This window comes from uncultured Erythrobacter sp. (assembly GCF_947492365.1).
Lineage (GTDB): Bacteria > Pseudomonadota > Alphaproteobacteria > Sphingomonadales > Sphingomonadaceae > Erythrobacter.
Window position 1 is genome coordinate 722,501 of the sequence record NZ_CANLMB010000002.1, and the last position, 87,767, is coordinate 810,267.

The following is an 87,767-nucleotide window of genomic DNA, read 5'->3' on the forward strand; positions in this document are numbered from 1 at the left end:
CAATCGGAAACAGCACTTCAGGGTGTTGTTATCCTGAGCCGGCTCACGCCCCTCGCGGCCCATTGGGTCGACGAAGGACAGGTGTGGGCCTGTAGCTCAGTTGGTTAGAGCGCACCCCTGATAAGGGTGAGGTCAGAAGTTCAAATCTTCTCAGGCCCACCATTTTATTACCTAAGGGGCCTTAGCTCAGCTGGGAGAGCACCTGCTTTGCAAGCAGGGGGTCATCGGTTCGATCCCGATAGGCTCCACCAGGTATTTCCGATTGTTTGAAAAGAAAGAGATCCGGCTTCGGCCGGTCAGGCGGATTGCCGCCGACATTTGACATTGTGAATGGGTTTTTAAATCGATGCCGTGGCGGTATCGTCGCAAAGGTTCGGGCCTTCGGGCCCGAGATCTGTACGCGATCGATATCATCACAAAATCAATCAAATTGATTATCTGGCTGAGATAATTCCTCCGCATCATCGCGAAGACGAACAGGACTTTATGCAGACCTGTCGTTGATGGTGTGGATTCTCAAGCGTGAGGTAAGAGCATTTGGTGGATGCCTTGGCATGTACAGGCGAAGAAGGACGTGGCACGCTGCGATAAGCGTGGGGGAGCTGTGAGCAAGCTTTGATCCCGCGATTTCCGAATGGGGAAACCCACCTTCACCATTTCTTTCATTCTCTCTTCGGAGAGGCTGAGAGAGGTGGATAAGGTATCACCTTAGTGAATATATAGCTTTGGTGAAGCAAACCCGGGGAACTGAAACATCTCAGTACCCGGAGGAAAAGACATCAACCGAGATTCCCGTAGTAGTGGCGAGCGAACCGGGACCAGGCCAGTGCCTTTTCTATTATTAGCAGAACTCTCTGGAAAGTGAGACCATAGTGGGTGATAGTCCCGTATGCGAAAAGACTAGAAAAGGACTTGAGTAGGGCGGAACACGTGAAATTCTGTCTGAACATGGGGGGACCACCCTCCAAGCCTAAATACTCGTACATGACCGATAGCGAACACAGTACCGTGAGGGAAAGGTGAAAAGCACCCCGATTAGGGGAGTGAAACAGTACCTGAAACCGGATGCTTACAAGCAGTTGGAGCCCCATAGGGGGTGACAGCGTACCTCTTGCATAATGGGTCAGTGACTTAATCTAGCATGCGAGCTTAAGCCGTTAGGTGTAGGCGAAGCGAAAGCGAGTCTGAATAGGGCGACTGAGTATGTTGGATTAGACCCGAACCCCGGCGATCTAGGCATGACCAGGTTGAAGGTGCAGTAACATGCACTGGAGGACCGAACCGTTTAATGTTGAAAAATTATCGGATGAGTTGTGTTTAGGGGTGAAAGGCCAATCAAGCCGGGAAATAGCTGGTTCTCCGCGAAATCTATTGAGGTAGAGCGTCAGATTTTTGCCATTGGGGGTAGAGCACTGGATGGGCTAGGGCTGCGCGAGCGGTACCAAACCTAACCAAACTCCGAATACCAATGAGTCTAGTCTGGCAGACAGACGGCGGGTGCTAAGGTCCGTCGTCAAAAGGGAAACAGCCCTAACCTACAGCTAAGGTCCCCAAGTCATATCTAAGTGGGAAAGCATGTGGGAATCCCAAAACAACCAGGAGGTTGGCTTAGAAGCAGCCATCCTTTAAAGAAAGCGTAACAGCTCACTGGTCTAAATAAGGGTTCCTGCGGCGAAGATGTAACGGGGCTAAAGATATGCACCGAAGCTTAGGGTTGCAGTTTACTGCAGCGGTAGCGGAGCGTTCCGTAAGTGGTTGAAGCCGAAGGGTAACCGACGGTGGACATATCGGAAGTGCGAATGCTGACATGAGTAGCGATAAAGAGGGTTAGATGCCCTCTCGCCGAAAGACCAAGGGTTCCTGTTCAATGCTAATCAGAGCAGGGTAAGCCGGCCCCTAAGACGAGCCCGAAGGGGGTAGTCGATGGGAACCACGTTAATATTCGTGGGCCTGAAGATGTGTGACGGATGGCGGAAGTAGTGTGTCCTTATTGGATTGGGCATGCTGCCAAGTCGTTCCAGGAAATAGCCTCTTCATATAGACCGTACCCGAAACCGACACAGGTGGTCAGGTAGAGTATACCAAGGCGCTTGAGAGAAGTATCCTGAAGGAACTCGGCAAATTGCCTCCGTACCTTCGGAAGAAGGAGGCCCTGATTCGAGGCAACTCTTATCAGGGGGCACAGGCCAGGGGGTAGCGACTGTTTATCAAAAACACAGGACTCTGCTAAGTCGGCTTCAAGACGACGTATAGGGTCTGACGCCTGCCCGGTGCTTGAAGGTTAAGAGGAGGAGTGCAAGCTCCGAATTGAAGCCCAAGTAAACGGCGGCCGTAACTATAACGGTCCTAAGGTAGCGAAATTCCTTGTCGGGTAAGTTCCGACCTGCACGAATGGCGTAACGACTTCCCCACTGTCTCCAGGATATGCTCAGCGAAATTGAATTCTCCGTGAAGATGCGGAGTACCCGCGGTTAGACGGAAAGACCCCGTGCACCTTTACTGCAGCTTTAGAGTGGCATTAGGAAAGAACTGTGTAGAATAGGTGGGAGGCTTTGAAACTTGGGCGCCAGTCCGAGTGGAGCCAACCTGTGAAATACCACCCTGTTGTTTTCTGATGTCTAACCTAGGTCCGTTATCCGGACCAGGGACCCTCTATGGCGGGTAGTTTGACTGGGGCGGTCGCCTCCTAAAGAGTAACGGAGGCGCGCGATGGTAGGCTCAGGCCGGTTGGAAACCGGCTGCGAGAGTGCAATGGCATAAGCCTGCCTGACTGCGAGACTGACGAGTCGAGCAGAGACGAAAGTCGGTCATAGTGATCCGGTGGTCCCTCGTGGAAGGGCCATCGCTCAACGGATAAAAGGTACGCCGGGGATAACAGGCTGATGATTCCCAAGAGCTCATATCGACGGAATCGTTTGGCACCTCGATGTCGGCTCATCACATCCTGGGGCTGGAGCAGGTCCCAAGGGTTTGGCTGTTCGCCAATTAAAGTGGTACGTGAGCTGGGTTCAGAACGTCGCGAGACAGTTTGGTCCCTATCTGCCGTGGGCGTCGATACTTGAAAGGAGTTGCCCCTAGTACGAGAGGACCGGGGTGAACATACCTCTGGTGTACCAGTCATTCCGCCAGGAGTGCCGCTGGGTAGCTATGTATGGACGGGATAACCGCTGAAAGCATCTAAGCGGGAAGCCTCCCTTGAGATTAGGTATCTTCGAACCGTCATAGACCATGACGTTGATAGGCTGGGTGTGGAAGCGCGGTAACGTGTGAAGCTAACCAGTCCTAATAGTTCTGTTCGCGCTTGAGAGTTCGCACTGTCAATGACAGGTCTGAATAGACCCGTCTGCGATGGAGGAGTTCTCCAGCCAGATACGCCCAATAACTTGCGCTTGCTCTGATTGAGGGCGGTGCACATCGATTTAAAACCCTCGCTTTTCGCTGGCTTCATTGCTTGGTGGTCATAGCGTCTGTGACCCACCCGATCCCATCTCGAACTCGGCCGTGAAACCGGATAGCGCCGATGGTACTATGTCTTAAGGCATGGAAGAGTAGGTCGCCGCCAGGCATTGTAGCCAGCGAAGCGCGAGGGAAACCCATTCACAGTCAAAGCCTGTCCTGAGCGTCTGCTCAAGGCAGCCGAAGGGGGCTAGCCTTAAGAGGTTGGCCCTTTTGGCGTCTCTGGACTTTGCGTCCCGAACGCCTAGCTAGGTAGCGCGGGATGGAGCAGTCCGGTAGCTCGTCAGGCTCATAACCTGAAGGTCGTTGGTTCAAATCCAACTCCCGCAACCAGCCAAATTCATTCAATCATGCAAAAAAGGCCTCGCTGTATCCAGCGAGGCCTTTTTTGCGTTTGAACTCAAGGCAGGCGGAAGCAGGATGCTTATATTTCCGCCATCCGACGGCGATTGTGCCGTTCAAGGGCAAGCTGGAGATTGATGCTTCGCGCTCTCTCGACACGCTGATCGAGTTTCCTGTTGCCACCGACCCCACCCCTGCCACGATCCATCTGGACACGTTTCTCCGGGTGATCGATCTGTTGTTGCAGGCGTACCAGATCAATGGAGGCAGCGAGGGCGTCAACAGTCTGATCGAATTGCTTTAAATGATCACAAACGTTCACGCGGAGGGTGATAATCACCTGGCGCGACGCCCCTCGACTTCGAGCTCGAAGTATCTTGCCACCTACAGATCCGTCTTCAAGCCATGCTCATTCGAGACTAAGCCTTAACCCGCCCGGCGGTTTGCCAGCCTCCGTTCGAACTCAACGCTCGTGGCATAGCGTCCTTTCGCGTCGCCAGTGACCCGAACGCAAGGGCGACACAAGTTTCGGAACATTCGGGCGCCCTACTTGACGACCGGTTTGACCCATTCGGCCAGGCTACGTGGAACGTGGCTCCCGCCGTCGGGCGCGATTTTCTGGACAACGAAGTGGACAGTGCGTTTCGGTTTCTCAACTCGCTCGGCGAACTCGTGCTGCTCTACGAAGTGTGTCAGGCGCTGACACGAAAGGAACTGAGAGCGTCCCGACATTAGATCGCGCGGGTCGAGGAGGTCGAAGCTATCCGGACGGGGAGCGTACACGAACAACGGACAGGTAACGCCCGACTCTTTTCCGACGACCATCTTGAGCAGCGAGTAATCGCTGCGGTTGGCCGGGACTATGTCGCTTCCCACGACTTCGAAAGACATGGGTTCGTCCTCGCGGCCACCGGTAGCAGAATCCACTGCGACGGTGAGATCGAGCCTGTCGCCAACCACTAACTTCAAAAGAGAAGGGGGGCTGACCGATTGCAGCGAGGCACAATCGATCAACACCGCGCACAATGTGTCGTCCACTCGCCAACCTTGGATGGGCTTCAACGGGATCCGGTCAGGAGGGACCGTTCCATCCTGTTTGCGGAATAAGGTAACCTGCACCTCTAAATCTTCCGCGCCTCCATCGTCAGGCGCGCGCCTGTACCAGACTAGCGTTGCGTTATCCGAGGGGTTGAGCTTGTCGCGATCCGCTGCGACCAAGCCGGTTGGCGAAACGCGTGAACGAAAGGACAGGATCTCGTTGAACGCTGGATCCTCAAAATTCACGTACAAGGGCAGTTCCAACGAACTTGCGAGGCTCGCGGTTACCGGCAGATTCAATCGGACTATGCGCGTCACCCGCTCGTAGGCGGAACCCGGCCCAGCGCGCGGGACAGCCAGATTGAAGCGCATTTCCAGCTGGCATTGTGTCGAATACTCCAACCCGCCCAACCATGCGCGGAAGTCTGATCCGAGCTCTAGTATGAATTCTTGTCCACTGCCGGTTGTAGCGGGCAAGACTTTTGAGAGAGAAAACGTTCGTCCATCTGCGACCGCGAAGGCATCCTTGAGAATCCACCTTTGGCCTTCGGGCACGGGGGTTTCCGGTAACACCTTGATCGTGATGCGGTCCGACATCGAGCGCGACAGAACGCCGTCGACTGGCTCGACAACCGATCCTTTCCACATCGCGGTGCTGAACGGCTCTCTTCCGAGTGCGGGCTGGTTGGCGCGCGAAATCGGAGCCTTGGCTCGCTCCCCGTAAAGGAAGAAGGTAGGCGCGGTCTCCATCGCCATGTTGCGAGGATTGAACTGGTTGGCGGCTACACGGTCACTGGTGCCGATCTGAGGGGGACGCGGAAGCCGCGCGTGGAACGCCATCTCGCCCGTGGGAAGCGGCGGAACCGACCGTCGTTTCTCTTTGACCACTCCAACCGACAGTCCGAGACGTTTGGAGGACACAGCGCCCGCACGGCCCGAAACATCACGCTCGAGCCAATTGTCAGGAGCAAAGTATTGCTCACCCTGTGATGGCTCACTCGGCCAGCCTTCAAGCAGACCGCTGGTGGCAGCACTGGGAGTAAGCCCCGGTGCCGCTGCGGCAGCGCCCTCCTTGGACAGTTTCGAAGTGAGCCTCTGATCTGCGTTGAACTCTGCGGCCGGTCGGAAGGCAGTGCCTTGACGGCTGGTCAGCGCGAAATTGGCGCTCTCACCGAAAGTCTGGGCCAAATCGTTCTCGCCATCCTGACGCTCGATCGACCATTGCCGCTCAAGTGCATGCGCCGCAACGGTAGGAGCGATGGGATCGAGCTCGCTTCTCTCGCTCGATGGCCGGAAAGACAGGTCGAGCGCGCGGGCGCTGGTCGCCCGGTAACCGCCGCTCAATGTTTCGACCCCGGCGCTTCCTGAGACCGAGCGACGCGCATCGGTCCGGACCGGAGCAGGGATCGACCACGGGCCCTCGAAATGATTAGCGCGTCGCATGGCCTCGACCGGGCGACTTTCCGCGGCATAGCTGTGTTTACCGGTCGCGCTGCTCGACACCGATATCGCAGCCCGTTCGGAATTTGTGTTGTAAAGGAAGAGGGAATCGAGCCACGCGTCGTAGTCCTTGTGGTGTTTATGAATGGTCGTGCCGATGACATCGGAAAACGCCACAATGCGTTCTTTGTGCGCGTCGAGGCCGAGCACTCGGGCGCGTTCACCCCTGTCGGTCCGTATCGCCGAACCCGGCGCGAGCAGGCCGATTTTGGCAAGCTGATCGACAATGTGCCTACGATAGTCAGTCCACGTCGCGGAGGTGCCGGCCTTCCATGACTTGGGAAGTGAAAGCGTGACGGCCTCAACTCGCGATCCAGGTACGAAGTCTTTGGCGATCATTTCGAGTTTTTCGTCGCTGCCGATCGGCTGAAAAACCAGCTCCGCGCCCTCGTCCAGACCTAGCGCGCGTTCTACCCAACCCGAAACACCCAGAGCAGAACCGATGGCTTCCGTCACACGGGTCCGCGGGGCAACCAGGGCTGCTGTGGTGACCGGAGGAAGGGTCGCTGCAAAGCCCGAGAGAGTCCTGGTCGAACCACCACCTAGCGATCTCTCCGCCTCGATACGGACCAGTTTCGAAGTGCCTCTGGCTGGATCGAAGAGTACGAGTTTGGACTTCAGCTTGGCGCTGCCCGAGCGCGAAGATAACTCGATCTTGTCGAGCGTGGCGAAAGTCAGGTCGGTGTTGAGCGTGTGGGTGATGTGAGCGGGGACCTGCACCGTTTCACCAAAGGACGAAACCCTGCTTCCTGAAAAGTCGACTGTCGCCCGATGCGTAACACCGGCTCCGTCTTCGGTTTCCAGAGGGGCGAGCGCACCCTCAAGGCGCGCCGAAAGTCCTTTGTCGCCATCATTGCCCAGGCGCAGAACTGCATCTTGAGCCTTGCTGAAGCGGCACTCGGCATCCATAAATACCGCCCCCAAAGGCAGCGAAGCTTCGGTGGTTCCAGGCAGCAATACAGCCGCCAACGCGCCCTTGCAGCCGGCCGGTTCTAGTGTGCCAAGCCACGTGTCTGACGCGGTCCCGCCATTCTGCCACCTCGCGTCCCACGCAACGCACAGGACATGTCGACGCAATACGACGATTGGATCGAGGTCTTCCCAATGGTTCGTCGTGGTCGCAGTACGCCGCGTGTTTATCCCGGCATCGTCAGTCTTAATGGTGAGTTTGAGCTTTTCGGGATTGGGGTAGGCCGGATGGAAGACCCCGCCCGATAGAATCGCACGGGCCGTCGGTTTATCATTCTTCGCCCCGGTCGCCACCTCCGTCAGCGTGACTGAGAAGGAGTATGCGAGCGTAAGCCAAACATTGGACCGCTCAATCGCCAGATCTGCGCGCACAAGTGAAAGCTTGTTTTCCGTCCCTCCCGGGGGCGGCTGCACCTGTAATTCAAACTTCATTCCGGTCCCGCCAACGGCCCCATTGATGACTAGCGCCGCTTTCTTGGGAGTCCCGAAGTGGTCATAATGAAGGAAGGCATCGGTGATCGTTGCCTCCGGCTTTGCCTGACTGGCATCGATTGTGCAGGACAGGATAGCAGGTGCCGCCGCACGATATCGCTCGACATCGGAGCGACAGCCGACACGCGGAAGACTCACCGGAACCGCAGGACTTTCGAGCGGCAGATCGAGCGAAACCGTGCTGCATTCGATCCATGCCGACCACAGCCACCCGGTGGCCTGTCTCGCTTCGATCACCAGAACTACCGTTCCACCGTCGTCGTTCAACTGTGGAAGAAATTCGCCCCCGCGTAGTAAGCCCAGACGCCCTTCGATCTTCCAGGTGAGCGGCTGACCCTTCGCATAGGCGAGTTCGGCGCTGCGCAGCGGTTCGAAATAGAGCCCGCCCTGCCACGGAACCAGCGGGTGCCCGCTGTCTGAGCTGGAATGGGCCAACCACCACAATCCTCCCGACTGATCGGAGGCGTCGATATCGTTCCAGTTCTCCGCTGCTGCCTCTGACGCTTCACCGCTCACTAGGTTTGCAAAATGGAAACGCATCCCGTTGAAGTGGCTGTGCTCATCGTCGATCGTTTGTTCGGCCCTTAGGCTGCAGAGGTGCTTCTTATCCTCCGCGAGCTCGCGGACCCAAATCGGTCCGTCCACTTTGGCTCCGTTGAGTGTCCGCCCCATCTGATCGATTAGGCCTACTTCGGCTGTGATGTCCGCTGTGCCGAACAGGTACTCCTTGTCGTCGAGTTTCCCGTTGATACCGAGCAGGTCCGATGTGCTTGGCAGCCCGTCAAAGACCAACGTGCGGTCATCGGCGCGCTCGATCTGGATTTGTCCAATACGCTTCAGCTCATTGCCGGTGTCCGCCAAAACAATGTTCAGGTCGAACGATACATTCGCCACCGGGAAACCGGAGAAGTCTTCAGTAAGCTTCAGCTCACCATCCGTTTTCGACACCAGATACCGCCGGTCGGCAGCGGCAAGCGCCGCTTGGCGATCGAGTTTGCGCCACGCGCTTGCGATGTGAGCCGGGCCGTTGTCGGAAGTGGGGGCGAATATCCCTTGGTCGATGGCTCCTGCATTAGCCGTATCGTTATCCTCTGCACGCTCCGCCAAAGTGGCAAGCGCATGTGCGCCGTCGCGCCAGGCAAGGTCATGGCGAAGCTCGTACGACCAAGCCATCTGCTCGTCAGGAACTTCGGGTGCCGTCGGCCAGAAACCAGCCGTTGCCGAGATCCGGGCGTGGTCCGACGAACCTGCATCAATCTGGGGAAAGACCGACAGGCTCGGGAGCGACAAGGACGCCATCCCAAGCTCGCTCACCCAACAATTCGTGTCCAACGCGCATTCGAATCTGACTGTATCGTGATTGTGTTCAAGTGCTGCCGAAATGCGATCCATCCGCAGACTGTTCTTGAATCGGATAACGAATTTACGTTCGTCGCCAACACCTTGGAATGGCAGCAGTTCGCGCTCGTCTGCCGGTTCGCTAGCCGCCTTTCCTGAGCGAGCGAGAGCCAAGTTTTGCATCATCGGAGCATTCGAGTGACGGGTCCAGAGCCAGGGCTGGATCGAATCCAAATCTTTGGCTGTCGGCGAGTGACCCTTGAGATCGACGTCGAGATCGATTGCATCGGCAAACGACGGCGTTTCGGTTTCTGACTGTGAAGCCAGTACTTCGAAACCCCGGATCAACATGCGCGCGCGCACGAACCGCGCATTGTCTACATCTTCGACCTTACGCGCATACTCCCACATGTCTCGCTCGACCCCGCGCAAGAGGCCAGGCGAATAGGCCGCGACCGACTGCGCCCTCAAGGCGCGCTCGGCAGTTCCGGGTAGCAAGCGCGAAGGAGTTTGTCGGAAAGGTGTGACCATGAGTGCGCCGTCAAGCGAGATCGAGGCGCCTTCGATCGTCACCTTGGCCTCACTGACTGACCAGTGCTCCACCCCGTCAGTGGTCGTTTCGCGTGCCAAGGTCAGTTCGAAATTTCCGTTGCGCCCATTGGTGGCGCTCAATGACCAAGCGCGTTCGTGCGCGCGAAAGTTGGCTGTGCCGGGCTTGTTGCCGATGGTGATCCCACCGCTCACTGTTTTGTCGGTGGCAGCGCGCGTATCGCCGTCATTCTTCTCCGCTCCAACGTGCGATAGCAAAATGTCGAGGCCTGCAAGCGTTGCATCGGGAAATGCGAAGTGAAGCCAACCGTTGTCGGTCGGTGCGAAAGTCCAGATCGCTCCAACCGGGTCATCGGTAATCTCCCCAGAAGGTTGAGCGCGCGCAGGCATGCCTGCACTGCTGCGCAGCGAATGGGCGGTTTCTATCAGCGGAATTGCAAGTTCGACCGGGTTTCCTTCTCCCTTCGCGCTGACCAGCGCGAGACTCTCGATAGTGGCGGAATTGGCACCGAAGCGATATTCGACATTAGTCTCGGCAGCGGCGTCGGCTGCGTCCAACCCACCCACCGAGGCGTGAGACTTGATCACCACGGTTCCTTCCTCGGAGCGTATGGTGATGCCAAGTCCCGTGACATTGTAGCTGGCCGAACCCTCATCTTGCGAACCGGAAGGGGCGAGCCGGATGTTCAGACAGTCGGCTCCGAGGTCGAGGGCACCACTTTCCGAACGTTTGAGATTGCCGATCTTCGCACTGGCCGGATAATCCTTCGATCTGAGCTCGACTTCATCGTATTCACCCCGCCAGAAGAACCGAGCGGGATCGACGGGTGTTGCTGCCGAAACATCAAGCCAGTTCAGGGAAGATCCGAGCCTACTGGCGAAGATTGCACTGAGTTCTGCTGCGGCATCGTGCCACTGCGCGATTAGGGAGGGTTCCTGAGATCCGGTACTGCTGGAGTTCCCCGGAAGGGCCGGGTCTAGGCACAATTCCAGTCCGCCGATCAGCTCGCCATTGCCCTCGTTCTGGCCCGGTGATGGCCGAGTGGTGGCCTTGAACCAGCCTTTGAGGGGAGGGGCTTTTCCGCTCCGCCAGGGCACTTTGATCGCCGCGAAGAAACAGAAGCCATCAGGGTAGAGGAAGATTGAAAGATAGTCGTCCGATGCATCTTGCGTGCTTTCGAACAGGCCCAGTTCTTTGCAGAACCGCTTAAGCATCGCTTTCCGGCCTGTCTTCCATCTTGCGTGGCGGGTTGAGAACGGTACCTCGATACGGCCTTGCACAAGCTGGAACAGATTTGGGTTGTTATTCTGTCCGAGAATTATTTGCTGCACCAGCAATGCGGTATGCGACCCGACGGGTTGACCACCGCTCGATTCGTTCTGCTGAACCGGATACATCTTCTTATCGGATTGTTCATCGTAGAGATCGCAGGCGAACACGTTCTGGTCCCATGGGCCATGCTGACCATTGTTTGCCTTCGGGCTTAGTGCTGCGAACTCAGTGGGTTTGAATCGGCGATGCGGGTTTGGATCATCCGAATTCTCGATCTCGCCCCCGATTGCGAACGACCAATGCGTGCCGAACAGTCTGTAAATGGGAACTCTCTCAGGGCGATAGAACAAGGGAACGACGCGTTTGCCCCCGAAACCCGCTTTGTTGTGCGGCCAAGCTTTGCTATCCGAAGATCGCTTCTTGTAAAGATGCGGGAATAGCGCTCGCTGGACTTGCTTGGTCATGATCCGCTCCTCCCCCAGAGGCTGCGCTTTTCGCCCCCCTTTTGTACCCACGCGACAAGCGGGCGCTCAGCCAGCGCAGCGGTGTCGCGCGCGGCCTTGATTGATGTCCAGAATGCAGCGGCGGCGATACCGGCTTGCTCGGAGCGAGAGAGGATATCCTCGACCTCGAGCACCGCCTGAAGTTCAACGGCCTTGTCGCACTCTGCCAGGATCCGCACGAACAGAGCAGGCCACACCTGACCGCCATATTCCGGAGCCACTGCGATCACCACCGCTTCGGCTTCCGGCGGATCGGCGACTGTGGACCAGACCGGGGTAGCGCCGCTCTGGTCCAAGACCCAGAAGCGAATTCCGGCGGCCTTCGCATCATCCCATAGCCCATCGGGGAATCCGTTCTCCGGAATCATGCGAAGCGTCGCTGCTGGGCTGGCCTCAATCGCCATGCCGAGTTGGGCCTCGAGCGGCTGACCGGGCGCGATCGCGATCTGGGGCAAGCCATGGATCGCCGCCACCGCAGCCGCTTTGCGCTCGGGATCGAGCAACAGGCGCAGCGCCGCAGCGACGTCCGCTGGCGAAAGCGCCTGACTTTCGCTGTCGACCTGCGTCAGTGGGCGCATATTCCTGATATCGAGCGCTGGAGCATCAGCCAGCTCGAGTTTCCAGTCATTCGAACCGTTTGCGGGCTTAGGCCATTCGAGCCGCGCGGCTAACGGCGAAAGCCAAGCGAGTGGGCCGGTGTTCGGCAGCGCAGCCGGTTTAAACACCGCCGCATCAGCTGGCGCAGCGGGTTCGCGCGCGAGGTGGGCACGATTGACCGAAATGCTCGCTTTCTGCGGCGCGGCTATCCGGGCGATAGTGCATACAAGCGTTACTCCCTGGTCCCACCTGTCGTCGATCACCGGTAGAGAAAGTTTGGCGCTGAACAGTTCCTTGTTCGTGGGCTCGACCGCGAATGGTTTAGGTTCTCGTTTGCTGTCGATAACGCACCGGATGGTGCAGAGCGGCGCGGACTGTCCGTTTTCGTCGATCGAGACGGTCAGCCTTGCTTCGCTGTCCGGAAGTCGCCCGAAGGATTTGGAGCTTGCTTTCTCCTCCTCGTAGTGGTCGCTGCCTTTCGCAAGGCTCTCGAAATAACGCGGAAAGCGCAGCGTTGCTACGATGGCCGGATCGCCGTTGAGCAACTGCCGTAGCAGTGTCTGGTTGGGTGCGATGGCGGCCCATTCCTTGACCCACTTACGCACATCAACCGAGAGATGGTCGAGCGCTTGCTCGGCGCGTGCGATAGCAAAAGGCGGCACTTGGCCGTCGGGGGTGTCGGCCGGGACTACAGTTCCGGATTTGGGCCGAGCAAGCTGGAGCTGTGTCGTCTCTGAATGACGGATGCCCGCACTGGCATGGTAGCGAACACTGGTTTCATAAAAATAGGGTTCGCAGCGGAACATTCGGGCGGTCGCCCCAAATCGCGCGATGGGAACGTCAAGCAGATAATCGGCGTCTGCATTGGTGAAGGACTGGCGCGTCGATACGTCGCGTTCGCGCGTGCTGGGGAACGTGGCACCATTCTCGCCCGCGATCCGCTTTGCCCACTGCGTGTGGACGAACTGGCGGGAAATCCGCAGCGTCTCACCACGATAGTCGAGCTTGCGCGCAAGCGTCACATTTGATTGCTGCGCGCGGTCTTCTGCATGAACATCAAAGGTGAGTTCGTGGAACGCTAGACCCTCATCGTTGCTGACCAGTCGCTCGGCGATCAGCTGTGGGGCTTCGACCTTGCGGATGCGCGGGAGATAATAGTGCGTAACATCGGCGGATTTGGGCAAGGATTTACGTTGATTTAGGACAACTTCAGAGGGGCGCTCAAGCTCTCCGAACAGCCGTTCATAGCGACCAATCGCCACGATATAGGTGGCCCGGGTCGAGGCCCACTGCAGCGCCAACGTGCGCGTGAATTCGAACCGCCCTTCGGCATCAGGTGCGACGACACCGACTGATCGCGACAAGGGCGCAGCAGTGGCCGTGTTGGCTGCACCGAAGCCCAAGCCAGGGTGGGTGTGGGGTGCGGCCGCGAAGAACCGTCTAGCCCAAGCACGGTAGGCCTTCGCGATCGGTTTGGATTGTGGGTCTTTGTCGGAATCGGACACGCGAGCTGCCATGAGATGGCTGTAGAACCGGCAGAACCGCTTATCGGAAATGCCGGTGTTCGGATCGGGATCGGGCACGAAGACGCCGTCCTCGGCTTTGCACGGCGCGGGATCCGCGACTTGGACCTTCCCTTCGAAGCGGCCATGCGGCCAAAGGGTGAAGTCACTTGGTTGCCCATCCTCTCTCTCGGAAAGCGGCATCTGAGTATCAGTGATCGCACCTTCGCCGACGTCGCGGAACCAGCGCTTGAAGGCACTGCTGACGACCTGAGCTGCCGACTTTTCCTCATCGACGCGACCCTTGCAGAGGATCAACAATTCGCCGCCGACCGGGCGGTCTTCGCCTTCGGGGCGGGTCTGCATTGCCTCAAACAGCGTCGCGAGCTGCTTGAGCGTGAGCCTGTTGAGATCGATTGGCTCGCGAGCACCGACCTGCTTGAGGATTTCGTCGGTGACCACCGCTCCGACGAATTCGACCGCCATTTGCGGATCAAGTTCATCGTCCTTTGGCCCACCCAGCTTGTCTGGCAGAGTTACGAGCAGATAGGTGTGGGTTGGCCGGACGATCGGTCGCAGTGAAATCTGGACCCGGTCGAGAGCGGTCTGGTCGAGCGTTCGCGTTGCATCGCCGGCCCGCGAATGGGCAGATGCCTTGAGCGGGATCTCGAGCATCAGATATTTGGCGACATCGGCAAAATCGCCGCTGAGCCGGATTGTCTGGAGCTCTTCGATTAACTCCTTTGCCGGGACCGCTGCTCCGCTATGAGTCTGTCGCGCGCTGAGTTCGATCGCTAGGCCGAGATAAGATAGTGCCCCCCATCCATAGGGATCGAGCGCAGCCGTGTTCTCTTCCATCCATTGAAGATGGCTCGCCTTGGGCTTGTCCGCCTGTCCGCGTGCAACCGAAAGTTCGGCTTGGCCAGGAAGCGCCTCGCGCAGCGCAGCGACAAGGCGCGAAAGGGACGGATGCAGGTTGTCTTGCTGGTCAACCGCTGGGGCGCGCTCAGGCCAATCGAGATCGGCGTCGACCCAAGAATGCCACGATTGCATCGGATCGGTCTGAACCGGCTGCGCTTCATCGCGCGATTTGTATTTGAGCAAGCTCGCATGCGATGGATACCAGGCTTGCCAGTCCTGAGTGACGCCCATTGTGTCGGGAAGCGCGGCGGCCACTGAGGGATCGGCCGCGTCGAGCACAGTTATTTCCTCAGCCTCTAGCGGGTAGCGCTCGCTCAGTTCTTGGCTCTGATGGATTCCGAAATCCGCGCTATCGCGTTCATCTTCGACCGCTTCCATGATGCGGAAGCCTGCAAAGGCGGTCAACGGCAAAGCGTCGGCAGGAGTGGGGCGCGGCGCATAGCCAGACCAGCGCAGGGTCACGACTCTCTCTTCGTTGTGAGCGTCGGTATAGTTCAGGGCGAATGCGCCGTCCTTGTTAACCGCAATCACCGGAACATGCCTGCTGCCCGCGTCGACTTGCGGCTTGAACAACACTGGCTGCTGACCGACTTGGGGCCATTCGAAGTGATCAAGCTGCATCTGACGCGGAGGCAGGTCCGACTTGACGGCAACGCAGTCGATCTCGGGAATTCCCGCGATCATCTTGAGCGCGACCATGCTCGAGACTGTGCAAACGGCCCGCTTCTCGACCCCATCATCGGTGCTGGCAGGCATCCACAGATTCACAGCCCGCAAGAAGATTGACCACGAGTGCCCGCCGTCGTCCCCTGCGCTCTTGGGTATTTGCAATGACATGGCAAGCTTATGCGCTTCGGTCCCTTCGACCAGCCGGGTGCCTTCGTGGTCGAGCCATTGCGGCTCAAGCGCTGCACGCTTCATGCCATCGTCGATGTCGGTGGGGAAGTTCAGCTTGTTGGGACCGTCGCCCTCAATGTGTCTGAACCGCAGGCAAAGGTCGCCGGGATTGGGAACAGAGTCGTCGCCGATGCGAATTGCGCCGTCTTCCGCTGCGCTCCCGGCCTGCGGATAATGGCCGAGCGGCACATGCCGCTTCTTGCGGAAAACGAGCTCCCAATGCGTCGTGCGAGCTATCCCGCGCGCGTCGGGATGGATCGGCTTGATCCATGAGATGTCGGCGAAGGCCTCCCCCGCATCGTTGCGCGCGAGTATCAATTCGGGGGCGTCGGGGGGCAGCGGGGTCAGGCGCGGCTCCAGATTGGCGACGATGGTGAACGCCTCACCGCGCTCGCCCGCCTGCCCGCAAGGCGTGACCACCGCCAGAACTTCGAGCAATCGCTGGCCGCCGTCGGTTTCCTCGCCGAACAATTCTCGGGTTTCGACTGTGAAGCTATAAGGCGTCTTGAGCTCGACTCCCTCGCCCAGCAAGACTGACGGCACGACATTGCGTTGCAGAATCCGGCGGTTGCTCGCTGCACTGAGCGGGAACAGTTCGACATCGTAGTGGCTGATGAAGCTCTCGACGTCATTGCCAAGGCCCTTCGCTACACTTGGCCCCGTGCTATCGCTCCATTCGAGCTTCCACGAAAGAGCCAGCGTCTGCTCGTCGAAATGGGCGATGGGCGGAGCGGCGAGCCGGATATTCGCCGCAGAGATCAGCGACTTTTTGCGGTCGACGACTGTGCGGAGGCGACCTTCCCACACTCTTGCTTCTTTTCCGCCGTAATCGAAAAACCTGATCTTGGGGGCAGTTGTGCTGGCGCGCTCCACAGTCCAGCTCGGAAGTTCGCCTTCGCACAGCAGCACCAGGCCGCTCTGCCATACGGTCGCTTTCGGAGGAGTGTCGGCGAGGTTCGCGGCGATTGGACTAGGGCCTGCGGGCCCCTGGCGTAGATAGGCATCTATATCCTCTTGAAACTGCCGTAGCACGAAACCCTGATTGCCAAGCGCGGCGTCAGTCTGGTCCGCGTTCACACGGCGTTCGGTTTCATCGAGGTCGTCCTCGCCCTCTTCCATCGTCTTCAGCAACGCGGCGTCGAACTCGTCGCTGTCGTCGAGCTGGTCACGCGAGTATCGCGGACCATTGGCGAGCCGTTTGTCGGTCAACTGTCTATCTAATTCGGCCGCGATATCGCTTGGTGGGGCCTTGAGGTCATCATTCGATCCGGCGTCGGGAAAATCGAAAGGAAAATCTTCGCTGGGTTTCGGATCCTTGGGAAGGTAGCCGCCTGCGATCATTCGTCGCAGCGAAAGACCCTTGCTTTGGTTGCCGGGCAGCTCAGATCCGTCCTCCATCTCCGGAGCGAAAGTGGCCGCGTCCTGACAGAATATGTCATGCTCCGCACCGACGATATCGACCCACTGCCGGCTCTCCGGATCGAAAGCCTTCAGATCGGCTCCTTCCTTATCCAGCCCGGAAATTGTGGCCCAAGGTCTACCCGAACCTTTCCCGTTACTCGCGGGCACCGGATAAAAGCCAAGACCTTCGGGAAGCGCGGTGTTGTTGCAGTCGCCTCTGGCGGGGGTGGGGATGATCCACAGCAGGTGGCGGTTCTCGCCCGCGTTGATCACCGCCACGCCATACGGCGCATCCGCATCGGGATCTTTGACCAGCGTTTCCGCCGACGAGTTCGGCGGTTGCAATGAACGCGTCAGGAGGGGAAGTAGCGATGCATTCCTGTCAGGCAAACCCTGGGGCGGCGCATCGGCTGGCTCAAGCATAGAGCGCATGAATTTCTGCATTTCGCCGCGCGCCTTGTCGACCGCGCCTTCATTGATCCCGACTCGCACATTGAGCCGCAGGCGGCGTCCAAAGGCCTTGATAGAGAGCGTCGCGCGCCCCTTGAACCCGAGGTTGGTCGTCCCGACTAGCCCGATCTCGAGCGCAACCAGAATTTGCAGAGAGATTGAAAAGCCGATCTTTATCGTGATCTTCACGAAGCCGGCCTTGATCCGCATCCATGCGCTGACCGAGAAGCGCACATTCACATCGAAAGAAGCGCGCGCGTAGATATTGGTGCCCTGCAGCGGCTTGCGCAGATCCTGTGCCAACATCAGCCGCGTCGAAAGCCTGAGACTCGCAGTTGCCGACACCTTCATGCCGAGGCTGCGCCCACCTGCGCGCGCGCTCAAGCCCAACGAACCTTGAGCGGAGAAATAGACCCCGTAGACCGCGTGCTCTTGTTCCAGAGCGAACAGCAATCCGCCTCGACAGGTGATCTTGAGCGGCCCTAGCTTGAGCGGGAACACCAGGCGGTCCTGCCAGCCAATCTCGCCGCGCAACCGCCCGGGTTCCGCCAGCACCGCCGATTGCCACTCGACCGGTTCGAGTATTGTCTTGATCAGCTTGGTCACTTCATCGTCGGGCGGTCCGTAATACGCGTCCTTTTCCTTTCGCGCAAAGGCGAGCAGGCGCTGTTGGCGCGGCGAGAAGCTTAGAAAACCCTTGGCGAGCGGTTGGCGCTGAACTTCCGGCTTGGTCCGGAAATCGTCGTAGGAAACCGGGAACCACAGCTTTGCGCCGGCAACGAGGCCCTTATTGTCCATCGCCGCCAGAGCTTGGAGCATGACCGAACGCATCTTCTGCTCTCGTTCCGCGTCGTATTCGTAAGGATGGGCCTGCGTTGATCCGAGCGTGAACACCCCCTCAAGACCAATCGACCAATCGGCATCGTACTTGTCTACCCAACTATCGGGTGAGGCGATGGTCTGGTGCTGGTCGAGAGCTTCGAGCAGATAACTGGTAAGTTCCGGGATCGTGTCGGGCTTCTCGCTCAACAACGGCAGCGTCATGCGATTGCCAAAGCCCAGCCCCACTTGTCGCAGATAGATCGGCAAGGGGGCCAGCTGATACGACAGCCCGCGCCCTTCAATGGCAAGGAACCAAGCGTGTTTCCATGGCTTGCCCGGAAGCCGTATGCGCATGAAGCCCATGCCCGCCGCGATGTGCGGAAAGCCTGGAATGGCGACCGAACCGAACCCCTTAAAGCCTTTCCTGAGGTCGTCGTCGAAAGTCTCGACCGAGCCCGAGATCTCAAATCCTTCAGCCGCTCGGATGGTTACAGCGAGTTTGCGGAAATCGATTTGAGGTATGTTCGAATTGTCTTTGGGCAGGCCGAGATAAAGTCGGTGGAAGTCGATTTCAGCGCTGACCACATCTCCGGCCTCAGCAAATTTGCACTGTCCGCCGATGATCAGCGCAGGCTTGTTCTGGCCGCTCTTTCCGAAATCGTGCTTTGGAGCAAAGCCGAAGGCGCGCAATTCCATCTGGAACAGGCCGAATGCAGAAAACTTCTTTGGCTTCTTCAGTTCGACGATGAGTGCGAGATTGTCGGCAAATTCGTCACTGAGCGGCGCGCGGACAAACTCGACCCGTGCGGTCTTTAGATTTTCGAGCAAGCCATCGGTGAACTCACCATCATCGGGCCGGAAGGCGGCGTCGCCGCTGATCTCGAAGAACCAGTGCCGACCCTTTTTGCCTTCGCGCAGATAGCGCAAGGAAAGATCATCGAGGTTGAACTCGTAGCGCAATTTTTCGGTCTTGATCGGCTTGTCTGGCTCTTTGAGTTTGGCAAAGCCCTCGTCGATCTGGATGGCGCGGCTCTTGGGGTGCTGCGACAAGGCAAAGCCAACCGCCAGCGGTCGCCGCGAGAGCACTTCGGGCAGGCGTCCTTCGCCGCCCATCGTCAATCTTCGTAGGCGACTGTTGACCATCAACATCCTCGCGCTTTGCAGCTCGAATGTTTCCGACAATCCCTTTAGCTTGACCGTCGCGTTCTTGAGCGCAGCATCGAGATCGATCCCGCCCGTGCCAACGCGGAAATCGTCGATCGCAAAGGCCAGCGGTTTGTCGCCGAATCCTTCATAGAGCAGCATCCCTTCAACGTCGGGTGCGATTGCAATCTCGAAGCGTCCCCCGCTCATGTCGAGTGTGAAGAACGTCGCCTTGCGCTCTTCGTTGCGTTCCGGATCCGGTTTATCCTCTTTCAGCCGGAAGAGTTGGAGAGTGAGGCCGATCAGTTCGATCCGCTCGGAGAAGTCGTATTTGTTCGCGTTTTCCGGATATTTGAATTGCTTGACCCAATAGGGCGGCGGATCAGGCGGCAAGACTTTCGACCTGATGTCGAACCTACCTCCGGCCTCGAGCGCAATCGACATGTCTGACGGATCGAACCGGAACGCGGCCAAACTCTCGACCACTTCTGGCTCATCGTCTCCGAACAGATCGAGCTCGATAGCAAGCGTGGTATTGATAGTCAGCGGCGGCAGGAAATCGTCGCCCGAACCCAGATCATCGGAGTCGTAGCAAATGCTTTCGATACGCATGCTGATCGGAAATTTCTCGTCGTCGGTAGGAGCCATGATCGACTTGAGCGTCCGCTCGATCTCGGCCCTGATCCGCAGATCCCAACCCGGCGTTGTGACCGGATTGGGCGCTTTGAAGCTTTCCGGCGGCAGCCGTAGCGGTGGTGTCATCGGGGCGGGTTTGGGTGGGCAGCCAAGGCAGTTCCACTGCTGCTCGCCGGATTTCAGCAGCGGCGGGAATGGCCGCGCGTCGCCATGGATACGGAACAGCCTGGGGCGATCACCGATTCTCCAACTTGCCACGGCCAAAGCAGCGGTCTCGCGGGTCGAACCTAACGACATCTGGAGGAAGGGCGCCTGTTTGTCGTCCTTGGAGCCGGTTGGAAGAATCTCGCGTTCATCACCGTCGCCAAGTGAAAGGTCTATCGCGGCGTAAACGAGAATTGGAACCGGGTCGTCGTCTTCCGCTTCCTCCTCCGGCTTATCGTAGATGTGAAGCAGAGAGAGCGTGGGCTGCTGCCCTGCCGGCTTATAGAACAGAACCGATCGCGAGGTTGGCTTGGCGACGCTGACTTCGAGAAACGGAAGGTCGAGTCGCAGCGCGGGATCGTCGATCGCTCGCGGCCCCTTGACAAGATCGGGAGCGACGCCGGGAAGATTGAGCACTTGCGCTCCACCCTTGGTTACCGAACAGATCGGTGCAGCCTGCGCCCGCCAATCGCCTTCAGCGGGACCTTCAGCTCTTCGCCGTTCAAGCTGCTGCAGCTCAACCCACTCCAGCCTTGCCTGGAGGTCTCGCCCGTCGGGCCCCTCGAGCTGGGCCAACTCGAGGGCGACGCGGTGGATCGTATCTCTGTCCGTATCCTCGTCCTTGGCGTCGTCGCGCAGCATGCCCGGGACCAACTCGGCCAACTTCTTGAGGATCGCGGCGTTGTTCTGGTCCCACACGATGAGCGCGTGCCCATCGGGATCGAGATGGCCGTCGACAAAGGTCAGCGCGGCGGCCTCATCGGACGCCTGCTGTTTCTTCTGGGTCTTTGCCTCGCTGTATTTTTCGACCCGGTGTAGCTGATCGTTGCGATACTTTGCCTGCCAAGCGCCTTTATCCGCAGCATTCCAGTTGTTGGGCAGGTCCTTGAACAGCAGCATGCCATCTTGAGGGGCGTGGGAAATGGCCCGTGTGAGCAGCGCGGTTTCGCGCATGTGGATGCGCAAGGCGTCGGCTTCCCACAGCGCTTTTCCCGACTTCCACAGCGAGGAGGTTAGCTTGACGTCGGCTGCTTCGAGGATGAGCTCGGGGCAGACCTCGCTCACCTGTTTGCCGGTCGCACCTCCATCATCGACCTTGCCATGCACGCCTACTCGAACCAGCCATGCAGTAGCGCTCAGTTCGAGCGCGCCGAAAGGCAGGGCGATTGCGCTCGGATCGAAAGGCGGTGCATTGCCGTTCTGCGGCCTCGGCGGGTAAACTGCGGTCAATAGTGACGCGGTGTATAGATACTCATTGTCGCTGTAACTCAGGTCGAAGCCGACATCGTCGAAATCGCACTCGAACGGTTCCTTGCCTTCACCGTCCCGCCATTCGAGGACCAGCTGCTTGGCCTGCGCGCGCAGCGGGAACGGAGCACCGGGGTTGATCGAGAGATAGGCGGTCTTGAATCGTAAACCGAAAGGCAGCTGCGCGGTGAGCGGGAAATCGAGGTTCCAGTCGGGCAAATCGGGCAGGTCGGGCAAATCGGGTACGCTATCGACCAATCGTCCCAGCCAGCCGATCAAACCTTTGAGCGAACCGGGAGTGTCGGGCAGGTCGATGATCGGGAGCGGGACCCAGCCGGTCGTGCAGGACAGAAAGTCGAGATCGAGCCGCACCAGCAGCGAACGAATGCCGAGGGCTTTCGCGCGTGCGGGTTCATAGATACTAGCAAGGCCAGTGGTCAGCGAAAGCGTCGCCTTCGCATCGGCGTTGATCTTTCCTCCGGAAAACTCTGATCCGGCGCTGGCACTCGTGGTCAGCTTCCAGTCGAGATAAAGCGCACAATAAGGCCGCTGGGGCGAATAATCTGCATCCCCGGACTTCGAGCGCAGCTCGATGCGAATGTCAGCGAGCTCCGCTTTATCGCGGTCCGGTGGCGAAAAACCCATCAGACCGTGGACCCCGAAGGCGGCTTTGTCCTCGTCAGACTTGAACGAGAAAAGGCGGCCCGCTTCGTCTACGCGGATCGCAAATTCTCTGACCGTGCTACCGCCAACTTCGAGCTTCAGCTTCGCGTCAGCTGGGTCGCTCTCGTCGATCGACATCCTGATCGGCACCTTGGCGCCGTCTTCTTCCCCGCTCGTCGCGTGTTCGAAATCGAAGATGATCAGATCGGTCATTTTCCCCCTGGATGCCGCCTCTTCAACTTGTGCGCCCTGACTTCAAACTGAACATCAGTGGTGCGAGTGGGAACATTTCCTCGTCACCCTGGTTCGTCGCTTCGATCTTCTGAATGAGTTTTCCAAACAGCTTCTCATTACTGGCGGCTATCCGTGCGAGGATCGCAAAGGCGGCTTCTGCGCACTTGGTCTCGGCGTCCGGATCGTTGAGATACATGGCTGCGAGTTTCGGTTCCAACAGCGCCTCTTCGAGCGCCGTGACCGCCGCCCGGATCAGGCTAACGAGTTCGGCGATGGCAATGTCTTGCGCAGGATCGCTGATCGTACCCGAAAGCGAAACCGCGTTCATGCCACAGAACAGATTGACCGAAGCAATCGCCCTTTGTGCGGCAAGGCCCTTGTCCACGAAACCCTTGATCAGTTCTTCGATCTCTTCGCTGCCTTTGGTCCCACCCAGCGTCGCATCTTTCATGCGCGTCGAGATTGTCGCATGCATCAGGCTGCCCGCTCCGAAGGTCACGCCGACAACCGGATCTTTGCGGGTTTTGCCACTGGCCAAAGTCTCGCTGAACCAGCTCTTTTGGATTGCAGTGCGAGCATAGCCCGAAGTCGCACTCATCCAAGCCTCGCCGCTGATTCCGCCGGCGCATTCAAGCAGCGAGCCTTTCTCAAGTTTGAGCGTCGAATTGTCGGCAAGATTCAGAATTGCTGCGGCCTGATAGCGCTTCTTACCGGTGAGACCTGCGACATTGCTCGAAAACTCGGTTAGCGCCGGGCCGCACAGAACTGTCCAGAGCATCTGATTGAGGTAGGAAAGGTGTCGCAATGTCCATTCAGCTACCTTTTGGCGATCTATAGGGTCGCCAAGACCGATGATCGCATCGCCCTGAATAATCGAAGCCCTAAGCCGTTCCAGCCGCGAGGCCATCTCACTGCGCAATTCGACAACCGCCCTTTCTTGCCGCGTCTTTAGAAACGCCTTCACTGCGTCGCCGCCGCTCGCCAGTGCGCCAACCCGCGCGTTGCAGAGGGCGTAGAATTTCTGCGAGTTTGAGAGGAGTTTCTGGTCAGTGAATTCTAGATGAGTGAAAGGTGAGGGCAGGCTCTGGCGAACGAGTTGGCCCCTGCCGTCCTTCCGCCTGGGTGTACCGAAGACTACATCGCCGAGCAAACGCGGCCGTGATCCGTCGGGATCAGAAGGTGTCCATTTCTCGGCGCGACCGTGCCCCTGTTCCAACAGCTTTGCACAGGTGCGTTTCTCGTCGAGGTCCTGAACGTCACCCGATGCAAAGCGCAGTCTTAATCCGGTTCGCGCCCGCGGATCGCTGATCTTGGTGCTGCCGTGCCACTCGGTCAGATGGACATGGCCTGAATTGATGTTGCAATCCCCGCACTCGGTACATTCGCCCTTGGTATCGGCGTTGCCCGAACAGCCCGCGAATCCGATCACGTCGCCGGGATTGACCGTCCGGCTGCGCCCTTCGAAGCGCGAAAGGTGGCCATAGGAGAGCTTCCGTCTTCCGTTGTCGAAATGGATCTCGGCCCGATTCCAGATGCCATTTGGTTCCGCCTCGCCCGAACGGCATACCAGCGTGCCCTGAATGATCGCGCAAACTGGGGTCTCTAGAGGGTGTGGGGCAAAGGGGGCGTAGATGTCGAGTGCGCCATGGTTCGGATTGCGACCTGTCGGCGTGCTCGAGCCCGGTCGCCAATCTTGCGGGGAGCCGCTGTCTGTGTCTCCGGCGTAGAGTCCGCGAAATTCTCCGTCGTAATTTCTCCTGTCGACTTCATACTTTAATTGAGTCGGATACTCACCATCTACGAACAGAGGCACGCCTGAATCGCCAGCTTCCGCTTCTCGTATTGGCATGATTCCCCCCGAATCATTAGTTAGCGCTTATCATACTGTGTAACAGTCCCAGGCCATACAAGGGATTATTTGTGACACTGTCCATAAGTCGAGTTGTGTCTAAGTGATTATCTAAAAGGCATGACCGATAATCGTTGATGCGGGGTGGCAACTTGCGAGCATGGTGCGTTCGACTGTTCGACCGGCCTGCGGCCTGAGCATCACAAAGCGCGTAGATTGCAGATGACTACCAAAGTCCGTGCGGAGCTTTTAAGTCAGCTTCTTGAACTCGGACAGTCTAAACCTAGCTGATCGACACGGGAAGCCGACTTTAGGCTGTGGGTCCAAGATATGTTCTGCCTTCGATCCACCAGTCGGTCGGATTTCAATCTTAGCGTGCGATGCGACCTGGCTGCCAACATTGTTCAGTTTCTATAAGAACCTGGAGTTCTGGAAGTCCATTTGCGAAAAGCACGATGGAAATTGGCAGGGGCAGAAAAGCCAGTGTCATACGCGATCTGTTCGATGCTGTTCTCTCCATGTTGAAGCGCGCGGATCGCGATATCGCGGCGCAATCCATCCTTGATTTCCTGAAAGGAGGTTCCTTCCTCGCTCAATCGTCGATTGAGTGTTCGAGGTGTCAAAATCAGCGCGCGGGCGGCGTCGGAAAGCTGGCAGGACTGCCAATGTGAATCGTACAAAAATGCCCGCACCCGCAAACTGTTTTTGTGCGCGCGCGAGCCGGTGAACATCCAATCAAGCGGAGCACGTTCGAGAAATGAATGCGCCTCTGCCTTGCTGCGGCGAACGGGGCGGACAAATTCACGTGGGTCGAACAGGATGCGAGTTCGCGGCGCAGAAAAGTGCACGGTGCAAGGAAAGACAACGGCATAGTCGGCTTCAAACTCTGGACGCGGAAAGGCGAAATGCACCTCTTGCATCGGCGTCTCGGTCCCGCCCAGCCAAGATAACAGCCCATGCGCAAGCTTGAGCAAAAGCATATGCCCAAACCGCTGAACGCGCGTTTCGTGATTATAGGGAACCAAGGTCAGTTCCACTCGTGCCGGCTCGCTCGCCAATTCGAGGTAAAAATCGTCCAGCAAGAGGTTCCAGAAGGTTGTGAAACGATAGAGCGCCGAGGTTAGGCTCGTTGCTTCGCGCTGAACGCTGACCAGATGTTGCAAAGCGCGCGCTCGGATTGGTCGGCTCCAAAGGCCCATCATCTCATCGCCAGTTTCGATCGCTGCGAGCTGATAAAGCCGTGTTATCTCGTCCAGAGTAATGCGCTGCGGCGTGGTTACCGCGCTCGCATCAATCCCGGACCGCTTGAGAAGCGATGAAATCTGGGCAGGCGTGCAGCGCGTGCCCAACGCTTCGATCCAATCCTTGATGAAAGCAGCGGAAACCGTTGTCAGAAACTGGGGGTCGTGACGGCTCACAAATTCTCTTCCGCTGCGAATCTTGGCGTAATCGGATAGGATTTTGGCGAATTATGAGCTTTTCGACAAGCTGAGTTGGGTGAGATGACGCGAAGGCATAATTGAAAAGAGGAAATCTGCTTTGTCAGTTTCGGCGTCACTCGCTCTCAATTTTTCGCATCACACAATCACATCCGCGCAATTCGCACAGGTATCGCAAGAAGAGGAATGAAAATGGACGATGTCGTTAATCCCGCCTCATATGAAAATCTGGAATTAACCGAGCGTCCAGGCGGTCTTTACATTCTCACCGTGAACCGGCCGAGCAAGCGCAATGCGCTGAACGTTGCAACGATCGAGGAACTGATCCGGTTCTTTAGCGGTGCACGCCAAGCCGGAGTTAGGGCGGTGGTGCTCACCGGTGCGGGAGATCACTTTTGCGCTGGGCTTGATTTGATCGAGCACTGGAAGGCGGATCGCAGCCCCGATGATTTTATGCATGTCTGCCTGCGCTGGCATGAAGCCTTTAACAAGATGGAATATGGCGGGGTGCCGATCATTGCGGCACTCAAGGGTGCGGTTGTCGGCGGCGGGCTTGAACTGGCAAGCGCGGCGCATATCAGAGTGATGGACGAGACGACCTATTTCGCGCTGCCAGAAGGTCAGCGCGGCATCTTTACTGGCGGTGGTGCCACAATTCGCGTCTCGGACATGATCGGGAAATACCGGATGATCGACATGGTCCTGACCGGGCGAGTGTATCAGGGGCAGGAAGCCGTCGATCTGGGGCTGGCCCAGTATATTGTGGAAGGCGGATCGAGCCTCGAGACAGCGATGGAAATTGCTGAGAAGGTTGCGCAAAATCTTCCGCTTACCAACTTCGCGATTTGTTCTGCGGTGAGCCATTTAAACAATATGTCGAACCTCGACGCTGCCTTTGCCGAAGCGGTGGTTGCCGGCGTGGTCAACACGCAGCCTGCGGCGCGCGAAAGGCTTGAAGCATTCGCCAACAAAACCGCCTCGCGCGTGCGGCCCAACAGTTGATCCAATCTTAGATCGCAGCACCAAACGCTGCACATTTCGGGACTGCCTGCTGCGACCGAGCATCGATAATAGGGAGCTTTCTCATGCGAATGTTGTCACAATCGCGTCGGTTGCGCCAAACTCCTTTTACGCCCGGTGTCGAGAATGCCGGAGTGACGGCTTACACGGTCTATAACCGCATGCTTTTGCCGACCTTATTCCGAGATATTGAAACGGATTATCGGCACCTCAAGACATATGTTCAGGTCTGGGATGTTTCTTGCCAGCGCTCTGTCGAAATTGTGGGGCCGGATGCGGCAAGCCTGATCCAGAAACTCACCCCGCGCAATCTGCAAAAGATGCAAGACGATCAATGCTATTATGTTCCGATCGTCGATGAGAACGCCGGTATGCTCAACGATCCGGTCGCGATCAAACACAGCCAAGATCGCTGGTGGTTATCGATTGCCGACAGCGATTTGCTATTGTGGGTCAAGGGACTGGCCTTGGGCGCCAAACTGGATGTGCAGGTGTTCGAGCCCGACGTATCCCCGCTTGCAGTGCAAGGGCCGAAGGCTGAAGAGCTGATGGTGAGGGTTTTCGGCGAGGCTGTGTGTGACATTCGCTTCTTCCGTTATCAGCGCCTTGCATTTGAGCAGATGAGCTTTGTTGTGGCGCGTTCGGGATATTCGAAACAAGGAGGTTTCGAGATATATGTCGAGGGTGGCGAACACGCGATGGGCGTTTGGAATAGGCTGTTTGGGGCAGGCGCCGATCTGAATGTTCGCGCAGGATGCCCCAACCTAATCGAGCGGATCGAAGCCGGTTTGCTCAGCTACGGCAACGATATGACGATGGAAAATTCGCCACTCGAATGCGGCCTTGGCAAATATTGCGCCGGACCGGACGACACTATCGAATGCATCGGACAGCATGCTCTTGAGACGGAACGCGCGAATGGTCCTTCCCGGCAGATCCGCCCGATTTCCATTCAAGGCGATCCGGTGCCCCCTTTGCATGCAGCTTGGGACTTACTCAAAGATGGCATCAAGGTCGGGCAGGTGTCGTCTGCTGCCTGGTCACCTGATTTCAGCACCAATGTTGCCATCGGGATGGTCGACGCCGAACACTGGCATGCAGGAACAATACTAGAGGTAAGAACCCCCACCGGCGATCGCCGAGCAGAAGTGCGATCGAGTTTTTGGCTGTGACTGCGTTTGCTCCCTGGAATTGTTCTATCATTATTTAGATGAAAGAAGCCCCGTCGTGGCGAGGGTACGGCAGACCAAACACCAACCATTCGACCAGTGGTTTCCAAAGCATCAGAAGCAGATGAACAACGTTTAACTCAATCTCTTGAAGAGCCAGGAAGGTCATAATCATCGTCGTCAGAAAGGTATGATAGCTAAAGGCTTCTTGCCCCGCGCTAACCTCAACAGGCGCACGGAGCCGGAATACTCTCAACCAAGAAATTTGGCATTCTCAAATTTCGGCTCTCACAAGTTGTTTCGGAAGGACACTTTCAAGCCCTGATAAAGCGAGCGTGTTTTCTCCCATTTCGAAACTATCTTGTAAGCTCTCCATGCCGCGAAAAGGAACACGGTCCCTGCGCCGACATCGCAAAGTATCTTCACGACTGGCGCCACCGCCCTTACCAAGCCAATCGCAGGTAAGAAGAAGAACTCGAGTTCTTACGGTACTCCTTCGCCGTGCTCGCTTTCAGTCGGAGTGCGATGTGCTCTTCGTCGAAGCGCTTGGCCTTCTCGCCAGCAAAAGCTCACCCTTCGCGCACGCGAGCCAGGAACGTGCGAACCTGCGTGCTCAACGTTGCTGCCTGCGTCTCAAGCTCATTCGCGCTGCTGAGCACTTGATTGGCGGCGATGCCAGTGGAGAGCGACATTTCGCGCACATCATTGATGTGATCAGAGACTTGCTCGGTTCCCCGCGCTGCGCGGTCTATGCTGCGTGCCAGTTCCTGACCTGCGACCGATTGCTGATCCACAGCGCTGGCAATCGAAACCGAAGTTCCCTCCAGCTGTTTTACCTGTTCGGCAATCGCCTTCAGCGCCCCGACACTATCGTCGGTCGAAGCCTGCATTGCGCGGATCTGGCTGGAAATCTGCGAGGTCGCGCGGCTGGTCTGCATGGCGAGCTCCTTGACCTCGCTCGCGACAACAGCAAATCCCCGTCCCGCACCGCCGCCGCGCGCTGCTTCGATCGAAGCATTGAGTGCGAGCAAGTTCGTGCGCTGCGCAATTGTGGAGATTAGCTGGACGATATTGCCGACCTGTTCGGCCGAAGTCGCCAGTTCGCAAACCGTGGTATCGGCTTCTTCGGTTGCGTCGCGGGCGAGCCGAGCCATCTGACTTGAGGCCGCTGCCTGCCGGCTGATCTCACCGATCGATACAGCAAATTCGTCGCTTGCCGCAGCAGCGGACGCGGCACCTTCGCTGGCTTCGTCCATATGATCGACCAAGCCTTCGGCTCTTTTGCGTGCTTCATTGGCGGTGGCTGCCATTTTTTGTGCAGTGCTTCCCAACTGTCCCGAAGCCGAGGCCACGCTGGCGACCACTTCGCCGACAGTGCGTTCAAGCTCGAGGGCAACTTCCTCAAGAATGGCTGCCTTGCGTTGCTCGATTTCACTTCGCTCTGCGGCGCGTTCTTGCTCAAGTCTAACTTCCTTAGCCGCCTGTTCGGTCCGTTCATGGGCCCAGATTTCAAGCTGCTGGTTCCCGCGTTTGAACAAGGCCAATGCACGGATCATCTGACCGATCTCGTCCTTGCGTTCCTGCCCTTCAATCTCGAAGTCGCGATTTCCGCGAGCGAGTTTCGTCATGCCATCGGAGACTTCGACGACCTTGCGGCTGAAATCATGCGACAGATATCGCAGTCCTCCGACCAGGATCACGAATGCGGCCAACGCAAGAATAATTACAAGTATCAACATGTTGCGGAAATATGCGAGCCCTATCTCCTGATTTTCGCGGCGCAGTTCATCAAATCGATCGGCAACCTCGCGGGCATCGATCAGAAAGCCGTCTCCAAGCGCTGATAGCGTTCGACCAAGGCGGTCCATACGTTCGGGGCTCTCGCCGCCTTCCTGCGCACTCGCTGCTCTGGAGAAAGCAACATCATAATTTTCAAGGGCAGTGCGGATCTGGGCGACGTCCGCGGCGTAGCCTGTCATGCCTTCGCTCCTGCCTGGTGCAGTCATCTGCTCCAGCGCGGCAATGCGCGCTTTGGCTGCTTCGTAGGCTTCGCGTTGCCGGTCCAGAATGGTCTCCTCTCCGGCAAAGAGATACCGTACCGTATTGTAGCGCATATCGCCTGCGACCATGCGCAATTGCCGCGCTTCGTTCATGGCGTCGCTTGCACTCACTGCTTCGGAATAGCGCAACCAGCCTTCGCCAAGCGCGAGGCCCAGAACCAATGTCATGGTAAAACTTATGCCGAAGAATGCTCCGAAGATCGCGTGGACCTTCGCCCTGATCGAGAGGTTGTGAAACCACCCAAACCGGTCAATGCTCGCGTCGCCTGCGTCGCGGTCTTCGATAGAGTGCTGATCAATTTCAAAGCTGCGCGACAGGTCGTCAGAGCGGATCGGTGTCGCCTGCTCTTCCAGCTCGTCCTGCGGCGTCATCATATTCATGAAAACTCGTTCCCTGCGCTCTTGATGCACAGCCACATGGCTGGTCCTCACGAGGCCGAACGCGCCCGCAAGCACACGAGCGTCCTGAACGGTTTTCCTTTATAATACTTTGTGAGAACCCTTGCGGTTTACCGCAAGATCAGCGCCTTCAACTCACCCGGCTTTCGCGCACTTTGGCGAGGAATCGGTTCACCTGATCGCGCAGGACGGAGGCCTGTTGTTCAAGCGCGGTCGAGCTGGTGAGCACCTGGCTGGCGGCCGTTCCCGTGGAAAGCGACAATTCGCGCACTTCCTTGATGTGGTCGGCAACCTGCTCCGTTCCGCGTGCCGCAAGGTCGATGCTGCGCGCCAGATCCTGTCCGGCAACCGATTGCTGATCCACTGCGCTGGCGATCGAAACAGAGGTTGTTTCAAGCTGTTGCACTTCATCCGATATCGAGCGCAATGCGTCGACGCTGGCGCTGGTGGTGCCCTGCATGGACTGGATTTGCTCCGCAATCTGTTCGGTCGCGCGGCTGGTTTGCATCGCGAGCTCCTTGACCTCGCTCGCCACCACCGCGAATCCGCGGCCCGCCTCGCCCCCGCGCGCAGCTTCGATCGAAGCGTTGAGCGCGAGCAGGTTGGTGCGTTTGGCGATGGTCTGGATCAGTTCGACAATCTGCCCGATTTGCTGAGCCGAATCTGCGAGGGCCGAAATCGTTGTATCGGCTTCATTGGCAGAGAGCGTGGCCTTGCGCGCCAGTTCGGCCGACGACGCTGCCTGACGGCTGATCTCGCCGATCGACATAGCAAACTCGTCCGAAGCGGCTGCGGCGGCTGTTGCGCCAGCATTGGCTTCTTCCATTGAGCTGGCGACATCCGAGGTACGCTGCGCGGATTGTTCCGCGCTCGAAGCCATCAGGGTCGAGGTTGATTGCAACTGGCTTGATGCGCTTGCAACGCCGCTGACCACATCGCCGACAGTGCGCTCGAACTGGTCTGCAATGTCGCGCAAGGCGGCCTCGCGCTCACGTTGGGCCTCGTCCTGTTGCAGTTGCAGGCGGGTGGTCTCCTCGAGTTCGCTGGTGGCACGGTTGGCGCGCTCTTCGTACATTTTCTTGAACTGCACACTGGCACGGCGCATCCGTTCGGCGACTTTAGCGAGCTCCCCATATTCATCGCCGCGCTGCTGATGGGGGACAACGATTTCGTTTTGACCGTCGGCGATGCGCGTCAGGCAGTCGACCAACTGGCGCGATGTGCCGATGACATCATTCTTGATCGCATTGAACAGCGCAAAGGTGAGGCCGAGACTGGCGACCACACAGCCGATCAGGACGTAGCGCAAAGTGTCGACCGCGCTCGCTGCACCGGCCAGATCGGCCGATTGTGCGGCAGCCATAATCTTGCTGATCTCGCCCAGGCCGTAAAAGGAAAAGGCGGCGGTGGCACAGACCAGCAAAAGCGGTGTACCGATAGTCAGCATAACCTTCTGGTTGGTGCTGCGACCGCGATACCAACCGGTGAGCGCATCCACGCTTTCGTCATAGACAAATGCGTCATTGCCGACTGTCGCGTAGCTTGAGTCGACGTCGAATTCGTAGTCGGTTTCGACCTTGATTGTTTCTGGCTTGCTCATGCTGCCGTTCCACCCATCCCTGAATTTGCGGACGCCTGCCGTCCGTTTTGCCGTTGAACGGCAAGTGCCTGATTTTCTATCAGGTCGTTGATTTCGCTTGCTGGCATGGCTTTGAAGAACAGCCAGCCCTGAATTTGATCGCACCCTGCCAGGCGCACCATGTCGGCCTGCTCGCGCGTCTCTACACCCTCGGCGGTGACACCCATTTTGAGAGCGCGGGCGACCGCGATGCTCGACAGCATCATGGCGCGGCTGCCTTCATCCTCGCCCGCTTGCACCACAAGGCTGCGGTCGAGCTTGAGTTTTTCAAAGCGGAACTGGCGCAGGAAACCGATCGAGGCGTATCCGGTCCCGAAATCGTCGAGCGAGATACGCACGCCGAATTTGCGGATCACATCGAGGCTGCGCTCGGCCACGACCGGATCGAGCACCAGGCAGGTTTCTGTGACTTCGAGTTCGAGCATCTCGGCCCGAAAGCCGGTTTCCTCAATGATCTTGCCAAGCTTGATCGGAAATTCCGGGTTGCGCAATTGCGCCGCGGAGATGTTGACCGACAAGGTGATGCCATCCCACTTCAACGCATCGGTCATGGCCCTGCGCAGCACCCAAAGGCCGAGCGGGTTGATAATCCCCGATTCCTCGGCAACCGGAATGAATTCATTGGGACCGATGGCGCGCTTGTCTGCGCGGTTCCAGCGCAGCAGCGCCTCGACTGCGACGATCCGGCCTTCATCGGCATCGACCAGAGGCTGATACAAGACCGAGAATTCGTTCTTGGCCAATCCGCGGCGAAGCTCGTCTTCGAGCTCGCGCACTGCCTCGCGCCGCTCATCAAAGCTGGCATTGAACCAGGTGCAGCGCATCTTGCCGCCGCGTTTTGCCATCGACATCGCGACATCCGCGCGGCGCAGCATTTCGGAGGAGGGCACCGGCTCTCCGGTGACGCTGCGGGCAAGGCCGATACTGGCGCCCACTGCGATGTCGTGGTTTCCTACGCTGATCGGGTTTTCCAACCTTTCGAGCAGGGTGCGGCACATCCCTTCGAGGATGGTTCCCGCCAGCGGCCCATGCAGGACAGCGGCAAATTCGTCTCCGCCAAGCCGGTAGCACTTCGCTTCCCCGTCGCAGATCTGCTTGAGCAGCTTTGCGCATTCAAGGATCAGGCGGTCTCCGATTGCATGGCCGAAATGGTCATTGACCTGTTTGAACCGGTCGAGATCAATCAGCGCGATTGCCACTTCGTCGTCACGGTCCGCAAATTCGGCCATATCGGCATGCAGCGCTCGGCGATTGGGCAGGCGGCTGAGATCGTCTTTGATGCCCAGTTCTTCAAGTTCGCGAAAACTGGCCATGCCGCTGCGGCTTAGAAGGAATATGGTTGAGGCGTAGATCAACGCACCTGCGACCAGCAAAGCAGCCGGAGAGGCAAATTCGAGCCGGTCGCTGGCAATTACGACCAGCGTCACCAGCGCGAACACCAGCGACAAGGTTGCCAGCGGCACCAGCACAAGGCCCCAATGGGTCAGGCGCAAAGGCTTGCTCTTGTCGGGCACTCGGGATCCTTTGGTTACGCGAAAACACGCAGAAGCTTCGCGAAGTTTCCTAAAGACCAATGGCAAATTTTTGGTAAAACCACGTGTCATGGCTTAGTGCTTCCCCCGGATGCGGGGTTAATGGACCGGCCCGATTGCCTAGGCCAGCGCCGCATTCGGGCTCAGCTCGTAAATGCTGGCCCGGCCCTTCGACTGGGCAAAGGCGCGCGTGTGGCCGATGACCGTTTCGCCCGCGCCGATCATCAGCAAGCCGTCCCCTGCCATCGCACCAGCCAGCTGGGTGAAGGCTTTGGTGCGAATGTCAGCGGGGAAATAGAGCAGGACATTGCGGCATAGAACCAGATCGAAACTGCGCCGGGCAGGGGGCATATCCAGGACATTATGCTGCTGAAAACGCGTTATTTTCCGCAAATCGTCCTTGATCTGCCAGCCACCGGGCGTGTCTTCGAAATGGCGCAGCATCTGCGTGACGCCGAGACCGCGTTGCACTTCGAACTGGCTGTAAAGGCCTGCGCGAGCGAGCCGAATCGCGCGGTGGGAAATATCAGTCCCCAGAATGTCGATCGTCCACCCGTCCCATTTCTGCGGCTTTTCAGCGAACATCATGGCGAGCGAATAGACTTCCTGACCTGTTGAGCAGCCCGCGCACCAGATCGAAATCCGCTTTGTCCGCGTGCGCCGCTCGGCCAGTTCGGGCAGGATCGTTTCGGGTATTTGGTCGAAGGTTGGCTTGTCGCGGAAAAAATAGGTTTCGTTGTTGAGCAGAGCCTCGACGACTTCGGTGGCAAGGTCGAGATCGTGCGAGCGCCTGCGCGGCAGATCGAGCAGGCACACCAGTTGATCAACATTGTCGATGCCATGCTTGCGAAACACACCGGAAAGCGCGCTGCTGGCGCGCCAACGGCGGCTTTCGGTGAATTGCTGGCCGGTTCGCTCCGACAGCAGGTCAGCGATGATTTCGAGTGAGGCCTGGCTGGTTTCCATACGGGATCAGGACGAGGCCTGGTCCCTTGCCGGCTTCCATGATTTGATAAACTCGCTCACCATTGCCGCGCCCAAGGCTTCGGGAGAGGCGACATAGCTGGTCAGGCCCCCTTTGGTGACAGCACCGGGCATGCCCCAGACTGCGCTTGTATCGGCATCTTGCGCCCAGATGGTGCCGCCGGCTGCGCTCAATGCGGAAGCCCCGTCAAAACCGTCGCGGCCCATCCCTGATAGGATGACTGCAATCGCATGGCCGTTGCATGCTTCGGTCAAGCTGGAGAGCATCGGGTCAACCGATGGCAGGCAGCCCGAGATCGATGGGTCGGCCGAAATTCGTGTGACCAGACTGTCACCCACTCGGCGCACGATCATATGTCCGTGACCGGTCGCAATTGCGATTTCGCCGCGGTCGATTTCGGTGCCATCTTCGGCGATCCGGGTTGTGCGTCCGCTGGCGACTTCGATCTGGCGGGCAAAGACCGGAATGAAAGAGCTGGGCAGGTGCTGGGTGATGAGGATCGGTAGATCGAATTCCTTCGGCAACTGACGCAGCAGGATGTTGAGCGCGTGAATGCCTCCGGTCGAAGCGCCGATTGCGAGCACTTCGGGGTGCTTCGTCCGTCGGTGCTGCTGAGGGACAGCAGCGACTCTTGCGGCGCCAGAACTGGTATTGGCCGGTTCGGCATCGCCCGCATTGTTTTGCGTGCCCAGCGCGCGGACTTTGTCGAGCAGCAGGCTGCGATATTCATCGTTAAACCCGCCCGGACGCGGTTTGAGCATCGTATCCGCCGCACCGCGCGACAGCGCCTCGATGGTTGCTTCCGCCCCGTCATCGGTCAGCGAAGAGACGACCATGACCTGCGCGGAAGGCGCGGCTCTGAGGATTTGCGGCAAGGCTTCGAGCCCGCCCATTCCCGGCATTTCCAGATCGAGCAGGACCACATCGGCGTCGGCATCGGCCAATTGAGCGATACCGCGTTCGGCACTGCTCGCTGTGCCAGCGATTTCCATCTGCGGATCGCTTTCGATCATCCGCTTGAAGATCGTGCGAACCGTCAGCGAATCGTCAATCAGCATCACCCGGATCGCATCAGCGGGGCGCAGCGGCTGGGCACCGGTTCGAAGGCGTGTGGAGGTCGTCACGGAATTCATGCAAATCCCACCAGCTGCAATTTGATCTGGAGCGTTTCGTGATCGAAGGGCTTCATCACATATTCGTCCGCGCCTGCGCTAATCGCCTCGCGGATATGCGCGACGTCGTTTTCAGTGGTGCAGAACACGACTTTGGGTTTGTCACCGCCTTCGCGCTGGCGCAGCTGGGTGATGAATTCGATCCCCGTCATAACCGGCATGTTCCAGTCGAGCAGGATCACGTCGGGCATGGCTTCGGCGCACACTTCCAGCCCGTGCTGGCCGTTTTCGGCCTCACTGACGGTGAAGCCGAGTGTTTCCAGAATATGTCTCGATACCCGGCGGATCACCCGCGAATCATCGACGATTAGACAAGTTTTCATGGCGATCCCTTTGGGTTTGCCTTTCAGCTGAACACGGCAGCTTTAGTGGGAGAAGGTAAGTTTAAAATTAAGCAGCCACTCCGAGTGCTTCAGGGCCGGCGATCAGCAGCGACAGATCGATCAGCAAAGCAGGGCCGGCGCTGGTTTCGACCATGCCGGTGGCAACGCGCGACCATTCCTTGCCAAAGCCGCCGGGCACGCCTTCGGGTTTGCCGATGGCGGTGGTGATATCTTCGATGGAATCGATCCGCAGGGCGTAGAAATGCCCTTCGACCAGCACGACGATTGCGCGGTCGTCGAGCGACCATGAAGCCGGGTCCAGCCCCAGCGCGCGGCGGCAATCAATCACGGTCAGCGCCTGACTGCGCATCGCGGTGATCCCTTCGATGAAGTCGGGCGAGCACGGAACCGGCGTAATCGCACCCATTTCGATCACCGATTTGACATCATGCGCAGGGAACGCGCAGCGGCGACCTGCGATCTGAGACATGACCAGCAGTTCCTGCATCAGCTTGCTCCTCCAGACGCGCAGGCCCGTTGCAGTGCTGCAACCAAACCGTCGCGGTCATAGCGATAGACTGTGTCGCCCTTGCCCTTTGCTTCGGGCCCTTCGCGCAGGCGCACGACCGGCGTGTCGAAGGTCATGTCGAGCGCGCTCGCGGCTTCGAAATCCTCGTCGAACCAGATCGCGACGTCGGCTTCGTCGTCCTTCTCAACCGCGATTTCATATCCTGCAGAGGCGATGAGCGGTGCGAGGAAATCGCGCGCCCAATCACTGTCGGGCAGGCGGCAAACTGGCAGATTGGCTGCGACGGGCGCTTCCCCATAGCGGGCAAACAACGCATGGCCATCGAGCAGTGTGATGGTCTGGTTGTCGATCAATGTGATCCCTTCGACCAGCGGGTCGTCGGCAACGGGTTTGATGGCTCCTGAAATCTCGGTCGCATCATCAACTTCGCGCACCGCCTGAAGCAGTTCGCAATGGCCATCGGTCAGGCGAAGCAGGCGAATCTTGTCGGGCGGGGCGGTGGCCTGATCTACGCCGATCAGCGGAAGGATAACTCCGTCGATCACTGCACGCGGCTGGCTTGTGCTGAAATCGAGCGCGCTGACCGGTGCGGTTTCGATCCGCTGCACAATTTCAAGCCGCACAGCAGAGCGCCGTCCGGCAAAATCGGTGAACAGCATTGCGCGGCTGATATCTTTGACTTTGCCTGAGCCGGTGTCATCGGCGGTTTGCAGCACACGCTGGCGGGCATCGGAAACCAGCCCGTATTCGTTCGCCACATTGGTCACGTCGAGCAACAGGACCGGCTGACCATCTTCGAGCAGGCTTGACCCTGCATAAAGGCCGCTTTTCATCACGGCGGGGGCCAGCGGTTTGACCACCAGATCACCATGCGAGTGGATCTGGTCCACTGCGAGCGCGAACAGATCGCCGCTCGCAAGGCGCAGCATCACCATTGTGCGCTGGCCTTCCTCGATATTGCTTGGCGGCAGGCTGAGTACTTCGCTCAGCATCAGACACGGCACACGCTCGCCGCGGAATGTCACCAGTGCTGTCTCGCCGACATGCGCGAAGTCGAGCGCCTTGGCTGATGCATGAATGATTTCTTCGACATAGCTTTGCGGGATCGTAAAGCGCTGCTCACCCGCTTCGACCGTCAGGCCCGCAATGATGCTGAGCGTGAGCGGGATTTGCATGGTGAAGAGCGTGCCGATGCCCGGCGTGCTGGTCACTTTGATAGAGCCGCCCACGCGTTCCAGATTGTCGCGCACGACATCCAGACCGACGCCGCGCCCTGAGACATTGCTGACTTCCTCGGCGGTCGAAAAGCCCGGCTCGAAGACCAGATTGAGGATCTTCTCGCGGCTCATTTGCTTGCATTCAGCCTCGGTCACAAGACCGGTGGAAATGGCTTTTGCGGCGATCTTGTCTTCGATCAGACCCGCGCCGTCATCGCTGATGACGATAGAAATCGTGTTGCCTGATTGGCGCGCGGCAATCGATAGGAGAGCAATCTCGCGCTTGCCGTTCGCCAGCCTTTCAGACGGGCTTTCGATCCCGTGATCGATGGCATTGCGGATAAGGTGGGTGATCGGATCGCGGATCGTCTCGATCATTTCGCGGTCCAGTTCGACATCGCCGCCTTCGAGATCGACTATAACCTGCTTGCCAAGTTCTGCCGCCAGATCGCGCACAAGCCGGGGGATCGAGCCAAACAAGGTCTCGATCCGCTGCATCCGCATGCGGGTGATCGCGTCGCGCACATCGGCAAGGATCGCGGTGAGCCGTTCAAACGGGCCGTCAATGGTTGGCTGGGTGCCGGCCTGCCGCAGGCGGTGGGCCAGATCATTGCGCGCCAGCACCATATCCGAAACGCCGCTCATCACCCGGTCAAGCAGGTCCACGGGCAGGCGGATCGAGCGCTGGGCGATGATCGCCTCGGATTTCTTCGCGGCAGGCGCTTCGGCGCTTTGCGGATCGAGGATTTCGCTGGCAGGAGCATGCGCCGGAGCGCTCTCCACAGCCTCGGCAGGCTCGGCGCCATCGGCAAGCGCTGCAATCAGCGCTTCGTCGCCGCCCTCGGCGAATTCCTCACCCGCTTCAATCGCGTCGACCATCGCGACAATCCGGTCAATGATGGCGAGAACGGCGGATACCAATGCGCTGTCGGGTTCGCGGCGACCCGCGCGGCAATCGGCCAGCGCGTCTTCGGCAGCATGGCTTAAATCGGCTAGGCGGGGGAAGTCGAAGAAGCCGCAATTGCCTTTGACCGTATGGACAAAGCGGAAAATGGTGTCGATGCGCGCACGGTCAGTGGGGTCAGCTTCCCAGGCGATAATCTCGCCCTCGCTGGCCTCCAGCATCTCCCGCGTTTCTGCGACGAAATCCGCCAGCAGTTCCTCATCCATGCCACACGTGCCCCTATTAGAGTAGCGTCGCCTTATGGATGGAGATGGTTAACGAAGAGCTACTATGCGCCCTGGCAGCGACGCCGGGCGCGCCGAAATGGCGCGCTAACCATGCCTGCCTGATGCGTTCAGATGCGGTCGGGCGCGCGTTTGCCCAGAACCCAGTAGATCAGGACCAGCCCTGTCAGCCCGCCGAACAGATTGGCGGCAAGCTCCGCTGAATAGATCGCCTCGCTGCCCCAGCTGGCGACCATGACCCAGGCAAAGGGCAGCATCACGAGGAACACGCGCATTGCCGATTGGGTGAGCGCGAATGCAGACTTGTCGACTGCGTTGAGGATGCCATTGGCCACGATCAGCAGGCCGAAACCGGCATAGCCCCATGCGGCGATCTTCAGATAGAGCGCGAATTCGGCAACCACTTTCGGGTCTTCGGTGAAGAGGAAGGCAAGAAACTCGCCGCCCGCGACCATCGCGATGGCAATGCCGAGGCCCCAGACAATGCAGAATCCAAACGCGTAAAGCGCCGCCTGCCGCGACCGATCATAAAGGCGCGCGCCCCAGTTCTGGCCAACAATGGCTCCGATAGACCCAGACAGAGCGAGCAGCGGCACCGTGGCAAAGCTCTGCAAGCGCCCTGCTGCGCCAAAACCCGCAACCGCCGCGCCGCCTTCCAATGCAACCAGCGCGGTCAGGATCGACAGGCCGATAGGGTTGATCGCATTGGAAAAGGCCGCTGGGCCGGTCACGCGCAGAATAACCACTGCAGGATCGAGCAGGTCGGTGCCCTTGAGCAGCGCAATGTCGAGCGCAATTCCGGCCTTGCGCACCAGCATCAGCGCTACAATCGCACCGACTGCCCAGCCGATAATGGTCGCATAGGCCGCACCGACAATCCCGAAACCTTCAAACCCGAATGCTCCCGTTATCAGGATCGGATCGAGCACCCAGTTCGCGGCCGCGTAGGAGATTGAAACCGTGCTGGTCTTGCGCGCTTCGCCCTGTCCGCGCAGCACGCCGTTAAAGCCCATGATTGCAAAGATCAGCGGAAAGCCGAGCGCGAAGGGCTGCATATAGATCCGGATCAGCGGCAGCAGGTTTTCCGGCGCATTCATCAGGCGGAACAGCGGATCGCTGAGTGCAAAGAGCGCCAGTCCCATCACCAATCCTGCGAAGATTGCGAAGCCCACTCCGAAGGTTGCCCGCCGTGCCGCGCGCGTCTCGTCCCCTTCGCCCAGCGCGCGCGCGACGACCGAATTGATCCCCACCATCACGCCCACGCCAAGTGATGTCAGCGCGACCGAGATCGGGAAAATAAAGGAGATTGCTGCCAGCGCATCGCTTCCCAGTTGGCCGATGAAATAGGCATCGACGAGGCCGATCGACATGATCGCCGCGACACCGATGATCGCAGGCAAGGTCTGCCCGACGAGGTGGCCGGTTATGCTGCCCTGCGTCAGCTTGGCACTGGGTGCTGGTTCGGGCCGGTTGTCACTGTCGCTCATCTGCCTGTGCGACTAGCCGTGCAGCGCAGCGGGGGGAAGCGAATTTCCCGTTCGCGCGCGCATTTCCCCGAAGTTCTTGTGCGCCCCCCGTTGGCCATGCGATAAGGAGCGGGAAATTGACAGATTCCGTGGGAAAGGCACTCATAATGGCAACGCAGCTCAAGCAATCCGAAAGCCTCGAAGGGCAGGTCAGCAAAGAGGAATGGCAGGCTCGCCTCGACCTTGCCGCATGCTACCGCATCTTTGACCACCTCGGCTGGTCGGAATCGATCTACAACCACATCTCACTGAAGGTTCCGGGCGAAGAGAACACGTTCCTGATCAACCCGTTCGGGCTGCTCTATGACGAAGTGACCGCTTCGAACCTCGTCAAGATCGACGTCGAAGGCAACAATGTCGGCGGATCGCCCTATATGGTGAACAAGGCTGGCTTCACCCAGCACGCCTATTTCCACAAGCATCTGGGCAGCCGTGCTGACGCGATCTGCCACGTTCACACAACCGCGACGATGGCGGTGTGCAGCCACAAGGACGGGCTGGTCCCGACCAATTTCTACGCCTGCAACTTCCAGAACCAGATAGGCTATCACGATTTCGAAGGCGTGACGGTTCGCGAAGAAGAGGGCGAGCGGCTGGTCCAGAATCTGGGCAATCATTCGATCCTGATGCTGCGCAATCATGGCCCTGTCGTGATGGGGCATGACATTCAGAGCATGTTTGTGAAGATGTGGGCGCTCCAGCGCGCCTGCGAAATTCAGGTTGCGACGCTCTCGCAAGGCGCGGCCAATGTCGTCCCGCAAGAGGTGGTCGATGTCCATCAGCGCGATCTGCACGTCATGCAGTCGCAGGGCGGGCAGGGCGTGTTCGATTTCGAAGCGTGGAAACGCCGGGTCGACAAGATCGACGATAGCTGGCGCCGCTAGGCTGGCCGCAACTTTACAATGAAGGTGCGTTCATGCCGCGCATGACGATCAATGATCGCCCGGTCGAGTTCGATCTCGATCCCGATATGCCGCTGCTTTACGCGTTGCGTGAGGCGGCCAATCTCACCGGCACGAAAAGCTGTGGTGGGGGCGATTGTGTGGGCGCGTGCATGGTGCTGGTCGACGGCACCGCGTTGCGATCTTGCCGGATAACTCTGGCCGAGGCTGAGGGGCGCTTTATCACCACGATCGAGGGACTGGCGCGTGATCGCTCGCACCCGATGCAGCAGGCGATGGTGGCCGAACAGGCGATCCAGTGCGGGTTCTGCACGCCCGGTATTGTGATCGCAGGCGCGGCTCTGCTGGACCGAAATCCCGCACCCAGCCGCGCGGAGATTGACGAAGCGCTCCAGAATCTGTGCCGCTGCGGGGTCTATCCGCGGCTGGTGCGGGTCGTGCAGCGCGCGGGCCGTGTGATCCAGCGGCGCGAGACGATCAGTGCCGTTCCCGCTCCCGGTATCGGCGCGGAGGACGCAGCGCAGCGCGTGCCTGCACTGCGCGTGCCCGAAGCCTCAACCGAGGAAGACTAGAACCGCCCCGTAATCGCAAAGCGCGCATTGAACGGCGCGCCGACGCTGGCCTGATGGGTCGCATGACTGTTGGGGAAATAGAGCTCGTCGGTGATGTTCTCGATATTCACCTGCACGCGCAGATTGTCGGAAACCTCGTAATAGGCGGAGGCATCAAGGCGGGTGTATGAGGGAAGAACCGCATTGTTGCCGTTGTCGATGAAGCTTGAATCCTGATGGGTCAGGCCAAAGCCGATACCGAAGCGCTCGGTCACTTCGACGCTGTTCCAGATCGAGAACATGTGTTCAGGCAGCTCTCGCGGGCGAAGGCCGGTCGGGCCGAGCCGGTCAACCTGCTCGCCATCGAGATAGGAATAGCCGGCCGAAACGCTCCAGCCCGGCATGATTTCACCCTGCACCTGCAGTTCGACGCCTTCGATCGTGCTGTCGATCACATCGAGCGTTGAGGGGTCATTGTCATTGGGCTGGGGCGAACTTTGCTCGATCTCGAACACCGCAGCTGTGATGCTGAGATTGCGCGCGGGATCCCACTTCACACCGGCTTCGAGATTGGTGAAGGTGTCGGGAGCGAGCGCGTTGTTGCTGCCATTGATGTTGGCAAATTGCTCACCCGAGCGCGGCAGGAAGCTCTCCGAATAGCTCGCATAGATCGAGAGATTCTCCTGCGGCTTGAAAATCAGACCGCCGCGCGGGGAGAATTCCTCATCCTTGCGGGTGCGCAGGTCGGATGCAGGGACGTTGAGGACCTCGATGTCGAAACTGTCGAAACGTCCGCCGACAACCACATGGAGCCAATCGGTCAGCTCAATCTCGTCCTGGATGTAGAGCGAGAGAACATCGACTTCGACCTGAGTGAAGTCGTTGAGGTCTGCGGTGAAGTCATTGCGCGTAGTCTGGCCGGCTGCGTTGACTCCGATGCCGCCGCGCAGATTCAACGGACGGGTGATCGAAAAGACCTCGTTATCGTCCTGCGTCTGGTCCCAGAATGCGTTGAAGCGGTCCTGATCGGATGATGTGTCAACATATTCGCCGCCGACCAGCAGCGTGTGCTCGATTGCTCCGGTTTCAAACTCGCCAACCAGATTGGCCGAAAGGGTGAGGTTCTGCCGCTGCGTCGTGTCGACATAGCCGTCGGTTGTGACAACATCGGGGCTGTTCGCCTGATCGTATCCGCTGGCGTAGAAGTTGGAATAGACTTTGTCGTAGTCACCGAAGGCGACGCTCACCAAACCCTTCCAATTGTCGGAGAATTGGTGGGTGACATTGGCGCGCAGCAGATGCGCAGTCAGCGTGGTGAAGTTCAGCTCCGGATCGCCGAAAGTGATGTCGGCAAAGGCCTCGACCGGGCGGCCATCGCTGCCGGTGGGGATGCCGCGATCGATAAAACGGTCGTGGTCGGCCAGCTCGTAAGACAGGTCGAGCACGGTGCGCTCGCCAAGCAGGATGCGCGCGGTCGGGTTGAAACCGATGCGTTCACCGCCAAAGAAATCGCGGTGGTTTTCCAGGCTCTCATAGGAAGCGTTTACCCGGAAACCGATCACGTCGCTTTCGGAGATGTTGAGGTCGCCCTGGACCGAATATCCGCCAAATGTATCAACCGCGATCTGTGCGCTGCCGAAACTGTCGCCAAGCTCGCCCTTTTTGGTCACGCGGTTGAGGATGCCCCCTGTGCCACCGCGCCCGAACAGCAGAGCGTTGGGGCCGCGGAGGATCTCGACCTGCTCAAGATTGTAGAGCCCGCGATAATATTGAACGTCGTCGCGCACCCCGTCGATGAAGAAGTCGGCGGTGGAGCGCACGCCGCGAAACACGATCGAATCGCGGTGCCCTTCGCCTTGTGAAGTGCTGACGCCGGGCGTGTAGTCGATGATCTCGCCAATGCTGGTCCAGCCGCGTTCGGTGATATCTTCCTGCGATGTGATCGTCAGGCTTTGCGGAACGTCGATGATCGGGGTTGGGGTTTTGACCGAATTGACAGCGGAGGATTGCAGGACGTCGCCGGTGACGAGGATATCTTCGCCCTGAGTCTCTATGATCGACGTTTCCATGATCGGGCCGGGCTGGAACACGGTTTCGCCCGATTGCGGCGCGCTTTCTTCGGCGAGTACAGGGAATGCAATGCTGGCGCAGCCGAGGAGGAGGGCGCTGCGCGAGAGGGTGTGAATCATCGTGTTCCTTCCAACTGATGCTGGAGTCGCTATTGCAACCTATTCTCAAGTGCAACCTCAAACTGCGAATTATTCGCAAAAAGAGAAATTGTGGCGATTTTGCCGCGCTTGCGTTAGCCGGAGCGAAGAGATCAACGCGGCGCGATTCCCCAAGCATCTGGGACTGCGGGAGCGCCGGACAAGGGAATTCAGATCATGAAAGCGACCATCTGGCACAACCCCAAATGCGGCACTTCGCGCAAGACTTTGGCGATCCTTGAAGAAACGCCGGGTGTCGAAGTAACCGTGGTGGAATATCTGAAACAGGCCCCGACGCGCGACAAATTGGCGCAGCTTTATCGCGATGCAGGAATCACGCCGCAGCAGGGACTGCGCATTCGCGGGACCGATGCGAAAGAACGCGGGCTTCCCGATGCCGATGCCGGCACCGTGCTCGACGCGATGGCGGCTGATCCGAGCCTGATCGAGCGGCCGCTGGTCGAGACGGAGAAGGGCGCCGCGCTTTGCCGCCCGCAGGGCGAAGTTCACAAGCTGCTGTAGCGCGCTAGCGGTCGGTCGTGAGGACGGCGTCGCTCGCCAGACCGCGCCAGCCCAGCACCACCACCGCCATGCACAGCGCGATGATAAGGCCAAAGCCGAGCCAGTCGCTGATATTGTAGAGCCACACGCCGAGCGCCGGCGCGTAGATGAAGCTCGCTCCGGCAACGCTTGCGACCACGCCAGAGGCTTGGCCCTGCTCTGCTCGCGTAACCGCAAGCGACGTGCCCGCGGTGGTCCCAGGACGGAACAGCCCAAATCCAAGCGAGGCGATGGCATAGCCGAGCGCGATCATATGCAGATCGTTAGCGGCTCCCAGCATTGCGACACCCATCGCTGCAACGGTAATGCCCGAAAGCGTTGCCGCGCGCGGACCGAGATTGAAGCGCGGGATCAGGCCCCATTGCGCAAACAGGGTCGCAATCGCGCCCGCCATCAAGACAAGGCCCACCGGCCCGGCGCCCTCTGCCGGACTATCGCGCAGGCCCAGCCGGTCGAGCACCAGAAAGCCCGAAATGCCCAGCACCATCGCCTGCGCATGTCCGCCCACCAGACCTGATATCACCCAGGGGCGCAGCCGAGGCTCGAACCATCGCAGGCGCGCAGGCTCTTCCGACTCGTCTGAATCATCGTGATCGTGCAGGGACGGTGCGCCCGGCCCGCTCGAATATTCCGCCGCCCGTCCGCGCGCGGCAAATTGCGGTTCGTCATTGGGCAGGCGCAGCCTCAGCAAGACCAGCGCCGCAAGGCCGATCAGGGCAAAGCACAGGAACGGTCCGGTAAGCCCGATGCCCATGAAGGGAAGCACCATCAACGGCGCGAGTGCGGGACCGATGACCGTACCCAGCCCAAAGCTTGATGCCACCAGCGACAGCGCCTTGGTCCGCTCACTGCGCGGTGTGCGCGATGCGACATAGGCCTGCACTGCTGGCGGAGCCGCGCTGCCGAACCCGCCGTAAAGGCTGCGCGCGGCGGCAAAGGCGATGAGCGCCCAGAAGGCGGTGAGCCAACCCGAAAGTCCGGCCCAAAGAGCCAGCCCGCAAAGCCCCATCGAAACAACAAAACCGACCAGCCCCAGCGCCATCATCGCCTTGCGCCCGCGCCGGTCGGACCGCCGCGCCCAGATTGGCGCGCAGGTCACCCACAGCAGCGCCGACCAGCTATAGGCTAGGCTGATCCAGACATCGTTGACTTCTAACGCGGTGCCGATTGACGGCATGACCGATTGCATCGCGGTGTTGCCCGCTGCCGTCACCAACATGACGAGGAACAACAGCGCCATCCTCCCAGAAGGGATCGACTTGCCGGATGCGGCTTGACTGGTAGAGGCAGGATCGGCGTCGGCCATAGCCCAAATGTCGCTAGGCGAGCGGCAAGACACTTGCAAACCAAATGGCGGTCTGCGAGTTCGCTAGGCAATCACCCCTAACCACACGGCGCCCTTTTGCGCTCTGGAGCATACATGACAGGCAATATTTCAACAGCAGCAAAGCGGACGATCTCGCGAGGCCCCTGGCGTGAATATTTCGACCAATGCTCGGTTTTCTTTCGCGGATTTATGGAACATCCGCGCATGGTCGGTTCGATCATCCCGTCGACCGACTGGACCATCCGCAAGATGCTCGCGCCGGTCGATTGGGGCAACTGCAAGGTGTTCGTCGAATATGGCCCCGGCATCGGCACATTCTGCAAGCCCGTGCTCGACAAATTGCGCGGCGATGCGGTGATGATCGTGATCGACACCAACCCGCTCTTCATCGACTATCTCACCCGCACGATCCGCGACAAACGCTTTCATGCTGTGTTGGGATCGGCTGAGAATGTTGAGCAGATTCTCGCCGACCTTGGCGTGGACGGAGCGGACTATATCCTTTCAGGCCTGCCGTTTTCGACTCTGCCCGAAGGCGTGGCAGAGAGTATCGCGCGGGCAACGCACGAAGCGCTCAATCCGGGCGGCGCGTTCCTCGCCTACCAGTTCACCGCAGCGGTGCGCGATGAGTGCAAGCCCTTCTTCAATCGGATCGACGAGGGCTATGAATGGCGCAACATCCTGCCATGCAAGCTCTATTGGGCGTGGAAAGACAAGGCAGCGGCCGAGGCCTGATAGGCCCGGCGCTTAGTCGAAGGTTTCCTCGATCGCTGCGACACTGGGGCCGGAAAGCTGGCTGTGCATCGCCACGGACAGCGCGCAAATCAGAATGCCGCTCACCATGGCAAGCGCACCGCTCACCAGACCAAGGATTAGCGCCGCTGTCGTGCTTGAGCTGATCAATGCAGCGATGACACCGATAAGGCCCGTTATCAGGAAACTGATGACGAAATAAACGATGAATATCACAGCCCAGAACAGCGTGATCTGCCATTGCTTTGTGGCTGTCATCTGGAAGCTGCGAACCATCGCCTTGACCGGGTTGAGGCTGCCTTCGAAAAGCAGTGCGGGCATGGTGACGCTCAACCTTCCCATAAGCAGGAAGATAAAGCCCAGGACGGGAATGAACGCGACAAAGATCAGCCAGGGTGCACCCAGCACCCCTGCGATCAATCCAAACGGCAGCATTATGACGATGGCGGCGATAAGATAGGCGAGAATGAACAGCAGGAAGATCACGAACATGCTGGGGGTGGCCTTGATGCCCGAAACCAGAGCTTCGCCAACGGTTGGTCTGTCCGCACCTATCAGCGCCACCATCGTGCCGTAACCGGCAAACTGAACCAGCGTTAGCGGCACAGCCCAAAGGAAGAGCGAGCCGAGCATCGCAAACATTTGCTGCGCGGCAATATCAGGGTCGGCATTGGCACCGGACATGGCAGCGGCGTCGGGAAACAGCATATTCATCACCACCGAAGGCAGCAGAAGAAACACGCCCGCAATCACCACCAGCAATGAGAAATTGTCGCGCACCAACTCCACGCCGCGCGACCAGACGGTGTTCATGTCGAAATTCATGTGACTTGTATCCCCTTGGGCATCCTCATGGGTATCCCGGCGGGCAATTCTGCCCTTACCCCTTGATCTGGCCGGTCAATGCCCCCACCAAAAGCCGATGGCAAGTATTGCTCCCGATATGACCGATATCGCCGCGCTCGACTGGGTGCGCGAGAGCGAGCTTGTGCCTTACCAGCACGCCCTGGACGCGATGGAAGTGCGTAACAGCGCTATCTCCGCAGGCCAGACGCGCGAACAGGCATGGCTGCTCGAACACCCGCCGGTCTACACCGCCGGGACCAGCGCCGATATCAGCGAGCTGGTCGATCCGCGCTTTGAAGTGATCGAGGCGGGGCGCGGCGGGCGCTACACCTATCACGGACCCGGTCAGCGCGTCGGCTACCTGCTGCTCGACCTGGGCAAGCGCGGCAAGGATGTGCGCTGCTTCGTCCATTCGATTGAAGGCTGGGTGATCGACACTCTGTCCGATTTCGGGGTCAAGGCATGGCGTGCAGAGGGCCGCGTTGGCATCTGGACGCAGGATATTGACGGGCGCGAAGCCAAGATCGGGGCCATCGGCGTGCGCGTGCGGCGCTGGGTGACGATGCACGGCTTCTCGGTAAATCTTGACCCGGACCTCTCCCATTTCAGCGGCATCGTGCCCTGCGGGATCGACGAGTTCGGCGTGACCAGCCTTGCGCGGCTGGGCATCGAAGTATCAAACGACCAATGGGACGAAGCGCTGATCAAACGCGCTCCGCAATTTCTGGGCGCGCTCGAAGCGGCCCGACTAAAGGCCTGCAAGACATGAAAAAACTGATCCTGATCGCGCCCGCGCTGCTGCTAGCGGCTTGCGGCGACGAAGTGACCGAAGAGCCCACTGCTACCGAAACCGGCGGCGAAGTGGCGGGCGATGTGCTCGAAGGCAGCATCAGCGATGATATGCTGCCGCTCGAAGAGCTGACCTCGACCTCACCGCCTGCGGAGCGGACCACGACTGTGACGACCACCAGCAATGGCTCGACCACGACGGTTGAAACCACGGTGACGTCGAGCAGCGACGGGGCGGAGGCTCCTGAACCGGCCACTCCGGCGCCGCCGGAACCACCGGCAGCGCCCGAGCAGTAACGGCATCAGGCTGCGTTGGCGGCCTGTTCCTCGGCCAGTGTCGGATAGTCGACATAGCCTTCGGGAATCGGGAAGTACCAGCTCTTGGGCACGTCCTTATTTGGGTTGAACTCGGCGCCCACGGCGATCCGTTTTTCCAGATCGGGGTTGGAGATATAGGGACGGCCAAAGCTCACCGCGTCGCATTTGCCGCTCGACACATCATCGTCTGCTTGTTGGGCTGTGTAGTCCGAATTGAGGATCAGCGGGCCTGAATAGAGGTTGCGGATCAGCGGGCTTTGTTTGGGCACATCGGTTCGGCCAAAGGTGCCGTCAGGGCCGGGCTCGCGCAGTTCGAGGAAGGCGAGGCCGAGCTCCTCGATCACTTTTGTAGCCGCGCCGAAAGTCGCTGGCGGATTGCTGTCATCGGTGCCTTGCGAATCGCCATTGGGCGACAGCCGGATGCCGGTGCGATCCGCGCCCCAGACATCGACAATCGCTTCGAGCACTTCGCGCATGAAACGCGTGCGGTTTTCCGGCGAACCGCCATATTCGTCTTCGCGGTGATTGGTGCCATCGCGCAGGAATTGATCGACAAGGTAGCCGTTGGCGCTGTGCAGTTGGACCGCGTCGAAACCGGCCTTTTTCGCATTCTCGGCAGCCTTGCGATAATCGTCGATCGTGCGGTTGATGTCGTCCTGCGTCATCGCGCGCGCTGTGGCGTATTCGCTCTTGCCTTCGGGCGTGTGCGCTTCGCCCGGAGCCTTGGTTTCGCTGGCCGAGACAGGACGCTCTCCGCCGAGGAAATAGGGGTGGACGATCCGCCCCATATGCCACAGCTGCATCGCGATCAGCCCTCCTGCTTCGTGCACACCTTCGACAATTGGCTTCCACGCTTCGGTTTGCTCGTCGCTCCAGATGCCGGGGGCCGATGGCCAGCCAAGCCCTTCGGTGCTGATGCCGGTCGCCTCGGTCAGGATCAGGCCCGCGCCCGCGCGCTGTTTGTAATAGGTGCCCATCAGATCGTTGGGAACGAACATCGGCTTTGCCGCGCGGCCGCGTGTGAGCGGGGCCATAAAGATGCGGTTCTTCGCTTCGAGCGCGCCCATCTTGAGCGGCTGGAAAAGAGCGTCGTGCATATGCGAAATTCCTCCATTGGGTTTCAATTGGCTATTCACTTGGAGATGTCGGCGCTAAGTCGCAAGCATGGAAAATGAGGGGGAGCCAAAAGCAAATCTTGCCAAGCCCTTGGCGGGCGCTCGCATTTGGCTGCTTCTGGCCGCGCTTCTGGGGGGCAATTTTGCGCTTGCACTGGGGCCGTGGCTGGTCCGTCTGACCGATACGGGACCGGTGAGCGCGGCCTTCTGGCGGATGTTTCTCGCACTTCCGTTTCTCGCCCTGCTGGCGCTTGCCACGCGGCAAAGGATGACGGGGATCCCGCGCACAACATTGGTGCTGGTGGCGCTGGGCGCAATCGCGCTGGGGCTTGATCTGGCGAGCACGCATATTGGCGTGGCGCTGACCCGGCTCGGCAATGCGACCCTGTTCAGTAATGGCGGATCGATCGTGCTGATGTTCTGGGGCTTCATCATCGCGCGCAGCCTGCCCAAGGGACGCGAATGGCTTGCGATCACTTGCGCGCTAGCCGGGGCGGGGATCATGCTGGGGCGCAGTCTGGAGATTTCGACCGGCACCTTTGTCGGCGATCTGTTCTGCGTCTTCGCGGGCCTTTGCTATGCGGTCTACCTGCTCACCCTGCAGAATGCGCGCGCGGCGATTGGGGCATGGAGCCTGCTGGTATGGGTGAGCATCTTTGCCTCGCCCATGCTGCTGGTGATGGCGTTAGCGCTCGGAGAGCCGTTCTGGCCAACCAATTGGACGCCGATCCTGGTGCTGTTTGTGAGCAGTCAGCTGATCGGGCAGGGGCTGATGGTCTATTCACTCGGCCACTTTCCCCCGCTGATTATCGGGCTCGCACTGCTGACCCAGCCCGCGATTGCCGCAGTGATCGGGTGGAGCGTGTTCGGCGAAGTGCTGACGGTGCTGGATATTGCTGGGATGCTGCTGCTGGGCTCAGCGCTTGTGGTGGCGAGGGCAAGCTCGGCGGCGAAACGCTAGTTCGTGAAGCGCTTGTCAAATTCGCGATACCGCGCCTCGACAGACTGAAGGTCGGGGCCGGTCAAGGCTTCTCGCGTTTGCTCGATCAGCAGCCGGCCCTGATCGCGCAACATCTCGCGCCGGTCGCGATCTTTCACCGGCGTCGCCGCGTTGCCCAGCACGTCCAGCATCACCAGCGCCGCGTTGGGGCTGGTCGCAACGGCGCTGCGCAGAGAACCAAAGCCGCGTTTCAGATAGTGCTGGAAATCATCAGGGCACGGGATCACCGGGCAATCTTCGGCATCTTCCCCGCAAACATCTTTGCGCAAGTCACGGCGTCCGATCTCTGACGTGGCCGCGCCCAGCCAATGCAGCGCGGTGATCGCTGTGAAGGGATCATTGATACCGGGCGACAACGCCCGCAGGGCGATCTCGACCAACTCGTCGATCAGGAATTGCGGATCCTGCTCGGGAGTGCGCACAGAGCCTAGCGAGAAGCACTCGCGAAGTTCGTCCTTCAGGTCGTCGACGCTGCAACCTTTAACATCCATCAGCGGCAGACCGCGATGGACAAAATCGCCTGTTCGGACACGCAGCGAGAAGGTGCCGCCTGAATCCCGCGCCTTTTCCTCGAGGTCCGCGAAGTCAATCATCTGGACATAGCCGGCGTCCGAGGCCCGGAGTTCCTCGCCGCCCTCCGGCTCGCGTGCGTCGGAAAACTCGTCTTCGACAGGATAGGTTTCGCGCACAGCGTCGATCAGCCGCACACCGATTGTCTCAAGCACTTTGTTGATCCGGATCGACGAGGGCACGTGGTGCAGGAAAAAGACGAGCACGGCGACGCAGACCGCCATCAGCAAATAGGCGACTAGCAGCGACAGTTGCGGCGCGAAGCCGGGCAGGGTGGTCGCGGCTGCATCACTGGCCGTGCTGGCGGATTCGTCCTCCGCCCGCACAGATCGCAGCGCCACGATTGCGTAAACGAAGCTGCCGATGAAGGTCGCCAGGCTGACCTGGTTGCCCTTGTCCTCCAGAAAATTGGTCAGCAGGCGCGGACCATAGGTGCCACTGGCATAGCTGACCGCGACAATAGTGATCGAAAACACGGTGGATGCGACACCGATTACAGCTCCGGCCATGACCATCAGAATATCCGCTGCGCCTTTCGGCCTTACCGGAACCAGCCAATCATAGTCGCTCAGGAATTCGGCAAAGCCGTTGCGGTCCATAGAGACGACGGTCGTGGCCAGAACCGCGGCAAGAACGGCGAAGGTGGCCGGGTAAAACCAGTAATTTGCGTTAAGACGCGCCCAGAAAAAGCGGATTTCGGCGGTCATCGCGCGCTAACCGCACGAGATCGAGACGAGGCTGCGCGACTCAATCCGCACTAAACGGCACCTTGCCCAAGTCCCCCAGACCAACCGTCCCGCCGGCCATGCCGAGCATCCGGTCGAGGCTGCGTTTGGCTTTCAGGCGGATGTCTTCTTCGATCTCGATGCGCGGTTCCAGATCGCGCAGGGCGGTGTACATTTTCTCCATCGTGTTGAGCGCCATGTAGGGGCAGATATTGCACGAGCAGTTGCCGTCCGCACCGGGCGCTCCGATGAAGGTTTTTTCGGGCAGCGCCTTTTCCATCTGGTGCATGATGTGCGGCTCGGTCGCGACGATCAGCGTGTCGCCTTCGAAGCTTTTGGCGAATTTCAGGATCGAGCTGGTCGAGCCGACGTGATCGGCGTGGTCGATGATCGTCGGCGGGCATTCGGGGTGCGCGGCGACGGGGGCATCGGGGTGCTGCTCTTTCAGCTTGAGTAGCTCGGTCTCGCTGAAGGCTTCGTGGACGATGCATACGCCCGGCCACAGCAGCATCTCGCGATCGAACTTGCGGGAGAGCCATCCGCCAAGGTGACGGTCAGGACCGAAGATGATCTTCTGGTCACGCGGGATCTGCTCAAGGATTGTCTCCGCGCTGGAGGAGGTGACGATGATGTCCGAGAGCGCTTTCACCTCGGTCGAGCAATTGATGTAGGTGAGCGCGATGTGATCGGGATGCGCCTCGCGGAAAGCCTTGAACTTCTCTGGCGGGCAGGAGTCTTCGAGGCTGCACCCGGCGTCCATATCCGGCAGGATCACGGTCTTGTCGGGCGAAAGGATCTTGGCGGTGTCGGCCATGAACTTCACCCCGCAGAACAGGATGACATCGGCGTCCGTCTCCGCCGCCTTGCGCGACAATTCCAGGCTGTCGCCCACAAAGTCGGCAATGTCCTGAATATCGGGGGTCTGGTAATAATGCGCGAGGATCACCGCATTGCGCTCTTTGCGCAGCCGGTCGATTTCGCCGAGCAATTCGGTGCCGCTGGGGATCTTGCTCTCTACGCTCATCGTGTGTTCCTCACTTCTATCACGCTGATTTGTTGGACGTCACATAAGCACGGATGCAATTTTTTGCGAGTGCTTTGCACACACCATGTGTTAGCTTTGCCGCACGGAGGGGAATGCATGTACGAGCTTGATCTCAAAGAGGCTTACTGCCCGGCGCAGACCGACACCGAATATCGTGAGCGCACCATCGAAGAGGCCTTGCGCGAACAGGTGGCGATCCGCCCCGATGCCAAGGCCCTGCGCGAGATGCTGGCCGATGGCAGTGTGGGGCGCGAATGGACCTATGCCCAGCTGCTCGCCGACGCTGAGCGCTGCGGACGGGCGCTGGCGGCGCGCCATACGGCGGGCACCCGGATCGCGATCATGGGCGGCAATTGCCCCGAATGGGTGCTGGTCCAGCTGGGCTCGGTGATGGCCGGGCTGGTGCTGGTGACGGTCAATCCGAGCTTTACGCCGCGCGAAGTGCGTTATGTGCTCGAACAATCGGGATCGGGCGCGGTCTATTACCAGCCCAATGTGCGCGGCAGCGCTTTGCGGCCCGTGGTGGACGAGGCGGCGGCTGGCCTCCCCGCATCGGACTTCATCATCGACATAGAGGATCACGCCGAGCTGTTCTCAGGCGAGGGTGACGGCGAGCTGCGCGAGGGCAAGCCGCTCGACATCTGCATGATCCAGTACACGTCGGGCACGACCGGCTTTCCCAAAGGCGTGCTGCTGCATCAGCACGGCCTGCTCCAGAGCAACAAGGATGCCTTCGCCCGCTGGGGGTTGAAGGAGGGGCAGACGGTCACTTGCCCGTTCCCGCTTTTCCATACGGCGGGCAGCGCGGTGTGCGTGTTGGGAACCCTTGCCAATGGCGGAACGCTGCTGCTGGTGTCGCTGTTCGATCCGGTCGCGGTCGCCAAAACAATCGAGCGCGAGAAGCCCGAGATGCTGGGCGGGGTTGCCACCATGATCTACGCCATTATCGAAGCGGCGCGGGCGCATGATATCGACGTGAGTTGCCTTGAAACCGTCATCAGCGGCGGCGCGATGGTTCCGCCGGAACTGAACCGGGCGGCACAGGAAACCTTCGGGGTGCCGATCCTGATTGTTTACGGCCAGACCGAAACATCGCCGGGCATCACAGCTGCATGGCCGACCGATTCCGGCGCGGAACTGACCGAGACTATCGGTCAGCCAATCCCGCATGTCGAAGTCGCGATCCTCTCCCCCAATGATGGCAGCGTCTGCGCCATCGACGAGCAGGGCGAGATCTGCATGCGCGGCTTCAACATGATGAAGGGCTACAACGACAATCCCGAGGCGACCGCCGAGACAATCGACGCCGAGGGCTGGCTGCATACCGGCGATCTGGGGAGCATGAGCGCGCGCGGCTATGTGAAGATAACGGGCCGCGTCAAAGAGATGATCATTCGCGGCGGCGAAAACCTGTTCCCTGCCGAGATCGAGGCCGCAATGCTTGAACATCCTGCCATCGCCGAGGTCGCCTGCGCAGGTGTTCCGGATGAGAGATGGGGCGAAATCGTGTGCTGCTTCATGCGGCTTGCCGAAGGGGCTGATCGTCCCTCCAACGACGAACTGAAAGCGCATATTCGCGCGCGGCTATCTCCGCAAAAGACACCCGCACACTGGGTGTGGATGAAAGAATTCCCGCTCACCGGTTCAGGCAAAATCCAGAAGTTTCAGCTCGCCGAAATGTTCGAGCGCGGCGAACTCACCGCCTGATTGCACCGACAGACAGCACAGCCAGTTCGATGAACGGTGCTTTACTGGAATAAGACACCTTGGTAGCGTGCCTTCCAACAGGAGGGACACCATTATGCTCGAGCTCGTCAATGTCAGCCACACCTATTCCAACGGCACCCGCGCGCTGGATGATGTGACGCTTTCAATTCCCAAGGGGATGTACGGGCTGCTCGGTCCCAATGGCGCGGGAAAATCGACGCTGATGCGCACCGTGGCGACGCTCCAGACACCGACAACCGGCCAGATCACTTTTGGCGATATCGACATAATCGCCGATCCGGAAAAACTGCGCGAGACGCTAGGCTATCTGCCGCAGGATTTCGGCGTTTATCCGCGTGTTTCGGCCTATGATATGCTCGACCATATGGCGGTGCTCAAAGGCGTTGCGAACAAGGGCGAGCGCAAGGATACCGTCGAGACATTGCTCGCCCAGACCAACCTGTGGGATGTGCGTAAGAAGGCGATTGCGGGCTTTTCCGGCGGGATGCGGCAGCGTTTCGGCATTGCGCAGGCGCTGATCGGCAATCCGCAGCTTATCATCGTTGACGAGCCTACCGCCGGCCTTGACCCCGAAGAGCGCAACCGTTTCCTCAACCTGCTCGCTGAAATCGGCGAGAATGTGGTGGTGATCCTCTCCACCCATATCGTCGATGATGTGTCCGATCTGTGCCCCCAGATGGCGGTGATCGTGCTCGGCCAGATCAAGCAGCAGGGCGCGCCCAAAGATCTGATCGAACAGGCTAAAGGCAGCGTCTGGTCCAAGACTATCGAGCGCCACGAGATCGATGAAGTGCGCGCGCAATATCAGGTGATCTCGACCAAGCTCTATGCCGGCAAGACCATCGTTCATGTGATGTCGGACAGCGATCCGGCAAACGGCTTTGCCAGCGTCGAAGGCGGGCTGGAGGATGTCTACTTCTCCACCCTCGCCAAATCGCGCCAAGCCGGTGCTGATGAGACCGCTCCCGCAAGCGCTGCGGCGTAAGGGGGGACTGGCAAATGTTCGGTAAGATCACCGCATTCGAATTTCGCTACCAGCTGCGCAATCCGGTTTTCTGGGTGGGCGCAATTCTCTTTTTCCTGCTGACGTTCTTTGCGACCGTCTCGGACAATGTCCAGATCGGCGGCGGCGGCAATATCAATGCCAATGCGCCGGTTGCGATCATCCAGACGCATCTGGTGCTGACGCTGTTCTTTATGTTTATCTCGACCGCATTCGTGGCGAATGTGATCGTGCGCGATGATGATAGCGGGTTCGGGCCGATGGTGCGCTCCACTTCGGTCAAGAAATTCGACTATTTGATCGGGCGATTTGCCGGCGCGTTCCTCGCCGCTGCGCTTGCCTTTGCGACCGTGCCGCTGGCGATATTCCTGGGTTCGTTGATGCCGTGGGTCGATCCCGAGACATTGGGGCCGAACCACCTGTCATTCTATACCAGCGCCTATTTCATCTATGCTTTGCCGGGCATGTTCATGGTGTCCGCGCTGTTCTTTGCGATCGCCACCATGACGCGGTCGATGATGTACACTTACGTCGCGGTGGTGGTGTTCCTTGTCCTTTGGACGATCCTGATATCGGTTGTGCAGGGTCGGCCCGATTTGCAGGACACTGCAGCCTTGTTCGAGCCGTTCGGGCTGGGCGCTCTCGCCAATGCGACACGTTATTGGACGATCGCGGAATCGAACACACAGGTGCCGCCGCTCGAAGGCGGATTACTCGCCAACCGGATCATCTGGCTGGGCTTTGCATTCGTGATGTTGGCCATCGCCTATTGGCGCTTCAGCTTTACCGAAAAAGGCATCTCGCAGCGCAAATTGCGTAAGCAATCGTTGAAGGAAGCCGCGCTTGCCGCGGTGCCGCCGCAAACCGTGGATGTCCTGCCTGCACTCCAGCCGGACAAGAGCGGCTGGGCGCGGCTCATCACCCGCACACGATTCGAAATCATGCAGGTCGTCAAACACCCTGCTTTCTTTGTTCTGCTGATGATCGGCGTGTTTAACACCAGCGGCGGACTGTTCCTGGGCAATCAGCTCTATGGCGTGTCTGCGCGCCCGCTGACATTCTCGGTTATCCCGATATTGCAAGGCGGATTTACCCTGATCCCGGTCATCATCGCGATTTATTATGCGGGCGAACTGGTCTGGCGCGACCGTGATCGCAAAATGCACGAAATCATCGATTCCACCCCGACACCGGGCTGGAGTTACATGGTGCCCAAGACCATCGCAGTGGCAATCGTGCTGCTCGCCGCGCTGGCGGTGAGCGTCGTCTCTGCAACGCTGATCCAGCTCGCGCGCGGAGTATCGCCCGAATTGATCAAATATCTCGGATGGTATTTGCTGCCTTTCACGGTCGACATGCTCATCCTCGCGATTCTGGCCGTGTTTGTGCAGGCGCTCAGCCCCAACAAATATATCGGCTGGGCGGTGATGGTGCTCTATATCGTCGCCACCAATGTGCTCTTCGCCTTCGGTTACGAGCACCCGCTTTACCTATACGGATCGACCGGCCCCAACCCGATTTCGGATTTGAACGGCAACACGGTCGGCAATGGACTGAGCTGGTGGCTGCGGCTCTATTGGGGCGCGGTTGCGCTGATCTTTGCAGTCGCCGCGCATCTGCTTTGGCGGCGCGGGACAGAAACCGCGTTGGCGCCCCGTTTGAAGCGCGTTCCGGCGCGGCTCAAATCTTCAGCAGGCGCTCTTTTGGGGGTCGGTGCGTTGGTCGCGCTTGGCTCTGGCGGGTTTATCTTCAACCAGATCAACGTCGTCGAAAGCTACCGCACCGCGGAAGACAACGAAGCCGCTCTGGCCGAATATGAGAAGAAATATCTGCAATACGAAAATGTCGTGCAGCCGGCCGTCACCGATATGCAGTTCGAGGTCGAGCTGTGGCCGCAAGACATCCGCATGGATGCGACCGGACGTTATGCGATCCTCAATGATACCGATGAAGTGATCGAGGTGTTGCATGTCCGTCTGCCCGATCCCGATGCTGAGATTCTCGATCTTCAGGTCGCAGGTGCGACACTTGAGATGGAAGATGAGGAGTTCAAATATTTCATCTATCGCTTCGACACACCGCTTGCGCCGGGTGACACGAGCGAGCTGACTTTCAAGACCCAGCGCTGGCAGCAGGGTTACCGCCATAGCGGCAATGATACGCGGCTGGTGCGCAACGGCACTTTCCTCAACAATTCCGAATTTGCCCCGCAGATCGGGATGAACCGCGCAGGACTTTTGCAGGACCGTGCGACGCGGCGCGAATATGATCTGCCTGCCGAACTGCGCCCCGCGCCCTTGGGCGATGAGGCCTCGCGGCAGGAGAATTATGTCGGGGTCGATTGGGTGACCGCCGATATCACCATCATCACAGACGAAGGCCAGACGCCGATTGCACCGGGCGTGCGCGTCTCCGACACTGTCGAGAATGGCCGCAGAACCGCGCGCTTTGTCTCCGACACACCGATCCTGTCCTTCTTCTCGATCCAGTCAGCCGATTACCAGATCGCTACGAGCGAGTCCGAAGGGGTCGAGTTGCAGGTCTATTACCACGCGACGCATGAGGCCAATGTCGAGCGGATGCTCACCGCATTGGACGCATCGCTCGACTATTATCGCGCCAATTTCGGGCCATACCAGTTCCCACATGCGCGCATCATCGAATTCCCCGGCTATGCCAGCTTCGCGCAGGCCTTTGCCGGGACCATGCCCTATTCGGAAAGCATCGGCTTTGTCGCCGACTATGCCGATGAGGGCGAGATCGATGCGGTGACCTATGTGGTCGCGCATGAAGTCGCGCACCAATATTGGGCCCACCAGATCATCAGCGCCAACCAGCAGGGCGGCACGATCATGGTTGAAACCATGGCGCAATATTCCGCGATGATGGTGATGAAGGAGATGTATGGCGAGGATCAGATGCGCCGTTTCCTCCAGTTCGAGCTCAACAATTACCTGACTTCGCGCGGCAGCGAGGCGATCGAGGAATTGCCGCTCGAAAGGGTCGAGAACCAGCCCTACATCCATTACCGCAAGGGCGCGGTGGTGATGTATCTGCTGCAAGACCGGCTGGGCGAGGACCGCGTCAATGCGATGCTGGCAGAGCTGATCGCGCGCTACCGTTTCCAAGGCGCACCCTATGCGATTTCGACCGATCTGGTTGACGGTTTCCTCAGCCTTGCGCGCGATGATGCCGAACGCCAGCTGGTCGAGGATCTGCTGCGCCGGATCACGCTTTACGACATGAAGGTCGAAAGCGCCGAAACGCGCGAGCTGGCCAATGGCACTTGGGAAACCGTGATGACGGTCGAGGCGGCCAAGTATTATGCCGATGGCGAGGGCGTCGAAACTGAAAGCCCGCTGGATGACACAATCGAAATCGGAGCCTTTACCGCAAGGCCGGGTCGGGGCGTGTTCGACAGTGCCAATGTGCTGCTGATGGAGCGGCGGCCTGTGCGGTCAGGCAATCAGGAAATCCGCATCGTGACGGCTGAAGAACCGCTCTATGTCGGGATCGATCCCTACAACAAATATATCGACCGCAACTCGGACGATAATGTGTTCGATATGCAGTGAGGCTGAAGCTGGCGCTGGCCTAATTCGCGTCGCTGGCAAACCGCACCTCGACCCGTGCCGCTTCGTAACCTGCGACCTGTAACGGTACGGCAAGGTTCTGGCGCACAGCTTCGCGCGCGGCGGTGCGGGCAAGGGCGAGGACTTCGGGGTTCTTGGCGAACTCTACCGCGCGGCGCTCTGCCTGCTCGGAATTGTTGGCGGCAAGCTCGCGCGCGGCATCGCGGCTAACCCAGACGCCTTCGGTGAAGATGCGCGCTTTGGCTTCGTCCAGATTGGGCCGTGAGGTCTGGAGTTGGGGCAGTGTGACGGTGAGCAGCTGCGCCTCTTCATCCCATTCCATATCGTCCGCTTCCATGCCCGACAGGTCGATCCGGTATTCCACGCTCGCCGGAATGATCGCCGCCTGACGGCTTTCGAGCAGATCGACATTCACGCCGGCCACGCTGCGCGTATTGACGCTTTCGGCGACGACTTCGAACCGGCTGGAGAAAACCACCAGCGAGTTCTGCTTTTCAAAGGCCAGCATCGCGCTGGCGACCGGATCGCCCTCTTCCTGATAGACATAGGCACGCCAGCCAAATGCCAGAGCAGCAACCAGCAAGGCGGCGGCGAGCAGCGCCAGCATAGCCTCTCCGCGTGAGGACAGAATGCCGCGATCTTCTGGCGCGAGCGGGGGGAGAATGTCGGCTTGCACCGGCGAAGCTGCGTCCTTCAGATCGTGCGCCATATCTCGCCCTCCTGTGCCACCAGCCCGCGCTTTTGCAGGTCGATAAGATGCGCGGTGACGCTCATCTCGGCTGCACCGATCAGGCGTTCGTCCAGCCCCTTATACATATCGGGAATAAAGTCGGCCGCGGTCCGCGCTCGCTCGCTCATCAGCCGCACAATCTGGTTCTCGCGCTGGCGGCGATGGCCGATCATGCCGCGCACCAGCTGCTTGGGCTTCTCAATCGCCGCGCCGTGGGCGGAGTGGTAGACGCTGTCATCGCGCGCCATCAGTTTCTCCAGGCTCGCCATATAGTCGCCCATGTCGCCATCAGGCGGGATCACCACGCTGGTTGACCAGCCCATGACGTGATCGCCGGTAAACAGCGCGCCGCTTTCCTCCAGCGCGAAGCACAGATGGTTGGATGTGTGCCCCGGCGTCGCCACCGCAGTCAGCGTCCAACCGGTCCCGCGCATCTGCTCGCCATCTTCGAGCACCCGGTCAGGCTCGTAAGTCGTGTCAAAGGCCTCGTCAGAACGCGGCAGGTCCGAATTGAGCACCAGCGGCGCGCAGCCCACAACTGGCGCTCCGGTCAGTTTGGCGAGCGGCGCAGCGGCGGGTGAGTGATCGCGGTGGGTGTGGGTGCACATGATCGCAGAGACCACGCGATTGCATATTGCTGCCTCAATCGCGGCAATATGCGCCGGATCATCAGGCCCCGGATCGATCACCGCGCAATCGGGTCCGTCCTCCTGACCCACGACATAGGTCTGCGTTCCGGTGAATGTGTAGGGCGAGGGATTGGGCGCAAGCACCCGCATCACCAGCGGCTCTACCTGGTCGGCGATCCCTGTGGGCCAGGGCTTGGAAGGTATGCGTGACATAGGGTTGCATATGGAGCGAGGCGTGGCACATGTCACGTCCAGGAGAGAGGAACCCGCATGGCCGACTACATTCTAGTTCTGGACGAAGGCACCACTTCGACCCGCGCGATGCTGTTTGCAAGCGACGGGGTGTTGGTCGCCTCTGCACAGGAAGAGCTGACCCAGCACTATCCGCAATCGGGCTGGGTCGAGCATGACGCAGGTGAAATCTGGGAGAAGACGCTCAAATGTGCGCTTGCAGTCATCCCCGACGCGGGCGGCGCGGCCATGATCGCGGGTATCGGCATCACCAATCAGCGCGAGACTGTGGTCGCGTGGGACAAAGACACGGGCAAGCCGCTCACCCGCGCGATCGTGTGGCAGGACCGGCGGACCGAGCCGTTCTGCACCGCCTTGCGCGAGGCCGGGCACGAAGCCGACGTGCAGCGCCGCACTGGCCTGCTGCTCGACCCCTATTTCTCCGGCACCAAAATGCGCTGGATGCTCGACAATGTGGCCGAAGTGAAGATCGCTGCGGATGCGGGCACTCTGGCGTTTGGGACGGTTGAATGCTGGCTGGTCTACAAGCTCACCGGCGGCGCTTCGCATATCAGTGACGCCAGCAATGCCAGCCGCACCTTGTTGATGGAGCTTGCGGGTGAGGGCTTTGACGAGGGGCTGTGCGAATTGCTGGGCGTGCCGCATTCCGCGCTGCCGCAAGTCACCGATATGTCGGGCCAGCTGGCCGAAACCGAGGTGAGCCTGTTCGGGCGTGAAATCCCGATCACCGGCCTTGCAGGCGACCAGCAGGCGGCGACGATCGGGCAAGCCTGCCTCTCGCCCGGTGAGACCAAAGCGACCTATGGCACCGGCGCATTCGTGCTCACCAATCAGGGAGAGACGATTCCGCATTCCACGAACCGGCTGCTAGGCACGGTGCTGACCCAACTGGACGGCAAGCGGACCTATGCCATCGAAGGATCGGTCTTCGTCGCGGGCAGCCTGGTGCAATGGCTGCGCGATTCGCTCGGCATTGTGGATGTCGCCAGCCAGACCGAGGAGCTGGCGCGCTCGGTTCCCGATACGGGCGGCGTGACCATTGTGCCTGCGCTCTCCGGCCTTGGCGCACCGCATTGGCGACCCGATGCACGCGGAGTGATTACGGGGCTGAGTTTCGCGAGCGGGAAAGCCGAGCTGGCGCGCGCTGCGCTGGAGGCGATGGCGCATCAGACGCATGACCTTGCGCAGGCCTTTGCCGCTGACGGCACGCCGTGGGGAACGCTCAGAATCGATGGCGGGATGGCGGCGAATGACTGGATGGCGCAGGACCTTGCAAACATGCTGGACCTGACGGTGGAGCGGCCCGGTTTTGTCGAGACAACCGCGCTGGGTGCAGCGATGCTCGCGGCTGCCGGCGCGGGGCTGTATCCCGATCTGGAAAGCGCGGCGGCAAAGATGCGCGGCACTCTGTCTGCCTTCGAGCCTGACATGGATGAGGCGACTCGCGAAGAGCGCCTGTCGCGCTGGCAAAGCGCGCTTGATGCTGCCTGAGCAGGCTTTCGAGGCCTCTCCATACCAGAATTTACATTTTAACCTTTGCGCTCCCCCCGTCCCCGCAAGGGACGCAGGCTGCCTGCTCACTGGCGGTTAACACGTAAGTCGGGCATATAGAGGCTGTTCAATCAGGGTATCCGGACCTTTCAATTATGGCTTTCAAATCTATCCGCCTCACCGCTTTTGCCGGTCTTGTCGCTCTCGCCGGAGGGGCAAGCTTCGCGCTTGCGCAGACCTCTGCCGATGATGCAGCCGATGCTGCGGTAGTCGTAGCCGCCGAGGCGGATGCCGCGATCCGCGCGATTGACCCGTCCACGGGCGGGCCATCAATCGTGGTCGATCCGAGCCTGCCGCAGCCTTACGGCTTTGTGACCGAAACCGATGTCGAGGACCTGCCCGAGCTTCCGCCCGCACCAACATTCGATGCCGCGCCTGCCGCGCCGATGCCTGAAATCGCTGCGCCGACTGTAGTTGCTCCGCGCGCACCTGCGGCGCGGATGATTTCCAACCCGATGGTTCAAGCCGCTCCGGAACCGGCGCCAGCACAAGTCGCGCAGGCACGGGTCACACAGGCCGCCAGCGACGATCCCTTCGTGGTCAAAAGCATCCTGCCGATCACCGGCACGATCCGCTATGGCGAATGGTATTGGGATGAGAGCCGCGCGCCTTCCAATGGCCCGCTGGTCATCACCGTCGATCTTGATGCGCGGGTTATCAGCGTGTTCCGCGACGGGCACGAAATTGGCACTGCGGTTGCGCTGCTGGGCACAACTTCGCACCCGACCCCGCTCGGCACCTTCCCGATCCTGACCAAGGAACGCGACAATGTGTCAGAGAAATACAACAACGCGCCCATGCCCTGGACGCTGCGGCTGACTTGGGACGGGATCGCGATCCACGGTTCGCCGGTGATGAACGGCTATGCTTCGCATGGCTGCATCGGAGTGCCCGATCCCTTCGCTGAGAAGCTGTTCGCGATCACTTCGCGCGGGGACAAGGTCGTGATTACGCGCGGCCAGTATATCGGCGTGGGCGACCGCATCCTCTCTTAATCAACCAGAGCGCCCTAATGCGTTCTTCGGGGCGGTTCGGGACTGAAGCGCCATACCCGCCAATGGAGCGGTGTGCCTTCCATCGGTTCGCTGCTCGCGCTCGCCAGAACGCCGCCTAGCGAGGCATTCTCGCCGCGCCACAAGCGGTCGGCAGCACGCCCCGCTTCGCTGCGGCTGACGCGGCCACCCAAGGCGGAGACAATCCGGCAGACCGTCTCGATCTGGATGACGCGCGGGACATTGGCGTAATAGCGGTAGGTCGGGCTGTCCTCATCATCCTCAAGCGCGACCATCTCCTCCCAATCGAGCTCCGCATACCAATCGAGCGCGCGCGCTGCCTCGGCCAGATGGCCTGCGCTTGTCGCCAGCGCCTCGGCGTCGAGCCAGTCATGCTGCGCCAGATGCTGGCGCACCCGCACCCGGTCGAAAGCGCGGCTGGCGTTGGAGGGGTCTTGCGCTGGCGTGATACCGGCTGAGGCAACCAGAGCCTCCAGATCGGCTTTGCGCGCCCATAGCAGCGGGCGGATCAACGCGATCTCGCTATCGGGCAAAAGCGTGCCCGCGCGCACTCCGGCAAGGCCGGGTAGCCCGCTTCCGCGCGCGAGCCGCATCAGCAAAGTCTCTGCCTGATCGTCGGCGTGGTGAGCGGTCGCAACCGCTCCAAGGTTCTGGTCGCAGGCCCATTCGCGCAAAGCGGCATAACGCGCCTCGCGCGCCTTGGCCTGAAGATTGCCCCGTTCGAGCCGCACTGAAATCGCGGTGAAGGGCACGTCGAGCGCGGCACACAGACCTTCGACCAAGGCGACTTCGCTCGCCGCTTCCTCGCGCAAGCCGTGGTCGATGCTTGCCACAGCGATCTCGCCTGGCAATGCGGCAGCGGCGAGCAGTAGCAGCGCGAGACTGTCAGGCCCGCCAGAGACCGCAAGGCCAAGCGGGCCATTGCGGTCTTCCACCGGCCACAAAGATCCCAGCTCCTCGCGGAACCGCGCGATCAGTTCGGGGTCGAGCGCCCCTAGGTCAGGTGTATGACCGGCTGGCGTATCGATCGGCGCGCCCCCCTAGGCAACTGGTGCCCAATCCGTGCCCAATGCGGGCTTAACCGTCGCAGGTGACGCGGCGGCGATTGCTTTCATACTGGTCAGCGAGCCGCCCGGTTGCGACTGCAGGATAGGTCTCGCCAAATTCGGACAGAGCGATACAGGCGCGGCGGGTGTCACCCATCGCGATCATGCTTTCGGCGAGGAACAGCAGGCTGTCCGGCGCGCGGCGCGCGGTCCGGTCAGCCTGATAATTGCGCAGGAACCAACGCGCGGCTTCCTCCGGCATGCCATCGTCAAGGAAAGCGCGGCCCAGAAGGTTGCGGCCATAAGAGATTTGCGAGTGGTCGGGATAACCCTCGACGTAAGAGGCAAGCTGCTGGCGCGCTTCGGGATAGAAGCCCGCATTCCACAGGCGGAAGCCGTAGGAATATTCGTCATCGCCCGCATCGTCGGTCTGCGGCTTGGTGATTTCCTGCACTGCGGCGAGCCGTTCGGCGGAAGGGCCAGCGGCGGCGGCGGATTGCGCATCTTCGCTGCCATCGGAGGCACCATCGCTCATCGCGGCGAGGTTGGAGTTGGTTGCGATCGGCTCATTCGAAGGCTGCGGGGTCGCGCCCGAAGGCGAAGGCGTTGTCACAGCACCCGCGCTGCGCTGTTCTTCGAGCGCTGCCACGCGCAGCTCCATATTGCTGAGCGCGTTGGTGTTTTCCTCGGTCAGCGCGGTGAGGCGCTGGAGCTGGGTTTCGATCGCATCGAGCCGCGCGAGAATATCGGTAACCGCTGTGGTCGAAGGCGTGCGGGTGGTGACAGTGCTGCTCGGCGCACCGTCAGAGGTGATCTGCGGCTCGAAAAAGCGGCCGTCACCGCCGGGAAACACAGCGCGTTGCAGCGCGCGGATCTCGGCTTCGGCGCGGCGCAGGCGGGCCTCGGAATTGTCCTGCGCAGCGGCGGGAACGGGCGAGGTCGCGACCACTGCGGCGCAGACCAATGCTCCCAATGCGGGAACGGTTTTGCTGAAGAGGGTGAGCGGATTGCGAGGGCTCATGTCGGGTCGGGCTCCCTGGTTTGAATGTGCGCGAGACTTTGGCTGCCAAAGATGGCCGCACGCGCATGAATATGAGCCGAATCTGTGCCCAACCGACGCTCGCAAGTCGAGTGCGCGAGGCCACTAAACGGGGGAATGTGGCTCCATTTCGGATGGGTCGAGGTCGCTCGGCCTAAGCGCGAAACCTAGTTGTTGGCGGTTTCCCCGGCAGGCGCGTCCGCGCGTGCGAGCAGCGCTTCGGCTGAAACCGGCGCATTGCCGACCGGGATCATCTCTTCTGCAATCGGCGGAACACGCTGCCCGCCTATCGTGATGGTGAAGAGATTGGGACGTCCGGTATTGATCCGCGGGTCCTCGGCATCTGCGGGAATTTCGTAAGTGTCGCCATCCTGCATGACGCCCTCAAACAGCCGCTCGCCGCCATCTTCGTAAAAGCGCACCCAGGCGCCTTCTCCGGTGGCGGTGAAGACGACCTGACCGCTTGCGGAGGGCGCTGGCTGTGCTGCGCCCGAGGCCGTTCCGGCATCTCCCGTGCTGGCAAGCTGCGCTGCATCGCCATTTTGCGCAGTCTCTGCTGCGTCATCCGCCGCGTCGCTTTCAGCGATCAGCGATGCCGGGCCTGTGCCTGCGCCGAAATGGGTGTTGTAGAAAAAGATCACGCCCAGCGCGAGGATCAGCGCGGCGAACCCGCCAAACCATGCAAGACCGGCAGAGGGCAGCTTGGCCGGATCGCCCGGCTCCATCCCGCCTGAAATGGCCGAGGCGCGCGCATGGCCATCGGCCAGTTCCTCGCGCACCGCCTGCGCGATCTCATCAGGGTCAAGTCCGACGCTGCGCGCATAGGTCTTGGCAAAGCCGATGGCGTAGGTGCGCGAAGGCAGCGCCTCGAACGCGCTCGTTTCGATCGATTCCAGATGGCGGATCGGAATGCGTGTCTCGCCCGCAATATGCGACAGTTCCAGCCGCTTTTCCTCGCGCGCTTCACGCAGACGATCGCCCGCGCTTGCCGGGCTTGTCTCCTCAAGCTCGGGCGCGTCTTCTTCAGCGATTTCCTGTTCGTTTCCCATGACCCATCCACTTGTGCGTGGTTTTTTGAATTCGTTGGACGACACTGAAACTTCGTCCCTTACCGCGAGTCAAGGATTCGCTTCGTAATTCTTCGTATGCCGGGTCGAGACGAGTGCGTGTGGAGGCGGCCTGAGCCGCTGCGCCGCAAGCCCGGGTTAGTCCGTTTCAATATCGCGTTCGGCTGCCCACTGGCTGAGTTCAGCGCGCAGGTTCGTCGAGGGATCTGCAAGCCAGGCGGTCATCGCATTGCCGAGCTCGGCCAGATCGACCTTGCGCACCAGCTCCTTGATCGGGCCGACAGCTGCGGGTGTGATCGAAAGGCGGCGGAACCCGATGGCGAGAAGCGCTAGTGCCTCCAGCCTGCGCCCGCCCATCTCGCCGCAAACTCCAAGGTCGACATTGCTCCCAATCGTGCTCTGCACCACGCGCCGCAGGAAACGCAGGATCGGGATGCTGAGCCAGTCATAGCGTTCGGCCAGCGCCGGATTGGCGCGGTCGGCGGCGAACAGGAACTGCGTAAGATCATTGGTCCCGACCGAGAGGAAGGACAGCTTGGGCAGCAGCAGATCAAGCACTTCGGCGAGCGCGGGAACTTCCAGCATTGCGCCAAAGTGAATCTCGTCCGGCACCATCTTCTTTTTCGAGCGCAGGAAGGCGAGCTGATCGTCGAACACCGCCTTGGCCGCGTCGAATTCCCATACTTCGGACACCATCGGGAACATGACATAGAGCGAGCGACCGGCCGCCGCTTCGAGCAGCGAGCGCGCTTGAGCCTTCATCAACCCTTCGCGGGTGAGCGCGAGCCGCAGCGCGCGCCAGCCCATTGCGGGATTCTCGTCATTCTGCGCGATCTCGCTGGCGAGATAGGGCACCGCTTTGTCGCCGCCAATATCGACCGTGCGGAAGATCACCGGCTTGTCTCCAGCCGCATCCAGCACGTCGCGGTAGAGTTTAAGCTGGCGTTCGCGCGCCGGGAGCGTGGCGGAAACGAGGAACTGGAATTCGGTGCGGAACAGCCCGACACCGTCCGCGCCGGTCAATGCCAGCGCGCTGATATCGTCGCGCAGTCCGGCATTCATCATCACCTGAATGCGCGTGCCGCAGCGGGTGAATGGCTCGACATCGCGCAGCGCGGCATAGGCAGCCTGCTTCTCTTTTGACTTGGCAAAGCGCTGGGCAAAGGCATCGGCGACCTGAGCGGAAGGGCGCACGGTCGCATTGGCCTTGGTCGCGTCGAGCAGGATTTCGTCGCCTTCACGGATCACGCCGCGAATGCCCCCTTTGCCATGGTTCGCGCGGCCTAGCACCGGCACGCCCATGGCGCGCGCTACGATCACCACATGCGCGGTAAGCGAGCCTTCTTCGAGGATCACGCCTTTCAAACGCCGCCGATCATACTCAAGCAGTTCGGCGGGGCCGAGATTCTTGGCGATCAGGATCGTATCCTTGCGCAGACCCTGCTGCGCGGCGGTGCCCAGCTGGCCTGAGACAATGCGCAACAGCCGGTTCGCCAGATCCTCCAGATCGTGCATCCGGTCGGCGAGCAGCGGATCGTCGATCTCGCGCATCCGCATCCGTGTGTGCTGCTGCACCCGCTCGATCGCCGCCTCTGCGGTCAATCCGCTGTCGATTGCTTCGTTGATGCGCCGCGACCAACCTTCGTCATAGGCGAACATCTTGTAGGTCTCGAGCACCTCTTCATGCTCGCCGCCAATGCGGAATTCGGCCTGGCTCGACAGATTGTCGATCTGTTCGCGCATCTTATCAAAGGCGCGATAGACCCGCTCGCGCTCGGCCTCGATATCGTCGGCCATCACCTGCATGATTTCGACGCGGGGCTGGTGATAGGCAGCAATGCCCGCCGCCAGCCCTTTGACCAGAGTCAGGCCGGTGAGCGTCTGCGGGCCGGATTGCGCCTCGGTCAGCCCGCGCGCCTCTTCCTCATCGACCAGCTCGGCATTGGCGATCAGTTCGGACAGCACCATTGCAGTGGTCTGGAGCGCCTCGATCTCGACCTCTTCATAGCGGCGCGGGTCGACATGCTGGACGCACAGGACGCCCACCGCACGCTCGCGGTAGACAATCGGCACGCCGGCAAAGGAGTGGAATTTCTCCTCACCCGTTTCCGGGCGGTACTGAAAGTCGGGATGCGCCTTGGCCTCAGCCAGATTGAGCGTTTCGACATTGTCGGCAATCGTACCGGTCAGGCCTTCGCCAATTGCCATGCGGGTGACATGGACCGCGCTTTTGTTCAGCCCGCGCGTTGCGAACAGTTCGAGCATCCCCTCGCGCAGCAGATAGATCGAGCAGACTTCGCTGGTGAGGCTTTCGCCGACAATCTCGACCACCTGATCCAGTTTGCCCTGCGCGTGCAGACGGGTCGCCATCACATCGTGGAGGCGGGTCAGGATCTGTCGAGCAGAGGAAGCGGCGGCGGTCATGATTGTATCCGACCTAGGCCGTCAGAGGCGGAAAAGCAAAGGGGATCGCGCGCGCAAAACAGCGCAACTGACCCCGAAACGGGCCAGAATGTGCGGGGGGCAAGCGCGCGCGCCTTGACCGGTTAGCCGGCCCGCGTGGCTAGTTGCGCGAAATTTCCTCTTTCAATCGCAATTTCTGTTTCTTGATTTCCTGGATCATCGCCGCATCGGGAACTGGCCGGGCCATTTCATCGCGCAGCTGCGCGTCGAGGCCTGCATGTTTGGACTGGAGAGCATTCACGTGAGATGAAGCTGCCGACGATGCCATATGCGTTCTCCTATATATATGGTCGGGGGCCGGTTCTGGGAGTTGCCCAAAACGATCAGCCCTCGAAAGAGCGACTCGGCACCTGACGGCGGAGCCGCAGAACCACAAGAAAACACACCAACCGCCGAATGCAAAGCGTTTTGCGATGGTCTAAGGGTTCATCCTGTGCATTTTTGCGACAGACCGAGCGCTCCGGATGGCGCGATTGGCCGCGTGCGGCTATGGGCCCTGATCTTGACCCTATGTTCGTGGGGGAACACAAATCGCAAACTTGCGAGTTGAGAGGCAATGACCGAAGCGGAGCTACAGAAACGGCTGGAAGTGTTGCGGTCCGAGCACCGCGACCTTGACGCTGCGATTGTCGCCTTGAGCAGCACAGGCTCGTCCGACCAGCTCCAGATCGCACGGCTGAAGAAGCGCAAGCTCAGGCTGAAGGATCAGATCGCCGCGATCGAAGACACGCTGCTGCCCGATATTATCGCTTAACTTGCTTTTCGCGATTTGTTTGTTTGCGCCTCAAGCGCCGGCGTTCGCGTCCGCTCACTTGGCTATCCTCGCATAAGCTCGGGCGCGCGGTCGCGCTTGCGACGCCTGCGGCGTCGAACCATCCCAAGCCATTGATCGTGTCGCGGAGCACGGTTTGCGACTAGCAGACCGCAAGGCCGACCGGCCGCCCGCAGCGGGTGCGGCTTGCCGCACGTCTAGCGAGGACGAAGGCGCGGAGGCGCCTTCGCAAACTAAAGACTCGCGGAACCTTGGTCCAACCTCTCAAACCAAAACCCATCCGACACCTTACAACCTCTCAAACCCACAACCCCACAAACACCCCACCCGAAACCCTGCTTAACAAACGACCGGAACTGTTCCGCATCGGGACGGCGGCAAATCCTATCGGGAAAGTAACCATAGGGTGCTGGTATCGCGGTGCTTTGGGGCATAGCGCAGTGGGTGAATGACACGCACAACCAACCTTTCGCGTCCGATTATCGAGGCGCTCTATACCGAAGCTCTGGTCCTCGCTGATGACGTCCGCGCGGTCTTTGCGCTGGGCACGCGCGAGCCGGAAGTGGGCGAGGATTGCGCTGCGCGGCTTGCGCTCTCGACCGAGGGGCTCAAGACCACCACGCGGATGATGCATGTGCTGGCATGGCTGCTGAACCAGCGCGCATTCTTCTCCGGCGAACTGTCCGAAGATCAGGTGCGCCGCCACGGCACTTTGCCCGAAGATCGCGGCTCCGATCCCAAGGCGCTCGCGGCGCTGGAGCCGGAAACGCGTGAATTGATCGCCGAGACACAGGCGCTCCATATGCGCATCTCGCGCCTCGATACGGCATGGCGCGGCGGATTCGAGATGGCCTCACCTGCACGCGCGATCCATTCGCGGCTCGAACGGCGTCTGTCCGACCTCGCGTAAGGTTTGCGCGCGCGCTTAGCCGTGCGCCCCGAACTGGTTGGCAATCGCCACCGACAATCTCAACATCAGAGCATAGGCCCGCTCTATCGGGTCGATGAAGTCGCGCGTGATCGCGGCATAGCCTTGTGCTTCTGCATCGGGATATTCCGCCGGAGCATCCAGCGCGAAGTCATGCGGCGAGGGGAAATGCGTCGGGAAGGCGCGCCGCAATTGGGCGAGTGCATCCTCGATTCGCAGGCTGAACACCATCTCCAGCACGTCTTCGCGGCTGATATCATTGGCGCGGCTGAAGACCGGGACCGAGACGGCTTTGAGGAAGATGTGCTGCATCAGCGCGAGCCGCAACGATTGCGCCGCCCCGATCATCCGGCGCGTGTCCTGCGCTCCTTCGCCCTGCTCCTCGGCGGGGAGGTGGTCGAACAGACGGTGCAGTTTGAGCGCATCGGTCCGGAGACGCGAGGCCAGCCGGCGATAGACGCCAGCGCGGTCATCCTTGGTGAGATATTCGGCCAGCACCTCGCACGCAGCCGACAGATGCGGCTCGGTCCCGCGATAGGGACGGGTGGCCCAATATGCCGAGTTGAACAGCTCGCCATGCGCGGCAACCGTCTTGACGCTGGCCAGCGCGTTGGAGGCGCGGACCAGCCGCATCAATTGCCTTCCGCGCTCGCTTTCGGCCAGCAGCGCCGCGATCTCTTCGTAATTGCCGTCAGCCGCGCTGCCGATCCCGGCGATGACATTGACCGGATAGCCGAGCTGCTGAAGGATCGAATTGTGCGGGATCGCGCGGATCTGGCGCAGGTTCATATCGCGGTCGGCGCTGATATCTGACTGGCGGCGCGATACGCGGCTACCGGTCGAATTGAGCAGGCCCAAGCCGAAAGCTGTCACGGCACGCGAATAGGTCTGGCTGCGCAAATGATCGCGCTGATGCGCACGGATCGCGCGGTAGAAATCGAGGCTCAGATCGGTGCGCGCATAAAGCGGATCGTCGCACACTTCGCTGCGCGCAGGGCTGTCGGTGACAATCCGCGTCAGCGTTGCGCGCGCCAGTTCGGCATTGGCGAAATAGAGATAGCCATCACCGCCCTGAAACGAGACTTCGGGTTCGAGCGCGATGGAATGGCGGGCAAAGCGGCTGCGCGCCCACGGGCTCAGCGGCCATGTCAGCCGGTCGGCGAAACCGGAAGGGTGCGCGCCGCGTCCCATGCTTTCGCCGTGGGTGTTGAAGATCAGCGCGGCAACACCGGTCAGCTTGTTCTGCTCCATCGCCTGCGCGAGCCGCCCTTGCAGACGCTCAATCGCGAGGCTTGCGGGGATCTGCCCCACAAACCGCCCCGCATCGGAAAAGCCGGTCTGGATGCAGACCCGTCCGCGCCGTTTGGCGTAGAGCTGATATTGCTCCTCTGCACACAAAGCCTCGAGGAAGCGCCCGCCATGTTCGAGCGCGCTTTCGGTTTCGAACAGGGGCGAGACATCGACCTTGTCCTCGATCCCGAACAGCTTGGCGAAATAGAGTGCGGCGAGGATGGTGGAGGGCTGCTCGCATTCGGCGATCAGCATCCGGATCGGCGTGTCGGCGTCGATATGGCCAAGGATCTGCGCCATGGCGAGGAATTGGCGGGTCGCGGTCGAGCCTTCGATTGCGAGGCTGGCGAAGTTGGTCCGCTTGGCATCAACATTGGCCAGCATCTTGCGCAAGATCGCCATCGCGCCCTTGCTCGCCAGATCAAGCTCGGGCGCGTCGGTCAGATGGCCGCGAATGGCGTTATGCAGCTGCTTTGCGTTCACGCGGAAATGCACATGCGCCATGCCCAGCCCATCGGCGCGCATGCTGGCGGCGAGGGTCTTGAGCGCGATGGCGCGGGCCTTGTCCGTTTCGCTGCGCGCCTCGGTTTCTAGCTGCGCGATGGCGCTTTCAAGCGAGGTCAGCTTGGCCGGATCATCGGCGGTCAGGCGGTTCGCAGCGGCGGAGAGCGCTTGGGGTTCGGAAAGATCCCCGCCGAAATCCTCAGCGCTCTTGGACGCATGCTCCGCGCCTGCACGCAGGACCGCGACCAAAGCGTGCGCTTCATCAATCGCGGCGAGATCATCGGCATAACGCGCCAGCCGCTCGGCCTTTTCCGAGAGGCGGAAACGGATCGAGGTGTACCACTGAATATCGGTGCGCCCGTCCATGTCGTAGCCGACCCATGTGGCGAAGCGAAAGGGAAGGGGGCTGAGATCGTGCCATTCACCGGGCCATTGCCGCGCAGCATGTTCAAAGGCCTCGCGCACAATCGCGCTGCGGGCATCCTGCGCATGAGCGATCGCTGCCATGGCCTGCGCGTGCTCATATTCTAGCGTGACTGCGGGGCGATCGCCGCTGCTTGCGCAGCTTTCCTGCGAGATGGCGCTGCCATTGCTGGCCGCATCAGCAACCGCCTGTGTATGCGCCGGAGTCAGCAGAAAAGTCGGGTGCGCGGTGAAGACCGCGTGGAGATGCGGGGTTTCCCAGCGCGCGCGGAAGCTGCCGAAGTCTGCGTCCCGCGCCAGCACGGCGGAAAGCGCGGTGCGGTTTGCCTGCGGTTCAACCGGCGCGAGGACGCGCTCCAGCCGTTTGGCGCGCGTCCTGAGGCTGGAACATTCCAGCTCCTCAACCAGCCGCTCGATCGCGTCGAGGTCCATCCCGCCATTGCCGCCCTGGGCCTCGAGCCCGCGCGACAAATCCAGACCCAGCTGGAACACCGGATTGAACAGTGGCGTCTCGCGGGTACGCGCGTGCAGCTCTTGCAGGCGCTGGCTGAGATCGGAAATGCTGGCGAGTGGAAGCGTCACGGGTGAATCCTTAGAGGCGTGCCTGTTAGCGTGAATGCGCAAAGGCGGCGGCTGCGCCGAGCAGGCCGGGTTGCGGATGGGTGATGAGCTTGACCGGAAGCGTGCCCATCAGGCTGGAGAAGCGGCCCTTGGCGCGGAAGCGGTCGGCAAAGCCCGAGGCGAGCAGCGTGTCGCGGATGCGGAAGCCGAGGCCGCCTGCAATCACAACGCCGCTCGCGCCTTGAACCAGCGCGATATCGCCTGCGACCGATCCCAGCGAGAGGCAGAAACGGTCGACCGCAGCGGCGGCCAGACTGTCTGTTCCGCTGGTGCCCGCAGTCCAGATCGCAACGTCGTCTTGCTCGACCACCGCGCGTCCTTCGATGGCGGCAAGCGCCTGATAGATGTCGACAATCGCGGGGCCGGAGACAACGCGCTCGGTCGAAACGCGGTTATGGCGTTTGCGCAGGCGGGCAAGGATTGCGTCTTCGATGCTGTCGAGCGGGGCGAAATCGCCATGCCCGCCTTCGGTGGCTTGCACGCGGTAAGCGCCTTTCCCGTCGCGCCAGAAATGCGCCACGCCCAGACCCGTGCCGGGGCCGAGGACGCTGATCGTGCCGCTTTCGGGCAAGTCGGTTTCGGGGCCGGTGAGGTGGACGAAGTCGCTTGCCTCAGCGCGCGCGGCGGCATGGGCGACCGCTTCGAAATCGTTGACGATCAGATGCTCGGCGCAGCCCAGCTTTTCCTCGATCAGCGGCGGGCGGATGATCCAGGGGTTGTTGGTGAAGCGGATGATGTCAGGGTTGATGCTGCCCGCGACCGCCATCGCAACCTTGTCGGGCAAGGCGCCGCCTGTGCTTGCGGCGAAGTCCTCCCACGCGGTCTGGAAGCTGGCATGGGTTGCGGTCTGGAGCGTGGCGACTTCGCCCAGCTCGATTGCTCCTTCCGCGCCGATATGCGCGAGCGCAAAGCGGGCATGGGTGCCGCCAATATCGACCGCGACAATGTCCTGAGCCGCCCCCATCTGCTCAGAGACCTGCGCTTGCCAGCATGGCCGATGCGCCTTGCTCTGCGCCGTCGGCTTGCGATTGCATGATGCGGAAAAGTTCGCGCCCGACGCCGTGTTCGAGCGGCGGGTCATCGCATGGCGTGCGGCTGCCGAGATCGGCGCTGGTCGAGAGCGCGCCCGTCTGAGCGCAGACCCGCACAATGTCGCCGTCGCGCAAGCGGCTGAGCGGTCCGCCGCCCTTCGCTTCGGGCGTGATGTGGATCGCAGCGGGCACTTTGCCTGAAGCCCCCGACATGCGGCCATCGGTGACGAGGGCTACCTTGAAGCCCTTGTCCTGAAGCACCGCGAGCGGCGGGGTGAGCGAGTGCAGCTCTGGCATCCCGTTGGCGCGCGGCCCCTGAAAGCGCACGACCACCACCACGTCCTTGTCAAGCTCGCCCGCCTTAAAGGCTGCGGTGACATCGGACTGGTTCTCGAAGACGCGGCACGGCGCTTCGATAGTCCAGCGTTCCTTGGCAACGGCGGAGCTTTTGAAGCAGGCGCGGCCGAGATTGCCGGTGAGCAGCTTCATGCCGCCGTCCGGCTGGAAGGCCTCGGATACGGGCCGCAACATAGTGTCGTCGCGGCTTTGGGTAACGCGGCTCCACTCGAGCGCTTCGTCTGCCCACACCGGCTCGGCGGTGTAGGCGTCGAAGCCCTCGTCCCACACCGTCAGGATGTCGCGGTGGGCAAGGCCTGCTTCGAGCAGCTCGCCGATGACGTAGCCCATGCCGCCCGCATGGTGGAACTGGTTCACATCGCCCGACCCGTTGGGATAGACCCGCGCGAGCAGGGGGACGACGCTGGAGAGTTCGGCGAGGTCATTCCAGTCGATCCGGATACCCGCCGCGCGCGCCATTGCGGGGATGTGGATCGCATGATTGGTCGATCCGCCGGTCGCGAGCAGGCCCACGGTCGCATTGATGATCGCCTTTTCATCGACGACCTGTGCGAGTGTGCGCTCGGTTGTGCCCGAAAGCTCGGCCAGCCGATGCACCGCCGCGCGGTCGAGCGCCTGGCGCAGCTTGGTCCCCGGCTGGACAAAGGCGGAGCCGGGAACGTGCAGCCCCATCATCTCCATCATCATCTGATTGGAATTGGCGGTGCCGTAGAAGGTGCAGGTACCGGGCGAATGGTAACTTGCCAGCTCGCTTTCGAGCAGCACATCGCGCCCGACGTCGCCCTTGGCATATTGCTGGCGGGTTTCCTGTTTCTGCTTGTTCGAAATCCCGCTCGGCATCGGACCCGAAGGCACGAAGATCGCGGGCAGGTGGCCGAACCGCAGTGCGCCGATCATCAGACCCGGCACGATCTTGTCGCAAATGCCCAAGCACGCCACCGCATCATACATCTGATGGCTGAGCGCGACGCCCGCTGCCATGGCGATATTGTCGCGGCTGAGCAGCGAGAGTTCCATCCCGTCCTCGCCCTGTGTCACCCCGTCGCACATGGCAGGCGTCGCGCCCGCGACCTGCGCGGTTGCGCCGACTTCGCGGGCGTAGATCTTCATCCGGTCGGGATAGCGGCCATAGGGCTGATGCGCGCTGAGCATGTCGTTGTAGCTCGTTACGATCCCGATATTCGGCCCGCGATTTTCCTTCAGCGCGTCCTGATCCTCCAGCGCGCCGGCAAAGGCATGGGCGAGGACCGAGCAGGACACTGCCTCGCGCTCGGGGCGACGATCCGCCTCGCGGCGCATCAGGTCGAGGTAAGCGGCGCGGCCATCGCGCGAGTTTTCGATCACGCGGCTTGTGACGCGGTGCAGCGTATCGTGAAGCTTACTCATGCCAGCTCACCCCGTCGCGTTCGGTCAGCGCGATCGCCGCATTGGGACCCCAACTGCCCGCAGTATAGGGCTTGGGCGTCACCCCATGGGTGTCCCACTCGGCGCGGATCGAATCGACCCACTCCCACTGGGCCTCAACCTCGTCGCGGCGGACGAACAGGGTCTGGTCGCCTTTGATGAGGTCGAGCAGCAGGCGCTCATAGGCGATCCGTCGCTGCCCTTCGGCAAAGGCATCGGGCATGGCGATTTCCAGCGGCACTTCGCGCAGGCGCACACCGTCTTCGTCGAGGCCGGGCACCTTGGCCATCAGCGAGAGCGTGATGTTCTCCTCGGGCTGAATGCCGATCAGCAGCTTGTTCGGCTGAAGCCCCGCAGAGCCCGCCGCATGCGAGCCTTCGAAGATCGAGTGCGGCACGCTGCGGAACTGCACGAGGATTTCGGTCACACGCTCGGGCAGACGCTTGCCGGTGCGCAGGTAGAAGGGCACGCCCTTCCAGCGCCAATTGTCGACATGCGCCTTGATCGCGGCGAAGGTTTCGGTGGTCGAGGCGCTGCCCAGCTCCTCGTCATAACCCGGCACCGCGCCGCCATTGACCGCGCCTGCGCGATATTGGCCGGTGACGGTTTCGCTTGCGGACGTCGGGCGAAGCGCACGCAGCACTTTCACCTTTTCATCGCGCACAGCGGTTGCATCGAAGCTGGTCGGCGGCTCCATTGCGACGAGCGCGAGCAATTGCAGCATATGGTTCTGCACCATATCGCGCAGCGCGCCGGCCTCGTCATAAAAGGTGCGCCCTTCCAAACCGACCGTCTCTGCAACGGTGATCTGGACATGTTCGATGACGTTGGAATTCCAGATCGGCTCGAACAGGATATTGGCAAAGCGAAGCGCGAGCAGGTTCTGCACCGTCTCCTTGCCCAGATAGTGATCGATCCGGAAAATCCGCTCTTCGGGAAAGGCGGCGGCGACCGCGTCGTTGATCTCGGCCGAGGAGGCGAGATCGGTGCCGAGCGGCTTTTCGAGGCACATGCGCACCTTGTCGCCCGTCAAACCGGCATGTTCGAGGCCTGCGATTGTGGGGCCGAACAGGCTGGGTGCGGTGGATAGGAAGATCGCGATCCCGCCTTCTGCGCCGCCCGCGCCAGCCTCGGCCACTTTTGCCGCGAGCGCGTCAAAGCCCTCAAGCGTGCTGGCATCGAGTGTCTGATAGGAAAGCCGGTTGAGGAAGGTCGCCATGCTCCCGCGCCGCTCTGCGGGAAGGAATTCCTCCAGCGCCTTGCGCGCCATGTCACGGAAACCGGCATCGTCGAGATCGCTGCGCGCAGTGCCGATGATCGCAAGGTCTTCGGGCAGCAGGCCGTCAGCGCACAGCGCGCACAGGCTGGGCAGCAGCTTGCGCCGCGACAGGTCCCCGGTGGCACCAAACAGGAGCAAGCGGTCGGTAGCAAAATCGGTCATCGACAGTCCTTTCCTCCCTGCAATAGCGCAATTGTGAACGTTCTCAAGCCCTCGCTTTCAGCAAGCCAGCAACGCGCAATCAGGACGGGCAAAGCGGCATAGCCGATCAGCATAGCGAATGGCTTTATGCATCTCAAAATTCCCGGTCCCATTGTGCCCAGCGTTTCTTGCAAGGGAATTGTTCGTCGGATGCGAATTTGCCTCTTTTCATTTGTAGTCATTCTGTTGAAGAATAGCGCAGGTTTTTTGGGGTTCGCACATGTTTTTATCGATTCTTCGCGCCAGCTTTGCTGGACTGGGCGCTCTAGCCCTGTTCGCGGGCGCGCCCGCTGCGGCGCAGGAAAAGTCCAAGGGTCTGCCTGATTTCGACAGTATGAACGGCGAGCAGGCCTTTGCCGCGTTCCGAAATGGCGGCGATCGCTGGATCGATGAACCCTGCGATTTTGGCGTACCTCTCTTCGTCGCGATGCAGCGTGCCCAGCCTGACAATATGCCGGTCTCGCGCCTCTTGCTTACCGCAGCAGCATTGTGCGCGGACAATGAAGAGCGCTATGAAGACGGTGCGGACCTTATCCGCCAGCTCAACGCGCTCGAAGAGGGTAAGCATGCGGTCTGGCTCTCACTCTATTTCGCGCGCCGCACCGATGATGCGGAATGGATTCTCGAGCTTCTCAGTGAATTGTCGCCCGATCAACTCGGAACGCTTGATACCGATAGTTTCTGGCCGAGTATGCGAACTGTCCGACAGGCTGGGCGAGCCGACGAACTCGACGCACAGGCGCTCAAATGGTTCGAAGAAAACCGGATCGGCTTTCTCGACGGGGATCTTCACGCAGGTGTAGCGCGTTATGCTTTGGCTGCCGCCGCGCGCGATGGGCGGACCGAGATGGCCGGACAATTGCTTTCTTACATCACCGACCCGTCGACTTATGTCGATTTGATCACGTCACGGGAATTTGAGCCGGTTTGGGGAGAGATTGAGGCTCGTGCCGGAGAGAACCTGACTGTGGTGGGCGCCGACAATGTTGCCATCACCCGCCGCCGCCTGACCAATGCGCCAAGCGACCGCGACCGTTTCTCAGCGGCTGCGCGCGCGCTGTATTACAATGGTGATTTTGCCGAGGCGGTGGAATTGGCGCAAAGTTGGCGCGACCGCGAGGAACGCGGGCTGGAACTGGAAGAAGGCGATGCATGGGCGCTCAACATTCAGGCCTATGCCTACGATTCACTGAGTCAGACCGAAAGCGCCGATGCGGTGTTCGAGGAACTGGCGGCGATTGATGCGGAAGAGAACCACTGGGTAGTGAACTTTGTCATCAACCGCGCATCGCGGCTGGTCGGCTATGGGCGCTGGGAAGAAGGGCTGGCAGCAACCCAATATGCGCGCACAGTGCCCGGCTCACCTTTTGCCGAGATGATAGTTGCTAAAGACCAATCCTGCGCGCTGAACCGGCTGGGACGCGAGGAAGAGGCGCTCGCCGAACTGACCTTCATGCGTGAGAATGCGGAAGAATCGGTGCATCTGCTGGCCACCGCATTGCTATGCAACGGGCTGCGCGATGAAGCGGCGGCGGCGATGCTGGATGGCCTGCGAGATCCAGCCACCCGTGATGGCGCGGTGGCCGGCCTGCTGGGGCCGGAAGCCGATCTTTTCTATACGCAGTCGATGTTGCCTCAGCCGCGCGACCTGATGGCCGACTATCCCGAACTGGCAGAGGAATTCGCACGTCATGCGCGCGATCTTCCCGAAGCCTTGATACCTCGCGCGGCGCAGTTGCGCGCCGATCTCGATTTGCCTGAATGGGAGTAATCCCTCGGAATTTTCCTACACGCGACCGGTGCGCTAGGCTTGTGCGTGGCGCGGCCAGTCAGGCCGGGCAAAGATGCGCATGATCAGCAAAGTGAAACGCGCCGAACACGAAGGTGACACATAGCGACAGGAATTTGCCAGAAATGCGCGCTTTTCCAGTTGCTTGTCAGGAATTCAAAGTTTTTCAAAGACCCCGTTTCGGCGGTCCATGTTTCAAGCCAAGTCTTGGGCCGTCTTTCAGGCGATCACTCCGTACAGGTCGTGCGCATCGGCGTCCTCGATCTGGACCTCAACGAAATCGCCCGCTGCAAGGTCCGCTGGCACATTGCGCAGATAGACCGCGCCGTCGATCTCGGGCGCGTCGGCTTGGCTGCGGCCGGTCGCACCGATGTCGCCGTCCTCGTCCGGCTCGCCGACTTCGTCGATGATGACGGGGAGCTGCTTGCCGACCTTGGCTGCCAGCTTGGCGGCGCTGATGCGCTCGGTGACTTCCATCAGTCGGGCGTAGCGCTCCTCCTTCACCTCTTCGGGCACGGGATCGGACAGGGCGTTGGCAGCCGCGCCTTCGACTGGCTCGAAGCGGAAGGCTCCGACGCGGTCGAGCTGCGCTTCCTCCAGCCAGTCGATGAGATAGGCGAAGTCGTCCTCGGTCTCGCCGGGGAAGCCGACGACGAAGGAGGAGCGGATAGCGATCTCGGGGCAGATGGCCCGCCAGTCCTTGAGCCGCGCGAGCACCTTGGCCTCGTTGGCGGGGCGCTTCATGCGTTTGAGCACGGACGGTGCAGCGTGCTGGAACGGGATGTCGAGATAGGGGGTGAGCAGCCCCTCAGCCATCAGCGGGATGACCTGGTCGACATGCGGGTAGGGGTAGACATAGTGCAGACGGGTCCACGGGGTCTGGCCCTCGGGAGTGCGCAACTGGCCGAGCTCGCGCGCCATGTCGGTCATGTGGGCGCGCACCTCGCGATCCTTCCACATGCGCGGCTCGTGGCGGGTGTCCACGCCGTAAGCCGAGGTGTCCTGCGAGATGACCAGCAGCTCCTTGGTCCCCGCAGCGACCAGCTTCTCCGCCTCGCGCAGCACCGCGTCGATCCGGCGGCTGGCGAGCTTCCCGCGCAATTGCGGGATGATGCAGAAGGAGCAGGAGTGATTGCAGCCTTCGGAGATCTTGAGATAGCTGTAGTGGCGCGGGGTCAGCTTCACGTCAGGCTGAGGGATCAGGTCAACAAACGGGCCTTGGCTGGGCGGGGCGTGGGTGTGCACCGCCTCGACCACCTGCTCGTACTGATGCGCGCCGGTCACCGCGAGCACCTGCGGATGCGCAGCGCGGATCGCGTCGGCCTCGTCGCCCATGCAGCCGGTCACGATCACGCGGCCATTCTCGGAGATCGCTTCACCGATGGCGGCGAGGCTCTCTTCCTTGGCGCTGTCGAGGAAGCCGCAAGTGTTGACCAGCACTACGTCGGCCCCGGCATAGTCGGGGCTCATCGCATATCCGTCAGCGCGAAGGCGCGTGAGGATGCGCTCGGAATCGACCAGCGCCTTGGGGCAGCCGAGCGAGACCATGCCAACGCGTTTGGCTTCGGGGAGGGTGGAGGTGGTGCTCATATCCGGCGCGCCCCTACACGGCTTTGCACGGGAGGGCCAGAGCGACACGCTTTCCTACTTTCCTTGCTTGCGATAACACTCACGATCTGGTCGCGAGAGACGATAATCGCAAACAAGCAAGGGGAGAGTGTGATGGACCTGTTCGATGTGAACTGGATCGCGGTGGCCGCGGGTGCGGTAATGGGCTTTGTGATCGGTGGGATCTGGTACGGACCGCTGCTGGGCAAGGCATGGATGGCAGCAACCGGAATCACCGAGGAAGACGTCCAGGGTGCCAATATGGGCAAGACCTATGGCGGCGCATTCCTGTTTTCGGTGCTGATCAGCTGGACGATGGCGCATACATTCCAGAGCTATCTGGGCTTTGGCGCAGACCTGTCGGTGATGGCCAAGGTGCTAACCGGATTTGGCGTGGCGCTGGGATTTGTGGTGCCAGCGATCGGGATCAACTACCTGTTCTCGCAAAAGTCAGTGAAGCTGTTCTTCATCGACGCAGGCTATTGGCTGATCTTCTTCACTGCGATTGCAGCGGTGCATGCTTACTTGCCGTAACCCTCAAGCGCCGGGCGCAGCGCGTCCGCGCTGCTTGGCTTCGCCGCAGTAGCGGCGGCGCGCGGTCGCGCGCTGGCTCACCTGCGGCTCGCAATCATCCCAAGCCATTGGCTTGGGACCGGTGCCTGGTCACGGCAGTCAAAGGGCGACCGCCCGCCCGAGCTTATGCGAGGAAAGCCAAGTGAGCGGACGCGAACGCCGGCGCCTGAGGCGCAATCAAGAATGCCCGTCGCCAGACGTGCTGCCGTTCTCGGTCGGCACGATCTCGACGATGACATCGCCGGGCTGGAGGCTTTTGCACTCATCCTCCCAAAAGCCGATCGCGCGGCCATTGCGGTAGATGCGTAGGCCCCGTCCGCCGCTGGTGAGGTCGCCGATCGTCGCGCCGCATTCCTCGTCGCGCACGACCCGCTCGATCAGCTGCACCCGTCCGGTGACAGAGGCGAGGTCGGCGAGGTAGTCGGCGATATGCGCACCCTTGGCTGATCCGGCGAGGAGCAGTCCGGTAAAGCGCACCGGATTGATGACGTTGTTCGCGCCCGCCTGACGCGCAAGCAGCTCGTTATCATCGGCGCGCACAACCACGCTGATCGGTACGTTGGGGGCGAGATGGCGCACGGTGAGGGTGATGAGGATCGACGTGTCATCGCGGCCTGCCGAGACAAGCACGCTCTGCGCTTCACTCACGCGCACCGCGGCAAGCGTCTCGTCGCGGGTCGCGTCTCCGGCGAGCACGTTGACGCCAAGCTTCTCAGCCTGCGCCAGCCTATCCTCGCTGGGATCGACCACCACGATCTTACTCGCCTCGGTCCCGCGCTCGATCAGTTCCTCGACGCTTTCAGAGCCCGAAACACCGTAGCCGAGCACGACAACGTGGCCGGAAAGCTTCTCTTGGATACGGGCCATGCGCCATTTCTCCCAGCTGCGTTTGATGATGAAGTTGTAGGCGGTTCCTACAAAGATGAAGAAGACAAGGAACCGGATCGGCGTCACAATCACGGCCTCAACCAGCCTTGCACGGTCTGTAACCGGCGCGATGTCGCCAAAGCCGGTGGTGGTGATCGAGATCATGGTGAAATAGACGATGTCGAGAAAGCTCACCTCGCCATCGACGCTGTCACGCAGGCCGCCGCGGTCGAACCAGTGGATCATCACCACGAAGAATATCAGGAACAGCGCCGCACCCAACCGGATGCTGAGATCGCCCCAGACCGGGATCTTGACCGCGCGGCGCAGCGGTTTGAACTTGCGCGCAGCCACGGCCTTGTCGGCCTTTCGGGCAATGATCTGGTTGGTGTCTCGCTTGGCCATCAGTTCCCCATCCTAGCCTGCGTATCAGCCTTCAAACCGTTCAGCGAGCGCGCCGATGCTGGAATGGTGGGTGAAGTCGAGCTGCAAGGGTGTGACAGCGACAAAGCCATCGTCGATGGCTTCAAGGTCTGTCCCGTGGTCGAGCGTGTGCTCGATAGGGTGCAGGCCGAACCAGAAATAGCGATGCCCGCGTGGATCGGTGCCTTCGACGATGCTGCCGCGTGAATAGTCGTGGAAGCCCTGGCGGACCACGCGAATGCCCTTGACCTCACTTGCCGCGCGGGGCGGGAAGTTCACATTGACCAATGTCCGACCCGCAAATGGCGCATCGAGCAGCGGCTGAATCACCTTTGGACCCCACTCACGCGCCGCATCGAAAATCGTGCCCGCTTTGCGCGTCTCGCGGTTGAAGACCTGACTAAGTGCGATCGAGCGGATGCCGGCAAGAGCCCCTTCGATCGCGGCGGAGACCGTGCCCGAATAGGTGATGTCATCGGCCAGATTGGCCCCGCGATTGACGCCGGAGAGGATGAGGTCTGGCGGGCTGTCCATCACCTCGCGCAAAGCCATCATCACGCTGTCGGTCGGCGTGCCGGTGACAGCAAAGCGGCGCTCGGCGAACTTCTGCAAACGCACTGGTTGGTTGAGCGTCAGCGAGTGACCCGCACCCGATTGCTCTTCGGAGGGCGCGCAGACCCAGATGTCGTCAGAGAACTCGCGCGCAATCGCTTCGAGCACTTCGAAACCAGGCGCGTGATAGCCGTCATCATTGGTGAGGAGGATGCGCATCTAGCGGGTAGGTTCCAGCTTGGTCACTCTATTCCCTTCTGGGCCCATATAGGGGGCAAGCACCTCGGGCACCAGAACGCTGCCATCCTCTTGTTGGTAATTCTCGATCACCGCGACCAGCGTGCGACCGACAGCGAGGCCGGAGCCGTTGAGCGTATGGACGAATTCGGTCTTCTTCGAACCCTCCGGCTTGAAGCGAGCATTCATCCGCCGCGCCTGAAAATCGCCGGTGTTCGAGCAGGAGCTGATCTCACGATAGGCGCCTTGTCCGGGCAGCCAGACCTCGAGGTCATAGGTCTTGCGCGCGCCAAAACCCATATCGCCGGTGCACAGCAAGACTTTGCGATAAGGCAGCTCCAGCGCCTCAAGCACTTCCTCGGCAGCGCGGGTCATGCGCTCGTGTTCTGCGGCGCTTTCCTCGGGCCGGACAATGCTGACCAGCTCGCACTTTTCAAACTGATGCTGACGGATGAAGCCTCGTGTATCCTTGCCCGCAGCCCCCGCTTCGGAGCGGAAGCACTGGGTGAGCGCGGTGAGCCGCATGGGCAGGGCGCTGTCGTCGATGATCTGGCCCATGACGGATGCGGTTAGGGATACTTCGGATGTGGGGATGAGCCAGCGATCATCTGTGGTGCGGAAGCTGTCTTCGGCAAACTTAGGCAGCTTGTCGGTGCCATACATGGCCTCGTCGCGCACCAGAACCGGCGGAGCGCATTCCTCATAGCCGTACTCACGCGTCTGCCGGTCGATCATAAACTGGCCGAGCGCGCGGTGGAGCCTTGCCATACCGCCGCGCAAGAAAGTGAAGCGCGAACCCGAAAGCAGCGCGCCGGTCTCGAAATCCATGCCCAGCGCGGGCGCGATGTCGGCGTGTTCCTTGGGCTCGAAGGCAAAGTCGCGCTTCTCGCCCCAGATCGACACTTCGACATTATCTGCCTCGTCTTCGCCCTGCGGCACATCGTCAAAGGGAATGTTTGGGATCACCGCGAGCGCCATGCGCAGCTCTTCGCCCAGCGCCTTTTCTTGGTTCTCGAGCGCGGGCATATCCGCCTTGATCTGCGCGACCTCGGCCTTGAGCGCCTCGGCACCTTCCTTGTCGCCTTGACCCATCGCCTTGCCGATCGCCTTGGAGGCTTCGTTGCGGCGCCCCTGCAATTCCTGCAGCTTGGTCGCGAGCGCGCGGCGCTCTTCATCGAGCGCAAGCACGGCCTTGGCCACAGGTTCCGCACCGCGCCGTGCAAGGCCGGCGTCAAACGCGTCAGGATCGTCGCGGATCAAACGAATATCATGCATGGGCAGGGCCTATGCCTTGATCTCGCAGCGATGAAAAGAGGAAGCGTCTGCCCTTCGCTTGCGTTCGGGAGTTTCGACGGAAAATCATCCCCCGGATGATTTTCTCCAGTCGAAACTGGTGGGCGCGGCAAGGATTGAACTTGCGACCCCACCCGTGTGAAGGGTGGGAAAGCGGGCATTCACGGCTTTACGCGGGCAATAAAGTCTAATAAAAACAATCACAGGCGTTCAGGCGTGTCCGCCTGTGTTTTTCATGTTTTTTTCATGGATTTTGGAGTGTCGCGAAAATGCCCGATCTGAGCCGCATTGGAGAGCGCGAAAAGCTGAAGCCAAAAGCGGGAGATGAGCCGCATTGGCAACGCCTGCGTCAAGGTGTCTATCTTGGCTATCGACCTTCGATGAAGAAAGCTGGGGGCACATGGTTTGCCCGGTTCTATGACGCCGAAGCGATCCGCAATTCCCGCAAGCGGCTCGGCGATTATGGCACCCTCACTGGCCATGACGTGTTCAAGCAGGCCAAGTCCGACGCCGAAAGCTGGGCTGAGACGGTCGAAAGCGGCGGCGAGCGCGCCCGCGACTTGGTGACGGTCAAGGATGCCTGCGAAGTCTATCTGGAGCAAAAGCCCGGATCGATTGCCGAAGGCGTCTTTCGCCGCCACGTCTATTCCGATCCAATCGCTAAAGTGAAGCTCGACAAGCTAAGGCGACACCATCTGAAGGCATGGCGCAAGCGACTGGAACAGACACCTGCATTGCTCACACGTAGCAAGAAAGGCGAGAAGCGCTGGAAGGAACGCGCGAAATCGACCGTCAATCGCGACATGGTGCCTCTGCGCGCCGCGCTGGGCATGGTCTTAAAGTCCGGTGCGCCGAATACTGATGCGGCATGGCAAGAGGCGCTTCGTCCCTTCAAGGGGGCGGACAAGCGCCGCGAGCTGTATCTCGACCGGGAAGAGCGCCGGAGGCTGATCGATGCGGCTGGAGAGGAAGTGCGGCCCTTCGTGAAGGCGCTATGCCTTTTGCCGCTTCGCCCCGGCGCTCTTTCCGGTCTGACGGTTCGCGATTTCGACAAGCGCACCCGCTCACTTTCAATCGGCAAGGACAAGAATGGCAACCCTCGCCAGATTTCCTTGCCGCAAGTCATCGCCGATTTTTTCGCTGATCAGGTGAATGGCAAACTGCCAGCCGCACCGATCTTCTCCCGATCCGGTGGCGCGGTCTGGAACAAGGACGCTTGGAAATACCCTATCAAGGAGGCGGTGAATGCTGCAGGCCTGCCCGGTGCAGCTTCGGCCTACACGCTGCGCCATAGTGTCATCACGGACTTGATCCGCGCCCGATTGCCAATCCTGACTGTCGCGCAGCTATCGGGCACCAGTGTTGTCATGATCGAGAAGCACTACGGCCATTTGGTGCGCGATGATGCCGAAGAGGCGCTGGCCGCATTGGCGCTCTGAAGATTTTCAGCGATACAGATTGTCAGGATGATTGGCCGGGAAACCAAAAGCGGACATTCAGCTTCCGACCCAATTGCGGACATTGCTAGCGTTCCGATGTTCGAAACCTTCCGACTGTTGCCGAGCGTGTGCTACCAGAGCGCGGATCTCGGAGTAATTCAATTGGCACTCGAAGCTGAAGTATCTGAACATTATGCCAAAGGCGGTTTGCTCAAGCAGATTCTTGACGCGCTCACCGAAGTGGGGATTTCGCCCTCTTCTGCGGCACCGGGGGACTTGAAATCAGTTGACGAATTTCACGTGGGTGGAATCTCGGCGACGACCGTATTGATCGATCAACTTGAACTCACGCCGGAGATGAAGGTCCTTGATATAGGTTCCGGTATTGGTGGTACCGCTCGTTTCATTGCGGGAGAAGCGGGCGCACACGTCACAGGCGTGGACCTGACACCAGAATACACTTCCACGGCGATAGGCTTGAGTAAGTTGGTCGGGATGGAAGATGTGACCGATTTTCGGACTGCCAGCGCGCTCAACCTCCCATTCGAGGATGACAGTTTCGATGCTGCCTTGATGCTTCATGTTGGCATGAACATTCCCGACAAATCCGCGCTTCTGGGTGAGGCTGCGCGCGTGCTGCGCCCTAATGGATTGTTCGCAATTTACGACATCATGAAAGTTGGGGCTGAGCCGATCTCATTTCCCGTTCCCTGGGCAAGCAGCGCGAAAAATTCATTTCTTGCGGACCTCCAAACATATCGAGAGGCGGCAAATGAGGCGGGATTTGTGGAAATTTCAAGTCGCGATAAGACGGCGGCAGCACTCGAATTTTTTGCCGAACAGAAGCGACGCCGCGGGACCGATGGCTTGCCGGCGGTCGGGTTGCATATCCTGATGGGGTCAGATTTTCCTACGAAGCTCGCTAACATGGTCAGCAGTATTTTGAATGGCCGAATTGCGCCCACAGAGCTTGTTCTGCGATTAGGATAGCAGCCTTTTGCAATACTGCTCGAGCGTCCGCTTTCACCCCCATGAGTTGACAATCATAGGAACGCGGACACCGCCGATGAGCGGTCTGTCTGCTTAGTCAGGTCGCCACCCAGAAGCGGATCGGCTGGTCACGACCCA

General features: G+C 60.3%; 55 protein-coding genes, 3 tRNA genes and 2 rRNA genes. 26 read left to right on the plus strand and 34 right to left on the minus strand.

From position 1 onward, the window contains the following. The first annotated feature begins 85 nt into the window (after window positions 1–85). The 6 genes from Q0887_RS14720 (at window position 86) to Q0887_RS14745 (ending at window position 4,102) form a co-directional block, all read left to right on the plus strand. Window positions 86–162: transfer RNA gene (locus Q0887_RS14720), tRNA-Ile, on the plus strand. A 13-nt stretch (window positions 163–175) separates the two neighbouring features. Then, window positions 176–251: transfer RNA gene (locus Q0887_RS14725), tRNA-Ala, on the plus strand. Window positions 252–517: 266 nt separating this feature from the next. Then, window positions 518–3,306 (plus strand): 23S ribosomal RNA (locus Q0887_RS14730). Between the two features lie 144 nt (window positions 3,307–3,450). Continuing rightward, a 5S ribosomal RNA gene (gene rrf / locus Q0887_RS14735) occupies window positions 3,451–3,565 on the plus strand. A gap of 147 nt (window positions 3,566–3,712) precedes the next feature. Then, a tRNA-Met gene (locus Q0887_RS14740) sits at window positions 3,713–3,789 on the plus strand. 55 nt (window positions 3,790–3,844) lie between these two features. Then, window positions 3,845–4,102, plus strand: coding sequence for a hypothetical protein (locus Q0887_RS14745; RefSeq protein WP_299196657.1), 258 nt, complete (start codon window positions 3,845–3,847; stop codon window positions 4,100–4,102). A 242-nt stretch (window positions 4,103–4,344) separates the two neighbouring features. On the opposite strand, the gene Q0887_RS14750 is transcribed toward Q0887_RS14745, so the two are convergent. The 4 genes from Q0887_RS14750 to Q0887_RS14765 all read right to left on the minus strand — a co-directional run bounded on the left by Q0887_RS14750 (window position 4,345) and on the right by Q0887_RS14765 (window position 25,445). Continuing rightward, window positions 4,345–11,421: a hypothetical protein gene (locus Q0887_RS14750; RefSeq protein ID WP_299196658.1), complete on the minus strand. Its 7,077-nt coding sequence runs from the start codon at window positions 11,419–11,421 to the stop codon at window positions 4,345–4,347. After that, window positions 11,418–22,157: a hypothetical protein gene (locus tag Q0887_RS14755; RefSeq protein WP_299196660.1), complete on the minus strand. Its 10,740-nt coding sequence runs from the start codon at window positions 22,155–22,157 to the stop codon at window positions 11,418–11,420. Before Q0887_RS14755 ends, Q0887_RS14750 begins: the two co-directional genes overlap by 4 nt. A 22-nt stretch (window positions 22,158–22,179) precedes the next feature. Continuing rightward, a complete protein-coding gene (locus Q0887_RS14760) occupies window positions 22,180–24,027 on the minus strand; it encodes a M23 family metallopeptidase (protein WP_299196663.1) in 1,848 nt (615 codons plus the stop codon). 404 nt (window positions 24,028–24,431) lie between these two features. Further along, window positions 24,432–25,445, minus strand: coding sequence for an AraC family transcriptional regulator (locus Q0887_RS14765; protein WP_299196664.1), 1,014 nt, complete (start codon window positions 25,443–25,445; stop codon window positions 24,432–24,434). Window positions 25,446–25,658: 213 nt separating this feature from the next. On the opposite strand from Q0887_RS14765, the gene dmdD reads away from it, so the two are divergent. Together dmdD and Q0887_RS14775 are read left to right on the plus strand one after the other, a co-directional pair. Beyond that, a complete protein-coding gene (gene dmdD / locus Q0887_RS14770; protein WP_299196665.1) occupies window positions 25,659–26,468 on the plus strand; it encodes a methylthioacryloyl-CoA hydratase in 810 nt (269 codons plus the stop codon). Between the two features lie 89 nt (window positions 26,469–26,557). Next, a complete protein-coding gene (locus Q0887_RS14775; RefSeq protein ID WP_299196666.1) occupies window positions 26,558–27,658 on the plus strand; it encodes a dimethylsulfoniopropionate demethylase in 1,101 nt (366 codons plus the stop codon). A 566-nt stretch (window positions 27,659–28,224) separates the two neighbouring features. Here Q0887_RS14775 and Q0887_RS14780 read toward each other — a convergent pair. The 9 genes from Q0887_RS14780 to Q0887_RS14820 all read right to left on the minus strand — a co-directional run bounded on the left by Q0887_RS14780 (window position 28,225) and on the right by Q0887_RS14820 (window position 40,186). After that, window positions 28,225–30,096, minus strand: coding sequence for a methyl-accepting chemotaxis protein (locus tag Q0887_RS14780; RefSeq protein WP_299196667.1), 1,872 nt, complete (start codon window positions 30,094–30,096; stop codon window positions 28,225–28,227). A gap of 148 nt (window positions 30,097–30,244) precedes the next feature. Then, the gene (locus Q0887_RS14785) at window positions 30,245–31,714 is read right to left on the minus strand and encodes a methyl-accepting chemotaxis protein (RefSeq protein WP_299196668.1); all 1,470 of its coding nucleotides are present in this window, start codon (window positions 31,712–31,714) and stop codon (window positions 30,245–30,247) included. Next, window positions 31,711–33,267: a bifunctional diguanylate cyclase/phosphodiesterase gene (locus tag Q0887_RS14790; RefSeq protein WP_299196669.1), complete on the minus strand. Its 1,557-nt coding sequence runs from the start codon at window positions 33,265–33,267 to the stop codon at window positions 31,711–31,713. The genes Q0887_RS14785 and Q0887_RS14790 overlap by 4 nt, the downstream gene beginning before the upstream one ends. Window positions 33,268–33,405: 138 nt before the next feature. Further along, complete coding sequence (locus Q0887_RS14795; RefSeq protein ID WP_299196670.1) at window positions 33,406–34,251, minus strand: protein-glutamate O-methyltransferase CheR; 846 nt, start codon at window positions 34,249–34,251, stop codon at window positions 33,406–33,408. A gap of 6 nt (window positions 34,252–34,257) precedes the next feature. Then, window positions 34,258–35,394, minus strand: coding sequence for a chemotaxis-specific protein-glutamate methyltransferase CheB (gene cheB, locus Q0887_RS14800; protein ID WP_299196671.1), 1,137 nt, complete (start codon window positions 35,392–35,394; stop codon window positions 34,258–34,260). 5 nt (window positions 35,395–35,399) lie between these two features. After that, a complete protein-coding gene (locus tag Q0887_RS14805; RefSeq protein ID WP_299196672.1) occupies window positions 35,400–35,765 on the minus strand; it encodes a response regulator in 366 nt (121 codons plus the stop codon). A 67-nt stretch (window positions 35,766–35,832) separates the two neighbouring features. Beyond that, entirely contained in the window at window positions 35,833–36,273 is a 441-nt protein-coding gene (locus Q0887_RS14810; RefSeq protein WP_299196674.1) for a chemotaxis protein CheW, read from the minus strand. After that, window positions 36,273–38,681, minus strand: coding sequence for a chemotaxis protein CheA (locus Q0887_RS14815; RefSeq protein WP_299196676.1), 2,409 nt, complete (start codon window positions 38,679–38,681; stop codon window positions 36,273–36,275). The genes Q0887_RS14810 and Q0887_RS14815 overlap by 1 nt, the downstream gene beginning before the upstream one ends. Before the next feature lie 128 nt (window positions 38,682–38,809). Continuing rightward, window positions 38,810–40,186 (minus strand): MATE family efflux transporter, encoded by a 1,377-nt coding sequence (locus tag Q0887_RS14820; protein ID WP_299196678.1) that lies wholly within the window; start codon window positions 40,184–40,186, stop codon window positions 38,810–38,812. Between the two features lie 146 nt (window positions 40,187–40,332). Here Q0887_RS14820 and Q0887_RS14825 point away from each other — a divergent pair, with 146 nt between their 5' ends. Together Q0887_RS14825 and Q0887_RS14830 are read left to right on the plus strand one after the other, a co-directional pair. Continuing rightward, window positions 40,333–41,109: a class II aldolase/adducin family protein gene (locus Q0887_RS14825; RefSeq protein ID WP_299196680.1), complete on the plus strand. Its 777-nt coding sequence runs from the start codon at window positions 40,333–40,335 to the stop codon at window positions 41,107–41,109. 32 nt (window positions 41,110–41,141) lie between these two features. Further along, window positions 41,142–41,699, plus strand: a complete 558-nt coding sequence (locus Q0887_RS14830) for a (2Fe-2S)-binding protein (RefSeq protein ID WP_299196683.1) — start codon at window positions 41,142–41,144, stop codon at window positions 41,697–41,699. Here Q0887_RS14830 and Q0887_RS14835 read toward each other — a convergent pair. Further along, entirely contained in the window at window positions 41,696–43,867 is a 2,172-nt protein-coding gene (locus tag Q0887_RS14835; protein WP_299196684.1) for a TonB-dependent siderophore receptor, read from the minus strand. The two genes, Q0887_RS14830 and Q0887_RS14835, sit on opposite strands and share 4 nt — an antisense overlap. A 195-nt stretch (window positions 43,868–44,062) precedes the next feature. Between Q0887_RS14835 and Q0887_RS14840 the strand changes: the two genes are divergently transcribed. Then, entirely contained in the window at window positions 44,063–44,407 is a 345-nt protein-coding gene (locus tag Q0887_RS14840) for an arsenate reductase family protein (RefSeq protein WP_299196685.1), read from the plus strand. Window positions 44,408–44,411: 4 nt separating this feature from the next. Here Q0887_RS14840 and Q0887_RS14845 read toward each other — a convergent pair whose 3' ends face one another. Further along, complete coding sequence (locus tag Q0887_RS14845) at window positions 44,412–45,752, minus strand: MFS transporter (protein WP_299196686.1); 1,341 nt, start codon at window positions 45,750–45,752, stop codon at window positions 44,412–44,414. 114 nt (window positions 45,753–45,866) lie between these two features. On the opposite strand from Q0887_RS14845, the gene Q0887_RS14850 reads away from it, so the two are divergent. Then, window positions 45,867–46,508 (plus strand): methyltransferase, encoded by a 642-nt coding sequence (locus Q0887_RS14850; protein ID WP_299196687.1) that lies wholly within the window; start codon window positions 45,867–45,869, stop codon window positions 46,506–46,508. Between the two features lie 12 nt (window positions 46,509–46,520). Here Q0887_RS14850 and Q0887_RS14855 read toward each other — a convergent pair whose 3' ends face one another. Beyond that, a complete protein-coding gene (locus Q0887_RS14855) occupies window positions 46,521–47,351 on the minus strand; it encodes a hypothetical protein (RefSeq protein ID WP_299196688.1) in 831 nt (276 codons plus the stop codon). A gap of 118 nt (window positions 47,352–47,469) precedes the next feature. Here Q0887_RS14855 and lipB point away from each other — a divergent pair, with 118 nt between their 5' ends. Both lipB and Q0887_RS14865 read left to right on the plus strand, forming a co-directional pair. Continuing rightward, window positions 47,470–48,141, plus strand: coding sequence for a lipoyl(octanoyl) transferase LipB (gene lipB, locus Q0887_RS14860; RefSeq protein WP_299196789.1), 672 nt, complete (start codon window positions 47,470–47,472; stop codon window positions 48,139–48,141). Continuing rightward, window positions 48,138–48,458 (plus strand): hypothetical protein, encoded by a 321-nt coding sequence (locus Q0887_RS14865; protein WP_299196690.1) that lies wholly within the window; start codon window positions 48,138–48,140, stop codon window positions 48,456–48,458. Before lipB ends, Q0887_RS14865 begins: the two co-directional genes overlap by 4 nt. 5 nt (window positions 48,459–48,463) lie before the next feature. Here Q0887_RS14865 and Q0887_RS14870 read toward each other — a convergent pair whose 3' ends face one another. After that, window positions 48,464–49,576: an alkene reductase gene (locus tag Q0887_RS14870; protein WP_299196692.1), complete on the minus strand. Its 1,113-nt coding sequence runs from the start codon at window positions 49,574–49,576 to the stop codon at window positions 48,464–48,466. Between the two features lie 109 nt (window positions 49,577–49,685). Between Q0887_RS14870 and Q0887_RS14875 the strand changes: the two genes are divergently transcribed. Then, window positions 49,686–50,555 (plus strand): DMT family transporter, encoded by an 870-nt coding sequence (locus tag Q0887_RS14875; protein ID WP_299196693.1) that lies wholly within the window; start codon window positions 49,686–49,688, stop codon window positions 50,553–50,555. Here the strand turns inward: Q0887_RS14875 and Q0887_RS14880 are convergent. Together Q0887_RS14880 and nadA are read right to left on the minus strand one after the other, a co-directional pair. Continuing rightward, window positions 50,552–51,871 carry a DUF2254 domain-containing protein gene (locus Q0887_RS14880; RefSeq protein WP_299196694.1) on the minus strand — a complete coding sequence of 440 codons (1,320 nt, stop codon included), beginning with the start codon at window positions 51,869–51,871 and terminating at the stop codon, window positions 50,552–50,554. The genes Q0887_RS14875 and Q0887_RS14880 overlap by 4 nt on opposite strands. A gap of 40 nt (window positions 51,872–51,911) precedes the next feature. After that, complete coding sequence (gene nadA, locus Q0887_RS14885; protein WP_299196696.1) at window positions 51,912–52,913, minus strand: quinolinate synthase NadA; 1,002 nt, start codon at window positions 52,911–52,913, stop codon at window positions 51,912–51,914. A 117-nt stretch (window positions 52,914–53,030) separates the two neighbouring features. Between nadA and Q0887_RS14890 the strand changes: the two genes are divergently transcribed. The 3 genes from Q0887_RS14890 to Q0887_RS14900 all read left to right on the plus strand — a co-directional run bounded on the left by Q0887_RS14890 (window position 53,031) and on the right by Q0887_RS14900 (window position 59,240). Continuing rightward, window positions 53,031–54,641, plus strand: a complete 1,611-nt coding sequence (locus Q0887_RS14890) for an AMP-binding protein (protein ID WP_299196697.1) — start codon at window positions 53,031–53,033, stop codon at window positions 54,639–54,641. A 94-nt stretch (window positions 54,642–54,735) separates the two neighbouring features. After that, window positions 54,736–55,647 carry an ABC transporter ATP-binding protein gene (locus Q0887_RS14895; protein WP_299196699.1) on the plus strand — a complete coding sequence of 304 codons (912 nt, stop codon included), beginning with the start codon at window positions 54,736–54,738 and terminating at the stop codon, window positions 55,645–55,647. Between the two features lie 14 nt (window positions 55,648–55,661). Next, entirely contained in the window at window positions 55,662–59,240 is a 3,579-nt protein-coding gene (locus Q0887_RS14900; RefSeq protein WP_299196702.1) for a M1 family aminopeptidase, read from the plus strand. Between the two features lie 19 nt (window positions 59,241–59,259). Here Q0887_RS14900 and Q0887_RS14905 read toward each other — a convergent pair whose 3' ends face one another. Together Q0887_RS14905 and Q0887_RS14910 are read right to left on the minus strand one after the other, a co-directional pair. Next, window positions 59,260–59,967: a DUF4230 domain-containing protein gene (locus Q0887_RS14905; RefSeq protein ID WP_299196703.1), complete on the minus strand. Its 708-nt coding sequence runs from the start codon at window positions 59,965–59,967 to the stop codon at window positions 59,260–59,262. Continuing rightward, on the minus strand, window positions 59,952–60,830 hold the full coding sequence (locus Q0887_RS14910) for an MBL fold metallo-hydrolase (protein ID WP_299196704.1): 879 nt from the start codon (window positions 60,828–60,830) through the stop codon (window positions 59,952–59,954). The genes Q0887_RS14905 and Q0887_RS14910 overlap by 16 nt, the downstream gene beginning before the upstream one ends. Before the next feature lie 57 nt (window positions 60,831–60,887). Here Q0887_RS14910 and glpK point away from each other — a divergent pair, with 57 nt between their 5' ends. Both glpK and Q0887_RS14920 read left to right on the plus strand, forming a co-directional pair. Continuing rightward, a complete protein-coding gene (glpK, locus tag Q0887_RS14915; RefSeq protein ID WP_299196705.1) occupies window positions 60,888–62,360 on the plus strand; it encodes a glycerol kinase GlpK in 1,473 nt (490 codons plus the stop codon). Between the two features lie 155 nt (window positions 62,361–62,515). Further along, window positions 62,516–63,415 (plus strand): L,D-transpeptidase family protein, encoded by a 900-nt coding sequence (locus Q0887_RS14920; RefSeq protein WP_299196706.1) that lies wholly within the window; start codon window positions 62,516–62,518, stop codon window positions 63,413–63,415. Between the two features lie 14 nt (window positions 63,416–63,429). Here the strand turns inward: Q0887_RS14920 and tilS are convergent, their stop codons facing one another. From tilS to Q0887_RS14945, 5 genes are all read right to left on the minus strand, one after another. Next, window positions 63,430–64,368 (minus strand): tRNA lysidine(34) synthetase TilS, encoded by a 939-nt coding sequence (gene tilS / locus Q0887_RS14925; RefSeq protein WP_299196707.1) that lies wholly within the window; start codon window positions 64,366–64,368, stop codon window positions 63,430–63,432. 142 nt (window positions 64,369–64,510) lie between these two features. Further along, complete coding sequence (locus Q0887_RS14930) at window positions 64,511–65,500, minus strand: tetratricopeptide repeat protein (protein WP_299196709.1); 990 nt, start codon at window positions 65,498–65,500, stop codon at window positions 64,511–64,513. Window positions 65,501–65,685: 185 nt separating this feature from the next. Continuing rightward, on the minus strand, window positions 65,686–66,567 hold the full coding sequence (locus tag Q0887_RS14935) for a helix-turn-helix domain-containing protein (protein ID WP_299196710.1): 882 nt from the start codon (window positions 66,565–66,567) through the stop codon (window positions 65,686–65,688). Window positions 66,568–66,723: 156 nt separating this feature from the next. Further along, entirely contained in the window at window positions 66,724–69,009 is a 2,286-nt protein-coding gene (gene ptsP, locus Q0887_RS14940; protein ID WP_299196711.1) for a phosphoenolpyruvate--protein phosphotransferase, read from the minus strand. Between the two features lie 139 nt (window positions 69,010–69,148). Next, window positions 69,149–69,316, minus strand: a complete 168-nt coding sequence (locus tag Q0887_RS14945) for a YdcH family protein (RefSeq protein ID WP_299196712.1) — start codon at window positions 69,314–69,316, stop codon at window positions 69,149–69,151. A 288-nt stretch (window positions 69,317–69,604) separates the two neighbouring features. On the opposite strand from Q0887_RS14945, the gene Q0887_RS14950 reads away from it, so the two are divergent. Both Q0887_RS14950 and Q0887_RS14955 read left to right on the plus strand, forming a co-directional pair. Continuing rightward, complete coding sequence (locus tag Q0887_RS14950) at window positions 69,605–69,802, plus strand: DUF465 domain-containing protein (protein WP_299196714.1); 198 nt, start codon at window positions 69,605–69,607, stop codon at window positions 69,800–69,802. A gap of 466 nt (window positions 69,803–70,268) precedes the next feature. Next, window positions 70,269–70,730: a DUF1465 family protein gene (locus Q0887_RS14955; protein WP_299196715.1), complete on the plus strand. Its 462-nt coding sequence runs from the start codon at window positions 70,269–70,271 to the stop codon at window positions 70,728–70,730. A 15-nt stretch (window positions 70,731–70,745) separates the two neighbouring features. Here Q0887_RS14955 and Q0887_RS14960 read toward each other — a convergent pair whose 3' ends face one another. From Q0887_RS14960 to zwf, 4 genes are read right to left on the minus strand one after another with little or no spacing between them, the layout of a single operon-like run. Beyond that, on the minus strand, window positions 70,746–73,547 hold the full coding sequence (locus Q0887_RS14960) for a phosphoenolpyruvate carboxylase (protein ID WP_299196717.1): 2,802 nt from the start codon (window positions 73,545–73,547) through the stop codon (window positions 70,746–70,748). Window positions 73,548–73,572: 25 nt separating this feature from the next. Next, on the minus strand, window positions 73,573–74,550 hold the full coding sequence (locus Q0887_RS14965) for a glucokinase (RefSeq protein WP_299196719.1): 978 nt from the start codon (window positions 74,548–74,550) through the stop codon (window positions 73,573–73,575). A gap of 4 nt (window positions 74,551–74,554) precedes the next feature. Beyond that, the gene (edd, locus tag Q0887_RS14970; protein ID WP_299196720.1) at window positions 74,555–76,360 is read right to left on the minus strand and encodes a phosphogluconate dehydratase; all 1,806 of its coding nucleotides are present in this window, start codon (window positions 76,358–76,360) and stop codon (window positions 74,555–74,557) included. Further along, entirely contained in the window at window positions 76,353–77,819 is a 1,467-nt protein-coding gene (gene zwf / locus Q0887_RS14975) for a glucose-6-phosphate dehydrogenase (protein ID WP_299196721.1), read from the minus strand. Before zwf ends, edd begins: the two co-directional genes overlap by 8 nt. A 259-nt stretch (window positions 77,820–78,078) precedes the next feature. Here zwf and Q0887_RS14980 point away from each other — a divergent pair, with 259 nt between their 5' ends. Beyond that, window positions 78,079–79,629, plus strand: a complete 1,551-nt coding sequence (locus tag Q0887_RS14980) for a hypothetical protein (protein WP_299196722.1) — start codon at window positions 78,079–78,081, stop codon at window positions 79,627–79,629. 237 nt (window positions 79,630–79,866) lie between these two features. On the opposite strand, the gene rimO is transcribed toward Q0887_RS14980, so the two are convergent. Then, window positions 79,867–81,237, minus strand: coding sequence for a 30S ribosomal protein S12 methylthiotransferase RimO (gene rimO / locus Q0887_RS14985; RefSeq protein WP_299196725.1), 1,371 nt, complete (start codon window positions 81,235–81,237; stop codon window positions 79,867–79,869). A gap of 132 nt (window positions 81,238–81,369) precedes the next feature. Between rimO and Q0887_RS14990 the strand changes: the two genes are divergently transcribed. After that, a complete protein-coding gene (locus Q0887_RS14990; protein WP_299196726.1) occupies window positions 81,370–81,789 on the plus strand; it encodes a DUF1761 domain-containing protein in 420 nt (139 codons plus the stop codon). A gap of 216 nt (window positions 81,790–82,005) precedes the next feature. Here Q0887_RS14990 and Q0887_RS14995 read toward each other — a convergent pair whose 3' ends face one another. From Q0887_RS14995 to serS, 3 genes are read right to left on the minus strand one after another with little or no spacing between them, the layout of a single operon-like run. Continuing rightward, a complete protein-coding gene (locus tag Q0887_RS14995) occupies window positions 82,006–83,100 on the minus strand; it encodes a potassium channel family protein (RefSeq protein ID WP_299196727.1) in 1,095 nt (364 codons plus the stop codon). Window positions 83,101–83,124: 24 nt separating this feature from the next. Next, entirely contained in the window at window positions 83,125–83,889 is a 765-nt protein-coding gene (gene surE, locus Q0887_RS15000) for a 5'/3'-nucleotidase SurE (protein ID WP_299196728.1), read from the minus strand. Then, entirely contained in the window at window positions 83,890–85,182 is a 1,293-nt protein-coding gene (gene serS / locus Q0887_RS15005) for a serine--tRNA ligase (RefSeq protein ID WP_299196729.1), read from the minus strand. A gap of 287 nt (window positions 85,183–85,469) precedes the next feature. Here serS and Q0887_RS15010 point away from each other — a divergent pair, with 287 nt between their 5' ends. Both Q0887_RS15010 and Q0887_RS15015 read left to right on the plus strand, forming a co-directional pair. Continuing rightward, window positions 85,470–86,639, plus strand: a complete 1,170-nt coding sequence (locus Q0887_RS15010) for a tyrosine-type recombinase/integrase (protein ID WP_299196730.1) — start codon at window positions 85,470–85,472, stop codon at window positions 86,637–86,639. A 96-nt stretch (window positions 86,640–86,735) separates the two neighbouring features. Continuing rightward, window positions 86,736–87,629 (plus strand): class I SAM-dependent methyltransferase, encoded by an 894-nt coding sequence (locus Q0887_RS15015; protein ID WP_299196732.1) that lies wholly within the window; start codon window positions 86,736–86,738, stop codon window positions 87,627–87,629. The last annotated feature ends 138 nt before the right edge of the window (window positions 87,630–87,767 follow it).

Coding starts and splice junctions, on each gene's coding strand:
- Q0887_RS14855 (WP_299196688.1), bottom strand. CDS start 47,351: ATGAATTTCGACATGAACACCGTCTGGTCGCGCGGCGTGGAGTTGGTG.
- Q0887_RS14795 (WP_299196670.1), bottom strand. CDS start 34,251: ATGGAAACCAGCCAGGCCTCACTCGAAATCATCGCTGACCTGCTGTCG.
- Q0887_RS14750 (WP_299196658.1), bottom strand. CDS start 11,421: ATGACCAAGCAAGTCCAGCGAGCGCTATTCCCGCATCTTTACAAGAAG.
- Q0887_RS14870 (WP_299196692.1), bottom strand. CDS start 49,576: ATGCACGACGCTCTTTTCCAGCCGCTCAAGATGGGCGCGCTCGAAGCG.
- Q0887_RS14775 (WP_299196666.1), top strand. CDS start 26,558: ATGTTGTCACAATCGCGTCGGTTGCGCCAAACTCCTTTTACGCCCGGT.
- Q0887_RS14825 (WP_299196680.1), top strand. CDS start 40,333: ATGGCAACGCAGCTCAAGCAATCCGAAAGCCTCGAAGGGCAGGTCAGC.
- Q0887_RS14830 (WP_299196683.1), top strand. CDS start 41,142: ATGCCGCGCATGACGATCAATGATCGCCCGGTCGAGTTCGATCTCGAT.
- Q0887_RS15010 (WP_299196730.1), top strand. CDS start 85,470: ATGCCCGATCTGAGCCGCATTGGAGAGCGCGAAAAGCTGAAGCCAAAA.
- ptsP (WP_299196711.1), bottom strand. CDS start 69,009: ATGACCGCCGCCGCTTCCTCTGCTCGACAGATCCTGACCCGCCTCCAC.
- Q0887_RS14935 (WP_299196710.1), bottom strand. CDS start 66,567: ATGGGAAACGAACAGGAAATCGCTGAAGAAGACGCGCCCGAGCTTGAG.
- Q0887_RS14895 (WP_299196699.1), top strand. CDS start 54,736: ATGCTCGAGCTCGTCAATGTCAGCCACACCTATTCCAACGGCACCCGC.
- Q0887_RS14850 (WP_299196687.1), top strand. CDS start 45,867: ATGACAGGCAATATTTCAACAGCAGCAAAGCGGACGATCTCGCGAGGC.
- dmdD (WP_299196665.1), top strand. CDS start 25,659: ATGGACGATGTCGTTAATCCCGCCTCATATGAAAATCTGGAATTAACC.
- Q0887_RS14810 (WP_299196674.1), bottom strand. CDS start 36,273: ATGCAGGAACTGCTGGTCATGTCTCAGATCGCAGGTCGCCGCTGCGCG.
- Q0887_RS14815 (WP_299196676.1), bottom strand. CDS start 38,681: ATGGATGAGGAACTGCTGGCGGATTTCGTCGCAGAAACGCGGGAGATG.
- Q0887_RS14845 (WP_299196686.1), bottom strand. CDS start 45,752: ATGGCCGACGCCGATCCTGCCTCTACCAGTCAAGCCGCATCCGGCAAG.
- nadA (WP_299196696.1), bottom strand. CDS start 52,913: ATGAGCGTAGAGAGCAAGATCCCCAGCGGCACCGAATTGCTCGGCGAA.
- Q0887_RS14995 (WP_299196727.1), bottom strand. CDS start 83,100: ATGGCCAAGCGAGACACCAACCAGATCATTGCCCGAAAGGCCGACAAG.
- Q0887_RS14865 (WP_299196690.1), top strand. CDS start 48,138: ATGAAAAAACTGATCCTGATCGCGCCCGCGCTGCTGCTAGCGGCTTGC.
- Q0887_RS14990 (WP_299196726.1), top strand. CDS start 81,370: ATGGACCTGTTCGATGTGAACTGGATCGCGGTGGCCGCGGGTGCGGTA.
- serS (WP_299196729.1), bottom strand. CDS start 85,182: ATGCATGATATTCGTTTGATCCGCGACGATCCTGACGCGTTTGACGCC.
- Q0887_RS14760 (WP_299196663.1), bottom strand. CDS start 24,027: ATGCCAATACGAGAAGCGGAAGCTGGCGATTCAGGCGTGCCTCTGTTC.
- Q0887_RS14880 (WP_299196694.1), bottom strand. CDS start 51,871: ATGACCGCCGAAATCCGCTTTTTCTGGGCGCGTCTTAACGCAAATTAC.
- Q0887_RS14980 (WP_299196722.1), top strand. CDS start 78,079: ATGTTTTTATCGATTCTTCGCGCCAGCTTTGCTGGACTGGGCGCTCTA.
- Q0887_RS14840 (WP_299196685.1), top strand. CDS start 44,063: ATGAAAGCGACCATCTGGCACAACCCCAAATGCGGCACTTCGCGCAAG.
- Q0887_RS14930 (WP_299196709.1), bottom strand. CDS start 65,500: ATGAGCCCTCGCAATCCGCTCACCCTCTTCAGCAAAACCGTTCCCGCA.
- Q0887_RS14945 (WP_299196712.1), bottom strand. CDS start 69,316: ATGGCATCGTCGGCAGCTTCATCTCACGTGAATGCTCTCCAGTCCAAA.
- Q0887_RS14905 (WP_299196703.1), bottom strand. CDS start 59,967: ATGGCGCACGATCTGAAGGACGCAGCTTCGCCGGTGCAAGCCGACATT.
- Q0887_RS14965 (WP_299196719.1), bottom strand. CDS start 74,550: ATGGGGGCGGCTCAGGACATTGTCGCGGTCGATATTGGCGGCACCCAT.
- Q0887_RS14820 (WP_299196678.1), bottom strand. CDS start 40,186: ATGAGCGACAGTGACAACCGGCCCGAACCAGCACCCAGTGCCAAGCTG.
- Q0887_RS14780 (WP_299196667.1), bottom strand. CDS start 30,096: ATGAATATGATGACGCCGCAGGACGAGCTGGAAGAGCAGGCGACACCG.
- Q0887_RS14950 (WP_299196714.1), top strand. CDS start 69,605: ATGACCGAAGCGGAGCTACAGAAACGGCTGGAAGTGTTGCGGTCCGAG.
- Q0887_RS14785 (WP_299196668.1), bottom strand. CDS start 31,714: ATGAGCAAGCCAGAAACAATCAAGGTCGAAACCGACTACGAATTCGAC.
- Q0887_RS14755 (WP_299196660.1), bottom strand. CDS start 22,157: ATGACCGATCTGATCATCTTCGATTTCGAACACGCGACGAGCGGGGAA.
- Q0887_RS14910 (WP_299196704.1), bottom strand. CDS start 60,830: ATGTCACGCATACCTTCCAAGCCCTGGCCCACAGGGATCGCCGACCAG.
- Q0887_RS14835 (WP_299196684.1), bottom strand. CDS start 43,867: ATGATTCACACCCTCTCGCGCAGCGCCCTCCTCCTCGGCTGCGCCAGC.
- Q0887_RS14900 (WP_299196702.1), top strand. CDS start 55,662: ATGTTCGGTAAGATCACCGCATTCGAATTTCGCTACCAGCTGCGCAAT.
- Q0887_RS14890 (WP_299196697.1), top strand. CDS start 53,031: ATGTACGAGCTTGATCTCAAAGAGGCTTACTGCCCGGCGCAGACCGAC.
- rimO (WP_299196725.1), bottom strand. CDS start 81,237: ATGAGCACCACCTCCACCCTCCCCGAAGCCAAACGCGTTGGCATGGTC.
- edd (WP_299196720.1), bottom strand. CDS start 76,360: ATGAGTAAGCTTCACGATACGCTGCACCGCGTCACAAGCCGCGTGATC.
- Q0887_RS14955 (WP_299196715.1), top strand. CDS start 70,269: ATGACACGCACAACCAACCTTTCGCGTCCGATTATCGAGGCGCTCTAT.
- zwf (WP_299196721.1), bottom strand. CDS start 77,819: ATGACCGATTTTGCTACCGACCGCTTGCTCCTGTTTGGTGCCACCGGG.
- glpK (WP_299196705.1), top strand. CDS start 60,888: ATGGCCGACTACATTCTAGTTCTGGACGAAGGCACCACTTCGACCCGC.
- Q0887_RS14920 (WP_299196706.1), top strand. CDS start 62,516: ATGGCTTTCAAATCTATCCGCCTCACCGCTTTTGCCGGTCTTGTCGCT.
- surE (WP_299196728.1), bottom strand. CDS start 83,889: ATGCGCATCCTCCTCACCAATGATGACGGCTATCACGCGCCTGGTTTC.
- lipB (WP_299196789.1), top strand. CDS start 47,470: ATGACCGATATCGCCGCGCTCGACTGGGTGCGCGAGAGCGAGCTTGTG.
- Q0887_RS14805 (WP_299196672.1), bottom strand. CDS start 35,765: ATGAAAACTTGTCTAATCGTCGATGATTCGCGGGTGATCCGCCGGGTA.
- Q0887_RS15015 (WP_299196732.1), top strand. CDS start 86,736: ATGTTCGAAACCTTCCGACTGTTGCCGAGCGTGTGCTACCAGAGCGCG.